The organism is Arenimonas maotaiensis, from assembly GCF_014638745.1.
Classification (GTDB): domain Bacteria; phylum Pseudomonadota; class Gammaproteobacteria; order Xanthomonadales; family Xanthomonadaceae; genus Arenimonas; species Arenimonas maotaiensis.
On sequence record NZ_BMFO01000002.1, the window covers coordinates 387,360 to 497,781 of the forward strand.

Annotated in this window: 103 protein-coding genes, 10 tRNA genes and 1 pseudogene (1 of these 114 running past the window's edge); 75 read left to right on the plus strand and 39 right to left on the minus strand. The window is 66.1% G+C overall.

Annotated features, from left to right (window positions below):
* Positions 1-85: 85 nt before the first annotated feature.
* The 7 genes from IEV56_RS05900 (at position 86) to IEV56_RS05930 (ending at position 8,680) form a co-directional block, all read left to right on the plus strand.
* Entirely contained in the window at positions 86-1,285 is a 1,200-nt protein-coding gene (locus IEV56_RS05900; RefSeq protein ID WP_188448756.1) for an aminotransferase class I/II-fold pyridoxal phosphate-dependent enzyme, read from the plus strand.
* Between the two features lie 17 nt (positions 1,286-1,302).
* A complete protein-coding gene (locus tag IEV56_RS05905) occupies positions 1,303-2,289 on the plus strand; it encodes a malate dehydrogenase (RefSeq protein WP_188448758.1) in 987 nt (328 codons plus the stop codon).
* A gap of 70 nt (positions 2,290-2,359) precedes the next feature.
* Complete coding sequence (gene prpB / locus IEV56_RS05910; protein ID WP_188448760.1) at positions 2,360-3,235, plus strand: methylisocitrate lyase; 876 nt, start codon at positions 2,360-2,362, stop codon at positions 3,233-3,235.
* Between the two features lie 9 nt (positions 3,236-3,244).
* The gene (prpC, locus tag IEV56_RS05915; RefSeq protein WP_188448762.1) at positions 3,245-4,390 is read left to right on the plus strand and encodes a bifunctional 2-methylcitrate synthase/citrate synthase; all 1,146 of its coding nucleotides are present in this window, start codon (positions 3,245-3,247) and stop codon (positions 4,388-4,390) included.
* Between the two features lie 31 nt (positions 4,391-4,421).
* Positions 4,422-7,034 (plus strand): Fe/S-dependent 2-methylisocitrate dehydratase AcnD, encoded by a 2,613-nt coding sequence (gene acnD, locus IEV56_RS05920; RefSeq protein ID WP_188448764.1) that lies wholly within the window; start codon positions 4,422-4,424, stop codon positions 7,032-7,034.
* A 3-nt stretch (positions 7,035-7,037) separates the two neighbouring features.
* Positions 7,038-8,231, plus strand: a complete 1,194-nt coding sequence (gene prpF, locus IEV56_RS05925; RefSeq protein WP_188448766.1) for a 2-methylaconitate cis-trans isomerase PrpF — start codon at positions 7,038-7,040, stop codon at positions 8,229-8,231.
* The gene (locus tag IEV56_RS05930) at positions 8,231-8,680 is read left to right on the plus strand and encodes an ion channel (RefSeq protein ID WP_188448768.1); all 450 of its coding nucleotides are present in this window, start codon (positions 8,231-8,233) and stop codon (positions 8,678-8,680) included. The genes prpF and IEV56_RS05930 overlap by 1 nt, the downstream gene beginning before the upstream one ends.
* A gap of 12 nt (positions 8,681-8,692) precedes the next feature.
* Here the strand turns inward: IEV56_RS05930 and IEV56_RS05935 are convergent, their stop codons facing one another.
* Entirely contained in the window at positions 8,693-10,762 is a 2,070-nt protein-coding gene (locus tag IEV56_RS05935) for an oxidoreductase (protein WP_425488565.1), read from the minus strand.
* A 302-nt stretch (positions 10,763-11,064) separates the two neighbouring features.
* Between IEV56_RS05935 and IEV56_RS05940 the strand changes: the two genes are divergently transcribed.
* Positions 11,065-12,120 carry an OmpA family protein gene (locus IEV56_RS05940; RefSeq protein ID WP_188448772.1) on the plus strand — a complete coding sequence of 352 codons (1,056 nt, stop codon included), beginning with the start codon at positions 11,065-11,067 and terminating at the stop codon, positions 12,118-12,120.
* 83 nt (positions 12,121-12,203) lie between these two features.
* Positions 12,204-12,707, plus strand: a complete 504-nt coding sequence (locus IEV56_RS05945; protein WP_188448774.1) for a hypothetical protein — start codon at positions 12,204-12,206, stop codon at positions 12,705-12,707.
* A 39-nt stretch (positions 12,708-12,746) separates the two neighbouring features.
* Here the strand turns inward: IEV56_RS05945 and IEV56_RS05950 are convergent, their stop codons facing one another.
* Genes IEV56_RS05950 through IEV56_RS05985 form a run of 8 tightly spaced genes read right to left on the minus strand, consistent with a single transcriptional unit; the run spans position 12,747 to position 19,769 of the window.
* Positions 12,747-13,787: an SAM-dependent methyltransferase gene (locus IEV56_RS05950; protein WP_188448776.1), complete on the minus strand. Its 1,041-nt coding sequence runs from the start codon at positions 13,785-13,787 to the stop codon at positions 12,747-12,749.
* A 12-nt stretch (positions 13,788-13,799) separates the two neighbouring features.
* The gene (locus IEV56_RS05955; protein ID WP_188448778.1) at positions 13,800-14,579 is read right to left on the minus strand and encodes a DUF1295 domain-containing protein; all 780 of its coding nucleotides are present in this window, start codon (positions 14,577-14,579) and stop codon (positions 13,800-13,802) included.
* Entirely contained in the window at positions 14,576-15,130 is a 555-nt protein-coding gene (locus IEV56_RS05960) for a DUF2878 domain-containing protein (protein ID WP_188448780.1), read from the minus strand. The genes IEV56_RS05955 and IEV56_RS05960 overlap by 4 nt, the downstream gene beginning before the upstream one ends.
* Positions 15,130-16,368, minus strand: a complete 1,239-nt coding sequence (locus IEV56_RS05965) for an SAM-dependent methyltransferase (protein ID WP_188448782.1) — start codon at positions 16,366-16,368, stop codon at positions 15,130-15,132. Before IEV56_RS05965 ends, IEV56_RS05960 begins: the two co-directional genes overlap by 1 nt.
* Before the next feature lie 7 nt (positions 16,369-16,375).
* Positions 16,376-17,131: a DUF1365 domain-containing protein gene (locus IEV56_RS05970; RefSeq protein ID WP_188448784.1), complete on the minus strand. Its 756-nt coding sequence runs from the start codon at positions 17,129-17,131 to the stop codon at positions 16,376-16,378.
* Positions 17,128-18,369 carry an NAD(P)/FAD-dependent oxidoreductase gene (locus IEV56_RS05975; protein WP_188448786.1) on the minus strand — a complete coding sequence of 414 codons (1,242 nt, stop codon included), beginning with the start codon at positions 18,367-18,369 and terminating at the stop codon, positions 17,128-17,130. Before IEV56_RS05975 ends, IEV56_RS05970 begins: the two co-directional genes overlap by 4 nt.
* Complete coding sequence (locus IEV56_RS05980; protein ID WP_229730194.1) at positions 18,366-19,280, minus strand: acyl-CoA desaturase; 915 nt, start codon at positions 19,278-19,280, stop codon at positions 18,366-18,368. The genes IEV56_RS05975 and IEV56_RS05980 overlap by 4 nt, the downstream gene beginning before the upstream one ends.
* A 42-nt stretch (positions 19,281-19,322) precedes the next feature.
* Entirely contained in the window at positions 19,323-19,769 is a 447-nt protein-coding gene (locus tag IEV56_RS05985) for an OsmC family protein (protein ID WP_188448790.1), read from the minus strand.
* A 36-nt stretch (positions 19,770-19,805) separates the two neighbouring features.
* Here IEV56_RS05985 and IEV56_RS05990 point away from each other — a divergent pair, with 36 nt between their 5' ends.
* Entirely contained in the window at positions 19,806-20,534 is a 729-nt protein-coding gene (locus IEV56_RS05990; RefSeq protein WP_229730195.1) for a pseudouridine synthase, read from the plus strand.
* Here IEV56_RS05990 and kbl read toward each other — a convergent pair.
* On the minus strand, positions 20,517-21,713 hold the full coding sequence (gene kbl / locus IEV56_RS05995; RefSeq protein ID WP_188448795.1) for a glycine C-acetyltransferase: 1,197 nt from the start codon (positions 21,711-21,713) through the stop codon (positions 20,517-20,519). The genes IEV56_RS05990 and kbl overlap by 18 nt on opposite strands.
* A gap of 291 nt (positions 21,714-22,004) precedes the next feature.
* Here kbl and IEV56_RS06000 point away from each other — a divergent pair, with 291 nt between their 5' ends.
* Positions 22,005-22,688 (plus strand): TorF family putative porin, encoded by a 684-nt coding sequence (locus tag IEV56_RS06000; protein WP_188448797.1) that lies wholly within the window; start codon positions 22,005-22,007, stop codon positions 22,686-22,688.
* A 75-nt stretch (positions 22,689-22,763) separates the two neighbouring features.
* Here the strand turns inward: IEV56_RS06000 and tdh are convergent, their stop codons facing one another.
* A complete protein-coding gene (gene tdh, locus IEV56_RS06005) occupies positions 22,764-23,783 on the minus strand; it encodes an L-threonine 3-dehydrogenase (protein ID WP_188449361.1) in 1,020 nt (339 codons plus the stop codon).
* A gap of 179 nt (positions 23,784-23,962) precedes the next feature.
* On the opposite strand from tdh, the gene IEV56_RS06010 reads away from it, so the two are divergent.
* From IEV56_RS06010 to IEV56_RS06025, 4 genes are all read left to right on the plus strand, one after another.
* Complete coding sequence (locus IEV56_RS06010) at positions 23,963-26,053, plus strand: S46 family peptidase (RefSeq protein ID WP_188449363.1); 2,091 nt, start codon at positions 23,963-23,965, stop codon at positions 26,051-26,053.
* 64 nt (positions 26,054-26,117) lie between these two features.
* Positions 26,118-27,503: an MBL fold metallo-hydrolase gene (locus tag IEV56_RS06015; RefSeq protein ID WP_188448799.1), complete on the plus strand. Its 1,386-nt coding sequence runs from the start codon at positions 26,118-26,120 to the stop codon at positions 27,501-27,503.
* A gap of 21 nt (positions 27,504-27,524) precedes the next feature.
* Entirely contained in the window at positions 27,525-27,836 is a 312-nt protein-coding gene (locus IEV56_RS06020) for a DUF485 domain-containing protein (protein WP_188448801.1), read from the plus strand.
* Positions 27,833-29,494 (plus strand): cation acetate symporter, encoded by a 1,662-nt coding sequence (locus tag IEV56_RS06025; RefSeq protein ID WP_188448803.1) that lies wholly within the window; start codon positions 27,833-27,835, stop codon positions 29,492-29,494. Before IEV56_RS06020 ends, IEV56_RS06025 begins: the two co-directional genes overlap by 4 nt.
* Here the strand turns inward: IEV56_RS06025 and IEV56_RS06030 are convergent.
* Complete coding sequence (locus IEV56_RS06030) at positions 29,488-29,862, minus strand: Mth938-like domain-containing protein (RefSeq protein WP_188448805.1); 375 nt, start codon at positions 29,860-29,862, stop codon at positions 29,488-29,490. The two genes, IEV56_RS06025 and IEV56_RS06030, sit on opposite strands and share 7 nt — an antisense overlap.
* Complete coding sequence (gene yhbY / locus IEV56_RS06035; protein WP_188448807.1) at positions 29,862-30,167, minus strand: ribosome assembly RNA-binding protein YhbY; 306 nt, start codon at positions 30,165-30,167, stop codon at positions 29,862-29,864. Before yhbY ends, IEV56_RS06030 begins: the two co-directional genes overlap by 1 nt.
* A 75-nt stretch (positions 30,168-30,242) precedes the next feature.
* On the opposite strand from yhbY, the gene rlmE reads away from it, so the two are divergent.
* The 9 genes from rlmE (at position 30,243) to IEV56_RS06080 (ending at position 40,008) form a co-directional block, all read left to right on the plus strand.
* Positions 30,243-30,863: a 23S rRNA (uridine(2552)-2'-O)-methyltransferase RlmE gene (gene rlmE / locus IEV56_RS06040; RefSeq protein ID WP_188448809.1), complete on the plus strand. Its 621-nt coding sequence runs from the start codon at positions 30,243-30,245 to the stop codon at positions 30,861-30,863.
* A gap of 8 nt (positions 30,864-30,871) precedes the next feature.
* Positions 30,872-32,791 (plus strand): ATP-dependent zinc metalloprotease FtsH, encoded by a 1,920-nt coding sequence (ftsH, locus tag IEV56_RS06045; RefSeq protein WP_188448811.1) that lies wholly within the window; start codon positions 30,872-30,874, stop codon positions 32,789-32,791.
* Between the two features lie 89 nt (positions 32,792-32,880).
* Positions 32,881-33,777 (plus strand): dihydropteroate synthase, encoded by an 897-nt coding sequence (gene folP / locus IEV56_RS06050; protein WP_188448813.1) that lies wholly within the window; start codon positions 32,881-32,883, stop codon positions 33,775-33,777.
* 45 nt (positions 33,778-33,822) lie between these two features.
* Complete coding sequence (putP, locus tag IEV56_RS06055; protein WP_188448815.1) at positions 33,823-35,307, plus strand: sodium/proline symporter PutP; 1,485 nt, start codon at positions 33,823-33,825, stop codon at positions 35,305-35,307.
* Positions 35,307-36,248: a tRNA (adenosine(37)-N6)-dimethylallyltransferase MiaA gene (miaA, locus tag IEV56_RS06060; RefSeq protein WP_188448817.1), complete on the plus strand. Its 942-nt coding sequence runs from the start codon at positions 35,307-35,309 to the stop codon at positions 36,246-36,248. The genes putP and miaA overlap by 1 nt, the downstream gene beginning before the upstream one ends.
* Before the next feature lie 39 nt (positions 36,249-36,287).
* Complete coding sequence (gene hfq, locus IEV56_RS06065) at positions 36,288-36,545, plus strand: RNA chaperone Hfq (RefSeq protein WP_188448819.1); 258 nt, start codon at positions 36,288-36,290, stop codon at positions 36,543-36,545.
* 80 nt (positions 36,546-36,625) lie between these two features.
* Entirely contained in the window at positions 36,626-37,747 is a 1,122-nt protein-coding gene (gene hflK / locus IEV56_RS06070; protein ID WP_188448821.1) for an FtsH protease activity modulator HflK, read from the plus strand.
* On the plus strand, positions 37,747-38,619 hold the full coding sequence (hflC, locus tag IEV56_RS06075; protein WP_188448823.1) for a protease modulator HflC: 873 nt from the start codon (positions 37,747-37,749) through the stop codon (positions 38,617-38,619). Before hflK ends, hflC begins: the two co-directional genes overlap by 1 nt.
* Before the next feature lie 96 nt (positions 38,620-38,715).
* On the plus strand, positions 38,716-40,008 hold the full coding sequence (locus IEV56_RS06080) for an adenylosuccinate synthase (protein WP_188448825.1): 1,293 nt from the start codon (positions 38,716-38,718) through the stop codon (positions 40,006-40,008).
* A gap of 48 nt (positions 40,009-40,056) precedes the next feature.
* Here the strand turns inward: IEV56_RS06080 and IEV56_RS06085 are convergent, their stop codons facing one another.
* From IEV56_RS06085 to IEV56_RS06095, 3 genes are all read right to left on the minus strand, one after another.
* A complete protein-coding gene (locus IEV56_RS06085) occupies positions 40,057-41,289 on the minus strand; it encodes a DNA polymerase Y family protein (RefSeq protein WP_188448827.1) in 1,233 nt (410 codons plus the stop codon).
* An 81-nt stretch (positions 41,290-41,370) separates the two neighbouring features.
* Positions 41,371-43,365 carry a tetratricopeptide repeat-containing sulfotransferase family protein gene (locus IEV56_RS06090; RefSeq protein ID WP_188448829.1) on the minus strand — a complete coding sequence of 665 codons (1,995 nt, stop codon included), beginning with the start codon at positions 43,363-43,365 and terminating at the stop codon, positions 41,371-41,373.
* Positions 43,366-43,451: 86 nt separating this feature from the next.
* Positions 43,452-43,536, minus strand: a tRNA-Leu gene (locus IEV56_RS06095).
* A 111-nt stretch (positions 43,537-43,647) separates the two neighbouring features.
* Here IEV56_RS06095 and rnr point away from each other — a divergent pair.
* Both rnr and rlmB read left to right on the plus strand, forming a co-directional pair.
* Positions 43,648-46,020 carry a ribonuclease R gene (rnr, locus tag IEV56_RS06100; RefSeq protein WP_188448831.1) on the plus strand — a complete coding sequence of 791 codons (2,373 nt, stop codon included), beginning with the start codon at positions 43,648-43,650 and terminating at the stop codon, positions 46,018-46,020.
* Positions 46,021-46,026: 6 nt separating this feature from the next.
* Positions 46,027-46,773 (plus strand): 23S rRNA (guanosine(2251)-2'-O)-methyltransferase RlmB, encoded by a 747-nt coding sequence (rlmB, locus tag IEV56_RS06105; RefSeq protein ID WP_188448833.1) that lies wholly within the window; start codon positions 46,027-46,029, stop codon positions 46,771-46,773.
* Positions 46,774-46,788: 15 nt separating this feature from the next.
* Here rlmB and rnt read toward each other — a convergent pair whose 3' ends face one another.
* The 7 genes from rnt to IEV56_RS06140 form a co-directional block, all read right to left on the minus strand.
* Positions 46,789-47,406, minus strand: coding sequence for a ribonuclease T (gene rnt / locus IEV56_RS06110; protein ID WP_188448835.1), 618 nt, complete (start codon positions 47,404-47,406; stop codon positions 46,789-46,791).
* 103 nt (positions 47,407-47,509) lie between these two features.
* A complete protein-coding gene (gene phoU, locus IEV56_RS06115; protein WP_188448837.1) occupies positions 47,510-48,199 on the minus strand; it encodes a phosphate signaling complex protein PhoU in 690 nt (229 codons plus the stop codon).
* Between the two features lie 10 nt (positions 48,200-48,209).
* Positions 48,210-49,016 carry a phosphate ABC transporter ATP-binding protein PstB gene (pstB, locus tag IEV56_RS06120; RefSeq protein ID WP_188448839.1) on the minus strand — a complete coding sequence of 269 codons (807 nt, stop codon included), beginning with the start codon at positions 49,014-49,016 and terminating at the stop codon, positions 48,210-48,212.
* Positions 49,013-49,864, minus strand: coding sequence for a phosphate ABC transporter permease PstA (gene pstA, locus IEV56_RS06125; RefSeq protein WP_188448841.1), 852 nt, complete (start codon positions 49,862-49,864; stop codon positions 49,013-49,015). The genes pstB and pstA overlap by 4 nt, the downstream gene beginning before the upstream one ends.
* Entirely contained in the window at positions 49,864-50,820 is a 957-nt protein-coding gene (gene pstC / locus IEV56_RS06130) for a phosphate ABC transporter permease subunit PstC (RefSeq protein ID WP_188448843.1), read from the minus strand. The genes pstA and pstC overlap by 1 nt, the downstream gene beginning before the upstream one ends.
* A 69-nt stretch (positions 50,821-50,889) precedes the next feature.
* Positions 50,890-51,903 carry a phosphate ABC transporter substrate-binding protein PstS gene (pstS, locus tag IEV56_RS06135; RefSeq protein ID WP_425488566.1) on the minus strand — a complete coding sequence of 338 codons (1,014 nt, stop codon included), beginning with the start codon at positions 51,901-51,903 and terminating at the stop codon, positions 50,890-50,892.
* Between the two features lie 78 nt (positions 51,904-51,981).
* Positions 51,982-53,160, minus strand: a complete 1,179-nt coding sequence (locus tag IEV56_RS06140; protein ID WP_188448846.1) for an OprO/OprP family phosphate-selective porin — start codon at positions 53,158-53,160, stop codon at positions 51,982-51,984.
* A 152-nt stretch (positions 53,161-53,312) separates the two neighbouring features.
* Here IEV56_RS06140 and IEV56_RS06145 point away from each other — a divergent pair, with 152 nt between their 5' ends.
* The 3 genes from IEV56_RS06145 to olsF are packed head-to-tail and all read left to right on the plus strand — an operon-like array spanning position 53,313 to position 56,867.
* The gene (locus tag IEV56_RS06145) at positions 53,313-54,131 is read left to right on the plus strand and encodes a UDP-2,3-diacylglucosamine diphosphatase (protein ID WP_188448848.1); all 819 of its coding nucleotides are present in this window, start codon (positions 53,313-53,315) and stop codon (positions 54,129-54,131) included.
* Positions 54,128-55,186: a glycosyltransferase family 4 protein gene (locus tag IEV56_RS06150; RefSeq protein WP_188448850.1), complete on the plus strand. Its 1,059-nt coding sequence runs from the start codon at positions 54,128-54,130 to the stop codon at positions 55,184-55,186. The genes IEV56_RS06145 and IEV56_RS06150 overlap by 4 nt, the downstream gene beginning before the upstream one ends.
* A complete protein-coding gene (gene olsF / locus IEV56_RS06155; protein ID WP_188448852.1) occupies positions 55,167-56,867 on the plus strand; it encodes a bifunctional ornithine lipid synthase OlsF in 1,701 nt (566 codons plus the stop codon). Before IEV56_RS06150 ends, olsF begins: the two co-directional genes overlap by 20 nt.
* Here olsF and nth read toward each other — a convergent pair.
* From nth to IEV56_RS06170, 3 genes are read right to left on the minus strand one after another with little or no spacing between them, the layout of a single operon-like run.
* Positions 56,864-57,496 carry an endonuclease III gene (gene nth / locus IEV56_RS06160; RefSeq protein WP_188448854.1) on the minus strand — a complete coding sequence of 211 codons (633 nt, stop codon included), beginning with the start codon at positions 57,494-57,496 and terminating at the stop codon, positions 56,864-56,866. The two genes, olsF and nth, sit on opposite strands and share 4 nt — an antisense overlap.
* Positions 57,493-57,711: a hypothetical protein gene (locus tag IEV56_RS06165; RefSeq protein WP_188448856.1), complete on the minus strand. Its 219-nt coding sequence runs from the start codon at positions 57,709-57,711 to the stop codon at positions 57,493-57,495. Before IEV56_RS06165 ends, nth begins: the two co-directional genes overlap by 4 nt.
* The gene (locus tag IEV56_RS06170; protein ID WP_188448857.1) at positions 57,708-58,490 is read right to left on the minus strand and encodes an enoyl-CoA hydratase/isomerase family protein; all 783 of its coding nucleotides are present in this window, start codon (positions 58,488-58,490) and stop codon (positions 57,708-57,710) included. The genes IEV56_RS06165 and IEV56_RS06170 overlap by 4 nt, the downstream gene beginning before the upstream one ends.
* Positions 58,491-58,640: 150 nt before the next feature.
* Between IEV56_RS06170 and IEV56_RS06175 the strand changes: the two genes are divergently transcribed.
* From IEV56_RS06175 to IEV56_RS06185, 4 genes are read left to right on the plus strand one after another with little or no spacing between them, the layout of a single operon-like run.
* The gene (locus IEV56_RS06175) at positions 58,641-59,369 is read left to right on the plus strand and encodes an FKBP-type peptidyl-prolyl cis-trans isomerase N-terminal domain-containing protein (RefSeq protein WP_188448859.1); all 729 of its coding nucleotides are present in this window, start codon (positions 58,641-58,643) and stop codon (positions 59,367-59,369) included.
* Between the two features lie 41 nt (positions 59,370-59,410).
* A complete protein-coding gene (locus IEV56_RS10605) occupies positions 59,411-59,584 on the plus strand; it encodes a DUF1289 domain-containing protein (RefSeq protein ID WP_229730196.1) in 174 nt (57 codons plus the stop codon).
* Between the two features lie 4 nt (positions 59,585-59,588).
* Positions 59,589-60,215: a CoA pyrophosphatase gene (locus tag IEV56_RS06180; protein WP_229730197.1), complete on the plus strand. Its 627-nt coding sequence runs from the start codon at positions 59,589-59,591 to the stop codon at positions 60,213-60,215.
* On the plus strand, positions 60,206-61,054 hold the full coding sequence (locus IEV56_RS06185) for a sulfurtransferase (RefSeq protein ID WP_188448862.1): 849 nt from the start codon (positions 60,206-60,208) through the stop codon (positions 61,052-61,054). Before IEV56_RS06180 ends, IEV56_RS06185 begins: the two co-directional genes overlap by 10 nt.
* A 21-nt stretch (positions 61,055-61,075) precedes the next feature.
* On the opposite strand, the gene IEV56_RS06190 is transcribed toward IEV56_RS06185, so the two are convergent.
* From IEV56_RS06190 to uvrA, 5 genes and pseudogenes are all read right to left on the minus strand, one after another.
* Complete coding sequence (locus tag IEV56_RS06190) at positions 61,076-61,705, minus strand: hypothetical protein (protein ID WP_188448864.1); 630 nt, start codon at positions 61,703-61,705, stop codon at positions 61,076-61,078.
* Positions 61,706-61,751: 46 nt separating this feature from the next.
* The gene (locus IEV56_RS06195) at positions 61,752-62,495 is read right to left on the minus strand and encodes an enoyl-CoA hydratase/isomerase family protein (protein WP_188448866.1); all 744 of its coding nucleotides are present in this window, start codon (positions 62,493-62,495) and stop codon (positions 61,752-61,754) included.
* A gap of 58 nt (positions 62,496-62,553) precedes the next feature.
* Positions 62,554-64,032, minus strand: a complete 1,479-nt coding sequence (locus tag IEV56_RS06200) for a DUF4139 domain-containing protein (RefSeq protein ID WP_188448868.1) — start codon at positions 64,030-64,032, stop codon at positions 62,554-62,556.
* 95 nt (positions 64,033-64,127) lie between these two features.
* Positions 64,128-64,520: an acyl-CoA thioesterase gene (locus IEV56_RS06205; protein ID WP_188448870.1), complete on the minus strand. Its 393-nt coding sequence runs from the start codon at positions 64,518-64,520 to the stop codon at positions 64,128-64,130.
* 17 nt (positions 64,521-64,537) lie between these two features.
* Positions 64,538-67,354: pseudogene (gene uvrA, locus IEV56_RS06210) on the minus strand (excinuclease ABC subunit UvrA); the annotation flags it as partial.
* 235 nt (positions 67,355-67,589) lie between these two features.
* On the opposite strand from uvrA, the gene rplU reads away from it, so the two are divergent.
* The 3 genes from rplU to cgtA all read left to right on the plus strand — a co-directional run bounded on the left by rplU (position 67,590) and on the right by cgtA (position 69,323).
* Positions 67,590-67,901, plus strand: coding sequence for a 50S ribosomal protein L21 (rplU, locus tag IEV56_RS06215; RefSeq protein WP_188448872.1), 312 nt, complete (start codon positions 67,590-67,592; stop codon positions 67,899-67,901).
* Positions 67,902-67,919: 18 nt separating this feature from the next.
* Positions 67,920-68,180, plus strand: a complete 261-nt coding sequence (gene rpmA / locus IEV56_RS06220; RefSeq protein ID WP_188448874.1) for a 50S ribosomal protein L27 — start codon at positions 67,920-67,922, stop codon at positions 68,178-68,180.
* 75 nt (positions 68,181-68,255) lie between these two features.
* Complete coding sequence (gene cgtA / locus IEV56_RS06225) at positions 68,256-69,323, plus strand: Obg family GTPase CgtA (RefSeq protein WP_188448876.1); 1,068 nt, start codon at positions 68,256-68,258, stop codon at positions 69,321-69,323.
* A 115-nt stretch (positions 69,324-69,438) separates the two neighbouring features.
* Here the strand turns inward: cgtA and rpsT are convergent, their stop codons facing one another.
* Complete coding sequence (gene rpsT, locus IEV56_RS06230) at positions 69,439-69,708, minus strand: 30S ribosomal protein S20 (protein WP_188448878.1); 270 nt, start codon at positions 69,706-69,708, stop codon at positions 69,439-69,441.
* A 50-nt stretch (positions 69,709-69,758) separates the two neighbouring features.
* Here rpsT and murJ point away from each other — a divergent pair, with 50 nt between their 5' ends.
* The 8 genes from murJ (at position 69,759) to radA (ending at position 79,151) form a co-directional block, all read left to right on the plus strand.
* Complete coding sequence (gene murJ / locus IEV56_RS06235; protein WP_188448879.1) at positions 69,759-71,384, plus strand: murein biosynthesis integral membrane protein MurJ; 1,626 nt, start codon at positions 69,759-69,761, stop codon at positions 71,382-71,384.
* 28 nt (positions 71,385-71,412) lie between these two features.
* A complete protein-coding gene (locus tag IEV56_RS06240; RefSeq protein WP_188448881.1) occupies positions 71,413-72,363 on the plus strand; it encodes a bifunctional riboflavin kinase/FAD synthetase in 951 nt (316 codons plus the stop codon).
* Positions 72,364-72,425: 62 nt separating this feature from the next.
* On the plus strand, positions 72,426-75,197 hold the full coding sequence (ileS, locus tag IEV56_RS06245) for an isoleucine--tRNA ligase (protein ID WP_229730212.1): 2,772 nt from the start codon (positions 72,426-72,428) through the stop codon (positions 75,195-75,197).
* Complete coding sequence (gene lspA / locus IEV56_RS06250; RefSeq protein WP_188448885.1) at positions 75,197-75,691, plus strand: signal peptidase II; 495 nt, start codon at positions 75,197-75,199, stop codon at positions 75,689-75,691. The genes ileS and lspA overlap by 1 nt, the downstream gene beginning before the upstream one ends.
* On the plus strand, positions 75,688-76,638 hold the full coding sequence (gene ispH, locus IEV56_RS06255) for a 4-hydroxy-3-methylbut-2-enyl diphosphate reductase (protein ID WP_188448887.1): 951 nt from the start codon (positions 75,688-75,690) through the stop codon (positions 76,636-76,638). The genes lspA and ispH overlap by 4 nt, the downstream gene beginning before the upstream one ends.
* 44 nt (positions 76,639-76,682) lie before the next feature.
* Positions 76,683-76,758, plus strand: a tRNA-Thr gene (locus IEV56_RS06260).
* A gap of 76 nt (positions 76,759-76,834) precedes the next feature.
* Complete coding sequence (locus IEV56_RS06265; RefSeq protein WP_188448889.1) at positions 76,835-77,755, plus strand: DUF808 domain-containing protein; 921 nt, start codon at positions 76,835-76,837, stop codon at positions 77,753-77,755.
* A gap of 7 nt (positions 77,756-77,762) precedes the next feature.
* A complete protein-coding gene (gene radA / locus IEV56_RS06270) occupies positions 77,763-79,151 on the plus strand; it encodes a DNA repair protein RadA (protein ID WP_188448891.1) in 1,389 nt (462 codons plus the stop codon).
* Here the strand turns inward: radA and IEV56_RS06275 are convergent.
* Together IEV56_RS06275 and IEV56_RS06280 are read right to left on the minus strand one after the other, a co-directional pair.
* A complete protein-coding gene (locus IEV56_RS06275; protein WP_188448893.1) occupies positions 79,148-79,531 on the minus strand; it encodes an HNH endonuclease in 384 nt (127 codons plus the stop codon). The two genes, radA and IEV56_RS06275, sit on opposite strands and share 4 nt — an antisense overlap.
* A gap of 212 nt (positions 79,532-79,743) precedes the next feature.
* Positions 79,744-80,535: a cytochrome C assembly family protein gene (locus tag IEV56_RS06280; protein WP_188448895.1), complete on the minus strand. Its 792-nt coding sequence runs from the start codon at positions 80,533-80,535 to the stop codon at positions 79,744-79,746.
* A 98-nt stretch (positions 80,536-80,633) separates the two neighbouring features.
* Here IEV56_RS06280 and ffh point away from each other — a divergent pair, with 98 nt between their 5' ends.
* The 6 genes from ffh to IEV56_RS06310 all read left to right on the plus strand — a co-directional run bounded on the left by ffh (position 80,634) and on the right by IEV56_RS06310 (position 84,577).
* The gene (gene ffh, locus IEV56_RS06285) at positions 80,634-82,004 is read left to right on the plus strand and encodes a signal recognition particle protein (protein ID WP_188448897.1); all 1,371 of its coding nucleotides are present in this window, start codon (positions 80,634-80,636) and stop codon (positions 82,002-82,004) included.
* Positions 82,005-82,105: 101 nt separating this feature from the next.
* Positions 82,106-82,360 carry a 30S ribosomal protein S16 gene (gene rpsP, locus IEV56_RS06290; protein WP_188448899.1) on the plus strand — a complete coding sequence of 85 codons (255 nt, stop codon included), beginning with the start codon at positions 82,106-82,108 and terminating at the stop codon, positions 82,358-82,360.
* Positions 82,361-82,394: 34 nt separating this feature from the next.
* Positions 82,395-82,901, plus strand: a complete 507-nt coding sequence (gene rimM, locus IEV56_RS06295) for a ribosome maturation factor RimM (protein ID WP_188448901.1) — start codon at positions 82,395-82,397, stop codon at positions 82,899-82,901.
* Positions 82,901-83,668 carry a tRNA (guanosine(37)-N1)-methyltransferase TrmD gene (gene trmD, locus IEV56_RS06300; RefSeq protein WP_188448903.1) on the plus strand — a complete coding sequence of 256 codons (768 nt, stop codon included), beginning with the start codon at positions 82,901-82,903 and terminating at the stop codon, positions 83,666-83,668. Before rimM ends, trmD begins: the two co-directional genes overlap by 1 nt.
* An 82-nt stretch (positions 83,669-83,750) precedes the next feature.
* Positions 83,751-84,110 carry a 50S ribosomal protein L19 gene (gene rplS / locus IEV56_RS06305; protein ID WP_188448905.1) on the plus strand — a complete coding sequence of 120 codons (360 nt, stop codon included), beginning with the start codon at positions 83,751-83,753 and terminating at the stop codon, positions 84,108-84,110.
* Between the two features lie 59 nt (positions 84,111-84,169).
* Positions 84,170-84,577: an RNA-binding S4 domain-containing protein gene (locus tag IEV56_RS06310; RefSeq protein ID WP_188448907.1), complete on the plus strand. Its 408-nt coding sequence runs from the start codon at positions 84,170-84,172 to the stop codon at positions 84,575-84,577.
* Here the strand turns inward: IEV56_RS06310 and IEV56_RS06315 are convergent, their stop codons facing one another.
* The gene (locus tag IEV56_RS06315) at positions 84,578-85,054 is read right to left on the minus strand and encodes an Lrp/AsnC family transcriptional regulator (protein ID WP_188448909.1); all 477 of its coding nucleotides are present in this window, start codon (positions 85,052-85,054) and stop codon (positions 84,578-84,580) included.
* Positions 85,055-85,146: 92 nt separating this feature from the next.
* Here IEV56_RS06315 and IEV56_RS06320 point away from each other — a divergent pair, with 92 nt between their 5' ends.
* Positions 85,147-86,352 (plus strand): trans-sulfuration enzyme family protein, encoded by a 1,206-nt coding sequence (locus IEV56_RS06320; RefSeq protein WP_188448912.1) that lies wholly within the window; start codon positions 85,147-85,149, stop codon positions 86,350-86,352.
* On the opposite strand, the gene mutS is transcribed toward IEV56_RS06320, so the two are convergent.
* Complete coding sequence (gene mutS, locus IEV56_RS06325; protein WP_188448914.1) at positions 86,300-88,879, minus strand: DNA mismatch repair protein MutS; 2,580 nt, start codon at positions 88,877-88,879, stop codon at positions 86,300-86,302. The genes IEV56_RS06320 and mutS overlap by 53 nt on opposite strands.
* 50 nt (positions 88,880-88,929) lie before the next feature.
* Here mutS and IEV56_RS06330 point away from each other — a divergent pair, with 50 nt between their 5' ends.
* Positions 88,930-89,433: a CinA family protein gene (locus IEV56_RS06330; protein ID WP_229730199.1), complete on the plus strand. Its 504-nt coding sequence runs from the start codon at positions 88,930-88,932 to the stop codon at positions 89,431-89,433.
* Between the two features lie 4 nt (positions 89,434-89,437).
* Here IEV56_RS06330 and IEV56_RS06335 read toward each other — a convergent pair whose 3' ends face one another.
* Positions 89,438-89,986 (minus strand): YbhB/YbcL family Raf kinase inhibitor-like protein, encoded by a 549-nt coding sequence (locus IEV56_RS06335; protein ID WP_188448916.1) that lies wholly within the window; start codon positions 89,984-89,986, stop codon positions 89,438-89,440.
* A gap of 126 nt (positions 89,987-90,112) precedes the next feature.
* Between IEV56_RS06335 and lexA the strand changes: the two genes are divergently transcribed.
* The 22 genes from lexA to IEV56_RS06445 all read left to right on the plus strand — a co-directional run bounded on the left by lexA (position 90,113) and on the right by IEV56_RS06445 (position 108,520).
* Positions 90,113-90,766, plus strand: a complete 654-nt coding sequence (lexA, locus tag IEV56_RS06340) for a transcriptional repressor LexA (protein ID WP_188448918.1) — start codon at positions 90,113-90,115, stop codon at positions 90,764-90,766.
* Between the two features lie 178 nt (positions 90,767-90,944).
* Positions 90,945-91,976: a recombinase RecA gene (gene recA / locus IEV56_RS06345; RefSeq protein WP_188448920.1), complete on the plus strand. Its 1,032-nt coding sequence runs from the start codon at positions 90,945-90,947 to the stop codon at positions 91,974-91,976.
* 2 nt (positions 91,977-91,978) lie between these two features.
* Entirely contained in the window at positions 91,979-92,470 is a 492-nt protein-coding gene (locus tag IEV56_RS06350; RefSeq protein ID WP_229730200.1) for a regulatory protein RecX, read from the plus strand.
* A 71-nt stretch (positions 92,471-92,541) separates the two neighbouring features.
* Entirely contained in the window at positions 92,542-95,205 is a 2,664-nt protein-coding gene (gene alaS / locus IEV56_RS06355) for an alanine--tRNA ligase (RefSeq protein ID WP_188448922.1), read from the plus strand.
* A 75-nt stretch (positions 95,206-95,280) separates the two neighbouring features.
* Positions 95,281-95,475: a carbon storage regulator CsrA gene (gene csrA / locus IEV56_RS06360; RefSeq protein ID WP_188448924.1), complete on the plus strand. Its 195-nt coding sequence runs from the start codon at positions 95,281-95,283 to the stop codon at positions 95,473-95,475.
* Positions 95,476-95,541: 66 nt separating this feature from the next.
* Positions 95,542-95,634, plus strand: a tRNA-Ser gene (locus tag IEV56_RS06365).
* Positions 95,635-95,685: 51 nt separating this feature from the next.
* Positions 95,686-96,105, plus strand: coding sequence for a hypothetical protein (locus tag IEV56_RS06370; protein WP_188448926.1), 420 nt, complete (start codon positions 95,686-95,688; stop codon positions 96,103-96,105).
* Between the two features lie 63 nt (positions 96,106-96,168).
* A complete protein-coding gene (locus IEV56_RS06375; protein WP_229730201.1) occupies positions 96,169-98,058 on the plus strand; it encodes a copper resistance system multicopper oxidase in 1,890 nt (629 codons plus the stop codon).
* Positions 98,055-98,993, plus strand: coding sequence for a copper resistance protein B (locus IEV56_RS06380; RefSeq protein WP_188448928.1), 939 nt, complete (start codon positions 98,055-98,057; stop codon positions 98,991-98,993). Before IEV56_RS06375 ends, IEV56_RS06380 begins: the two co-directional genes overlap by 4 nt.
* Positions 98,994-99,066: 73 nt before the next feature.
* A tRNA-Arg gene (locus IEV56_RS06385) sits at positions 99,067-99,143 on the plus strand.
* Between the two features lie 21 nt (positions 99,144-99,164).
* Positions 99,165-99,241: transfer RNA gene (locus IEV56_RS06390), tRNA-Pro, on the plus strand.
* A 57-nt stretch (positions 99,242-99,298) separates the two neighbouring features.
* A tRNA-Arg gene (locus tag IEV56_RS06395) sits at positions 99,299-99,375 on the plus strand.
* Positions 99,376-99,385: 10 nt separating this feature from the next.
* Positions 99,386-99,462, plus strand: a tRNA-His gene (locus IEV56_RS06400).
* Positions 99,463-99,600: 138 nt separating this feature from the next.
* Positions 99,601-99,685, plus strand: a tRNA-Leu gene (locus IEV56_RS06405).
* Positions 99,686-99,776: 91 nt separating this feature from the next.
* Positions 99,777-101,075: a trigger factor gene (gene tig, locus IEV56_RS06410; RefSeq protein ID WP_188448930.1), complete on the plus strand. Its 1,299-nt coding sequence runs from the start codon at positions 99,777-99,779 to the stop codon at positions 101,073-101,075.
* A 55-nt stretch (positions 101,076-101,130) separates the two neighbouring features.
* Positions 101,131-101,754, plus strand: a complete 624-nt coding sequence (gene clpP / locus IEV56_RS06415; RefSeq protein WP_308419392.1) for an ATP-dependent Clp endopeptidase proteolytic subunit ClpP — start codon at positions 101,131-101,133, stop codon at positions 101,752-101,754.
* Between the two features lie 82 nt (positions 101,755-101,836).
* Entirely contained in the window at positions 101,837-103,120 is a 1,284-nt protein-coding gene (gene clpX, locus IEV56_RS06420; RefSeq protein ID WP_188448934.1) for an ATP-dependent Clp protease ATP-binding subunit ClpX, read from the plus strand.
* A 129-nt stretch (positions 103,121-103,249) separates the two neighbouring features.
* Positions 103,250-105,739 carry an endopeptidase La gene (gene lon / locus IEV56_RS06425; RefSeq protein WP_188448936.1) on the plus strand — a complete coding sequence of 830 codons (2,490 nt, stop codon included), beginning with the start codon at positions 103,250-103,252 and terminating at the stop codon, positions 105,737-105,739.
* A gap of 194 nt (positions 105,740-105,933) precedes the next feature.
* Entirely contained in the window at positions 105,934-106,209 is a 276-nt protein-coding gene (locus IEV56_RS06430; RefSeq protein ID WP_188448939.1) for an HU family DNA-binding protein, read from the plus strand.
* A gap of 83 nt (positions 106,210-106,292) precedes the next feature.
* Positions 106,293-106,367: transfer RNA gene (locus IEV56_RS06435), tRNA-Val, on the plus strand.
* Between the two features lie 21 nt (positions 106,368-106,388).
* Positions 106,389-106,465 (plus strand) — tRNA-Asp (locus IEV56_RS06440).
* A 111-nt stretch (positions 106,466-106,576) separates the two neighbouring features.
* Positions 106,577-108,520 carry a SurA N-terminal domain-containing protein gene (locus IEV56_RS06445; protein WP_188448941.1) on the plus strand — a complete coding sequence of 648 codons (1,944 nt, stop codon included), beginning with the start codon at positions 106,577-106,579 and terminating at the stop codon, positions 108,518-108,520.
* 48 nt (positions 108,521-108,568) lie between these two features.
* Here the strand turns inward: IEV56_RS06445 and IEV56_RS06450 are convergent, their stop codons facing one another.
* A complete protein-coding gene (locus IEV56_RS06450) occupies positions 108,569-109,339 on the minus strand; it encodes a lytic transglycosylase domain-containing protein (RefSeq protein ID WP_188448943.1) in 771 nt (256 codons plus the stop codon).
* Complete coding sequence (gene gloB, locus IEV56_RS06455) at positions 109,339-110,100, minus strand: hydroxyacylglutathione hydrolase (RefSeq protein WP_188448945.1); 762 nt, start codon at positions 110,098-110,100, stop codon at positions 109,339-109,341. Before gloB ends, IEV56_RS06450 begins: the two co-directional genes overlap by 1 nt.
* A gap of 60 nt (positions 110,101-110,160) precedes the next feature.
* Between gloB and IEV56_RS06460 the strand changes: the two genes are divergently transcribed.
* Positions 110,161-110,422: the beginning of a class I SAM-dependent methyltransferase gene (locus IEV56_RS06460; RefSeq protein WP_188448947.1), read on the plus strand. It continues 350 nt past the right edge of the window; the window shows 262 of its 612 coding nt (coding positions 1-262); its start codon is at positions 110,161-110,163; its stop codon lies off the right edge, out of view.

Genomic DNA, 110,422 nt, shown 5'->3' on the forward strand with positions numbered 1-110,422 from the left:
GGTCGTCCCGCCCGTGCGGCGGGTTGCCGCCATGGACGGCATGGTATGATATTGCACCTTTTGCCTGCACGATGGAAGACACGCAATGCCGCAATTAGCCCAACGCATCGGCCGCGCCAAACCTTCCGCCATCATGGCCGTGGCCGAAAAGGCCAAAGCCCTCAAGGCGGCGGGACGCGACATCATCAGCTTCTCCATCGGCGTGCCCAATTTCCTGCCCGGCCCGCACGTATACGCCGCCGCCGCCGAGGCCCTGAGCAAGGACTCCGGTCAATACGGCGTCAACCGCGGCGCCGACGCCCTGCTGGACGCCTTCCTGGCGCACATCGCGCGCGCCGGCCTGACCGGCTACACCCGCGCCCATGTCGCCACCGGCATCGGCGCCAAGCATATGCTGTACAACCTGGCTGAAGCCCTGCTCGATGAAGGCGACACCATCGCCTTCGCGGTGCCGTACTGGACCACCTACCAGGACATCGCCGACATCGTCAACGCCAAGACCCTGCATCTGCACTGTCCGGCCAGCCAGAACTACAAGATCACACCGGCCCAGCTCGATGCCGCCCTGCAACAGAAGCCGAAGGTGTTCCTGTTCAACAACCCGAACAACCCGACCGGCATGGTCTACAGCAAGGACGAGATCGCCGCGCTGGCCGATGTGCTGGTGAAGTATCCGGACACCTGGGTGATCAGCGACGACATCTATCACCGCATGGTGTTCGACGGTCTCGGCTACCACAACTTCGTGAGCGCCCGCCCCGAGCTGCGCGACCGCGTCATCTTCGTCGACTCGCTGTCCAAGACCTACGGCATGCCAGGCTGGCGCGTCGGCTTCATCGCCGGTCCGGAATCCGTGGCCAAGGCCGTCGCCACGCTGAACTCCAACCACATCACCAACATCCCGGAAGTGGTCACCGCCGCCGCCATCGCCGCGCTGAGCGGCCCGCAGGACGTGCCGGACCAGAAGAACCGCGAATTCGAAGCCAAGCGCGACGTGGTGATGGCCGCGATGGCCGCCATCCCCGGCGTGGTCTGTCCGCGTCCGCAGGGCGCGTTCTACGTGTTCCCGGACATCTCCTGCGCGTTCGGAAAGAAGCACGGCGACACCGTGATCGGCAACGACGTCGAGTTCTGCAATGTGCTGCTGGAAGCCAAGGGCGTGGCCTGCGTGCCGGGCTCCGCGTTCGGCGCGCCGAATTCGCTGCGCATCTCCTACACCTGCCCGAGCGCGCAATTGCCGGAAGGCCTGAAGCGCATCCAGGAATTTTTCGCTGAATTAACCTGAACCCCGGAGTGAATCCCATGAAAGCCCCCATCCGTGTTGCTGTCACCGGCGCCGCCGGCCAAATCGGCTACTCCCTGCTGTTCCGCATCGCCTCCGGCGAAATGCTGGGCAAGGACCAGCCGGTTATCCTGCAGATGCTGGAACTGCCGATGGAAAAAGCCCAGGCCGCGCTCAAGGGCGTGATGATGGAGCTCGAGGACTGCGCGTTCCCGCTGCTGGCCGGCATGGTCGGCACCGACGACCCGATGGTCGCCTTCAAGGACGCCGACGTCGCGCTGCTGGTCGGCGCCCGTCCGCGCGGTCCGGGCATGGAGCGCAAGGACCTGCTGCTGGAAAACGCCAAGATCTTCACCGTGCAGGGCAAGGCGCTGAACGCCGTGGCCTCGCGTGACGTCAAGGTGCTGGTGGTCGGCAATCCGGCCAACACCAACGCCTATATCGCCATGAAGTCGGCGCCGGACCTGAATCCGAAGAACTTCACCGCCATGCTGCGTCTGGACCACAACCGCGCGCTGAGCCAGTTGGCCGGCAAGACCGGCAAGCCGGTCGGCGACATCCGCAGGCTGATCGTCTGGGGCAACCACAGCCCGACCATGTATCCGGACTACCGCTTCGCCACCATCGACGGCGCCTCGGTCAAGGACGCCATCGCCGACGAGGCCTGGAACAAGGACGTGTTCATCCCGAAGGTGGGCAAGCGCGGCGCCGCCATCATCGAGGCGCGCGGCCTGTCCTCGGCCGCCTCGGCCGCCAACGCCGCCATCGACCACATCCGCGACTGGCTGTTGGGCTCGAACGGCGAGTGGGTCACCATGGGCGTGCCGTCGGACGGCAGCTACGGCATCCCCGAAGGCGTGATGTACGGCTTCCCGGTGGTCACCCGCGACGGCCGTTATGACATCGTGCAGGGCCTCGACATCGACGCCTTCAGCCGCGAGCGCATGGACTTCACCCTGGCCGAACTGGAAGAAGAGCGCGCCGGCGTCGCCGACCTGCTGCAGTAAGCCGAACGGGGCGGGCATTGCCCGCCCTTCGTTTATGGGCCGATGGCCCGCACAACCGGGAACACCAAAGATGATTTCAGCCGGCACCCGATTCCGCGCCGCCCTTTCCGAAGAAACGCCGTTGCAGGTGATGGGCGCCATCACCGCCTATGCCGGGTTGATGGCCAAACGCACCGGCTACAAGGCCCTGTACCTGTCCGGCGGCGGCGTGGCCGCCAACTCGCTGGGTATCCCCGATCTCGGCATCAGCACCATGGAAGACGTGCTGACCGACGCCCGCCGCATCGTCGACGCCACCGGCATGCCGCTGCTGGTCGACATCGACACCGGCTGGGGCGGCGCGTTCAACATCGGCCGCACCATCCGCAATTTCGAGCGCATCGGCGTGGCCGCCGTGCATATGGAAGACCAGGTCGGCCAGAAGCGCTGCGGCCACCGGCCGGGCAAGGAGGTGGTGTCCAAAGACGAAATGGTCGACCGGGTCAAGGCCGCGGTCGACGCGCGCAGCGACGCCGATTTCGTGATCATGGCGCGCACCGACGCGGCCGCGGTCGAAGGTCTCGATGCCGCCATCGAGCGTGCGGTGGCCTATGTCGAGGCCGGCGCCGACATGATCTTCCCAGAAGCGATGAAGACCTTGGACGACTACCGCAAGTTCAAATCCGCGGTGAAGGTGCCGATCCTGGCCAACCTGACCGAATTCGGCAGCACGCCGTTCTTCACCACCGACGAGCTGCGCGACGCCGGCGTGGACATCGCCCTGTACTGCTGCGGCGCCTACCGCGCGATGAACAAGGCGGCGCTCAACTTCTACGAGACCGTCCGCCGCGAAGGCACCCAGAAGAACCTCATTGACACGCTGCAGACGCGTGCCGAGCTGTACGATTTCCTCGATTACCACCGCTACGAAGACAAACTCGACGCGTTATTCGCCGACAAGAAATAAGGAACCGACATGAGCGAACAAGTCCTCCCGAAAGCCAAGAAATCCGTGGCGCTGAGCGGCACCGCCGCCGGCAATACCGCCCTGTGCACCGTCGGCCGCAGCGGCAACGACCTGCATTACCGCGGCTACGACATCCACGATCTGGCCACCCAGTCCTCGTTCGAGGAAGTCGCGCACCTGCTGGTGCACGGCACCCTGCCGGCCGCCTCGCAACTGGCCGCCTACCGCGCCAAGCTGAAACGCCTGCGCGGCCTGCCGGCCATCGTCGCCGAAGCGCTGGAACTGGTGCCGGCCAACGCGCACCCGATGGACGTGCTGCGCACCGGCTGCTCGGTGCTGGGCACCGTGCTGCCGGAACGCGAAGGCCACCCGGCCAACGAAGCGCGCGACATCGCCGATAAGCTGATCGCCAGCTTCGGCTCGATGCTGCTGTACTGGTGGCACTTCACCCGCAACGGCCGCCGCATCGATGTCGAAACCGACGACGAGACCACCGCCGGCCACTTCCTGCACCTGCTGCACGGCGAGCCGCCGAGTAAATCGCATGCGCGCGCGCTGGACCAATCGTTGGTGCTGTATGCCGAGCATGAGTTCAACGCCTCGACCTTCACCGCGCGCGTCATCGCCGGCACCGGCTCCGACCTGCATTCCTGCATCACCGGCGCCATCGGCGCGCTGCGCGGGCCCAAGCACGGCGGCGCCAACGAAGTGGCGATGGACATCATCAGCCGCTACGGTTCCGCCGACGCCGCGGAAGCCGACATCCGCGCGCGCATGGAGCGCAAGGAGATCATCATCGGCTTCGGCCACCCGGTGTACACCATCGGCGATCCGCGCAATCCGATCATCAAGGAGATCTCGCGCAAACTCTGCGCCGAGGGCGGCAACCGGACGCTGTTCGACGTGTCCGAGCGCATCGAGAACCTGATGATGGACACCAAGAAGATGTTCCCGAATCTCGACTGGTACAGCGCCTCGGCCTACCACATGATGGGCATCCCGACCCCGATGTTCACCCCGCTGTTCGTGATCGCGCGCACCACCGGTTGGAGCGCGCACGTCATCGAACAGCGCGAGGACGGCAAGATCATCCGCCCGAGCGCCAACTACACCGGCCCGGAAGACCGCGAATACGTGCCACTGAACCAACGCTGAGCCGCGCGCCGGCCGCAACCGACAGACGACGATGAACACCGATTACCGCAAACCGCTGCCCGGCACGAAACTCGATTACTACGACGCGCGCGCCGCGGTCGATTCCCTGCGCCCCGGCGCGTGGGCGGAGCTGCCGTACACCGCGCGCGTGCACGCCGAGAACATCGTGCGCAAGGCCGATCCGGCCCGACGCGACGACTACCTGCGCCAGCTGGCGGAGCGCCGACGCGATCTGGACTTCCCGTGGTTCCCGGCGCGGGTGGTCTGCCACGACATCCTCGGCCAGACCGCGCTGGTCGATCTGGCCGGCCTGCGCGACGCCATCGCCGACATGGGCGGCGACCCGGCGCAGGTCAATCCGGTGGTGCCGGTGCAGCTGATCGTCGACCACTCGCTGGCGGTGGAATGCGGCGGCTTCGACCCGGATGCGTTCGCCAAGAACCGTGCCATCGAGGACCGCCGCAACGCCGATCGCTTCCACTTCATCGACTGGACCAAGCAGGCGTTCCGCAACGTCGACGTGATTCCGCCGGGCAACGGCATCATGCACCAGATCAATTTGGAGAAGATGAGCCCGGTGATCCACATGCAGGACGGCGTGGCTTTCCCGGACACCTGCGTCGGCACCGACAGCCATACGCCGCATGTGGATGCGTTGGGCGTGATCGCCATCGGCGTCGGCGGCCTGGAGGCCGAAAACGTGATGCTCGGCCGCGCCTCGTGGATGCGTCTGCCGGACATCGTCGGCGTCGAGCTGACGGGCAAGCCGCAGCCGGGCATCACCGCCACCGACATCGTGCTGTCGCTGACCGAATTCCTGCGCCAGCAGAAAGTGGTGGGCGCGTATCTGGAGTTCCGCGGCGAAGGCGCCGCGGCGCTGACCATCGGCGACCGCGCCACCATCTCCAACATGGCGCCCGAATACGGCGCCACGGCCGCGATGTTCTTCATCGACGGCAACACGCTCGACTACCTGCGCCTGACCGGCCGCAGCGACGAACAGGTGGCGCTGGTGGAAACCTACGCCAAGGCTGCCGGCCTGTGGGCCGATGATCTGCGCGCCGCGCAGTACGAGCGCACGCTGCAGTTCGATCTGTCAGGCGTGGTGCGTACCATGGCCGGTCCGTCCAATCCGCATGCGCGCCTGCCGGTGGCGCAACTGGCCGAACGCGGCATCGCCGACGAAGGCAAGCTGCAGGCGGGCCGGGCGGAGGAGGCGAAGGGCCTGCTTCCCGATGGCGCGGTGATCATCGCCGCCATCACGTCGTGCACCAATACCTCCAACCCGCGCAACGTCATCGCCGCCGGTTTGTTGGCGCGTAACGCCGCGCGCCTGGGACTGACCCGCAAGCCGTGGGTGAAGACCTCGTTGGCGCCGGGCTCGAAAGCGGTGGCGCTGTATCTGGACGAAGCCGGATTGACCGAGGACCTGGAAAAGCTCGGCTTCGGCATCGTGGCCTTCGCCTGCACCACCTGCAACGGCATGAGCGGCGCGCTGGATCCGGCGATCCAGCAGGAAATCATCGACCGCGACCTGTACGCCACCGCGGTGCTCAGCGGCAACCGCAACTTCGACGGCCGCATCCATCCCTACGCCAAGCAGGCGTTCCTGGCTTCGCCGCCGCTGGTGGTGGCCTATGCCATCGCCGGTACCATCCGTTTCGACATCGAGAAGGACGTGCTGGGCACGGTCGACGGCCGCGAAATCCGCCTCAAGGACATCTGGCCAAGCGACGCCGAAATCGACGCGTTGGTGAAATCGGCGGTCAAGCCGGAGCAGTTCCGCCGCGTGTACGAGCCGATGTTCAAGATCGCGGTGGCGTCGGGCGAGGCCGTCAGCCCGCTGTACGACTGGCGTCCGCAGAGCACCTACATCCGCCGTCCGCCGTATTGGGAAGGCGCGCTGGCCAAGCCGCGCACGTTGCGTGGCATGCGGCCGCTGGCGGTGCTGGGCGATAACATCACCACCGACCACCTGTCGCCGTCGAACGCGATCCTGGCGTCCAGCGCGGCCGGCGAATACCTGGCCAAAATGGGCCTGCCGGAAGAGGACTTCAATTCCTACGCCACCCACCGCGGCGACCACCTGACCGCGCAACGCGCCACCTTCGCCAACCCCACGCTGCTGAACGAGATGGCGGTGGTGGGCGGTGCGGTGAAGAAGGGTTCGCTGGCGCGTGTGGAGCCCGAGGGCACGGTGATGCGCATGTGGGAAGCGATCGAGACCTACATGGGCCGCGGCCAGCCGCTGATCATCATCGCCGGCGCCGATTACGGCCAAGGCAGTTCGCGCGACTGGGCAGCCAAGGGCGTGCGCCTGGCCGGCGTGGAGGCGATCGTGGCCGAGGGCTTCGAACGCATCCACCGCACCAACCTGATCGGCATGGGCGTGCTGCCGTTGGAGTTCAAGCCGGGCGAAACCCGCAAGACCTACGGCATCGACGGCACCGAGACCTTCGATGTGCTCGGCGAACGCGCGCCGCGCGCCACGCTGACGCTGGTGGTCAACCGTCGTAACGGCGAGCGCGTCGAGGTGCCGGTCACCTGCCGTCTCGATTCCGACGAGGAGGTTTCCATCTACGAGGCCGGCGGCGTGCTGCAGCGCTTCGCGCAGGACTTCCTCGAAGCCAACAAGGCGGACTGAGCCATGGCCTACGCACCGCAACGCCGCATCCCCGCCACCTACATGCGCGGCGGTACCTCCAAGGGCGTGTTCTTCCGTCTGGAGGATCTGCCCGAGGCCGCGCGCGTGCCGGGTCCGGCGCGCGACGCCCTGCTGCTTCGGGTGATCGGTTCGCCCGATCCGTACGGCAAGCACACCGACGGCATGGGCGGTGCCACCTCCAGCACCAGCAAATGCGTGATCATCGCCAAGTCCTCGGTGCCCGGTCACGATGTCGATTATCTGTACGGCCAGGTGTCGATCGACACCGCTTTCGTCGACTGGTCCGGCAACTGCGGCAACCTGTCCTCGGCCGTGGGCCCGTTCGCCATCGCCAACGGTCTGCTCGATCCTTCGAAGGTGCCGCAGGACGGCCTCTGCACCGTGCGCATCTGGCAGGCCAACATCGGCAAGACCATCGTCGCGCATGTGCCGATGGCGGGCGGCCAGGTGCAGGAGATCGGCGACTTCGAGCTCGATGGCGTAAGTTTTCCGGCCGCCGAGATCGTGCTGGAGTTCATCGATCCGGCCGACGAGGGCGAAGGCGAGGGCGGCGGCGCGATGTTCCCGACCGGCAACCTCGTCGATGAACTCGATGTGCCCGGCGTCGGCACGCTCAAGGCCACCATGATCAACGCCGGCATTCCGACCGTGTTCGTCAACGCCGCCGACATCGGCTACACCGGCAGTGAACTGCAGGACGCGATCAACGGCGATGCCAAGGCGCTGGCCATGTTCGAGGCCATCCGCGCGCATGCCGCGGTGCGCATGGGGCTGATCAAAGACGTATCCGAGGCCGCCACGCGCCAGCATACGCCGAAGGTCGCGTTCGTCGCGCCGGCGGCTAGCTATACAGCATCCAGCGGCAAGCGCGTCGCCGCCGCCGACATCGACCTGTGCGTACGCGCGCTGAGCATGGGCAAGTTGCACCACGCGATGATGGGCACCGCCTCGGTGGCCATCGCCGCCGCCGCCGCCGTGCCGGGAACAGTGGTCAATGCCGCCAGCGGCGGCGGTACCCGCAATGTAGTCACCTTCGGCCATCCGTCCGGCACGCTGCGTGTCGGTGCCGATGTGCGGCAGGTGGACGGTCAGTGGACCGTCACCAAGGCGGTGATGAGCCGCAGCGCGCGGGTGCTGATGGACGGCGCGGTACGCGTGCCGGCGGATGTCTGCTGATGGGTTACCCGGACTGGGATGCGAATCTGCTCGTGGTCGCCGCCACCTTCGCGGCGGTGGCGATGGCGGTCCTGGTCCATTACGAAGGCCTCAGTTTCATCTCGGGCCGCCTGGCCCGGCGCCGCGAACATTACTCCCGGCGCAAGGTGCTGTACGCCATCTTCGGCGTGCTCGGCCTGCATGTCGTCGAAATTTGGATACTCGGCATCACCCTGTGGGCCCTGCTGCATTATCCGGATGCCGGTTCGGCGGTGGGTATGCCCGTAGTCAACCTGCTGGACTGCATCTACCTGTCTGCCGAGAGCTTCAGCACCGTGGGCTTCGGCGACATCTCGCCGCAGGGCCCGATCCGCTTCCTGGCCGGTACCACCTCGCTGACCGGCTTCGTGCTGATCACCTGGTCGGCCTCTTTCACCTATCTGGAGATGGAGCGCTTCTGGCGCAGATAGCCGGCGGCAGGATCAGATCGCCGCCGCCAGCTCCGCGCCTTGGGCGATGGCGCGCTTGGCGTCCAGCTCCGCCGCCACATCGGCACCGCCGATGACGTGCGCCTGGACGCCGAGCTCCTGCAACGCCCAGTACAGCGACTTGTCCGGTTCCTGGCCGGCGCAGACCACGACGTTGTCCACCGGCAGCACCTGGACTTGCCCGTCCTTGCGGATATGCAGGCCCTCGTCGTCGACGGCGAGATATTCGACGCCGCCCCAGGCTTCCACGCCGCCGGCTTTCAGCGCCGCACGGTGGATCCAGCCGGTGGTCTTGCCCAAGCGCGCGCCGGGTTTGCCGGGACTGCGCTGCAAGAGCCAGATCCGGCGAGCCGGTGGTTCCGGTTCGGGCCGGCGCAGGCCGCCCTTGCCTTCAAATTGCGGATCCACGCCCCATTCGCGCATCCAGCGGCTCAGATCGGGTCCGCTAGCCGGTGTGTGCAGCAGGAATTCGGCGACGTCGAAGCCGATGCCGCCGGCGCCGATGATGGCCACCGAGGCGCCGACCGGTTTGTCGTCGCGCAACACGTCCAAATAGCTCAATACCTTGGGGTGGTCGCCGCCGGTGAGCGTCAGGCGGCGCGGGGTGATGCCGGTGGCGATGACGATCTCGTTGTACTGTCCGCGTTGCAACAGCGCGGCATCGACCGGCGTGCCCAGTTCCACCGTCACCCCGGTTTCCGCCAGCAGGTGGCGGAAGTAGCGGATGGTCTCGTGGAACTCCTCCTTGCCGGGAATGCGTTTGGCGTAATTGAACTGGCCGCCGATGTCCGCCGCGGCGTCGAACAGCGTCACCGCGTGTCCGCGTCCGGCGGCGGCGGTGGCGAAGCTCAATCCGGCGGGGCCGGCACCGACCACGGCGATGCGTTTCGGCGCCGCCACGGGGTGGAAGTTCAGCTCGGTTTCGTGCCCGGCGCGCGGATTGACCAGACAGGACACCGGCTTGTTCTCGAACACGTGGTCGAGGCAGGCCTGATTGCAGGCGATGCAGGTGTTGATCAGCCAGCTCTTGCCGGCCTTGGCCTTGGCCGGCCACTGCGGGTCAGCCAGCAACGGCCGGGCCATCGAGACCATGTCGGCCATGCCGTCGACCAAGATGCCTTCGGCCACCTCCGGCATGTTGATGCGGTTGGTGGCCACCAGCGGCACACGCACGTGCGGTTTGAGTTTGGCGGTGACGCCGGCGAAGGCCGCGCGCGGCACCGAGGTGGCGATGGTGGGCACGCGCGCCTCGTGCCAGCCGATGCCGGTGTTGATCAGGGTCGCACCGGCGGCTTCGATGGCCTTGGCCTGCTCGACGATTTCCGGCCAGGCCAGCCCTTCCGGCACCAGCTCCAGCATCGACAGCCGGTAAATCAGGATGAAATCCGGCCCGACCGCCTCGCGCATGCGCGACACGATCTCGACCGCGAAGCGCCGACGGCGTTCGGCGTCGCCGCCCCAGGCGTCGTTGCGGTCGTTCACCTGCGGCGACACGAACTGGTTGATCAGATAGCCTTCCGAGCCCATGACCTCGACGCCGTCGTAACCGGCTTCGCGCGCCAGCACGGCGCTGCGCACGTAGTCCTGGATGGTGGCTTCGACGCCGCGCGCGCCCAACGCCTTCGGACTGAACGGATTGATCGGCGCCTTCTTGCCGGTGGCGGAGACCGAGAACGGATGGTAGGCGTAGCGGCCGGCATGCAGGATCTGCATCGCGATGCGGCCGCCGGCGCCGTGCACCGCGGAAGTGACTTGCCGGTGCGGCCCGGTTTCCAGGCGCCAGCTGAGCTTGCCCGACAGCGGCTTCAGCCAGCCGCGGATGTTGGGCGCTATGCCGCCGGTCACCATCAGCCCGACGCCGCCTTCGGCGCGTTCGCGGAAATAGGCGGCCAGCTTGGGGAAGTCGGCGCGCCGGTCCTCCAGGCCGGTATGCATCGAGCCCATCAGGATACGGTTGGGCAGGGTGCAGAAGCCCAAGTCGAGCGGAGCGAACAGATGCGGGAATTCGGGATGGCTCATGAACGGGGTTCCGGAAGGTGACGGTGCGGGCGGACCTTGCACCATACTGCGCAGTATAGTAAAAATGCGGGCGCGGGTGTTTCGACTGCATCGCTTAGGTCAAGCGCCTCGACTTATGGCATTCGCCGTTGCATGTAGCGCTGCCGTTCCTCGTCACGTCAGGTAACGTAAAAACGGCGATTTGTTGACGAATTCATGACATGTTTCACACTTTCGGGCTTGCATTTGCTCCATTTAATGTTATGTTAGTGTTAACGATTCGATCAGGAATGCGATCGTTGAAGTCGCGGGCATATGAGCCTGTTTCGATTTGTAGCGTTTTTTCCACGTGCATATGGAGATCTAAAATGAAGAAAAATCTACTCGGCCTTGCTCTTCTCGGCGCCGTCAGCCTCTCGCAAGTCGCTTCCGCCCAGGAGTTCGACGATCGTTGGTACCTGTCCGGCACCGTCGGTGTCCTCGGTACCGACAAGGATCGCCTTGATGCCAACAACGACCTGCTGTTCGGCATCGGTGTCGGCAAACGCGTCAGCCCGAACTTCGGCCTCGAGCTTTCGCTCGACCGCTCCAGCCCGGCTCTCGACATCAACCCGTTCACCGGTGACGTGAACTGGGACCTGACCTCGGCCTTCCTGAACGGCCGCTACTACTTCGTGAAAGAAGGCCGTAACTGGGATCCGTTCCTGGTCGGCGGCATCGGCGCCACCCGCCACGACATCGAAAGCATCTATGAAGGCACCGAATGGGCCGCCAAGCTCGGCGCCGGTATCGAAACCGACCGCCGCAAGCGCGTTGATTACCGCGTCGAAGCCGGCGTGCGTTACGACAGCCACAACGAGAACGATCAAGTCGTCGGCGACATCGGTTCGTTCATGGACTACTACGCCGCCGCTTCGGTGCTGGTGAAGCTGGGCGACTTGGTCGCTCCGGTCGAACCGACCCCGCCGGCTCCGGCCTGCGACACCCTCGACGGCGACGGCGACGGTGTGAATGACTGCAACGACAAGTGCCCGAACTCGCAAGCCGGTGAAGTGATCGGCGCCGACGGTTGCGCGGTCAAACTGACCATCGACCTGAAAGGCGTGAACTTCGACTTCGACAAGGCCACCCTGCGTCCTGACGCGGTCGTGATCCTCGACGAAGCCGTCGCCGTGCTGCAGAAGTACCCGCAGCTGCGCGTCGAAGTCGCCGGCCACACCGACTCGAAGGGCAAGGACGCTTACAACCAGAAGCTGTCCGAGCGTCGCGCCCAAGCGGTGTACGACTACCTGACCGGTAAGGGCATCGACGCCTCCCGTCTGGTCGGTCCGAACGGTTACGGCGAAACCCGTCCGATCGACACCAACGACACCGAAGAAGGCCGCGCCAACAACCGCCGTACCGAACTGAACGTTCAGAACTAAGCGGTCGCACGCGACATGGAAAAGCCCGGCTTCGGCCGGGCTTTTTTATTGCCGTACCGCAGGGGATTCCGTATCATCGTGCAATGGACAATGCATCGATCAAGACTTTCCGTTTCCGCCCATGGTCGGCTCTGCCGTTGTTGGCGGTTGTGGCGCTGATGGCGTCCTGCCAACGCGAGCAACCGGCGCCGCCCAAGCCGGCCCCGGTGATCGAGCCGGTGCAGATGCCGCCGCCGCCGCCGCAACCGACGCCGGAACAGATCGCCGCGGCGGAAGCCAAGGCGGCCGCCGAAGCCGAAGCGGTACGCAAGGCCGAGGCGGCGAGGTTGGAGGCGGAGCGCAAGCGCAAGGCGGCGCAGCAGGCGGCGAAAAAACGTCCGATATACACCAAGGGCGACCGCAAGCCCGGAACCTCGACGGCCACGCCGAAGCCGGAAGAAGCGGCCAAGCCCAAGGAAGTGCGCTTCAACATGACCCAAGGCGGCAAGAAAATGACTGCCGAGGATTTCGACGCTTGGATGAAGTCGCAGGGCATCCGCATCGTGCCGGCCAAGCCGGCTGAGCCCAAGCCCGAAGACAAACTCTGAGTCAGGGCGCGGTCTTGCGGCGCAATGGAAAAACCCGGCTCAGCCGGGTTTTTTGTTGCGGAAGCGGTAGTGCGCCACCATCCACTCGTTGCCGCCGTCATAGGCGAACAGCTCGGCGCACGACATCCAGAACATGCGCCAGCGCTGGGCCCAGATGTCGGCCTGGTCCTCACCGTAGGCTTTAGCCAAAATCGCGCGAACCTGGTCGCGGTGGGCGTCCTGGTTGGCCAGCCAATGATTGGCGGTGCGGGCGTAGTGGCGTCCGGGCACCAACCAGCGCGATTCGACCGCAAGGCTGTCGGCGAAGTGCAGCAGGGTGTCGGCCGAGGGCATCAGGCCGCCGGTGAAGAAATAGCGGCCCATCCAGTTGTCTTCGCCCTCGACCTCGAACGGATACATCAGATAGCGGTGCACGAAGATATGCACGAACAACGCGCCGTCGGGGCGCAGCCAGCGCGAGACGGAATCCAGCAGGGTCCGGTAGTTGCGCATGTGTTCGAACATCTCGATCGAGACGCAGCGGTCGAAGCTGTCGGCGGGGAAGTCAAGCACGTTGACGTCACGGGTGAGCACGGTGACGTTGCCCAAGCCGCGCTCCCGGCACTGCGCTTCGATGTGCGCGCGCTGGGTGGCCGAATTGGAGACCGCGGTGATGCGCGCGTTCGGGTAGTTCTCCGCCATCCACAGCGTCAGCGAGCCCCAGCCGCAGCCGAGCTCCAGGATGTCCTGTCCATCGCGCAGTTCGGCGCGTTCGCCATACAGGCGCAGCATATGCTCTTCGGCTTCGTCCAGGCTCTCGTCGCCGTTGGGGTAGTAGGCCGAGGAATACTTCAAGCGCTTGCCGAGGCACAGCGTGAAGAATTCGGTGGGAACCTCGTAGTGCTGTTCGTTGGCGGCGGCGGTCTCGATCGCCACCGGACTCCGCTTCAGCTCTTCGATCAGGGCGTTGAAACGGCGGTCGGCCAACCCGGCGTCGCGGGCGCCTTCATCGGCCAGGCGCTGCGCGCACAGGCGGCGGATGCCGTAACGGATCAGGGCGTCGGGCAGCAGCCGGCGTTCGGCGAAATCGATCAGACTCATAAGGCTCCGGGTTTATCGGGCTTTCGGGGGGAAAGGGAAGAACGCGCTGACTTCGCGCTGGTAGCGCCGGTAATCCTTGCCGCGCGAGCGCAGGGACTGCGCTTCGGTCCACGGGATGCCGCTGATGCGGTACAGGAAGGCCAGCATCAGCACCGGGCCGATCAGGCTGAGCGGCATGCGCGCGCCGCCGACGGCGATCAGCACATAGGCGAACCAATGCAGCCATTCGAAGAAGTAATTCGGATGCCGCGACCAGGCCCACAACCCGCTCCGGCAGGTTTTGCCGCGGTTGTTTGGGTTGCCGCGGAAGCCGGCCAGCTGCGCGTCGGCCAGGGCTTCGCCGGACACGCTCAACACGAACACGGCCAGCGCCGCGAACCACAGCGCGTCGAAACCGCGGGCGGGGTTGGACGCGGCGGCGATGAACGGCAGGCTGAACAGGGCGACGATCACGGCCTGGCCTTGGAAGAACACTAACAGCTTGGCCGGACTGCCGTTCCAGGCCGCGCGCAGCGCCTGGTAGCGGCCGTCCTCGGGCTCGTGGCGTACGCGCACGAACAGGGCCAGGGACAGGCGCAGACCCCAGATGCCGGCGAATCCGGCCACGGCCAGACGCGCCGCCGGACTGCCGTCGGATACCCAAGCGCAGTAGATGCCGGCCAAGGCCATCAGTCCGGCCCAGGCGACGTCGACGATGCCGATGTTGCGCAGCTTCAGGGCCAGCAGCCAGACCAGCGTCATGGCCACGGCACTGCCGGCGAACACCGGCAGCAGGATATCGGCAATGCTCATGGCGTCGCTTCCTCATGGTTCGAAATGCCGCGGTCCAGCCAGCGGATCGTGCTGAAGCCGATACCCCAGACCGCGCCGATCAGCAGCAACGACGGAATCAGCCGATGCTCGACCGTCATCGCCCCGAAACGCGCGGCGGCGATGCCGTAGGCCAATGGCCCGCCCAGCAGGCCGAACAGGAAAGTGTATAGGCGGCTGCGGTAGACCGCGCGCAGCGAATGATTCAAGGTCAGCGCGAACGCCAGCCACAGCGCCATGATCCACAATGGCGCCCAATCGGCCCATGGAAAGGCGCCGGCATAGCGCAGCCATTCCGATTTCACCAGCACGCTGTCCATCACGAAGCCGATCGGCAGGGCGATCGCCACGGTCCGCAAATCGCGTTGCCGGTTGCGGCCGAACGCCAGCACCAACAGCGCGAACACGGCCGCAGCCAAGGCGCCGGGCCGCCAATCGCCGTTACCGGCGCCGATCACGCACGACAGCCAGACGGACTGGAAGCCGATCAGATTGAGCAGCGTGCGCGGCAGGTCGGCGGACGCGGATTGCATCAGTCGGCCTGTCCGGGTTTGGCGAACAGCATATGCACGTCGCTGATCGAGCGTTCGCGGAAGCCGGCCTCGCAGTAGGCCAGGTAGAAATCCCACATGCGCACGAAGCGGGTGTCGTAGCCGAGCGCACGCACCGCCGTTTCGGCATCAAGGAAGCGCCGGCGCCATTCATTCAGGGTGCGCGCATAGCTGTCGCCGATGTCCTGCAGGCCGGTCAGCCGCAGTTGCCCGGCCTCGGCGGCGGAGGCCACCATCGAGCTGACGCAGGGGATGTAGCTGCCGGGGAAGATGTAGCGCTTGATGAAGTCGACGCTGTGCAGGGCCTGTCGGTAACGATGATCCTCGATGGTGATGGCCTGGATCAGCGCCTTGCCGCCGGGCTTCAGCAGGGACGCGCACTTGGCGAAGTAGGTGTCTTGGTACTGGTGGCCGATGGCTTCGATCATCTCGATCGACACCAGTTTGTCGAAGCGGCCCTCCAGTTCGCGGTAATCCTTGAACAGCAGGGTCACGCGCTCCTGCAGGCCGGCCGCGCGGATGCGTTCCGCGGCCAGGTCGTGCTGCTGCCTGGAAATGGTGGTGGTGGTGACCCGGCAACCGTAGCGCGACGCCGCATACACCGCCATCGCGCCCCAGCCGGTACCGATCTCGACCAGATGGTCGTCCGGGCCCAGCTCGAGTTTTTCGCAGATCAGCTGCAGCTTGCGTTCGGAGGCTTCCTCCAGCGTCATGTCCTCGCGCTCGAACACCGCCGAGGAATACATCAGGCTGGGGTCGAGGAACAGCTCGAACAGGTCGTTGCCGAGGTCGTAGTGCGCCGCGATGTTGCGCCTGCTGCCGGAGCGTGTGTTGCGCCGCAGTGCGTGCGCGCCGCGCATCAGCCAGCCGGCGAAGCGGGCGCCGCCGCCTTCCATCGCGTCCAACAGGTCGCGGTTGCGGATCAGCAGGCGCATGATGTCGACCAGGCGCGCGGAACGCCAGTCGCTGTCCATGTAGGATTCGGCGGCGCCGACCGAGCCGCCGAAGGCGACTTTGGCGAAGAACGCCGGATCGCGGATCTCCAGGGTGCCGAAGTCGGGGGCGGACGCATCGCCGAGTAGCAGCGGACCGCCGCCTGGTTCGGCCAGGCGGAAGTGGCCATGGCGTAGGCCGGCCAGTTTGCCGAGCACCTGCCGGCGGATCAGGGCGTCGAACGCGGAAGGCTTGCCGGCGGCGGTCTGGAGCTCGGTATCGATCATGTCGGTCTCAGGGGTGGTCGTGGAACGGAACGCGTTTGAACCAGAGCAGCAGGGCGTTCCAGTAGATGCCGACGGCGACTTTCGCGGTGATCCACGGGAACGCCAACAGTTGCCGCAGCAGCGATGATGGACTCAATTCTCGCCGCCGCAGGGTCAAGGTCGCGTCAAATTGCCGCTCGCCGGCCCGTTGTACCCGCATGTACACGCCCAAGGCCTCGCTGGGTGTGCCGAAGCGCCAATCGTACTTCAGCGCCATCGGCAGGAACGGCGAGACATGGAAGCGCTTGGGGAAGCGCCATGTCGCCGGCTGCCGCGCATCATGGCCGGGTTCGATCGGCAGGAAATAGCTGAAACGCTCGCCCCACGGTGTGTTGGTGATTTCGGCCAGAATCCAACGCAGGGTCCGGCCGTCTTCGTCGAACCCGTAGTAGAAGCTGACCGGATTCATCACGAACCCCAGCACGCGCAGGTGCGTCAGCATGAAAATCGGTCCGCGCTGGGCCTGCCCCGTTTCGGCTTCGGCGTGCCGGCGCACGGCCTCGTCCAGCGAAAGCGACGGGTCGCCGAAATAATCGGCGCGCCGGTACTGCAGCCAATTGAAGCGGCCGATCGAGCAGAACGGCAGCCGCGACAGGGTGGCTTCGATCCGGCGGGTATCGAGATAGAGCTGGAACAGCCCGTAACGGAAGGCGTGCGGCTTCGGGACGAAGCGCCGGTGCGCGATACGTCCGACGTACAGGGCATCGGACTGCAGGGCCGTCATTCCCGCTCCAGCAGTGCCTGGGCGACCTCATGGCCGCTGCGGAAGCCGTCTTCATGGAAGCCGAAACCCCAGTAGGCGCCGCAGAACCAGCTGCGGTTGAGGCCTTGGATTTCGCCGCGGCGGGTCTGCGCGCGCACCATCGCGTGGTCGTATTGCGGATGCTGATAATCCATCACCGCGAAGATTTTGTCCGGTGCGATCTGCCCGCGCTGGTTCAGGCTGACGATGAACGGCTCGGGACTGTCGACGCCCTGCAGGATGTTCATGCAGTAGCTGACCGTGCACGGCGCCGACGGATCGGCGGGGATGTCGGCGTTCCAGGCCGCCCAGGCGCGGCGGTCCGGCGGCAGCACCGAGGCGTCGCGGTGCAGCACGGTTTCGTTCGAGGCGTAACGGATGGCGCCGAGGATCTCGCGCTCTGCCGTGCTCGGCGCCCCCAGCATGGCCAGGGTCTGGTCGCTGTGGCAGGCGAACACCGCCTGGTCGAAGCGTTCGTTGCCGTCGGCGGTCTCGAGCTCGACATGCGACTCGAAGCGGTTGACCCGGCGTACGCCGGCGCCGAGGCGGACGTCGACCGGCCATTGCGCCGCGAGCTTTTCGACGTAGCTGCTGGAACCGTTCTCCAGCACGCGCCAGACCGGCCGGCCGCTGAGTTGCAGCATGTGGTGGTTGGCCATGAACGCCACCAGGTACTTGGCCGGAAAGTCCAGGATGCGCGCGCTCGGCGACGACCACAGCGCGCTGGCCATCGGAATCAGGTGGTTTTCGGTGAAGTAGCGGCCGTAGCCGCCCGCGCGCAGATACTCGCCCAGGGTCGGGCCGTCCTCGGCGGAGGCCAGCAGCGCCGGGCATTCGCGGTAGAAACGCCGGATTTCGGCCAGCATGCGCCAGAACGCCGGCGAGGCCAGATTGCGCTTCTGGCAGAACAGGCCGCCGAGGTCGTGCGCGTTGTAGTACATCCCGAGCGCGCGGTTGTGCACCGCGAAGCTCATCTCGGTTTCGCGCGTACCGACACCCAGTTGGCGCAGGAACGCGCTGAACAGCGGATAGTTGCCGGGATTGTGCACGATGAAGCCGGAATCGATGCGGTACCGGCGTCCAGCCATCTCGAGCGTGTGCGTGTGGGTGTGGCCGCCGAGCCGGTGCTCTTTCTCGAACAACACCACTTCATGCCGTTGCGCCAGCGCCCGGGCGCTGGCGATGCCGGCGATACCGCTGCCGATGACCGCGATTCTCACATCGCCTCCGCTTTAACGCGTGCCGGCACCGGCTTCAGGTCCCAAGCCAAGCCCAGCGCCTGCATCGTGCGCAGCGCAAGGTAGGTCAGGTCCAGTTCCCACCAGAAGAAGCCCTGGCGGACGCTGTTGGGATAATGATGGTGGTTGTTGTGCCAGCCTTCGCCGAAGGTGAACAGCGCCAACAACGCATTGTTGCGGCTGTCGTCGCGGGTGGCGTAGCGGCGCGAGCCCCAGACGTGCGCCACCGAGTTGATGCTGACGGTGACATGGAACAGCAGCACCGTGGACAGCACGAAGCCCCAGACCAGCAGCTGGGCGCCATCGGTATCCAGCCCCGGCGCGTGACGGGCCAGCAATTCGCCGATAAGGTACAGCAATGCGGCCAACACGGCCGGCGCGACGATATCAAAGCGGTTCAGCCAGCGCAGGAACGGGCGTTTGGCGAAATCTTGGATCACCGAATAATCGGTGGCGAAGGCTTCATGCCGCAGGAACCAGCTCATGTGGCTGCGCCAGAAGCCGTGGATCGGGCTGTGCAGGTCCTGCGGGGTATCGGAATGCCGGTGGTGATGGCGGTGGTGGGCGGCCCACCACAGCGGGCCGCGTTGCGCGCTGGCGGCGCCGATGAAGCCGAACAACGATTCGACCCAGCGGTGGGTCTTGAAGGTCTTGTGCGAAAAATAACGATGGTAGAAGCCGGTGATGGCGAACATGCGCAGGCCGTAAGTGACTGCCAAGGCGGCCAGCGCAGCGTGCGAATAGCCGACCCAGAACACCGCCAGGCAGGCCAGATGCAGGCCGATGAACGGCAGGATGCGCAGCCAGGCGACGCCGTCGCCTTTCGGCTCGGGCACGGCTTCGCTGTCGAACCAGGCGATGAGGGTACGGAGGCGGGAGCGCGAAGCAGACATACCGTTAATTCTGGACGGCATGCGGTGATTCCATCGTGAAGGTCAGTTCTCGACCCGGAAGTCGGTATTGAGCGTGTTGGCGATGAAACAGTTGCGGTGCGCGCTGTCGTGCAGCTTGGCCAAGGTCTCGGCGTCCGGCGCGTTGTCGCCACCGAACTCGATCCGTGGATGCAATACGCAGTGCGTGATCGCCATGCGGCCGTCGGCGTTCTTGCCGAGGGTGCCGGTGATGTGGTCGCGGTAGCTCAGCACGGTGTAGCCGCGTTTGGCGGCCACCGCCAGGAAGGTCAGCATGTGGCAGGAGGACAACGCCGCCAGCAACAGGGTTTCGGGGTTGGATGCCGCCGGATTGCCCAGGAACGCCGGCGCGGCCGAGTTCAACAGGGCATGTCCGTTCTCCAGGGTGACGGTATGGTCGCGCGAATAGGTGTCCGCCTGCTGCGGATGCGACTGCGCGTTCCATTCGATGTCGGCGACGTGTTCGGACATGACGGTCTCCTCGGGTTTGCCGTATTCTACACCGGCATGACCGACACCGCCCCCAAACGCCATGGCCTCGCCCGCGTGCTGTCCAAGCTGGGCCTGGCCTCGCGCACGCAGGCGGCGGCATGGATCGCCGAAGGCCGGGTGCGGGTCAACGGCCGCGTGCGCCGCGACCCCGAGTTTCCGGTGCGCATGGGCGTCGATGCCGTCGCCGTCGCCGGCGAGGCCGCACAGCGGCAACAGCGCCGCGTGCTGATGCTCAACAAGCCGCGTGGTCTGGTCACCACCCGCAATGACGAAAAGCAACGCGCCACCGTGTACGACTGCCTGCCGGCCGACATGCCGTGGTTGGCGCCGGTAGGGCGTTTGGACAAGGCCAGCGAGGGCCTGCTGCTGTTCAGCAACGATCCGCAGTGGGCGGCGCGCGTCACCGATCCCGCGACCGGCCCCGACAAGACCTACCATGTGCAGGTCGATTGCCGGCCCGATGCCGCGTTGTTGAAAGCTTTGGAGACCGGTGTCGACTCGTCCGAGGGCCTATTGCGCGCCAAGCGGGCCCAGCTGTTGCGCGTCGGCGAAAAGAACGCCTGGTTGGAAATCGTGCTGGACGAGGGCCGCAACCGCCAGATCCGGCGACTGCTCGAAGCCTTCGATATTGAGGTATTGCGTCTGGTGCGCACCGCCATCGGCGGCCTGCCCTTGGGCGACCTGCCGAAAGGGCAGTGGCGGGAGCTCGGCGCGGACGAAATCGCTTTATTGGATCACGCCTAGCTCGCGGCCGACCTTGGTGAAGGCGGCGATGGCGCGGTCCAGGTGCTCGCGGGTGTGCGCGGCGCTCATCTGGGTGCGGATGCGGGCCTGGCCCTGCGGCACCACCGGGAAGAAGAAACCGACCGCATAGATGCCCTCATCCAACAGGCGCTTGGCGAATTCCTGCGCCAGCGGGGCATCGTGCAGCATCACCGGCACGATCGGGTGGCTGCCCGGCTTGAGCGCGAAGCCCGCGGCCGCCATCTTCTCGCGGAAGTATCGGGTGTTGTCCTGCAGTTTGGCGCGCAGGCCGTCGGCCGCGGCCAGCATGTCGAACACCTTGATGCCGGCCGCCACCACCGGCGGCGGCAGCGAGTTGGAGAACAGGTAGGGGCGCGAACGTTGACGCAGCAGCTCGATCACCGCTTTCGGGCCGGTGGTAAAGCCGCCCAAGGCGCCGCCGAGCGACTTGCCCAAGGTGCCGGTGAAGATGTCGATCTTGTCCAATACGCCGCCGACTTCCGCCGAGCCGCGGCCGGTCGCGCCCAGAAAGCCGGTCGCGTGGCATTCGTCGATATGCACCAGTGCGCCGTATTTCTCCGCCAACGCGGTGATCTCGGCCAGCGGCGCGATGAAGCCGTCCATCGAGAACACGCCGTCGGTGCTGATCAGGATCTTGCCGCAGCCGTCGGCGCGCGCCTTCTGCAGCTGCGCCTCCAGGTCGGTCATGTCGCAGTTGGCGTAGCGGTAGCGCTTGGCCTTGCACAGGCGGATGCCGTCGATGATCGAGGCGTGGTTCAGCGCATCGGAGACCACGGCGTCGTTCTCGCCCAGCAGCGGTTCGTACAGGCCGCCGTTGGCGTCGAAGCAGGCGGCGTACAGGATGGTGTCCTCGGTGCCGAAGAATTCGGCGATCTGGGCTTCCAAGGTCTTGTGCAGGTCCTGGGTGCCGCAGATGAAGCGTACCGAGGCCATGCCGAAGCCGTGGCTGTCCAGCGCGTCCTTGGCGGCCTGGATGACGTCCGGGTTGTCGGCCAGGCCGAGGTAGTTGTTGGCGCAGAAGTTCAGTACCCGGCGGCCGTCGACCAGTTGGATTTCGGCGGACTGGGCGCTGGTGATGATGCGTTCCCGCTTCAGCAGGCCTTGGGCTTCGATTCGGGCGAGTTCATTCTGGTAGTCGAGCAGGGCGGGCTTGGTCATGGCGAGAATCCGGGATGGGGTGATTGATCGGGTCATTTTACATCAAATGCCCGCCGCTTGATTTCGTAACACATTGAATTATTGAATATTATTTCGATTTATTAGAGCGGTTACACAGGCTGGGAGCTCTGTTTGGTAGATGAACATGCCTTGAACCACAGGCCACAAACTGTGACAGGGCTACACAAATTGCTAAGAATCCGTTAACATCGGTTCAAGCCAGCCGGCTAAGGAAGTCGGTGCGCCTCGGGCTTCGACCCGTAAATAAACCAATCCTTTTGGAGAATTTCAATGCAAAACAACCTGAAAGCCGCCGTCCTGGCCGCGCTTCTGTTGGCTCCGGCCGCCGCCTTCGCGCAAGACGCCGAATCGAACTTCAGCTGGAACGCCGGCGTTGCCTCCGACTACGTGTTCCGCGGCATCTCGCAATCCAACCGTGACATCGCCTTCCAAGCCGGCGTTGACTACGCTTTCGGCGACAGCGGCTTCTATGCCGGCGCCTGGGGTTCCAACGTCGACTTCCAAGACACCACCGGTCCGAAGGGTGAGGTCGACCTGTATGTCGGCTACAACACCGACATCACCGACAACGTCAACTTCGACGTGATGCTGACCCGTTACACCTATCACGGTTCGGACGCCGGTTACGGCAACATCGACTACAACGAACTGATCACCAAGGTCGGTCTGAAGGACGTCGGCACCCTGACCGTCGGCTACACCAACGACTACTCGAACAGCGGCGAAAACGTCACCTATGTGAACCTGGGCAACAGCTGGGATCTGGGCGGCGAATACACCCTGAACGCCGGCTTCGGCCGCACCTTCTCCGACTTCGGCGACTACAACGACTGGAACGTCGGCGTGAGCAAGTCGTTCAAGGGCATCGAGTTCGGCCTGAACTACTACGACACCAACCTCGAAGGCCCGCGCGCGGCCGACGCCGTGGTGCTGAGCATGACCATCGGCGGCTAATCCCCGGCGATGCGGTAATTAAAAAGGGGCGCCTCGGCGCCCCTTTTTCATGCCCGCGATCCGCTTCCGGCGGAATCACCAGCTGCACACCACCTTGCCGCAGACGCCGGCTTCCATCAGGTCGAAGCCTTTCTGGAAGTCATCGATGTGGACCTGGTGGGTCAGTACCTTGTGCAGCGGGAAGCCGGTCAGTACCATCTGGGTCATCTTGTACCAGGTCTCGTACATCTTGCGGCCGTAGATGCCTTGTACGGTCAGGCCCTTGAAGATGATGCGGTCCCAATCCACGCCGGCGCCCTTGGGCAGGATGCCGAGCAGGGCGACCCTGCCGCCGTGGTACATGCAGTCGAGCATGTCGTTGAAGGCCTGCGGCACGCCGCTCATCTCCAGGCCGACGTCGAAGCCCTCCATGTGCAGTTCGGCCATCACGTCCTTCAGGCTCTGCTTGGAGACGTTGACCACCCGGGTCGCGCCCATGTCGGCGGCCAGCTTCAGCCGGTAGTCGTTGACGTCGGTGACCACCACGTTGCGGGCTCCGACATGCTTGCAGATGCCGGCGGCGATGATGCCGATCGGGCCGGCGCCGGTGATCAGCACGTCCTCGCCGATGACGTCGAACTCCAGCGCGCAATGCGCGGCGTTGCCGTAGGGGTCGAAGAACGCGGCCAGCTCGCTCGGGATCTGGTCGGGGATCGGCCACAGGTTCGAGGCCGGCATCACGATGTATTCGGCGAAGGCGCCATGCCGGTTGACGCCGATGCCGACCGTGTTCGGGCAGAGGTGCTGGCGGCCGCCGCGGCAGTTGCGGCAGTGGCCGCAGACGATGTGGCCTTCGGCCGAGACCCGGTCGCCGATGGCGTAGCCGGTCACGCCCGGGCCCAGCTCGGCGATGCGGCCGACGAATTCATGGCCGATCACCAGTCCCGGGGTGATGGTGCGTTGGCTCCACTCGTCCCACTTGTAGATGTGCAGGTCGGTACCGCAAATCGCGGTCTTCTCCAGCTTGATCAGGACTTCGTTCGGGCCCGGGCTGGGCACGGGCACCTGCTCCATCCAGATTCCCTTCTCGGGGTGGCGTTTGACGAGGGCTTTCATCATGGCGGTCATAGGGGGACTCCCGTTGCAAGGCCGCCATTATACGCATAGGCGACCACCGGGACGCGGATTTCGGTCATAATCGGGGTTTGTCCCCGTCGTCCGGAGTTCCTGGTATGCGTTTGAAAATGCTGTCTTTATTATTGGCTTTCGGTGCCGTCGCGCAGGCGGACGAGGGCATGTGGGTGCCGCAACAGCTCGGCGAGATCGCCGGCCCGCTGAAGCGCGCCGGCTTGGCGCTGGATCCGGCCGACTTCGCCGACCTGACCGGCAAGCCTCTGGGCGCCGTGGTCTCGCTCGGCGGCTGCACCGCCTCGTTCATCTCCCCGAACGGCCTGGTGGCCACCAACCACCACTGCGCCTACGGCGGCATCCAGCTCAACTCCACGCCGCAGAACAACCTGATCGCCGACGGCTTCATCGCCGCCTCGCCGGAACAGGAGCTCAACGCCGGTCCGAACTCGCGCATCTACGTGATGGATTCGATCACCGACGTCACCGATGCCGTGAACCGGGCCGTGCCGGCCAAGGCCGACGGCCTGCAGCGCCAGCAAGCCATCGAAAACGCCACCAAGGCGCTGGTGGCGTCCTGCGAAAGCGAGCCGGGCTACCGCTGCTCGATGTACAGCTTTTTCGGCGGCGTGCAGTACCGCCTGTTCAAGCAGATGGAAATCAAGGACGTGCGCCTGGTCTACGCACCGCCCGGCAGCATTGGCAACTACGGCGGCGAAGTCGACAACTGGATGTGGCCGCGCCACACCGGCGACTTCACCCTGATCCGCGCCTACGTCGGCAAGGACGGCAAGCCGGCCGCCTACTCCAAGAACAACGTGCCCTACCGCAACGCACGCTGGCTGAAGGTCGCGCGCGATCCGCTGGCCGAAGGCGATTTCGTGATGGTCGCCGGTTATCCGGGCCGCACCAACCGCTACGCACTGGCCGACGAGTTCGACAACACCGAGAACTGGGCCTATCCGTTCATCAGCGGCCACTACAAAGCCGTGCGCGACCTGGTGCACGCCGCCGGCAAGGCCGACAAGGACATCGACATCAAATACGCCAGCACCGTACGTAGCTGGGAGAACGTGCTGAAGAACTACGACGGCCAGCTGCTCGGCTTCCGCAAGAGCGGCGCCGCGGCGCTGAAGCGCGCCGAGGAAAAGGCCGTGCTGGCTTGGTTGGCCAAGCAGGGCAAGTCCGGCAAGCCGGCGCTGGCCGCACACCGCCAGCTGGTCGCCCTGCACATGCAGGACCGCAAGACGCAGGTGCGCGACAGCCTCGTCGGCAGCATCGCCAACCTCGGCCTGTTGGGCAACGCCCGCAGCCTGTACCGCCTGTCGGTGGAACGCACCAAGCCCAACGCCGAGCGCGCGCCGGGCTATCAGGACCGCGACCTGCCGCGCTTCGAGGGTGCCATGCGCGAACTGCAGAACCGTTTCCATCCGGCCATGGAGCGCCAGCTGATGCAGTACTGGTTGACTCAGTACATCGCCCTGCCGGCCGATAGCCGCAACGCCGCGCTGGACGCCTGGCTCGGCGGCAATGACGCCGCCGCCGTCGAGCGCGCCTTGGATGGCCTGTACGCCGGCACCAGCTACGGCCGCCTGGAAGAGCGCGAGAAATGGCTGAAGGCCGACAGGGCGGCGTTCGAGGCCAGTAGCGACAGCGTCATCCGCCTGGCGGTCGCGCTTTACCCCGAGCTGCTGGCGGTGGAGAACACCGGCAAGGCCCGCGCCGGCGAATACGCCCGTTACCGCCCGGTGTTCATGCAGGCGGTGATGGACTACAAACGCGCCCGCGGCCAAGGCGTGTATCCGGACGCCAACGGCAGCCTGCGCCTGACCTACGGCAACGTAACTGGCTATACGCCGCAGGACGGCGCGCGCTACGTGCCGTTCACCACCGCCGAGGGCATGGCCGCCAAGGCCACCGGCGTCGAGCCGTTCGACGCCCCGCGCCGCGCGCTGGATTTGGTCGCCGCCAAGGATTACGGCCCGTACGCCGATGCCAAACTCGGCAGTCTGCCGGTCAACTTCCTGTCGAACCTCGACATCACCGGTGGCAACTCCGGTTCGCCGGTGATGAACGGCAAGGGCGAACTGGTCGGTCTGGCCTTCGACGGCAACTGGGAGTCGGTCAGCTCGAACTGGGTCTACGACGGCAGCCTGAACCGCATGATCTCGGTCGATGCCCGCTATATGCTCTGGGTCATCGACAAGGCCTTCCCGGCTCCGAACGTGCTGGCGGAAATCGAAGCCGCCAGGCAATAACACGGAAAGCCGGCGCAAGCCGGCTTTTTGTTAGTATGGAAACGCAACCACACGGGGAGACGCGATGAAAGTCAGCCTATTCGGCGCCGCCGGCGCGGTCACCGGTTCCTGCCATCTGGTCGAGGCCTGCGGCAAGCGCATCCTGCTCGATTGCGGCATGATCCAGGGCAGCCGGATCGAGGAGGCCAAGAACGCCTTGCCGTTCGATTTCGACGTCAAGCGCATCGACGCCGTGGTGCTGAGCCACGCCCACATCGACCACTGCGGCCGCCTGCCGGTGCTGATGCAATACGGCTTCCATGGGCCGATCTACACCCAGCGCGCGACCGCCGACCTGTTGCCGGTGATGCTGGAGGACGCGGCCTCGCTGGCCGAGATGGACGCCGAACGCCGCAACCGCTTCCACAAGGACGGCCACAGCCACCACAAGCCGCTGTTCACCCGCCACGACGTCGGCCAGGTGGTGCGGCAGCTCGAGCGTCTCGACTACCGCCGGCCGATCGAACTGTTCCCCGGCATCACCGTCACCTTGCAGGACGCCGGCCACATCCTCGGTTCGGCCAGCGTGCGGGTGCAGGCGGTCGAGGACGGCGTGACCAGGACGCTGGTGTTCTCCGGCGACCTCGGCCCACGCAACACGCCGATCCTCAACGATCCCGATCCGTATGACGCCGCCGATCTGGTGCTGTTGGAATCGACCTACGGCGGCCGCCTGCACCGCGACCGCGCCGCCACCCTGGAGGAGATCGGCCAGATCTTCGAGACCGCCTGGAAAGGCGGCGGCAACATCCTGATTCCGGCCTTCGCCGTCGGCCGCAGCCAAGAGCTGCTGTACTGGTTCGCCAAGCACTTCGACGACTGGGGGCTCGGCAAATGGCGCATCTTCATGGACAGCCCGATGGCGTCCAAGGTCATCGAGGTCTACGACCGGCACGAGGAACTGTTCGACGCCGACGCCAAAGCCATGTTCCACGGCCGGCCGCATCCGTTCCGGCTGCCGAACCTGAAGTACACCACCGACGTCGAGGATTCCAAGGCCATCAACGAGCACAAGGGCGGCTGCATCATCATCGCCGGATCCGGTATGTGCAACGGCGGCCGCATCCGCCACCACCTGCGGCATAACCTCGGCAGCGCCAGGAACCACGTGCTGTTCGTCGGCTATCAATCGGCCGGTACGCTCGGCCGCCTGCTGGTCGACGGCATCGACTCGATCAAGCTGTTCGGCGAGGAGATCCGCATCAAGGCGCACCGGCACACCATAGGCGGTCTGTCCGCGCATACCGACCAATCCGGCCTGCTCGACTGGTTCGGCGCCTACGACCGGCATCCGCGCGTCGCGCTGGTGCACGGCGAGGACGATGCCCGCAAGGCGTTGGCGCTGGCGTTGAAGACCCGCTTCGACGTCGATGCGCAGATTCCCGCCTACGGCGACACGCTGACGATCTGATCCACTGCGAGGACCTCCGACATGTATGACCCGATCCATGCACTGATCCACGCCCATCCGAAATTCCAAGAGCTGGTGCGCAAGCGCGAGCGCCTGGCATGGATCCTGTCGGGACTGATGTTGGCGCTGTACCTCGCCTTTATCCTCTTGATTGCGTTCCGTCCGGATTGGTTGGGTGCCCGCATCCGTCCGGGCGCCCCGACGACCTGGGGCATTCCGGCCGGCATCGGTCTGATCGTGTCCGCCTTCGTGTTGACCGGCATCTACGTGCGCCGGGCCAACGGCGAGTTCGACCGGCTGACCCGCGAACTGCTCGAGGATGTGACGCGATGAGCGCATCGCGGATCGGCATCGGCCTGGCCGCCCTGTTGGCCGCAGGCCCGGCCATGGCCGCCGGTGCCTTGGATGGTGAGGTGCAGAAGCAGGGCACCAACGTCACCGCCATCGCGATGTTCCTGGCCTTCGTGGTCGCCACCCTCGCCATCACCTATTGGGCGGCGCGGCGCAACACCTCGGTGGCCAACCACTATGCCGCCGGCGGCCGCATCACCGGTTTCCAGAACGGGTTGGCGATCGCCGGCGACTATATGTCGGCGGCGTCCTTTCTCGGCATCTCGGCGCTGGTGTTCGGCTCCGGCTACGACGGACTGATCTACTCGATCGGCTTTCTGGTCGGCTGGCCGATCATCCTGTTCCTGATGGCCGAACGCCTGCGCAACCTCGGACGCTACACGTTCGCCGACGTCGCCTCGTTCCGTTTGAAGCAGATGGAGATCCGCAGCCTGTCGGCCTGCGGCACCCTGGCCGTGGTGGCCCTGTACCTGATCGCGCAGATGGTCGGCGCCGGCAAGCTGATCCAGCTGCTGTTCGGCCTGGACTACGCCACCGCCGTGGTGCTGGTCGGCATCCTGATGGTGCTGTACGTGCTGTTCGGCGGCATGCTGGCTACCACCTGGGTGCAGATCATCAAGGCGGTGCTGCTGCTGTCCGGCGCCAGCTTCATGGCGTTCATGGTGATGAAGCACGTCGGCTTCGACGCCGACCGCCTGTTCGCCGAAGCCATCGCCGTGCATCCCAAGGGCGCGGCCATCATGAGTCCGGGCGGCTTGGTCAAGGATCCGGTCTCGGCCATCTCGCTCGGTTTGGCCCTGATGTTCGGCACCGCCGGCCTGCCGCACATCCTGATGCGCTTCTTCACCGTCGGCGACGCCAAGGCCGCGCGCAAGAGCGTGTTCTACGCCACCGGATTCATCGGCTATTTCTACATCCTCACCTTCATCATCGGTTTCGGCGCCATCCTGCTGGTCAGCACCGATCCGGCGTTCAAGGACGCCGCCGGCGAGCTGCTCGGCGGCAACAACATGGCGGCCGTGCATCTGGCCGATGCGGTCGGCGGCGACCTGTTCCTCGGCTTCATCTCGGCGGTGGCTTTCGCCACCATCCTGGCGGTGGTCGCGGGGTTGACGCTATCGGGCGCTTCGGCGGTCTCGCACGATTTGTACGCCAGCGTGTTCAAGCAGGGCCGGGCCGACGAACGCGCCGAGCTGCGGGTGTCCAAGCTCACCACCTTGGCGCTCGGCGTGGTCGCCATCGTGCTCGGCATCCTGTTCGAGAAGCAGAACATCGCGTTCATGGTCGGTCTGGCGTTCTCCATCGCCGCCAGCTGCAACTTCCCGGTGCTGTTCCTGAGCATGTACTGGAGCCGCCTGACCACGCGCGGGGCGCTGGTCGGCGGCGCGCTGGGCCTGGTCACCGCCGTGACGTTGATGGTGCTGGGGCCGACGGTCTGGGTGCAGGTGCTGGGCCATGCCGAGCCGCTGTTTCCCTACGAATATCCTGCGCTGTTCTCGATGGCGGCGGCGTTCGCCGGCATCTGGCTGTTTTCGGTCACCGACCGTTCGGCCGGCGCCGACATGGAGCGGGCCCGCTTCCTGTCGCAGTTCATCCGCTCGCAGACCGGGCACGGCGCCAGTGGTGCCGTCGATCACTGAGCGATCAGGAAGCCGGCCACCACGTTGCGGCCTTCCTGGGCCAGGATGTTGAAGGTGCGGGCGGCGGCGGCGTTGTTCATGGTTTCGAAGCCGATGCCGCGTTGCAGGAAGAAGGCCAGCTGCTTCGGGGCCGGGAACGCCTGCACGTCGCCGGTGCCGAGGATGAACAGCGCCGGTTGCAGATCCAGTACGCGCTGCCAGTGCGCGTCATCGGCCGCCGTCAGCGTGTCCAGGGTCCAATCTTCCACCAACTCGTGGGGAGTCAACAGGAAGCTGGCGCGCAGTTCGCGCTCGTTGACCAACACGCCGCCGGCGCTGACGCCGCGGCACAGGTAACGGAAATCCGGCAGTTCCTGGGTGATCTGCATCAGGCTTTCGGCAGGATGATCAGCGGTTTGTCCTTGCTGCGCCGGTAGACGATGGCGATGTTGCCGATGCGGCCGACCAGGGCCGCGCCCGAGCCGGCCACCAGCGTGTCGATCCAGGCGTCGCGGGTCTCGCGGTCGTCGGCGGCGAACTTCACCTTCAGCAATTCGTGGCGCTCCAAGGCGAGGTCCAGTTCGGCCAGCAACGGTTCGCCCGGGCCTTTGGCGCCGACCAGGATCACCGGTTTCAGGTCATGGGCCAGACCGCGCAGGTAGCGTTTCTGGGGATTGGTAAGGGGTGCGGTCATGACCTTCAGCCTGGGATTTACGGGGGATAAAAGGGTATCATGAACCCCAGTCCACGCCCACTCCAGCCGCCCCGCATGGCCACCCGCAGCAAAAGCAGCCAACGCTGGCTGAAAGAGCATTTCTCCGACCCCTTCGTGAAGAAGGCCCAGGCCGAGGGCCTGCGCTCGCGCGCGGCCTACAAACTCGAGGAGCTGCTCGAGCGCGACCGCCTGATCAAGCCCGGCATGACCATCGTCGACCTCGGCGCCGCGCCCGGCGGCTGGTCGCAGATGGCGCGCAAGGTGATGGGCGACAGGGGTCGGGTGATCGCCCTCGACATCCTCGACATGCCGCCCATCGCCGGGGTCGAATTCATTCACGGCGACTTCAGGGAGGAATCGGTACTGTCGGATCTGGAACGGCTGGTCGGCGACAAGCCGGTCGACCTTGTTTTATCGGACATGGCCCCCAATATGTCCGGTGTGGGCACGGTGGATCAGGCCCGGGCGATGTACCTGTCCGAGCTGGCCCGGGATTTCGCCGAAGCCCATCTGAGGAAGGGCGGTGATTTCCTGATCAAGCTGTTCCAGGGCGAGGGTTTCGACGCGTACGTCAAGGACCTGCGTCCGCGCTATCAGAAGCTCACCATCCGCAAACCGGCCGCCTCACGGCGCCGTTCGAACGAGGTTTACGCGTTGGCCGCCGGCAAGCGCTGAGGAAAAACATGAACGATCTGGTCAAGAACATCGTCGTATTCGTGGTCGTCGGCTTCCTGCTGATGGCCGTGATGAATACTTTCGCCCCCGATTTCGGCAAGACCACCCAGGAAGTGGCGTATTCCAAGTTCCTGGATGAAGTCGACGCCGGCGCGGTGACCAAGGTCGAGTTCTCCGACGACAGCTCCGCCGCCCGCACCGAGCTCAAGTACACGCGCGGCGACGGCAGCGTCGGCCAGACCTGGGGCCCGTACGACCGCGATCTGGTCAACGTGCTGGTCAAGCGCAAGGTCGAGATCGTGCAGGCCAAGCCGCCGGCGGGTCCGCCGTTCTGGGCCATCGTGCTCAACATCCTGCCGTATCTGCTGTTCTTCGGCATCGCGTTCTATTTCATCAAGCAGATGCAGCAAGGCGGCGGCAAGGGCGCCATGAGCTTCGGCCGTTCGCGCGCCAAGATGCAGGGCGAGAATGACGTCAAGGTCACCTTCGCCGACGTCGCGGGTTGTGACGAAGCCAAGGAGGAGGTCGGCGAGCTGGTCGAGTTCCTGCGCGATCCGTCCAAGTTCCAGAAGCTCGGCGGCCGAATCCCGCGCGGCATCCTGATGGTCGGCAATCCCGGCACCGGCAAGACCCTGCTGGCGCGCGCCATCGCCGGCGAGGCCAAGGTACCGTTCTTCTCCATCTCCGGTTCCGATTTCGTCGAGATGTTCGTCGGCGTCGGCGCCTCGCGCGTGCGCGACATGTTCGACACCGCCAAGAAGCACGCGCCGTGCATCATCTTCATCGACGAGATCGACGCCGTCGGCCGCCACCGCGGCGCCGGCTTGGGCGGCGGCCATGACGAACGCGAGCAGACGCTGAACCAGCTGCTGGTCGAGATGGACGGCTTCGAGGGCGGCGAGGGCGTGATCGTGATCGCCGCCACCAACCGCCCGGACGTGCTCGACCCGGCCCTGCTGCGCCCGGGCCGTTTCGACCGCCAGGTGGTGGTCGGCCTGCCGGACGTGAAGGGCCGCGAACAGATCCTGAAAGTGCACATGCGCAAGGTGCCGCTGGACGCCGACGTCGATGCGATGACCATCGCCCGCGGCACGCCCGGCTTTTCCGGCGCCGATTTGGCCAATCTGGTCAACGAGGCGGCGCTGTTCGCCGCGCGCGAGAACGCCAAGGAAGTGCGCATGGAGCACTTCGACAAGGCCCGCGACAAGATCCTGATGGGCGCCGAACGCCGCTCGATGGCGATGAGCGAGGACGAGAAGCGGCTGACCGCCTACCACGAGGCCGGCCATGCCATCGTCGGCCGCATGGTGCCGGAGCACGATCCGGTCTACAAGGTCACCATCATCCCGCGCGGCCGCGCGCTGGGCGTCACCATGTACCTGCCGGAAGGCGACAAGTACAGCTACAACAAGGTCGCCATCGAATCGCAGCTGTGTTCGCTGTACGGCGGCCGCGTCGCCGAGGAGCTGATCTTCGGGCCAGACAAGGTTACCACCGGCGCCTCCAACGACATCGAACGCGCCACCAAGATGGCGCGCAGCATGGTCACCAAGTGGGGCCTGTCGGACGAACTCGGCCCGATCGCCTACGCCGAAGACGAGGGCGAGGTGTTCCTCGGCCGCTCGGTGTCGCAGACCAAGCACGTCTCCGATGACACCGCGCGCAAGATCGACGAAGTGGTGCGCGGCATCCTCGACCGCGCTTACGCCCGCACCACGCAAATCCTTCAGGACAACATCGACAAACTGCACGTGATGGCCGAGGCCCTGCTGACCTATGAAACCATCGATGTCAGCCAGATCGACGCGGTGATGGAAGGCCGGGTGCCTGGCCCGCCGTTGGATTGGGCCAAGTCCGGCAAAGTCAGCAAGGATGACAAGCCCGGCACCGGCCCCGATCCGATCGGCGGTCCGGCGCCGCAGATCTGAGGCCCCGCTGCCGTTACGAAAAAAGCCGGAGCACGCTCCGGCTTTTTTCATGGGTTACCATGAAGCCGCGACAACCACCGGAGTCCGCCATGTTCGATACCGTTCCCACCCTGCAATGCGGCGCGCGCGCGCTCCGGCTCGACCGGCCGCGCATCATGGCCATCGTCAACGTCACGCCCGATTCGTTCTCCGACGGCGGCCGCCACGATACCGCCGCGCTGGCCATCGCGCACGCATTGCGTCTGGTCGAGCAGGGCGCCGATATGCTCGACATCGGCGGCGAATCGACCCGTCAGGGTGCCGAGCCCGTCCCGCTGCAGGAAGAGCTGGACCGCGTGCTTCCGGTCATCGAGGCCCTGGCGCAGCGGGTCGAGGTGCCGATCAGCATCGATACCTTCAAACCGGAGGTGATGCGCGCCGCGGTCGCCGCCGGCGCCGGCTTCATCAACGACGTGCACGCCCTGCGCCGCGAGGGCGCGCTGGAAGCGGCCGCCGGGCTCGGTGTGCCAATCTGCCTGATGCATATGTCCGGCGACCCGCAGACCATGCAGCGGGATGTGCGCTACGACGACGTGCTGGCCGAGGTGCACCGCTTCCTGGCCGAGCGCCTGTTCGCCTGCGAGATGGCCGGCATCGCCAAGAAGAACCTGGTGGTCGATCCGGGCTTCGGCTTCGGCAAGCACCTGGAGCACAATCTGGCGCTGCTGGCGAACCTCGAGCGATTCGGAAGCTTGGGCGTGCCGGTGTTGGCCGGGGTGTCGCGCAAATCGATGATCGGCCAGATTACCGGCCGCGACGTCGGCGGGCGCGTGGCCGGTTCGGCCGCGGCCGCCTTGCTGGCGGCGCAGAACGGCGCGGCCATCATCCGCGTGCATGACGTGGCCGAAACCTGCGATGCGCTGGCGGTGCTAACGGCTGTGCAGGGTGCCCGGCGCCACGAAGCCAAGGCGGCCGCGCCGGTCATCCGCTGGCCGGATGAGGACTGAGCCTTTGCTCTATAATCGGGTCTTCCCCCCGCAGAGCGAACGCCCATGAGCTGGTCTCCCCTGTACGTCACCTTCGCCGTCTACATCCTGCTGATGGTCGGCATCGGCTTTGTGGCCTGGCGCTCGATCAACAGCCTGGACGACTACATCCTCGGCGGCCGCAACCTCGGCAGCGTGGTCACCGCGCTGTCGGCCGGCGCTTCCGACATGAGCGGCTGGTTGCTGCTCGGCCTGCCGGGCGCGCTGTATCTGGGCGGGGTGTCCGAATCCTGGATCGCCATCGGCCTGATCGTCGGCGCCTGGTGCAACTGGAAGTACGTGGCGGCGCCGCTGCGCGTGTACACCGAGCGCAGCAACAACGCGCTGACCCTGCCGGATTATTTCAGCCACCGTTTCGAGGACCGTTCCCGGCTGCTGCGCATCCTGTCGGCGGTGATCATCCTGGTGTTCTTCGCCATCTATTCGGCCTCCGGCATCGTGGCCGGCGCGCGCCTGTTCGAGTCGGTGTTCCATGTGCCGTACGCGCAGGCGCTGTGGATCGGCGCCGGCGCCACCATCCTGTACACCCTGGTCGGCGGTTTCCTGGCCGTGAGCTGGACCGACACCGTGCAGGCCACCCTGATGATCTTCGCCCTGATCCTGACGCCGGTGATGGTCATCCTGGCGGTCGGCGGCGTCGAGCCGAGCATGGCGCTGATCGCGCAGACCGATCCGGCGCATCTTGATTTCTTCAAGGGCACCACGCTGGTCGGCATCGTTTCGCTGCTGGCCTGGGGCCTGGGCTACTTCGGCCAGCCGCACATCCTGGCGCGCTTCATGGCCGCCGAGTCGGCCAAGTCGATCCGCAACGCCCGCCGCATCGGCATGACCTGGATGGTGCTGTGCCTGCTGGGCGCGATGGCGGTCGGCTTCTTCGGCATCGCCTATTTCGCGCAGCATCCGGAGCAGGCCGCACCGGTCAGCGCCAACAACGAGCGCGTGTTCATCGAGCTGTCCGGCCTGCTGTTCAATCCGTGGATCGCGGGCATCCTGCTGTCGGCCATCCTCGCCGCCATCATGAGCACGCTCAGCTGCCAGCTGCTGGTCTGCTCCAGCGCCCTCACCGAGGACTTCTACAAAGGCTTCTTCCGCAAAAACGCCTCGCAGCGCGAGCTGGTCTGGGTCGGCCGCGCCGCGGTGCTCGCGGTCTCGGTGCTTGCCATCGTGTTGGCCGCCAATCCCGACAGCAAGGTGTTGGGATTGGTGTCGTACGCCTGGGCCGGTTTCGGCGCCGCATTCGGGCCGGTGGTGCTGTTCTCGCTCGGTTGGAAACGCATGACCCGCGACGGCGCCTTGGCCGGCATGCTGACCGGCGCGGTGACCGTGCTGGTCTGGAAACAGTTCGCCTGGTTCGGCCTGTACGAAATGGTGCCCGGTTTCCTGCTCGCCAGCGTGGCCATCGTCCTGGTCAGCCGGCTCGGCGCGCCGCCGTCCGCCGCCATGCAGGCCGGTTTCGACGCGGCCCGGGCGGAAATCGCGCAAAGCCGCTGATGGCCGAAGACGCTCGCCCGCCGGCGATCGCCGTCATGGGGCCGACGGCCTCGGGCAAGACCGCGTTCGCGGTCGAGTGGGCGCAACGGCTCGGCACCGAAATCGTCAGCGTCGATTCGGCGTTGGTCTACCGGCGGCTCGACATCGGTTCTGCCAAGCCGGACGCCGCCACGCTGGCCGTGGCGCCGCACCGGATGATCGACATCCGCGACCCGCACGAAACGTTTTCCGCCGCCGATTTCGCCGCCGAGGCCCTGCCGCACATGCAGGCGCTGTCGGCGGCCGGCAAGGTGCCGTTGCTGGTCGGCGGCACCGGCCTGTATTTCCGCGCACTGCTCGATGGCCTGTCCGATATGCCGGCGGCCGACCCGGCCGTGCGTGCGGCGCTGAACGCGCAGGCCGAGGTCGAGGGCTGGGCCGCGATGCACGCGCGCCTGCGCGAGGTCGACCCGGACAGCGCGGCGCGCATCCATCCGAACGACCCGCAGCGCATCCTGCGCGCGCTGGAGATCCACCGGGTGAGCGGCCGTAGTCGCAGCGACTGGCAGTCCGCGCCGCGCCGTTCGGTTTTTCCGTTCCGCATCCTGCCGGTGGTGCTGGCGCCGGCCGACCGCGCCGTGCTGCACGAGCGCATCGTGCGCCGCTTCGACCAGATGTTGGCGCAGGGCTTTCTCGACGAGATGCGCGGCCTGATGGCCGATCCGCGCCTGCATCCGGACCTTCCCGCGATGCGCGCCGTCGGCTACCGGCAGGCTTGGCAGCACTTGGCCGGCGCGACCGATTTCGACACCTTCCGCACGCAGGCCATCGCCGCCACGCGGCAGTTGGCTAAACGCCAGCTGACTTGGTTCCGCGGATCGCCGGATTCACGCTGGTTTGACCCACAGTCCGAAAAAGATGCGCTAGACTGTCATTTGCGGCGTTTCCTCGGCCGCGACTGAAAGCAACAATAAATAATCCTAAGAAAAACGGAGCGTCCCGTGACCAAATCGCAATCCCTGCAAGACCCCTTCCTGAACGCCCTGCGCCGCGAGCGCGTGCCGGTGTCCATCTTCCTGGTGAATGGCATCAAGTTGCAGGGCACCATCGAAAGCTTCGACCAATTCGTGGTACTGCTGCGCAACACCGTCAGCCAGATGGTCTACAAGCACGCCATCTCCACCGTGGTCCCGGCCCGCAACGTCCGCCTTGGTGGCCCGGCCGCGGATGAAAGCGCGGACGCCGGCGCCGACGAGTGACCGGCGCGGCGTCTTGAACTTCCGGGGCGCCGACCCCAAATCCAAGGGCAACGAGCAGGCATAAGGCCTCGGAGACAGCAATGGCGTGGAATCAACCCGGCAGCGGCAACAAGGAACCCTGGAAACGCAAAGGCTCCGGCAATCCGGTCGATGATTTCATGGCGCGCCTGAAGGACCAGCTCGGTCTCGGCGGCGGCAATGGCGGCGACCGGCCTTGGCTGAAGCCGGTGCTGGCGGTGCTGGCGGTGCTGGTGGTGTTCAACTGCTTCAAGCTCATCGACGAGCGCGAGCGCGGCGTGGTGCTGCGTTTCGGCAAGTTCGAGCGCCTGATGACACCGGGCGCCAACCTCAAGCTGCCCTGGCCGGTCGAGACCGTCACCGTGGTCGACGCCACAAAGGTCGAGACCCTGGAAGACACCGTCCGCGTGCTGACCAAGGACGAGAACATCGTCGACATCAAGCTCAACGCCCAGTACGTGATTTCCGATCCGCGTCTGTTCCTGTTCGGTTTCCGCGACGACGCGCTCGCCGCCGGCGGCATGCAGGGCACCGAGACCGTGCGCCAGGCCGCCGAAAGCGCGGTACGCGAGGTCATCGGCAACAACACCCTGGACACCGTGCTGTTCGACCGCGACCAGTTGATCGTGACCGCCAAGCAGCATCTGCAGGAATCGCTCGACCTGTACAAGACCGGCCTGCGCGTGACCCAGTTCAACCTGCCCGATGCGCGTCCGCCGGAAGAGGTCAAGAAGGCCTTCGACGAGGCCATCAGCGCCCGCGAGAAGAAGAACTCGATCGTCAACGAGGCCAAGGCCTACGCCAGCAAGATCGTGCCGGAGGCTCGCGGTACCGCCGCCCGCATCAAGGCCGAGGCCGAAGGCTACCGCCAGGCCAGCATCGCCAAGGCTATCGGTGATTCCGCCCGTTTCCGCCTGCTGGCCGACCAATACCGCAAAGCGCCGGAAGTGACCCGCAAGCGCCTGTACCTGGAAACCATGCAGGAAGTGACGTCGCGCAATCCGAAAGTGCTGGCCGGCGGCAAGAACAACATCCTGTACCTGCCGCTGGGCGGGCAGGTGCCGGCCGCCGACAATCCGGCGGTGCGTCCGCCGGCGCAGACGCTGGTTCCGGCGGCGCTGCCGCCGGCGAACGAACGTTCCGGCCGCGGTGACGTCCGCCAGGGCCGCGAGGGAGGCAACTGATGCGTAATCCGACCCCATTCCTGGCCGCCGGCGCGCTGGCCGTGCTGGCCCTGTTCGCCTCGGTGTACGTGGTCAACGAAAGCCAGACCGCCATCGTGCTCAACCTCGGCAAGGTGGTGCGCAACGACGTACCGCCAGGACTGCACTTCAAAGTGCCGTTCGTCGAGCAGGTGCGCAAGTTCGACCGCCGCCTGCTGACCCTGGACGACAACCCCGAACGCTACTTGACCGCCGAGAAGAAGGACGTCGAGGTCGACTTCTTCGTCAAGTGGAAGATCAAGGACGTCACCACCTATTACCGTGCCGCCGGCGGCGGCAACGAGGAGGCCGCGAAGCAGCGGCTGACCCCGATCGTGAAGAACGCCCTGCGCAACGACATCAACCAGCTGACCCTGCAACAGGTGGTGTCCAGCGGCCGCAACGAGCTGACCAAGCGCCTGCTCAAGCAGATCAACGCCGGCGCCGCCACGCTCGGCATCGAAGTGGTGGATGTGCGCATCAAGCGCATCAACTTCCCGCAGGACAGCCAGATCCTGGATTCGGTGTTCGACCGCATGAGCACCGAGCGCCAGCAGGTAGCCAACGCCCTGCGCGCCGAGGGCCAGGAGCTGGCCGAAAGCGTGCGCGCCGAAGCCGAGCGCGAGAGCCAGGTGATTTTGGCCGAAGCCCAGCGCGAGGCGCAGAAGGTACGCGGTGCCGGCGACAGCGAAGTGGCCCGGATTTCGGCCGCCGCCTACGGCCAAGACGCTGAATTCTATGCCTTCTACCGCAGTCTGGAGGCTTACAAGGCGTCTTTCGCCGACGGCAAGACCACCATGGTGCTGGATCCGGACTCGGAATACCTGAAGTACTTCGGCGGCGGCAAACGCTGACGCCACCCCCGTTTGCAAAGCGCGTATAATACGTAAAAGCCGGCGCATGTCGGCTTTTTCCGTGTCCGGGTACCGTCAAATTCAGGAGAACGTGTTATGGGTCAGTCCGTGGTCGTGCTTGGCGCGCAGTGGGGCGATGAAGGCAAGGGCAAGATCGTCGATCTGCTGACGCAGGACATCGGGGCCGTGGTCCGTTTCCAGGGCGGCCATAACGCCGGCCATACGCTGGTCATCGCCGGCAAGAAGACCGTGCTGCACCTTATCCCGTCCGGCATCCTGCGCGACGACGCGCTGTGCCTGATCGGCAACGGCGTGGTCCTGCACCCGGGCGCGCTGAAGAAGGAAATCGCCGAGCTCGAGGCCAACGGCGTCGACGTGCGTTCGCGGCTGAAGATCAGCCCGGCCACGCCGATCATCATGCCGTACCATATCGCCCTCGACCAGGCGCGCGAGAAGGCCGCCGGCGGCAAGGCCATCGGCACCACCGGCCGCGGCATCGGTCCGGCCTACGAGGACAAGGTCGCCCGCCGCGGCATCCGCGTCGCCGACCTGCGCTATCCGGCCGAGCTGGCCGAGAAGCTGCGCGCCGCGCTCGATTACCACAACTTCGTGCTGACCCAGTACCTGAAGGTCGACGCCATCGACTTCCAGCAGACGCTCGACGAGGCGCTGGCGTTCGGCGAATACATCGGCCCGATGGTGTCCGACGTGGCCGGCATCCTGCACGACCTGCGCAAGCACGGCAAGCGCGTGCTGTTCGAAGGCGCGCAGGGCTCGCTGCTCGACATCGACCACGGCACCTATCCGTACGTGACCTCCTCGAACACCACCGTCGGCGGCGCGTTGGCCGGCACCGGCGTCGGCGCCGACGCCATCGATTACGTGCTCGGCATCGCCAAGGCCTATGCCACCCGCGTCGGCGGCGGCCCGTTCCCGACCGAGCTCGACGACGACGTCGGGCAGGGCATCCGCGACCGCGGCCAGGAATACGGCGCCACCACCGGCCGCCCGCGCCGCTGCGGCTGGATGGACATCGTCGCGCTCAAGCGCGCGGTCGCCATCAACGGCATCACTGGCCTGTGCATCACCAAGCTCGACATCCTGGACGGCATGGAGAAACTGAAGATCTGCATCGCCTACCAATACCGCGGCAAGCAGACCGAATACGCGCCGCTGGACGCCGCCGGCTGGGACGAGTGCGAGCCGGTGTATCTGGAGTTTCCGGGCTGGAGCGAATCCACCGCCGGCATCACCGAATGGGACAAGCTGCCGCCGGCCGCGCGCGCCTATCTGCGCGCCTTGGAGGAGCTGGCCGGTTGCCCGCTGGCCATCGTTTCCACCGGCCCTGACCGCGACGACAACATCGTCCTGCGCGATCCGTTCGCCTGAACCGGGGGCGCCGCGCTTGAACGGAAAAACGGCCTGCGGGCCGTTTTTTCATGGATTGCCCCGCGTCGGGTCCTCGCGGCCGGGATCGGGGATGCGGTTGAACGCGATGCGCATCGGCGCGGCCGCGCTGCGCGCCGAGGCGTAGCCGATCTTCTGCGCGCCGAAACGCGCGTTGATGCGGTCGAGCACCGGATCCAATGGCGATGAGGCGTTCTGCCCGCCGGCGGCGAACAGGTCGTCGGTGGTGCCGATGCGTTCGCACAGATCCCACAGCACCACCGATACCGCCAAGGGCCGGCCATGCCGCGGCCGGTGCGCCAGCAGTTCGTCCAGATGGCCGAGCAGGGTGCGGGTGTCGTCGCAGTCGTTGCAGTACGCGATTTCCTTCCAGCTCGGCGCGTCCAGGTATTTGATCTTGGCCTGCAGGCGGCGCGCCACCAGCTTGCCATGGCGCATGCGCGCGGCCGCCTTCTGCAACAGCTTCTTCAACACCGTTTCGGCGCCGGCCCCATGCCGGAGTTCGGGCGGCAGCACATGCGAGTGGCTGATGCTCGAGGCGCCATGCGGCGCCGGTTCGGGCAGGTGTTCGCCGCGCAGACGGCGGTGGAAGCGGTCGCCCTCGACGCTGCCCCAGGCCTTGTGCAGCACCCGGATTGGTGCCGAGCACAGCTGCTCGACGCTACGGATGCCGAGCCGGTGCAGGCGCTTCTCCATCGCCGGGCCGATGCCGCACAGGTCGCGCAATTCCAGTCGGTGCAATGCCCAGGGCAGATCGGCGGCCTCCAGAACGACCAGACCGTCGGGTTTCTGCATGTCGGTGGCGGTCTTGGCCAGGAACGCGTTCGGTGCGATGCCGATCGAGGCCCTGATGGCCGGGAATTCCGCCGCCAGATCGGCCTTGAGCGCGCGCGCGATGGCGATTGCATGCGCCCGTTCACGTTCGCGGCCGAGCAGCTCGCAGGCCATTTCGTCGATCGAGCCCACATGCGCCACCGGAATATGGCGATTGATCAGTTCAAGCAGACGGTGATGGTAGCCTACATACACCGCCGGCCGTGCCGGCACCAGCCGGATGCCGGGGCATAGCCGCTTGGCGTCGCGCACCAAGGTGCCGGTCTTCACGCCGTACCGCTTCGCCTCGTAGCTGGCCGCGATGCAGCAGGTGCTGTCGGCCATCACCGGCACCACGCCCACCGGTTTGCCGCGCAGCGCCGGTTCGTCCTGCTGCTCGACCGAGGCGAAATACGAATTGAAGTCGATGAACAGGCTACGCAGTTCCATGCCGCCCTCCCGGTGCCGCGCGGGCGCCAGTCGCCCGTCATCCTGAAGTCTAGCCGGGCGGCTTCTCAGCGCCCGAGACGCTCAGTAACCCATACGGTCGATATGCGGCTGCAACGTGGCCATGTACGGCTCGAATTGCACACGGTAGTTCAGCCAGCGGTATTTCGAGCGTTGGTAAAGCGGTTCGGCGACCTGATGGTAGCTGTTGGTCTTGATTTGCTTCCGCTGTCCGACGGTGTCCCTGTGTTGCGACATCCCTTCCTGCCAAGGCAGTCCGAGGAAGGCGCAGGTCTCCCGTAGAACGCCGTCGGGATCGCCGACGAGCGACTCGTAACGGACCCGGTGCACGCGCAGACCGGGCAGGGCGCCTTCAGCCAACTGCCATAGGCGCATCACACGGTCGTAGGTCTCCACCGCGGACGGCATGCGGGTGAAGTGGATCATGGCTTCGTTGACCGCGTAATGCTGCATGAAATTGCTGAGCACCACGTCGCAGGGATGACGTTCCGCGAACAGGAATCTCGCATTCGGGAACAGGCGGTGGATGAACGGCGCGTGGATGGTGCGGATCGGCATCTTGTCGATGACCAGCGCGTGCTCCGGCGTGCGCAGGCCATCGATCTGGCTACGGTACAGCGCGCGCAGCCGCTCGCGTCCGGTCCGGTCCAGGGTCGACAGCGCATCCGGATAATGGCCGGGCAGCCGGTCGAGCGCGAACGCCACGCGCTCCATGGTCGGTTTTTCCTCGATGGACAATACCTGTCGATGGCCATCCAGCATCACGTCCAGCAACGTCGTGCCCGAGCGCGGGAAGCCGATCAGGAAGCAGAGGTCGTCGCCCAGGTCTTCGTCTTCGCCGCTGGCGGCGCAGGGTGCGCCCTTGGCCAGCCAGGCCTGCACGCGGTCCATCTGGGCTGGAAGCGCGGATTGATCGGTATTGCGTGCCCGTATGCTGGTCAGCGAAAGTTCGTTGCCCTTGGCATAGGCCTTGAACGCCTCGTCGTAGCGGCCGGTCCGGTCCGCCACCGTGCCGCACTCGTAATGATAGCTCTGCACGAGCCGCGGATTCATGCGGGCGGGATCGATTGCGCTCAGTATCCGCCAGGCGCCTTCATGGTCGCCGCGGCGTCGGTGCAACTTGGCGGATTCGAACAGGATTCCGGAATCCGACGGCGTCGACGCCAAGCCTTCCCTGACCGCCTCTTCCGCCGCGTACAGGTCGCTCAGCAGTTCCAGCGTCGAAATCAGCTCTGCGCGCAGGTCGGCATCCTGCGGCGCCAGCGTCAGCGCCTTGCGGTAATAGTCCACGGCGGCATGCGTTTCCTGCAGCTCGCGCAGCAGGCTTCCCATGTGGCGCAGGCTCCGCGGCTGCGAGGGGTCTGCGGCGATGGACCGTTCGAAAGCGGCCTTGGCCTCGTCGAACTCGCGCAGGATGTGGTGGCAGATGCCGAGATTCAGCAGGCCTTCGGCATGCGACGGATTGACGTCGAGCAGGGTGCGCAAGGTGCCGACGGCCGACATATTGTCGCCTTGTCCCATCTGCAGCAGGGCCAAGTTCAATAATGCCGATTGGTAGTCGGGCGCGATGGCGACGGCTTTCCGGTAGGCGGCTTCCGCCGCCTTGAAGTCGCGGCCCGCGCGCAGCACGTGGCCGAGGTTGTGCCAGGCTTGGCTGTAGCCCGGCGCGACCGCGACCGCGCGTTCGAACGCGCTTCTGGCTTCGCCGGCGGCACCGGCGTTGAACAGCGCGCGCCCCAGGTGGTTGAGCGCGAACGCGTTGTCCGGCTGCAGCGCGAGCGCCTTGCGTGCGATGGCCATGGCGCTGCGGGAGTCGCCGGCGAGCTGCGCCAGAGCGGCTTGGTCGATCAGGTCGTCGACGCTGCCGGATTTCGGCAGCGCCCGCATCAGGCCCGCCGCCTGGGCGTTCAGGCGTTCACCGACCAGGTGTTCGCGCAGCCAGTCGCCGAGATGGCGGTCGCCGCGGCGCGCCTCGGAGCAGGCCAAGGCCGTGGCGCCGTCGTAATCGCCCGCCGCCAGCATGGCGCGGGCCGTTTGCAGAACCGTATCGTCAGTCATCGTCGCTTTCCTCGCAGACGTCCATTCTAGCGGTTGCTGCGGCTGGGCGAAAAAAAATCCCCGCCGATGGCGGGGATTCTTCGTAATGGTGCCCAGGAGAGGACTCGAACCTCCACGGTTTTACCCGCTAGTACCTGAAACTAGTGCGTCTACCAATTCCGCCACCTGGGCAAGGTGCGTTTGAGTCGGCTATTGTAAGACAGGCTCCGGCCGCTTGTCAAAATTCTTTTTGCCGCCCTTGTCGATTCAGCAGGTTAAGGGTGGAGAGTGTAAGATGGCGGCATGAAGAAAACCCCCAAGAACAAGAACAAATCCGCCCTTCCGGCCTGGATGCCGGATTCGATGAAAAAGGCCGGCTCCGGCCAAGCCAAGAAAGCGCCGAAAGGCCCCGCCAAAGCCGCCGGCGGCCGCGGTAAACCCGGAAAATCGGCTGGCCCGGCATCGGGTGGCCGTTATGGCGCGACGCAAGACCCCCATCATCGCCGCGAGGCCGGCAACTACGAGAATCCGATCCTGAGCCGGGAGGGCTTGCTGCAGTTCCTGCGCGACGCCGACGGCCCGCTGTCGCTCGACGACCTGGCGAAGGCCCTGAAACTGACCGCCCCGGACCGCTACGAAGCCCTGCAGCGGCGTCTGCAGGCCATGGTGCGCGACGGCCAGTTGTTGCTGAACCGGCGCGGCGGCTACGCGCCGACGGCCGCCCTCGACCTGTTGGCCGGCACCGTGGTCGCGCATCCGGACGGCTTCGGTTTCGTCAAATTCGAGACCGGCGGCGAGGACGGCTTCCTGAATCCCAGCGAGCTGCGCAAGTGCTTCCACGGCGACCGCGTATTGGTCAATGTCATCAACCTCGATCACAAGGGCCGGCGCAACGTCGCCATCGCCGAGGTGCTGGAACGCCGGCATACCCGCATCACCGGCCGCTTCAACCTGCGTGCCGGCATCGCCACCGTGGTGCCGGACGACAAACGCCTGATGCACGAGGTGCTGATCGGCCCGGACGACCGCAACGCGGCCAAGGACGGGCAGCTGGTGGTGGCCGAGATCACCTCGCCGCCGGAATCCGGCCGGCCGCCGATCGGCAGGGTGCTGGTGGTGCTGGGCGACACGCTGACGCCCTCGAAGGTGGTCGAGATGGCCATCTACGGCCACAACCTGCCGCATGAATTCCCCGAGCCGGTACTGCGCGAAGCCGACGCCGTGCCGGTCGACGTGCCGGCCGAAGACCTGGCCGGTCGGGTCGACATCCGCCATCTGCCGCTGGTCACCATCGACGGCGAGGACGCCAAGGACTTCGACGACGCCGTGTACTGCGAAGCCAATGCCGAGGGCTTCCGCCTGGTGGTGGCCATCGCCGACGTATCGCATTACGTGCGGCCCGGCAGCGCGCTCGACGACGAGGCCGTCAACCGCGGCACCTCGGTGTATTTCCCCGGATTCGTGGTGCCGATGCTGCCGGAGAACCTGTCGAACGGCATCTGTTCGTTGAAGCCGAAAGTAGACCGCTTGTGCTTCGTCTGCGACATGCAGGTCGGCTTCGACGGACTGGTCACGCGTTCGCGCTTCTACGAGGCGGTGATGCATTCGCACGCACGCCTGACCTACAGCCAGGTCTGGCAGGTGGTCGGCGAGGGCGACGAGGCGCAGAAGACCGCGCTCGGCCCGCTGCTGCCTGCCATTGAACGCCTGCACCAGCTGTACGGCATCCTGGCCAAGGCGCGCGCCCAGCGCGGCGCCATCGAATTCGAGAGCGGCGAAGTCCGCTTCGAGCTGGATGCCCGCGGCGAGGTCATCCGCGGCGGCCTGCTGGCCCGCAACGACGCGCACAAGCTGATCGAGGAATGCATGATCGCCGCCAACGTCGAGGCCGGCAAGGCCGTGCTGCGCGAGCAGGTGCCGGCGCCGTTCCGCGTGCACGACCGGCCGCCGGAATCGAAATACGCCGATCTGCTGGAATACCTGAAGGAGTTCTCGCTGAGTCTGCCGAGCTACGCCAAGGTGCAGCCCAAGGACTTCACCAACCTGCTGAAGAAGGTGCGTCAGCGGCCGGACGCCGCGCTGCTGGAGACCGTGCTGCTTCGTTCGCAGAGTCTGGCGGTGTACGGCACCGACAACAAGGGCCACTTCGGCCTGGCGCTGGAAGCCTACAGCCACTTCACCTCGCCGATCCGGCGCTATCCCGACCTGCTGCTGCACCGCGCCCTGAAGAAAGCGCTGGTCTCGGCCAGTGACGGCGGCTTCCGCTACGAGGCCGAAGAGATGGCGCGTCTGTGCCTGGTGTGTTCGGAGAAGGAGCGCCGCGCCGACGAGGCCGAGCGCGAGGTCGACGAGCGCTACCGCAGCGCCTGGATGGCGCAGCACGTCGGCTCGCAGTTCGACGGCGTGATCAGCGGCGTCACCAGCTTCGGCCTGTTCGTCGAGCTGACCGATTCGAAGGTCAACGGCCTGGTGCACGTGACCCAGCTGCCGCACGATTACTGGCACTTCGACCCGCTGCGCAAGACCCTGACCGGCGAGCGCAAGCGCATGTCGTTCCGCCTCGGCGACCCGATCCGGGTGCTGGTGCTGCGCGCCAGCGTCGAGGACAAGCGCATCGACTTCAAGCCGGTGTTCGCCGAAGCGGAAAAGAAGAAAAAGGCCTGGGCCGAGGAGTAACACGGAATGAGCAAGACGGGACAATGGATCGCCGGCATCAACGCCGTATCGTCGGCGTTGGAACACGATATCGAACACGTGCGCGAAGTGCTGGTCGAGGCCGGCAACAAGAACGCGCGCATCGTCGAGATCGAGGAGAACGCGCGGCGCCGCGACGTCTCGGTGCGCCGGGTCAGCCATCAGGCGCTGGAAGGCATCGCCGGCGGTCTGCGCCATCAAGGCGTGATCGCGCGCTACGAAGCGGCCAAACCGATGGAGGAATCCGAGCTGCCGGCGCTGATCGAGGCCGCCGCCGGCAAGGCCCTGATCCTGGTGCTGGACGGCGTGCAGGATCCGCACAACCTCGGCGCCTGCCTGCGCTCGGCCGCCGCCGCGGGCGTGACCGCGGTGATCATCCCGAAAGACAAGGCGGCGCCGCTGAACGCGACCGTACGCAAGACATCGGCCGGTGCCGCCGACCGCATCCCGGTGATTTCGGTCACCAACCTGGCGCGCACCCTGCGCGCGATCAAGGACGCCGGCGTCTGGGTGTACGGCATGGACGGCGAAGCGCCGGCGCCGATCTACCGCACCGACTTCACCGGCAACGTCGCCCTGGTGATGGGCGGCGAGGGCGAGGGCATGCGCCGCCTCACCCGCGAGCACTGCGACGGATTGGTCAAGATCCCGATGCCGGGCGAGATGGAAAGCCTGAACGTGTCGGTCGCCACCGGCATCGCGCTGTTCGAAGCGGTGCGCCAGCGCCACGGCTGAGGCCGCGGCCAGGTTTCAGCGCGGCGCGCCCCAGGCGTTGACGATCCGGCAGAACAGCTGCGCGGTACGTTCGGTGTCGTACACCGCCGAATGCGCTTCGCCGTTGTTCCACTCCAGTCCGGCCGCCAGCACCGCCTTGCTCAGCACGGTCTGGCCGTAGGCCATCGCCGCCAACGTCACGGTATCGAGCGTGCTGAACGGGTGGAACGGGTTGCGCTTGTGGCCGACGCGCGCGACCGCTGCGTTCAGGAAGCCGAGGTCGAACGAGGCGTTGTGCCCGACCAGGATGGCGCGCGTGCAGTGGTTGCGGCGCACCGCCTTGCGCACCGGCGCGAAGATGTGGTCGAGCGCCTCGCGTTCGGCTTTGGCGTCGCGGAAGGGATGCGAGACGTCGATGCCGGTCACTTCCAGCGATTTCGGATCGATTTCCGAGCCCTCGTAGGGAATGACGTGGCTGGAGAAGATCTCGCCCACCGCCAGCATGCCGTTCTCGTCGAATTCGATCGGCGCCGCCGCGATTTCCAGCAGGGCGTGGCGGTTGCAGTCGAAACCGCCGGTTTCGACGTCGACCACCACCGGCAGATAGCCGCGGAAACGGTCGTTCAGGGGGAATTTCGGGGGCGTCTCGGACATGCGTCCATGATACCGTAGCGGCGGGCCGGGCGTGATGGAAAAGGGCGGACACCAGGTCCGCCCCTACATGCATGACGAGGTCCGGCTCCATGGCCGTCCGCCGTCATTCGCTGGTGCGGTCTTCCTTGCGGCGCTCGCCTTCCGGCATGTCGCCGTGCACCACGAACCAGGTGTTCTCGGCGATGTTGGTGGCGTGGTCGCCGATGCGCTCGATGTTCTTGGCCATGAACATCAGGTGGGCGCAGGCGCCGATGGTGCGCGGGTCTTCCATCATGTAGGTCACCAGCTCGCGGAAGAAGCTGGTGTACATGGCGTCCAACTCCACGTCGGCGTCGCGGACCCGGGCGGCCAGTTCGGCGTCGCCTTCGGAATAGGCCTTCAGCGCGTCGGCCAACAGCTGGTTGGCGATCTTGGCCAGGCGCGCGATGCGGCCGGTGATCGGCAGCGCCGGCGAGTTGTTGAGCACGATCGAGCGCTTGGCGACGTTGGTGGCGTAGTCGCCGATGCGCTCGATGTCGGCCGAGATGCGCAGGGCGGCGTAGACCTCGCGCAGGTCGCGGGCCATCGGCTGGCGCAGCGCCAACAGCTTCAGCACGTCCATGCTGACCGCGCTCTCCATGGCGTCGATGGCGTCGTCGTTGGCGACCACGCGCGCGGCGGCGTTGCTGTCGCGGCGGCCGAGCACGTCGACCGCGGCGTCCAGCTGCGACATGGCCAATTCGCCCATGCGCTTGATTTCGTCGTACAGGCGGTCGAGTTCGGTGTCGAAGCTTTTCAGGATATGGTCGGTCATGGCGGGGTCCTCAGCCGAAACGGCCGGTGATGTAGTCTTCGGTCTGCTTCTTGGCGGGTTTGGTGAAGATGGTCTCGGTCACGCCGTGCTCGATCAGCTCGCCCAGGTACATGAAGGCGGTGAAGTCGGACACGCGCGCGGCCTGCTGCATGTTGTGGGTCACGATCAGGATGGTGAACTGCTGCTTGAGCTCGGAGATCAGCTGTTCGATCTTGCCGGTGGCGATCGGGTCGAGCGCCGAGGTCGGTTCATCGAACAGGATGACTTCCGGCTTCAGCGCCACAGCGCGCGCGATACACAGGCGCTGCTGCTGGCCGCCGGACAGGCCGAGTGCGCTCTGCTTCAGTTTGTCCTTGACCTCGTCCCACAGCGCGCCCTGGCGCAGGGCCTGCTCGACGCGCTCGTCCATCTCGGCGCGCGACAGCTTTTCGTAGTGGTTGATGCCGTAGGCGATGTTGTCGTAGATCGACATCGGGAACGGCACCGGTTTCTGGAACACCATGCCGACCTTGCTGCGCAGCTTGTTCAGCGGATAGGCCGGGTCGATGACGTTCTCGCCGTCCAGCATCACGCTGCCGGTGGCTCGCTGTTTCGGATACAGGCTGTAGATGCGGTTGAAGATGCGCAACAGGGTCGACTTGCCGCAGCCGGACGGCCCGATCAAGGCGGTGACCTTGTGTTCCGGCACGTCCAGCGACAGCTCCTTGATGGCCTTGAAGTCGCCGTAATAGAAGGCGAGGTCGCGGGCCGCCAGCTTGACCGGGGTGGCCGCGGCGTTGTCGTTCTGGTAGGCGACGTTCAGATTCAGGTTGGTCATAGTTTCTTCCGGGCCAGCACGACGCGGGCGATGAGGCTGATGGAGAGGACGAACAGGGTGACGATCAGGGCGCCGGCCCAGGCCAGGGTGTTCCAGTATTCGAACGGGCTCATGGCGAACTGGTAGACCACGCCGGGCACGCTGGCCATCGGCTTGCTGAGGTCGGTGTTCCAGTACTGGTTGTTCAGCGCGGTGAACAGCAGCGGCGCGGTCTCGCCGCTGATGCGCGCCAGCGCCAGCAGTATGCCGGTCAGGATGCCGGGCAGGGCGGCACGGTACAGGATCTGGGTGTTGACCTTCCATTGCGGGATGCCGAGCGACAGCGCGGCTTCGCGCATCTGGGTCGGCACCAGGCGGATCATCTCGTCGGTGGTGCGCACCACCACCGGCAGCACGATGAAGCCGAGCGCGATGGCGCCGGCCCAGCCCGAGAAGCCGCCGCTGGGCTGCACCACCAGGGTGAACACGAACAGGCCGAGCACGATCGACGGCGCCGACAGCAGGATGTCGTTGACGAAGCGGATGGCGTCGCCCAGCCAGTGGTGGTTGACGTATTCCGACAGGTAGGTGCCGGCGGCGATGCCGATCGGCGCCGCCATCAGCACGGCCAGGGTGCACATGATCAGGCTGCCGGCCAAGGCGTTCAGCAAGCCGCCGGTTTCTTCGCCGGGCGGCGGGGTCATCTGGGTGAACAGGTGCAGGCCGAAGGCGTCGAAGCCCTTGCTGACCGTGACCCACAGGATCCAGCCCAGGAACAGCAGGCCGAAGGCGGTGGCCACGCCGGACAGCACCATGGTCAGGGCGTTGACGAAGCGGCGCTTGCGGTAGATGGAGTGCGTGGTGGCCATCAGTTGCCGTCCTTTTTGGCCATGCGGCGCAGCATCAGGCGCGCCAGGCTGAGCACGACGAAGGTGAGCAGGAACAGCACGAAGCCGAGCGCCAGCAGCGAGGACTTCTGTAGCGGATCGACCGCCTCGCCGAACTCGTTGGCGATGCCGGAGGCGATGGAGGTGCCGGGGTTCAGCAGGCCGGCGCTGAGTTCATAGGCGTTGCCGATGACGAAGGTCACCGCCATGGTCTCGCCGAGCGCGCGGCCCAGGCCGAGGAAGATGCCGCCGATGACCGCCGAGCGGGTGTAGGGCAGCACGATGTTCCAGACCACTTCGGTGGTGGTCGAACCGAGCGCGTAGGCCGATTCCTTGAGCTGGGTCGGTACGGTCAGGAACACTTCGCGCATGACCGACGAGATGAACGGCGTGATCATGATGGCCAGCACCAGGCCGGCGGTGCCGACGCCGATGCCGAGCGGCGGGCCCTGGAACAGCAGGCCGACCACGGGTAGCGTGCCCCACTGTTCGGACAGCCAGGGGAACACGTGCTCGCCGAGGAACGGCACCAGCACGAACAGGCCCCACATGCCGTAGATGATCGAGGGGATGCCGGCCAGCAGTTCGATGGCCGAAGTCACCGGCAGACGCAGCCAGCTGGGCGCGAGCTCGGTGAGGAAGATGGCGATGCCGAAGCTGACCGGCACCGCGATGACGAGCGCGATCAGCGAGGTGACCACGGTGCCGTAGATCGGCACCAGCGCGCCGAAATTGCCCGCGGCCACGTCCCAGTCGGCGGTGGTCAGGAATTTCAGGCCGAAGGTATCGAACGCCTGCCAGCCGCCCTTGAACATCATGGCGGCGGCCGCGAACAGGGATACCAGAACGAACAGGCCGGCGACGGTGACCGCACCCTTGAACAGGCGGTCGTTTCGGCTGTCGATGCGGGTTCGTTGCTGGCTGATCGATAGGCTCATGGGGTTTGCTCGATTCCGGTTACGGAAAAGGCCCGACGCCGGACGGCATCGGGCCATAGGGTACCGCAATTACTTGATGTTGGCGGCCCAGTAGGCCTTGATCTGCTGGGTCAGGTCGGCCGGCAGGGCCACGTAACCCAGGGATTCGGCCGCGGCATCGCCGTTGGCGTACACCCAGTTGAAGAACGCCAGCGTGTCTTTGCTGCGTTGCGCGTTCTTCGGGTTCTTGTAGACCAGGATGAAGTTGGTGGCCGAGATCGGGTAGGCCTGCGCGCCCGGGGCGTCGGTGATCACCAGCGAGAAGTCCTTGACGTCGCTCCATTCGGCCGAGGCGGCGGCGGCTTTGATCGATTCCTTGCTCGGCACGATGAAGTTGCCGGCGCGGTTGCGGACCGCGGTGTAGTTCAGCTTGTTGGTGATCGCGTACGACAGCTCGACGTAGCCGATGGCGCCCTTGATCTGCTTGGTGTAGGCGGCGACGCCCTCGTTGCCCTTGCCGCCGATGCCGACCGGCCATTTCACGGCGGTGCCTTCACCGACCTTGCCGCGCCAGTCCAGGCTGACCTTGGACAGGTAGTTGACGAAGTTGAAGGTGGTGCCGGAGCCGTCCGAGCGGTGCACGACGGTGATCTTCAGGCTCGGGAAGGCCACGCCCGGGTTGACGGCGGCGATGACCGGGTCGTTCCAGTTGGTGACTTTGCCGAGGAAGATGTCGGCCAGGATCGGGCCGGTCAGCTTGACGCTGCCCGCTTGCACGCCCGGAATGTTGACCACCGGCACCACGGCGCCCATCACCGACGGGAACTGGGCCAGGCCCGAAGCGGCCAAATCGCCGGCTTTCAGCGGGGCGTCCGAGGAACCGAAATCGACCGTGCCGGCCTTGATCTGGGCGATGCCGCCGCCGGAACCGATCGACTGGTAGTTGACCTTGTTCTTGGTGGCCTTGTTGTAGTCGGCCGACCACTTGGACATGGCCGGGTAGACGAAGGAGGCGCCGGCGCCGGTGATTTCAGCGGCGTGGGCGGCCAGGCTGCCGGCGGCCAGGGCCAGGGCGAGCAGGGAACGTTTGGCGTGTTTCAACATGGTATGTGCTCCAAAGCCAAGCCCGGTTTGGGCTTGGCGTATGATGGATGATGAATGTGACAGGATTGTGACAGCCGCTTACCAGAACAGCTGGGCGCGCATCTCGAAGATGTTCGGGTTGTCTTTGATCAGCGGAGCGGCCAGGTTGGCGCGCTTTTCGCTCTCGACCATCACGTAGTTGGCGGACAGCTTGAAGTTGGAGCGGGCATACCAGTTCACGCCCACGGTCCAGTTGCTTTCCTTGCCGCCGGTCACGGCGCCGTCGTTCAGGTCGGCGGTGTCGTAACGCACGGCCAGCTGCCACATGCCCTTGGACGGATCATCCGGCAGGCCGGTGGTGAACACGCCGCCCTTGTAACCCCAGGTTTCGCCGGTCAGGTTGTACACGCCGTACACATACCAGCTGTCGGCGGTGAAGTCCGGGTTCAGGTCGCGGCTGACTTTGGTGGTCATGTGTTCGGCCTGGATCTTGACCGGGCCGCTGACATAGGCTGCTTCGAAACCGGTGGTCTTCAGGCGGTCGGCATCCGAGAAGGTGCCGCTGTCGATCAGGCGCTGGCTGGCCAGGTCGGCGTCCGGGCGCACGCGCAGGCGGGCGGTCGGATTGTCGGAACTGTCGCGTGCTTCCAGGTCGATGTAGGACAGGCCGAAGTGCAGCAACTGGCCGTCGCCTTTGATCGGAGCGAAGAAGCCGCGCAGGCCGAAGCCGTCGCCGGTGCCGAGCGAGGGCGATTCGTTGTTGGTCAGTTCGTTGCCGAAATAGCTGGCGGTACCGCCCCAGTTGCCGTGGTCGGTCTCGACCTTGGCGCCGAAGCGGCGGCTCATGCCCTGCAGGTTGGTGGTCATGGCCTTGGAGATGAAGTCGTTGTTCTTGGTGCTGGACAGCTCTTCCAGGCTGTTCGGCTGCTTGTACTGACCGACGGTGACCGAGGTTTCGGCGTTGAACTTGTACTGCACGTTGGCGTCCAGGAACTTGTCGGAGCGGGCATCGTAACCCAGCACCCAGCTCCACATGCCGGGGCCTTTGCCCTTCAGGATCAGTTCGGCGCGGCGCATCTGGAAGTCGGCGTCGGCGCCGTCCGCGGCGTCGGCGTTCAGGTTCTTGACGTCGCTGTCGTACCAGTTGGCGTCGGCCTGGACCAGGCCTTCGAACGAGACTTCCGAACCGCCGATCATGTCGATGGTGATTTCGGCGTTGGCGGTGCCGGCCAGGGAGGCGAGCACGGCGGTGGCGAGCAGGGTATGGCGGATTTTCATGGCGGATTCCTCAGGGAAGGGGGATGGGACAACACGGCCATCCTAATCGGTAAATATTTCATTAATGTTACCGTCCGCGCGCTTTTTTCCGGCATGCGCGAAACGCGTTTCCCTGCAATAAAAGCTTCACAATGCCATGGCTAAATGGCGCCATGAACCGATATCGTACGCTCTTCATCTCCGATGTCCACTTGGGCACGCCCGGCTGCCAAGCCGCCTATCTGCTGGACTTCCTGCGCCACAACGACGCCGACACCATCTACCTGGTCGGCGACATCATCGACGGCTGGCGCCTGAAGAAGAGCTGGTATTGGCCGCAGGAGCACAACGACGTGCTGCAGAAGCTGATGAAGAAGGCGCGCAAGGGCTGCAAGGTGATCTACGTGCCGGGCAACCACGACGAAGCCGGCCGCCAGTTCGCCGGCATGTCGTTCGGCCGCATCAAGATCCGCCAGGACGCCATCCACGTCACCGCCGACGGCCGCCGCCTGTGGGTGGTGCACGGCGATCTGTTCGATGGCGTGATGCAGTACGCCAAATGGCTGGCGCACCTGGGCGACTGGCTGTACAGCGCGATCCTGGTGCTCAACCGCTGGTTCAACAAGCTGCGCGTGCGCATGGGCTATCCGTACTGGTCGCTGTCGCAGTACCTCAAGCACAGCGTGAAGAACGCGGTCAGCTTCATCAGCAGTTTCGAGACCATGATGGCGCGCGAGACGCACCGCCGCGGCTGCGACGGCGTGGTCTGCGGCCACATCCACAAGGCCGAGATCAAGGACATCGACGGCGTGCTGTACTGCAACGACGGCGACTGGGTGGAGAGCCTGACCGCGCTCGCCGAGTACGCCGACGGCCGGCTGGAGATCCTGCACTGGAACCATATCCAGGGCATCGCGCCGCCGGTGGCGCTGCTGACGCGCGAGGTGTCGGTCGAGGTCCGCGTGCGCGAGACGCTGACGGTGGACGGATGAGGATCTGCATCGTCACCGACGCCTGGACGCCGCAGGTCAACGGCGTGGTCAAGACGCTGGAACAGACCATCGCCTGTCTGCGCGCCGACGGCCACGAGGTGCTGGTCGTCGCGCCCGACCGTTTCCGCGGCGTACCGTGCCCGAGCTATCCGGAGATCCGGCTGTCGCTGTTCCCGTACCGCCGTCTGGCGGCCCTGCTCGACGATTTCGCGCCGGACGCGCTGCATGTGGCCACGGAAGGCCCGCTCGGTCTGGCCGGGCGCCGTTACGCCCTGCGCCGCGGCCTGAACTTCACCACCGCCTACCACACCAAATTCCCGGAATACCTGCAGGCGCGCACCGGCATTCCGGCGCGCGTGTTCTATCCGCTGATGCGCCGCTTCCACCGTCCGGCCAAGGCGGTGATGGTGTCGACCGACAGCGTCGTCGCCGAATTGCGCGCGGCCGGTTTCGTCAACCTGGTGAAATGGGGCCGCGGCGTCGATACCGCGCTGTTCGACGGCAGCGGCCGCCGCCGTCGCGATCCCGAGGACGCGACCGCGCCGGTGTTCCTGTATGTCGGGCGCATCGCGGTGGAGAAGAACCTCGAAGACTTCCTGCGCCTGCAGCTGCCGGGCGAGAAATGGATGGTCGGCGACGGCCCTGCCCTGCCGGCGCTGTCGGCGCGCTATCCGGATGCGCGCTTCCTGGGCGCCAAGACGCATGAAGAATTGGCGGAAGTCTACCGCCGGGCCGACGTGTTCGTGTTTCCCAGCAAGACCGACACCTTCGGCCTGGTGCTGTTGGAGGCCTTGGCCTCGGGCCTGACCGTGGCGGCCTATCCGGTCGCCGGTCCGCTCGACGTGCTGGCCGATTGCGAAGCCGCGGCCTTGCGCCATGACCTGCTGGAGGCCTGCCTGACCGCGCTTGAACTCGATCCGGTGCATGCCCTGGCGCACGCCCGCCGCCACAGCTGGCAGGCCACCACGCGCCAGTTCGCGCGCAATCTGTTCCCGAACCCATCACGCGCCGCCGGCGCGGACAAGGAGACCTGCCATGCAAGCCATCGAGCGTGAGATCATCCGCCGTTTCCCCGATTGGTTCGACGGCCCGAAAGGCCTGATCGGCAAGGCGCTGGTGCGCGGGTACGGCAAGTTCTGCCGTTTCGGCGAGATCGAGCGCTTCCTGGCCGAGCACGGCCATCTCAAAGGCCAGCTGCTGGTCGGCCAGGCGCTGGAATACCTCGACATCCGCTACGCGGTCGACCAGGTCGAGAAGACCTATATCCCGGCCAGCGGCCGCTGCATCGTGGTCGCCAACCATCCGGCCGGCATCGTCGACGCCTTGGCGCTGCTGCATCTGGTCGGCTCGGTGCGCGGCGACGTACGCATCCTGGCCAACGAGGCGCTGACCTCGCTCGGCCTGCTCGACGAGCTGCTGATTCCGGTCGACGTGTTCGGCGCCGGCCCCCGCCGCAGCAGCCTGGAGGCGGTGCACGACGCGCTCGGGCGCGAGCAGTGCGTGATCATCTTCCCGGCCGGCGAGGTCTCGCGCCTGCGTCCGAACGGCATCCGCGACACACCCTGGCGCGGCGGCTTCGTGCGTCTGGCGGCCAAGCACGGCGCGCCGGTGCTGCCGGTGCGCATCAAGGCCCGCAACTCCGCGCTGTTCTACGGCCTGTCGGCGGTGTACAAGCCGCTCGGCACGCTGATGCTGCCGCGCGAGATCACCGCCCGCCGCGGCACCCGCATCGAAATGCGCATCGGCCGTCCGCACCATGTGCCGGCCACGGCGCCGCCGAAGCCCAGCCTGTCGGCGATCCGGCAGAGCCTGTACGCCATCGGCACGCGGCGCAAATCGCGCGCCGCCGGACCGGAGCCGGTCATCGCGCCGGTCGACGCTCGCAGCGTGCGCGCCGAACTGAAGGCCTTGGAGCGTCTGGGCGAAACGCCGGACGGCAAGCACATCTACGCCGGCCGCATCGCCTCCGGTTCGCCGCTGCTGCAGGAGCTGGGCCGCCTGCGCGAGATCACCTTCCGCGCGGTCGGCGAGGGCACCGGCCGCCGCCTCGACATCGACCGCTACGACACCTGGTACCACCACATCGTGCTGTGGAATCCGGACGAGCTGGAAATCGCCGGCGCCTACCGGCTGGCCATCGGCGACGCGGTCTATGCCGAGCACGGCGTCGCCGGCTTCTACAGCGCGACGTTGTTCGATTACGCCTGCGGTACGTTGGCGCGTCTGGTGCAGGGCGCCGAGCTCGGCCGCAGTTTCGTGGTGCCGAAATACTGGAACAGCCGCAGCCTCGACAACCTCTGGCACGGCATCGGCGCGTTCCTGGCGCGCCATCCCGAGGTGCGCTATCTGTTCGGGCCGGTGTCGATCAGCGCCGACATGCCGATCGCCGCGCGCGAACGCCTGGTCGGTTTCTACCGCCAGTTCCACGGCGGTCGTCAAGGCGAGGCCGCGGCCAAGCGCCCGTTCCGCTTCCTGTCCGAGACGTGGAGCGGGCTGCCGCGCGAAGACGCGTTCCGCGAGATGAAGGCGGAGTTGCTGGCGATGGGCGTCAAGATCCCGACGCTGTACAAGCAGTACACCGAACTGTGCGAGCCGGAGGCGGTGCGCTTCCTGGCGTTCGGCGTCGACCCGGACTTCAACAACTCGATCGACGGCCTGATCGAGCTCGACATCCATGGCATGAAACCGCAGAAATACGAACGCTATTTCGGGCAGCAGGCCGCCGCGCGCGGCTAAACGGTCTTGTCCCGGTAGCGGCAGAGGTCGCGCAGCACGCAGTTCGGGCAATCGGGCTTGCGCGCCTTGCACACGTAACGGCCGTGCAGGATCAGCCAGTGGTGGGCGTCGACCAGGAATTCTTTCGGCACCGCCTTCAGCAGCTTGTCCTCGACCTGGCGCACGGTCTTGCCCGGCGCCAATCCGGTGCGGTTGGCGAGCCGGAAGATGTGGGTATCGACCGCCATGGTCGGTTCGCCGAACGCGGTGTTCAGCACCACGTTGGCGGTCTTGCGGCCGACGCCGGGCAGGGCTTCGAGCGCGGCGCGTTCGCGCGGCACCTCGCCGCCGTGGCGTTCCACCAGGATCCGGCAGGTCTCGAACACGTTGGCGGCCTTGGCGTTGTACAGCCCGAGCGTGCTGATCGCCTTGCGCAGTTCCGGCAGGCCGAGCGCCAGCATCGCCTGCGGCGTGTTGGCGCGCGGATACAGGCGGCGGGTGACCTTGTTGACGCCGACGTCGGTCGACTGCGCCGACAGCATGACCGCGATCAGCAGTTCGAACACGCTGTCGTACAGCAGCTCGGTCTTCGGGTGCGGATTGAGTTCGCGCAGGCGGCGGAAGAACTCGATGCGGTCGGCGAGCTTCATCCCCCGGCTCCGTTGCGCGCCGCGATGGCTTTGGCTTTGGCCAAGGCGCGCGCGACCGGATCGGCCAGCGCGTCGGCGCGTTTCGCGGCCGATTCGGCTTGAAGCCGGCGCAGGCGCTCCTGCCGGCGTTGATGGCGCAGACGCAGCAACTCGGTCTTGGCCAGGCGTTCCGGCGGCAACAGGGCCTTGGCGCGGTCGAGCGCGTCGGGGTTCATCGGCCGCTGAATACCGCCGGTTTGCGCTCCAGGAAGGCCGCGGTGCCGGCGCGCATGTCGTCGCTGGCGAACAGCAGGCCGAAGCTCTGGCTCTCGTAATCCAGTCCGGCGTCGAGCGGGGATTCGGCGCCGTAACGCACGCAGTCGAGTACGCCGCGCAGGGCCAGCGGCGCCAGTCCGGCGATGTGTTCGGCCAGCTTCGCGGTTTCCGCGCGCAGGCTGTCGGCCGGGAACACCCGGGTCACCAGATTCACCGCCAGGGCGCGCGCGGCGTCGATCGGTTGCCCGCTCAGGCACACGTCGAGCGCGACCGCCTTGCCGCACAGGCGCACCAGGCGCTGGCTGCCGCCGAAGCCCGGAATCAGGCCGAGATTCACTTCCGGCTGGCCCATCTTGGCGTTGTCGCCGGCCACGCGGATGGCGCAGGCCATGGCCAGCTCCAGGCCGCCGCCGAGCGCGAAGCCGTTGATCATGGCGATCACCGGTTTGCCGCACTGTTCGATCGATAGCATCAGGTCCTGGCCGAGTTTGGAGAAATCGCGCGCGTCGATCGGGTTCAAGCCGCGCATCTCGGCGATGTCGGCACCGGCCACGAAGGCTTTCGGGCCGGCGCCGGTCAGCACGATCACGCGCACTTGCGGGTCGGCGCGCAGGGCGTCGAATGCCGACTGCAGCTCGGTCAGGGTCGCGCGGTTCAACGCGTTCAGTTTGTCGGGCCGATTCACCGTGACCCAGGCTACGGCGCCGTTCAATTCAATCAACAAGTTAGCGTACTGCATGCGGAGACTCCCCGAGGGTCGGAACTTATGCGGTTCCGCCGCAGTCCAAGCCACGTTGTCCGTGACTAGCCCTGAAGCGGATGAATGGGTATTCTATCAACGTGCGAAGGGCGGTTCCGCTCTTCGGTTCAATTATCTCCTGGAGAATGTATGAAGTCGTATCTGCTGTCGGCCGTGCTGGCCTCTTCCGTGATGGCCGTCGGCGCCATCGCCCAAACCTCGCCTGCGCCGGCCGCTCCGGCCGCCGCCGCACCGGTCGACAAGGCCGCCTTGGCCTATGCCATGGGCTACAACTTCGGCCGCAACCTGGCTGACACCGCGCCGGGCCTGGACGCGATGGCGATCACCCGCGCCGTGCAGGACGGTTACGCCAAGAAGCAGCCGACCATCGCGCCGGAGAAACTGCAGTCCACCATGCAGGCGTTCCAAAAGCAGCGTGAAGCCGAGGCCAAGGCCCAGTTCGAGCGCACCGCGCGCGAGAACAAGCAGAAGTCCGACCAGATCCTGGCGTCGAACAAGACCAAGCCCGGCGTGGTCACCTTGCCGAGCGGCATCCAGTACAAGGTGGTCGAGGCCGGCGCCGGCGCCAAGCCGACCCCGAACAGCACGGTCGATTTCAACTTCATCGGCGCGCTGGCCATCAGCGGCACCGAGTTCGCCAACACCTTCGCCAACGTCAAGCCGGTCACCGGCAAGCTGAGCGAGACCGCCAATCTGCCCGGCATGCTGGAAGTGATGCAGCTGATGCCGGTCGGCGCCCGTTGGGAAGTGCTGCTGCCGCCGGAGAAGGCCTTCGGCGCCGGTCCGGAATCGCTGCGCGGCGGTCCCGGCCCGAACCACCCGATCTACCTGGACATCAAGCTGATTTCCGTGAAGTGAAAAACACGAAGCCCCGGTCCGCCGGGGCTTCGCATTTGGCCATGACGATTCCCGTATTAAGCCCCTGCGTGGGCATCTGTACCATCGACGAACACGGTCTTTGCCGCGGTTGCTTCCGCAACCTGCAGGAAATCGGCGCATGGCTGTCGTACACGCCGGCGCAACGCGAGCACCTGATGGAAACCGTGTTGCCGGCGCGCGAAGCCGGCGGCTGACGCCATGCCCTCGCATACGTTCGAACGCCTGCAGTCGGCCTTGCTCGGTGAAGCCGCCGCCTTGCGCATGCCGCCGCACAATCTGGCCGAGGTCGAGGCCTTTTTGCCGGTCGCGCATGCCGAACTGGCGCCGGCGGCGGTGCTCTGCGGCCTGGTGCCGCGAGCGGACGGACTGCAGGTGCTGCTGACCAAACGCGCCGAGCATCTGCGCCATCACGCCGGGCAGATCAGCTTTCCCGGCGGCCGCATGGAAGCCGGAGATGCCAGCCCCTTGCAGACCGCCCTGCGCGAGGCGCAGGAGGAGATCGGCTTGGCGCCGGAAACGGTGCGTCTGCTCGGTTATCTGGAGCCGATGGTCACCATCACCGGCTATCGGGTCTATCCGGTGGTCGCGGCGATCGATCCGGATTACCGCGCCGAACCGGACGGGCACGAGGTGTCGGCCCTGTTCGAGGCGCCGTTGGCGTTGTTCCTGGATGCCGGCAACGAGCGTCCGTTCCGGATCGAGTTCCAAGGCGCCACACGCAGTCTGATCGCCTTCGATTGGCAGGCGCATCGGATCTGGGGCGCCACCGCCAGCATGCTGGTCAACCTGCGCCGGCGCCTGATGGAGTCCGACGCGTGCCGCTGATTTCCGTCCATGACCTGGCCGCCGGCCTGAACGATCCGGGCGTTCGAATCCTGGATGCGCGCTTCTCGCTGGCCGATGCCGATGCCGGCCGTGCGGCGTATGCGCACGGCCATATCGCCGGCGCGCATCATTTGGACCTCAACCATGATTTGTCCGGCCCGAAGAACGATCCGCGTCTCGGGCGGCATCCCTTGCCGTCGGAAGCGCACTGGCAGGCGGTGCTGGAGCGTCTGGGCATCGGGCCGGATGACCGGGTCGTGGTGTATGACGCCGCCGACGGCGCCATGGCCGCCGCGCGCGCCTGGTTCCTGTTCACCTTGTGCGGGCACGCACAGGTGTCGGTGCTGGATGGCGGATTGAGCGCATGGGTCGCCCATGGGCTGCCGCTTGAATACGCCGAGGCCGAAGCGCCGCCGCCTTCCCGTTATCCGCTGGCCTATCGCAGCGATCTGTTGATTTCGGCCGAGGAGCTGCGGCGCGCGTTGCGCGGCAATCCGCAGGCGGTGCTGTTGGACGCCCGCGCGCCGGAGCGCTTCCGCGGCGATGTCGAGCCGCTCGACACCAAGGCCGGGCACATTCCCGACGCCCTGAACCGGCCGTTTTCCGAAAACCTGCAGAACGGGCGCTTCAAGCCGGCGGCGGCCTTGCGTGCGGAATTCGCCACGTTGACCGCTGGCCGCTCCGACATCCTGCTCAGCTGCGGTTCGGGCGTGACCGCCTGCCATAACGCGTTGGCCTTGGCGCAGGCGGGAATCTCCGGTTGGCGCCTGTTCGCGCCGAGCTGGAGCGGCTGGATCGCCGATCCGGAGAATCCGGTCGCCACCGGCGACGCCGGCTGAGCCATGCCGCCGTGCGGCCGGTCAGGCCGCGGCCGTCGATTGCTGTTCCGGCGAGTCCTGCCACAGCGCATCCACCTCGGCCAACAACTCCGCCGCCACCTCGCGTCCGCCGCGTGATTCGATCAATGCCACATGCCAGCGCGAAACGCAGATGCGCAGGCGGGCGTCGGAATCCGCGGCCGCCAGTTCGTCCAATATGCCGCGCGCGAACAGGCCGAGATGGCGTTCGCTACTGTGCCGGATCAGCGCTTCGATGCGTTGCCGGATCGCCGGTTCAAGCGGGCGCGCTTCCTGCTCGACGGCAGGTGCCGGCGCCGGCAGGGCGGTCACGGGTGCAGGGGCCGGAGCCGGCTTTGCCGCCGGCGTCTGCGCGGCGGGGCCGGTATTCGGCAACGTCGAACGTTTATCCGCGTCTTCGCTCAGGTAGCCTTGCCGGATCAGAAGATACAGCAGTTCGGCCGAATCCGGCCGGTTCAGGCTGGCGCGGATTTCGTCGCTGTCGCGCGTGCCGTCGGCCAGCAACAACGCGCGACGCTGCAGCATCGACAGGCTGCGTTTCTCGGACTTCAGCTCATCGGTGGCCTTGGCGGTCTTGTACAGGATCACGGCGTCGGCATCGGCGGGGATGTGCCGCACAGCATGCCGCGGCAACTTTACCTCCGTGTGACAATCCGTGACGCGCCGCCGTGCCGGCTGCTTATTTGCGCGCGAACAATCCGTGCAGCACGCGTTGGGTCTCTTCCGAATACCAACCCTGCACGAAGGTCTCCAAATCGGCGGGGCCGAACGCATCCAAGGCCTGAATGATGTCGGCGCGGGCGATGCCGCGAGTGACGCGCAACGGCCCCTGCGGCAGGGCGGCGGTGGCCTGCAACCACGCCAAGGCGGTCTCGCGCACCTGCTCCTGCGGCGCCAAGGCGTCCACCAGACCGACGGCGTGCGCCTGCGCGGATTCGATCATGGCGCCGGCCACCACCAGGCGTTCGGCGCGGTGCGCGCCGACGATGCGGCGCATCAGGTATTGGATGGCGTCCGGTACCGCCAGACCGACCTGGGTTTCGTTCAGACCGATGCGGAACGGGCCTTCGGCCATCACCCGGTAATCGCAGCACAGGGCCAGCACGCAGCCGCCGGCCGGATTGTGGCCGCCGATGGCCGCGGCCACCGGTACCGGCGACTTGGCCAGGGCGCGGGCGGCATCGAAGAAGCGCGACCAGCACGCCTTCAGTTCCGCCGGCGAGCAGCCGAGCAGATACGGCACGTCCAATCCGCCGGAAAACACTTTGCTGCCGCCGCTGAGCAGGATGCCGGCGGCGCCCTCGGCGGCCGCCGACTCGACCGCGCCGACCAGGGCGTCGAGCAGGTCGAAGTTGAGCGCGTTGACCGGCGCGCGCGCCAGCCGGATTTCGTGGATGTCGCCGTGGCGGATGAGTTCGATCATGACCGGATAAATGAAAAACCGCCCGGAGCGGGCGGTTTCCATTCTAAACCGAAGCGGATCAGTCGGGGACCTTCACACCCGGCGCCCAGCGGTAGCGAACCGTGTAGGTCAGGGTCGCGGTGCTTTCGACCGCCAGCGGCAGGTCGAACTCCACCGTCTGCGCGCCGCGCCGGGTGAACGCCGCGCTGGAAGACACCATCTCCCACTCGCTCCAGCGCGGCAGGCGCTCGGCGACGCGCAGCACCGCGGCCTGCGGCTTGGCGTTGTTGATGTCGAAGCGCACGGTTTCGGTCATGCTGCGGCCGTCGCGGTCGAGCGTGAACGCCGTGCGCGTGCGCTTGGCCTGCAGGTCGAATACCTCGCCGATGCGCAGCGCCACCTCGCCGTTGCCCGGCGTATGCGCGATGGCGGCCTCGCCGAGGAAATCGCCGCCTTCGAAGATGCGCACACGGCCGGCCGGTAGCGGCATGCCCAGGCCGGCGGCTTTCGCGTTCTTGAAACGCAGCGAGGCCTGCACCGGCAGCACCTGGTCGTCGCCGGCGCCGTAGTTGGCGTCCACGATCGGATACGGCGGGCGCCAGTCGCCCTGCGCGAAGGCGGTTTCATAGCGGCGTTCGCAGGCCACACCGGTGGCGGCGTCGATCAGCGGGATGCGCTGCACGCTGCCCTGCGGCAGGCTGGCCGGCAAGGGCAGGGTGTAGGCATGGTATTCGCCCGAGACGCGCGCTTCCGGTGCGGAATCGGCCATCGCCATCTTGGCGGCGGATACCCGTGAACCGGTGACGGTGACGCGCTCGAGAGTACCACTGCGGTTCGGTTCGCCCGCCACCAGGGTCAGGCCGACGCCGTCGAAATCGGCGCCGCTGCGGTTGACCACCATGGCCGCGCCTTCGATGCCCATCCGGCAGGTTTTGCCCAAACCGAGGGTATCGATGCGGTATTCGGCGCGCCAGGCCAGGCCGGCGGTGCTGTAGTGCAAGCGGAAATCCTGCCTGCCGGACGCGCCGGCGAACGTCCAATGCAGGGTCGGCTCATGGCTGATGCCGGCGACCTGCGCCAGTTCGAAGCCGGCGTAATGCGCCAGCACCTTGATGCGTCCGTCCGGCAGGTGCAGCGTCAGGCCGTTGCCGGCGGACAGCAGCGTGCCGGTATAGGTGACGCGCGCGTCGCCGACCGCCTGTTCCACGGTCACGGTGCGGCCCAAGGCGCGCTTGAGTAGATCGTCCTGGCCGGCGGCGGCGAAATCGAAGCGCTGGCCGCGCACGCGCGCCGTGCCGAGCGGCATCAGCAGCACCGAGCTCGGATCCAGTCCGCGCGGCAGACCGCCTAGGCTGGCGGCGGTGTCGCCGCCTTTCAGGTTGAAGGACACCAGCGATTCGTACAGCGCGAAACCGGCCCCGCCGGCGCCGGGTTCGTATTGCGACACGCTGTCGAAGTCGCCGCTGTAGATCGTCAGTTTCGGCGTTTCGGCGGCCTGCGCCGCGCTACTTGCGGCAAGCGCGGCCGAAAGGGAAAGGGGTAGGGGGCGTAGCGTCATGACGGACTCCGTGGATGGCGTGCTTCCATCATAGGAGGCCGCGGCGGAAATGTCTGCCCGGCTGCCGCGCGCTTCAGCCGCGGTTCGGTTTCGGCTCAGCCGAACAGGCCGGCGATGTAGTCCGGCAACTCGACGGTCTTGCCGTCGCGGCCGACCCAGACCAGCACGGTGTAGCCTTCGGCATACACGATGTCCGGATCGCCGGCGCTGACGATCCGGTGTCCGATGGTGGCGCTGCGGCCGCCGCGCTTGTCGGCGTACAGGTGCACCGCGATCGATTCCGGCCAATGGATCGGGCGGCGGAAATCGACGTGGATGGCGGCCACGATCGGCGCGCTGGCCTGCGCCTGCCAATCGGTCTGCGCCGCGTTGAACCACTGCACGCGGGTTTCCTCGACATAGCTCAGGTACTGCGCGTTGTTGACGTGGCCGAGCGCATCCATCTCGCGCCAACGTACCTCGAGCCGGTGGCTGAAGATCGGATTCATGCGCGTTTCTTCTTTTTCAGCAACGGCTTCAGGAATCGGCCGGTATGCGATTCCGGCATCTCGGCGACCTGCTCCGGCGTGCCCTGCGCGATGATCTGGCCGCCGCGGTGGCCGCCTTCCGGGCCGAGGTCGACGATCCAGTCGGCGGTCTTGATCACGTCCAGGTTGTGTTCGATCACCACCACGGTGTTGCCGTCGTCGCGCAGCTTGTGCAGGATGCCGAGCAGATGGTCGATGTCGTGGAAGTGCAGGCCGGTGGTCGGCTCGTCGAGGATGTACAGGGTACGGCCGGTGTCGCGCCGCGACAGCTCCTTGGACAGCTTGACGCGCTGCGCCTCGCCGCCGGACAGCGTGGTGGCGGACTGGCCGAGTTTGATGTAGCTCAGCCCGACGTCGACCAGGGTCTCCAGCTTGCGCGCCAACGTCGGCACCGGCTTGAACAGCTCGAGCGCGTCCTCGACCGTCATCTCCAGCACGTCGTGGATCGAGTTGCCCTTGTACAGGATGTCGAGCGTCTCGCGGTTGTAGCGCTTGCCGTGGCAGACGTCGCAGGGCACGTACACGTCGGGCAGGAAGTGCATCTCGACCTTGATCAGGCCATCGCCCTGGCAGGCCTCGCAACGGCCGCCGCGCACGTTGAAGCTGAAGCGCCCCGGCGAATAGCCGCGGGCGCGGGCCTCCGGCACCTGCGCGAACAGCTCACGCAGCGGCGTGAACAGGCCGGTGTAGGTGGCCGGGTTGGAGCGCGGCGTGCGCCCGATCGGCGACTGGTCGATGTCGACCACCTTGTCGAACAGCTCGACGCCCTCGATCGAAGCATATGGCGCGACGGTATGCGAGGCGCCGTTCAGTTCGTTGGCCACGATCGGGAACAGGGTGTCGTTGATCAGGGTCGACTTGCCCGAGCCGGACACGCCGGTGATGCAGGTCAGCAGCCCGGCGTGCAGGGTCAGGTCGACGTCCTTCAGGTTGTTGCCGCGCGCGCCCTTGAGCGTCAGGCGCATGCGCGGATTGGGCTTGGTGCGCGTTTCCGGCAGCTCGATGGCCTTCTTGCCGGACAGGTAGTCGGCGGTCAGCGAGCCCTTGCTCTTCAGGATGTCCTTCAGCGTGCCTTGCGCGATGACGTGGCCGCCGTGCACGCCGGCGCCGGGGCCGATGTCGACGATGTGGTCGGCCAGACGGATGGCGTCCTCGTCGTGTTCGACCACGATCACGGTGTTGCCCAGATCGCGCAGTCGGGTCAGGGTGCCGAGCAGGCGTTCGTTATCGCGCTGGTGCAGGCCGATCGAGGGTTCGTCCAACACGTACATCACGCCGACCAGGCCGGCGCCGATCTGCGAGGCCAGCCGGATGCGCTGGGCTTCGCCGCCGGACAGGGTGTCGGCCTTGCGTTCCAGGCTCAGGTAGTCCAGGCCGACGTCCATCAGGAAGCGCAGCCGCTCATGGATCTCCTTCACGATCTTGGCGGCGATCTCGCCGCGCCAACCGGCGATGTTGAGCTCGGTGAAGAAGCGCGCGCAGGCGTCGATCGGCAGGCGGCTGATTTCGGTCAGGTTCTTGCCGCCGACCAGCACGTGCCGGGCCGAGCGGTTCAAGCGCGCGCCTTGGCATTCGGGGCACTCGCGCATCGACACGAACTTGCCGAGTTCCTCGCGCACCGCCTGCGATTCGGTTTCCTTGTAGCGGCGCTCCAGGTTCGGGATGATGCCCTCGAATGCGTGCTTGCGCACCGTCCGGCCGCCGGCTTCGGTGAGATAGGTGAACGCGATGTGCTGCTCGCCGCTGCCGAACAGCACGGCCTGCCGGGTGCTTTCCTCCAACTCGTTCCAGGGCGTGTCCGGATCGAAGCCGTAGTGCTTGGCCAACGAGTGGATCAGCTGGAAGTAGTAGGCGTTGCGCCGGTCCCAGCCGCGGATGGCGCCGGCCGCCAGGCTGAGCTCGGGGTGCAGCACCACTTTCGCCGGATCGAAGAACTGCGCCACGCCCAGGCCGTCGCAGGCGTTGCAGGCGCCCATCGGCGCGTTGAACGAAAACAGGCGCGGTTCCAGTTCGGTCAGCGAGTAATCGCAGATCGGGCAGCTGTATTTGGAGGAAAACAGGATGCCGGGCGCGTCCGGCTCGTCCATCGCGGCCAGTTCGGCGCTGCCGTCGCCCAGCTTCAGCGCGGTCTCGAAGCTCTCGGCCAGGCGCTGTTTCAGGTCCGGGCGCGGCTTGAAGCGGTCGATCACCGCGTCGATGCTGTGCTTCTGGCGCAGGGCCAGCGGCGGCACGTCGTCCAGTTCGTACAGCACGCCGTCGACCCGGGCGCGCACGAAGCCCTGCGCGCGCAGCTGGTCGAACACCTGCATGTGCTCGCCCTTGCGGTCCTTGATCACCGGCGCCAGCAGCATGAAGCGCTTGTCCGGATCCTGGGCCAGGGTCTGGTCGACCATCTGGCTGACGGTCTGGGCGCTGAGCGGGTAGTTGTGGTCCGGGCAGTGCGGGGTGCCGACCCGCGCGAACAGCAGGCGCAGGTAGTCGTGGATCTCGGTGATGGTGCCGACCGTGGAGCGCGGATTGTGCGAGGTCGACTTCTGTTCGATCGAAATCGCCGGCGACAGGCCCTCGATGTGGTCCAGGTCCGGCTTCTCCATCACGCTCAGGAACTGCCGGGCGTAGGACGACAGCGACTCGACATAACGGCGCTGGCCCTCGGCGTAGATGGTGTCGAACGCCAGCGAGCTCTTGCCGGAGCCGGACAGGCCGGTGATCACGATCAGCTTGTCCCGGGGCAGGTCGAGATCGATGTTCTTGAGGTTGTGGGTGCGGGCGCCGCGGATCCGGATGAAGTCCATCATAGGGGGTCGAATAGGCCGGGAAATCGATCATCCAGTCTATCAGGAAGCGGGGTGGCCGCCAAAGCCTGAACGGGGCCTGAGTCCGGGCGACCGCCGACCCGCAACCGGGGCAGGGCAAGACCCGGAAAAGCCCCTTAGTGCTTGACGCAACGGGCCTTTTGGCCGATAATTCCGCTTCTGGGCTTCGACCAAAGTCCAGGTTCCACCCAATAACTACAGAGGAATCCAGGTCATGTACGCAATCATTGTTACCGGCGGTAAGCAATACCGCGTGATGAACGGCGAAGTGCTGCGCGTCGAGAAGCTCGATGCCGAAGCCGGCGCCAACGTCGAAATCAACGAAGTCCTGCTGGTCGGCAACGGCGACAGCGTCACCGTCGGCACCCCGACCGTGGCCGGCGCCAAAGTCACCGCGACCGTGAAGTCCCACGGCCGTCTGGACAAGATCCGCATCGTGAAGTTCCGCCGCCGCAAGCACCATCGCAAGCAGATGGGACACCGCCAGCACTTCACCGAAATCCAAATCACCGGCATCACCGCCTAAGACCGAGGAGAACACGTCATGGCATCGAAAAAAGGCGTAGGCTCGACCCGCAACGGCCGAGACTCCAACCCGAAATACCTGGGCGTCAAGATCTACGGCGGCCAAGCGATCGAAGCGGGCAACATCATCATCCGCCAGCGCGGCACGGAATTCCACCGTGGCGCCAACGTCGGCATGGGCCGCGACCACACCCTGTACGCCCTGGTCGACGGCACCGTCGACTTCTCCGTGAAAGGCCCGAAAAAGCGCCGCACGGTGAGCGTGGTCCCGGCCGAATAAGCCGCTTTCCGCGCCTCCGAGAAACCCCGCCGCGGCGGGGTTTTTCATTGACGCCACTGTTCCAGGAGAACCGACATGAAATTCGTTGACGAAGCGGTCATCACCGTCACGGCCGGCAACGGCGGCAACGGCTGCATCAGCTTCCGCCGCGAGAAGTTCATTCCGCTCGGCGGCCCGGACGGCGGCGACGGCGGCGACGGCGGCAGCGTCTGGCTGCAGGCCGACGAGAACCTGAACACCCTGGTCGATTTCCGCCATGAACGCTACTTCAAGGCCCAACGCGGCCAGAACGGCATGGGCCGGCAGATGTTCGGCAAGGCCGGCGAGGACATCACCATCAAGGTGCCGGTCGGCACCGAGGTGATCAACGTCGCCACCGACGAGATCATCGGCGACCTGACCGAGCACGGCGCGCGCCTGCTGGTGGCGCAGGGCGGCGAGGGCGGCAAGGGCAACGTGCACTACAAGAGTTCGGTCAACCGGGCGCCGCGCAAGGCCGGCACCGGCACCCCGGGCGAAGAGCGCGAAATCCGGCTGGAGATGAAGCTGCTGGCCGATGTCGGCCTGCTCGGCTTCCCGAACGCCGGCAAGAGCACGTTCATCCGCGCGGTCTCGGCCGCCACCCCGAAAGTGGCCGACTATCCGTTCACCACCCTGCACCCGAACCTGGGCGTGGTCAGCGTCGAAGTCGCGCGCAGCTTCGTGATCGCCGACATCCCCGGCCTGATCGAGGGCGCCGCCGACGGCGCCGGCCTGGGCAGCCTGTTCCTGCGCCACGTGCAGCGCACCCGCCTGCTGCTGCATCTGGTCGACATGGCGCCGTTCGACGAGTCCATCGACCCGGCGCAGCAGGTCCGCGCCATCGAGGACGAGCTGCGCAAGTACGATCCCGACATGCTGGACAAGCCGCGCTGGCTGGTGCTGAACAAAGGCGATCTGCTGGACGACGACGAACGCACTGCGCGTGCCGAGGCGATCATCAAGGCCTTGGACTGGAAAGAACCCTGGTTCACGGTCTCGGCCATCGGCCGCGAGGGCACCTGGCCGATCATGCTGAAGATCCAGCAGTTCTTCGACGACCAGAAGCAGGCCGCGCTGGAAGCGGCGGAAGACGTGGCCGAACGCGGCAAGATGGGTCTTTGAGCCGGATTCCGCAACGCATGACGAAAGCGGCCCACGGGCCGCTTTTTTCATCCCCTTGCCGGACGGACACAAAAAAACCGGCCGAGGCCGGTTTTTTCAGCGCGTCAAGCGGGCATCAGGCCGATTTCAGGGCCTTGATGTGCGCGCTCAGGCGGCTCTTGTGGCGGGCGGCCTTGTTCTTGTGGATCAGGCCACGCGAGGAGTAGCGGTCCAGAACCGGCACGGCGCTGACGTACGCGGCTTCGGCGGCGGCGACATCCTTGGTTTCCAGGGCCTTGACGACCTTCTTGACCAGGGTGCGCAGCATCGAACGGTGGCTGGTGTTGCGCGCGTTACGGACGAGGGTCTGCTTGGCGCGTTTTTTGGCGGATTTGATATTGGCCACAGCGGGCTCCTGAAATACGGGGTGGAAAGTAGCACTAAAGGCTGAAAATTATGGCAGAAAATCCGCGATGCGTCAATAATGTCCGCTGTCCAGGCATTCAGCAACGGGTGGAACGGGTGGCAAAACACGGGTTACTGCGCTCCACCGCCGTTTTCGGCGCGATGACCTTCCTGTCGCGCATCGCCGGCTTCGTCCGGGACATGCTGCAGGCCAGCCTGTTCGGCACCGGGGCGGCGGTCAGCGCGTTCGTGGTGGCCTACCGGATTCCCAACTACCTGCGCCGGATCTTCGCCGAGGGCTCGTTCTCCTCGGCTTTCGTGCCAGTGCTGTCGGAACTGCGCGAAAAGGGCGACGAGGCCGCCATCCAGGACTTCCTCGACCATATCGCCGGCGCGCTGCTGGCGGCCGTGCTGTTGGTGACCGCCCTGGGCATCGCGCTGTCGCCCTGGCTGGCGCGGCTGTTCCTGCTGATGGCCGAGCAGGATTCGGAGCTGGTGACCCTGACCGCTTCGATGATGCGCATCACCTTCCCGTACCTGGCTTTCATCTCGATGGTGGCGCTGGCCGGCTCGGTGATGAACAGCCTGCGCCATTTCGGCCTGCCGGCCTTCATTCCGGTGCTGCACAACCTGGCCATCATCCTGGCCATGCTGGTGCTGGCGCGCTATTTCGAGGTGCCGGCCTATGCCTTGGCCTGGGGCGTGTTCTTGGCCGGTCTGCTGCAGTTCTGCGTGATGTGGCCGGCGCTGGCGCGCTTCGGGGTGCGGCCGAAGCTCAAGCTCGACGTCCGCCATCCCGGCGTGCGGCGGGTGTTCGGCCTGATGCTGCCGACCATCTTCTCGTCCTCGGTGGCGCAGCTGAACCTGTTGGTCGGCACCGTGTTCGCCTCGGCGCTGGTGGCCAACGCGCAGAGCTGGCTGTACTACTCGGACCGCCTGACGGAGTTCCCGCTTGGCCTGTTCGGCGTCGCCATCGGCACCGTGATCCTGCCGCATCTCTCCCGCCAGCATGCGGCCGAGAACCGCGAGGGCTACAACCATGCGCTCGATTGGGGCATGAAGATGGTCTGCCTGGTCGGCATCCCGGCCGCGGTCGGCCTGGTGGCCTTGGCCGAACCGTTGTGCGCCACGCTGTTCCAGTACCACAAGTTCACCGCCGCCGACACCCGCATGGTGGCCGCGGCGGTCTCGGCGATGAGCGTCGGCATCCCGGCGTTCATGCTGTCGAAAGTGCTGCTGCCGGCGTTCTATGCCCGCCAGGACACGCGCACGCCGATGAAGGTGGCGGTCTGGACGGTGCTGGTCAACGTCGTGCTGATTTCGGTCTTCGTCACTGTTTTGCGCCTGTCCGGTTCGGCCTACGGCCATATCGGCATCGCTTTCGCCACCGCCTTGGCCGGCATCTTCAACGCCGTCGTGCTGTTGCTGCTGTTGCGACGCGAGGGCCTGTACCGCGGCGAGGCCGGCTGGTCAGCCTGGCTGTGGCGCATCGCCTTGGCCTGCGCGGTGATGGTGGCCGTGGTGTTGCCGATCCGGCTCTGGGTCGGCGACTGGGGCGCCTTGGTCTGGTGGCAACGGCTGGCCTGGCTGATGGCCGCGGTCGCCGCCGGCGGCGCGGCCTATGGCGCGGTGCATGCGGCCTTCGGCCTGCGATTGCGCCATTTGCGTGAAGTTTGAGCCCGGGAACCGCTATAATTCAAGGTCTATGACCGTCTTATTCCGGGATTTCTCAGGGCCGACCGTCTGCCCGGGCGGCAGCGTGGTCTGCATCGGTGCCTTCGATGGCCTGCATCGCGGCCATCAGCATCTGTTGGCGGAAGCGCGCGCCTTGGCTGACGCCGAGGACCTCGAGCTGGTGGTGCTCAGCTTCGAGCCTTTGCCGCGCGAGTTCTTCGGTCGCGATAATCCGCCGCCGCGCCTGATCCGCGCCCGGCAGAAATTCCGCCGCCTGCGCGCGCTCGGCGCCGACGCCGTCGGCTTGCTGCGCTTCAATCAGGCCATGGCCGACACCTCGGCCGAGGATTTCATCGCCGAGCTGCTGGTCAAGCGCCTGCAGGCCCAGCATGTGCTGGTCGGCCCGGACTTCTTCTTTGGCAAGGGCCGCCGCGGCGATCTGGCGATGCTGCAACGCGCCGGCGCGGACCATGGCTTCGAAGCGCGCGGCGTCGAGCCGCAGGTGCACGGCGGCGAACGCATTTCCAGTTCGCTGGTCCGCGCCGACCTGCAGGCCGGCCGCCTGGACGCGGCGCATGAAAAACTCGGCGCGCCGTACTGCATCGAGGGCAAGGTGGTGCGCGGCCAGCAGTTGGGCCGAACGCTCGGCTACCCGACCGCCAACATCCGCCTGCAGGGCCGCAAGCCGGCGCTGATGGGCATCTACGCGACCTGGATCCACGGCGTCGGCGATGCGCCGATGCCGGGCGTGTCCAGCCTCGGCACCCGGCCGACGGTGAACGGGCGCGAACCGCTGCTGGAGGCGCACCTGTTCGACTTCGACGGCGACCTGTACGGCAAATGCCTGCGCGTGGAGTTCGTGCGCAAGCTGCGGGACGAGGAAAAATTCGATGGCCTCGATGCGCTGGTCGCCCAGATGCATCGGGATGCCGAACACGCGCGCGCCGTGCTGGCGCGCACAACCCAGGGAGAGTGTGCGTGAGCGCGCCGGAAAACGGAAAAGACTACAAGGGCACCATCAACCTGCCGGAAACGGCGTTCGCCATGCGCGGCGACCTTCCCAAGCGCGAACCGGGCACGCTGGCTGGTTGGCAACGCGACGGCCTGTACGCCAAGGTGCGCGCCCGCAACGCCGGCAAGCCGGCGTTCATCCTGCACGACGGCCCGCCGTACGCCAACGGCAGCATCCACATCGGGCACGCGGTCAACAAGGTGCTCAAGGACATCGTGGTCAAGTCCAAGTTGATGGCCGGCTTCGACGCGCCGTACGTGCCGGGTTGGGACTGCCACGGCCTGCCGATCGAGCTGGCGGTGGAGAAGAAGTTCGGCAAAGTCGGCGTCAAGCTCGACGCCACCCAGTTCCGCGAGAAATGCCGCGAATACGCCGCCGAGCAGATCGCCGGCCAGTCGCGCGACTTCCAGCGCCTGGGCGTGCTGGGCGCGTGGGATAAACCGTACCGCACCATGGATTTCGCCTTCGAGGCCGAGATGCTGCGCGCCTTGGCCAAGATCGTCGAACGCGGCCATCTGGCGCGCGGCGTGAAGCCGGTGCACTGGTGCTTCGACTGCGGTTCGGCCTTGGCCGAGGCCGAGATCGAATACGCCGACAAGACCTCGCCGACGGTCGATGTGGCCTATGCCGCGGTCGATCCGGAGGCGGTGGCCAAGGCCTTCGGCGTCGACTCCGCCGAACCGGTCGCAGTGCCGATCTGGACCACCACGCCCTGGACACTGCCGGCCAGCATGGCCGTTACCCTCGGTCCGGAGCTCGAGTACGTGCTGGTGCGCGGGCCGCAGGGTCTGCTGGTGCTGGCCGAGGCGCTGGCCGAGTCGGCCCTGCAGCGCTACGGCGTGGAATCCGTCGAGATCCTCGGCCGCGCGCCCGGCGCCGCGCTGGAACACCAGATGCTGCAGCATCCGTTCTACGCGCGCCGCGTGCCGGTGATCCTCGGCGAGCACGTCACCACCGACGCCGGCACCGGCGCCGTGCACACCGCGCCCGGCCACGGCCAGGAAGACTTCGCGGTCGGCCAGAAATACGGCATCGAAACGGTCAACCCGGTCGACGGCAAGGGCGTGTACCTGCCGAACACCGAACTGTTCGCGGGCCAGCACATCTGGAAGGCCAACGACGCCATCGTCGAGCTGCTGCGCGAACGCGGCGTGCTGCTGGCGTCCTCGAAACTGAGCCACAGCTACCCGCACTGCTGGCGGCACAAGACGCCGGTGGCGTTCCGCGCCACGCCGCAGTGGTTCATCTCGATGCAGCAGGCCGGCCTGCGCGATGACGCGCTGAAGGCCATCGACGGCGTGCGCTGGATTCCCGATTGGGGCCAGGCCCGCATCAAGGGCATGATCGACGGCCGCCCGGACTGGTGCATCTCGCGCCAGCGCACCTGGGGCGTGCCGATCGCGCTGTTCGTCGACAAACTCAGCGGCGAGCCGCATCCCGATTCGGTGGCGCTGATGCGCAAAGCGGCCGATCTGGTCGCCGAACGCGGCATCGACGCCTGGTTCGGACTCGAGCCGGAAACGCTGCTCGGCGCGGATGCCGCGAAGTACGACAAGATCACCGACATCCTCGACGTCTGGTTCGATTCCGGCGTGACCCATCAGGCGGTGTTGGCCGCGCGTCCGGAAGACGGCTTGGCCAAACCGGCCGATCTCTATCTGGAAGGTTCGGACCAGCACCGCGGCTGGTTCCAGAGCTCGTTGCTGACCGGCGTGGCGATGGACGGTGCGGCGCCTTACCGGCAGGTGCTGACGCACGGCTTCACCGTCGACGCCCAGGGCCGCAAGATGTCGAAGTCGGTTGGCAACGTAGTCGAGCCGCAGAAGGTGATCGACGCGCTCGGCGCCGACGTGCTGCGCCTGTGGATCGCCAGCACCGACTACCGCAACGAGATGTCGGTGTCCGACGACATCCTCAAGCGCAGCGCCGATTCCTACCGCCGCATCCGCAACACCGCGCGCTTCCTGCTCGGTAATTTGGACGGCTTCGATCCGGCCGCGCACCGCGTGGCCGCCGGCGACTGCCTGCTGCTCGACCGCTGGGCCATGGCCAAGGCGCGCCAGCTGCATGAGCGCGTGGCCCAGGCCTATGCCGACTACGACTTCGCGCGCGTGGTGGCGATGCTGCAGAACTTCTGCACCAACGAAATGGGCGCGCTGTATCTCGACGTCACCAAGGACCGGCTGTACACCATGCCGACCGGCAGCCTCGGCCGGCGCTCGGCGCAGTCGGCCGTGTACGCCATCGTGCAGGTGCTGGTGCGCGCGTTGGCACCGATCCTCAGCTTCACCGCCGAGGAGATCTGGCAGCACATCCCCGGCGCCAAGGCCGAGAGCGTGTTCCTGGAAGACAACGCCGCCATCGACGCCCTGTTGCCGCCGGATGGCGCGTATCTGGACGCCGACGGCGACGCCATGGCGCAACTGCTGTCGATGCGCGATGCGGTCAGCAAGGTGCTGGAGCCGATGCGCGCCGACGGCCGCATCGGTGCCGCGCTGCAGGCCGAGGTCACGGTGTACGCCGATGACGCGCCGCTGGCCGGCGAGCCCGGCATCGCCGACGAATACCGGTTCCTGTTCATCACCTCGGGCTTGACCATCCGTCCGCTGGCTGAGGCCGGCGGCGATGCGGTAGCCATCGACGGTGTGCCGTTCAAGGTCCGCGCCGAGGTCTCCGGGCACGGCAAGTGCGTGCGTTGCTGGCATTATCGCGACAGCGTGGGCAAGGACGCCGAAGACCCCGAGCTGTGCGACCGCTGCATCGACAACGTGCGCGGCGCCGGCGAGACCCGGAGGTACTTCTGATGGCCGCCAAACCCAACGCCTTGCCATGGCTCGGGCTGTCGGCCGCGATCATCGCGCTCGATTGGCTGAGCAAGCAGTGGGCGCTGTCGGCGTTGCGCTTCCGCGAGCCGGTCGAGGTGGTGGCCGGCTTCTGGAACTGGACGCTGGTGCACAACACCGGCGCCGCCTTCAGCTTCCTGGCCGACGCCGGCGGCTGGCAGCAGTGGCTGTTCAGCGGCCTGGCGGTGGTAATCTCCGGTTTCTGCGTGCACATGCTGGCCAAGACCGCGCGCGCCGATTGGCGCACGGCCTTGCCGTTGGCGCTGATCGTCGGCGGCGCGCTCGGCAACCTGATCGACCGCGTGCGTTACGGCTATGTGGTCGATTTCGTGCACTGGTACTGGCGCGATTTCCACTGGCCGGTATTCAATCTGGCCGACGCCGCGATTTCGGTGGCGGCGGTGCTGCTGGTGCTGACCGGCCTGTTGCCGCAACGCAAGGAGACAGCCGAATGAACATCATCCTGGCCAATCCGCGCGGCTTCTGCGCCGGCGTCGACCGCGCCATCGAGATCGTCAACCGCGCGCTGGAAACCCTGGGTGCGCCGATCTACGTGCGCCACGAAGTGGTGCACAACCGCTTCGTGGTCGATGACCTGCGCGCGCGCGGCGCGGTGTTCGTCGAGGAGCTGGACGAGGTGCCGGCCGGCGCCACGGTCATCTTCAGCGCGCATGGCGTGTCGCAGGCGGTACGCCGCGAAGCCGAAGCCCGCGGCCTGAAGGTGTTCGACGCCACCTGTCCGCTGGTGACCAAGGTGCATATCGAGGTCACCCGCCATTGCCGCGCTGGCCGCGACGTGGTGCTGATCGGCCATGCCGGCCATCCGGAAGTGGAGGGCACCATGGGCCAGTGGTCGAGCCAGGGCGCGCAAGGCAACATCTATCTGGTCGAGAACGTGGCCGACGCCGAGGCGCTGCAGGTCAGCCAGCCGGACCATTTCGCGTTCACCACCCAGACCACGCTGTCGGTCGACGAGACCCGCGACGTCATCGCCGTGCTGCGCCGCCGTTTCCCGAACATCCAGGGTCCGCGCCACGACGACATCTGCTACGCCACCCAGAACCGCCAGGACGCCGTGCGCGAACTGGCCAGCCAGTGCGATCTGGTGTTCGTGGTCGGTTCGGTCAACAGCTCCAACTCCAACCGCCTGCGCGAGCTGGCCGAGGTCAACGGCGCCCGCGCCTACCTGATCGACGGCGCGCAGGACATCCGCCCCGAATGGCTGCAAGGCGCGCAGCGGATCGGCGTCACCGCCGGCGCGTCCGCGCCGGAAGTGCTGGTGCAGGGCGTCATCGCGCACCTGCAGGCGCTCGGCGCCGACGGCGTGCGCGAGCTGGACGGCGAGCCGGAGGACATGGTGTTCGCCCTGCCCAAGGAGCTGCGCGTCAAGTTGGTGGACTGAGCTTCATTGCCTTGCACCGGCAAACCCCGTAAAATTGGCGTCACGCCGGAATAGCTCAGTCGGTAGAGCGGCGCATTCGTAATGCGTAGGTCGGAGGTTCGATTCCTCTTTCCGGCACCACATCCAAACCCGCTTCGGCGGGTTTTTTGTCCGCGCTGGGCTTAGAATAGCGGCATCGCTCCCGTACGGAATCCTCATGGCCGGCTCCAGCCTGTTCGCCCTGATCGACGACATCGCCACCTTGCTCGACGACGTGTCGGTGATGACCAAGGTCGCCGCCAAGAAGACCGCCGGCGTGCTCGGCGACGACCTGGCGCTGAACGCCAACCAGGTCAGCGGCGTCAACGCCGACCGCGAACTGCCGGTTGTCTGGGCGGTGTGCAAGGGCTCCTTCGTCAACAAACTCGTGCTGGTGCCGGCGGCGTTGCTGATCAGCGCCTTCGTGCCCTGGCTGATCGTGCCGCTGCTGCTGCTCGGCGGCGCGTTCCTGTGTTTCGAGGGCGCCGAGAAGTTGGTGCACCGCTTCCTGCACCGTCCGGATGAGGACGATGCGCAGCGCCAGGCGCTGATCGAGGCGGTCAGTAATCCGAGCGTGGATCTGGTGCAGTTCGAGAAGGACAAGATCAAGGGCGCCGTCCGCACCGACTTCATCCTGTCGGCCGAGATCATCGTGATCAGCCTCGGCGCCGTGGCCGATAAATCGCTGTCGGTGCAGATCGGTGCCCTGTCGGCTATCGCCGTGCTGATGACGGTCGGCGTGTACGGCTTGGTCGCGGGCATCGTTAAGCTCGACGACGCCGGTCTGTACCTCAATGCCCGCGCGTCCGGCGCCGTGCGCGGCGCGGGCCGTTTCCTGCTGTGGCTGGCGCCGAAGCTGATGAAGTTCCTGTCGGTCGCCGGCACCGCCGCCATGTTCCTGGTCGGCGGCGGCATCCTGACCCACAACGTGTCGCTGCTGCATCATGTATTGGAAGCCGCCGGTCAAGCCGTGCCGGCGTTGGCCTGGCTGCTGCCGTCGCTGCTGAACGCCTTGTTCGGCATCTTGCTGGGTTTGGTTGTTGTCGCGCTGCTCGCGCTGTACGGTCGAGTCTTCGGCAAACGCGCCGCCGCCCACTGAGATTCCTATGGCCCTGAGCAAATCCAAAGCCGGCAAGACCAAATCCGCCTATGTCTGCAACGAGTGCGGCGCTTCCTACGGCCAATGGCAGGGGCAGTGCGGCGATTGCGGGCAGTGGAACACGCTGTCTGAAATCGTGCTGAGCGCCGCGGCCGGCGCCAAACAGGTGCGCACCGGGTACGCCGGTGCGGCCGAATCGCACATCACCGCGCTGAAGGAAGTCTCCGATGAAAACCAGACGCGCCTGCACACCGGCCTGAACGAGCTCGACCGCGTGCTCGGCGGCGGTTTGGTGGAAGGCTCGGTGGTGTTGATCGGCGGCGATCCGGGCATCGGCAAATCCACGCTGCTGCTGCAGGCCATGGCCGCGATGGCCGCCTCGCAGAAGGCGCTGTACATCAGCGGCGAGGAAAGCCTGGGGCAGGTCGCCGGCCGTGCCAAGCGGCTGGGACTGGCGCTCGATCATCTGCAGGCGCTGGCAGAAACCTCGGTCGAAAAGATCCTGGCGCATTGCCAGCAGGCCAAGCCGCGCATCCTGGTCGCCGATTCGATCCAGACCCTGTGGAGCGAACAACTCACCGCCGCGCCGGGCTCGGTCAGCCAGGTGCGCGAATGCGCGGCGCGTCTGGTGCGCTACGCCAAGGAGACCGGCACCTCGGTGTTCCTGGTCGGCCACGTCACCAAGGAGGGCGGCATCGCCGGCCCGCGCGTGCTCGAGCACATGGTCGACGCGGTGCTGTATTTCGAGGGCGAAAGCGGCTCGCGCTTCCGCATCCTGCGCGCGTTCAAGAACCGCTTCGGCGCGGTCAACGAACTCGGCGTGTTCGCCATGGCCGACAAGGGCCTGAAGGAAGTCGCCAATCCCTCCGCCATCTTCCTGTCCGGCCATAGCCAGAGCGCGCCGGGCTCGGTGGTGCTGGTCACCCGCGAGGGTACGCGGCCGCTGCTGGTGGAAGTGCAGGCGCTGGTCGATCAATCCCCGCTCGGCAATCCGCGCCGGGTCACGCTCGGTCTGGAGCAGAACCGCCTGGCCATGCTGCTGGCGGTCATGCACCGGCATGGCGGCATCGGCGTCTCCGACCAGGACGTGTTCGTCAACGTGGTCGGCGGCATCCGCGTGCAGGAAACCGCGGCCGATCTGCCCACGCTGCTGGCGGTGCTGTCCTCGCTGAAGGACCGCCCGCTGGCGGAAAAGACCGTGGCGTTCGGCGAAGTGGGGCTGTCGGGCGAAATCCGCCCGGTACCGAACGGCGAGGAGCGCCTGAAGGAAGCCGCCATGCACGGCTTCAAGCGCGCCATCGTGCCGAAGGCCAACGCGCCCAAGCGCGGCCAGTTCGGCGATTTGGAAGTGATCGCCGTGGAACGGCTGATGGATGCGCTACAGGCGGCGTTTTAGCAAAGACTATTCTGTTGGCCGTTAATTGACTCGGCCACATATAAGTCGCCGTCGTCTTTCGGGAAAATACTATGCCATTTCCCCGCCTTGCAACGCCTTCTGACATGTTGGGAGAATTGCACGGAGTCTTTCAAGTTTCCCCTTCGCTTATTGCAGCATTGGCAAGCTGCAGCGATATTGGCGCGATTGGTTTTTCCTCCGAGGCTTTTGGGTAGCACGTGCTCTGCCGTGCATAAAAAGGCCATTGCTTGCCTCAAGGTAATTTGAGATTCCCGAGCGAATTTATCAGGGTTTTCGAGCCAGATTCGCTGTTTGCAGTATAGGCAGCGACCATTTTGGCTTTGATAAGCAGCGCGTTTGAGTTTGGCTTGTTTGGTCATGTGGGCTCCGATATTGGATTGAGCGCACATAGCGCGACTCAATCGGGAGCCAGTGACCAATAGTCAACTGGACCAACGCTTCTACTGAAGAAGTTGGCTTGCTCTAAGCAACTGGGATGTAATTTATTTCGAAATCCACGGCATTGTCAATGCGCGTCGCCGCCGGCTTAATTGATGGATTTGAAGCAAAGATGCAAATTTAGGGGCGCTGGTCAGTTCTTCTGAAGCAACAGTTCCAACACGAACTTCGAGCCGAAGAACGCCAGCGCCAACAGAGTGGCGGCGCCCAGCGTCCAATGCACGGCGCGGCGGCCGCGCCAGCCGTAGCGAACTCGGCCGATCAACAGCACGGAAAGTGCCAGCCAGCTCAGCGCGGTCAGCACCGTCTTGTGCCACAGGTTCTGCGCCAGCATGTCCTGCACGAACAGCACGCCGCTGACCAAGGTCAGGCTCATCAGCAGCCAAGTGCCGCCGAGCGTCTTGAACAGCAGATGTTCGGTCTGCACCAGCGGCGGCAGCGCGCCCAGCCAGGATTGCAGATGGCGGCGGCGCAGGGCGCGGTCCTGTAGCCAATACAGCACGGCCAGCAAAGTGGCGATGGACAGAGCGGCATAGGCCAGCAACGCGAAGCCAGCGTGCAGCTCCAGGCGCCAATCCAGCAGGTTCGGGCGGTGCACGCCCCATGCGGCGTTGGCCAGCAGCGACAGCGCGGCGATCGGATACACCAGCACGCCGAGTGCCGACAGCTGCCGGCGCGCGGTCAGCAGCGCGGTGATGGCGGCCATGGCCAGCGCCACCCACGACAGGGCGGCGAAGAAATGCAGGTCGGGGCCGTCGTTTTCGCGCCAGTACAGGAATTGCACGCATCCGTGCGCCACCAGCGCGACGGCGGCCAAGGCCTGGGGGATGCCGCCGTGCAGCCCCGTGCGCTGGCGCAGCACCCAGAACAGGGCGGACAGTCCGTAGGCGAGCAGGGCGGCGAGGGTGGCGGTTTCGACGGTCATGCGCAACAGTTTGGCATAGATTGCCGGCGCCACGCCACGCCCGGGGCGGCGTCCGGCCGGCGGGCGTATAATGGCGGGCTGAAACGAGGAATCGCCCCATGTTCGAATCGCTGACCCAACGCCTGTCCGGAACCCTGCAGCGCCTGCGCGGCAAGGGCCGGCTGACCGAAGACAACATCAAGGACTCGCTGCGCGAGGTCCGCATCGCGTTGCTCGAGGCCGATGTTGCGTTGCCGGTGGTGATGGCGCTGATCGAGCGCATCAAAGCGCGCGCGGTCGGCCAGGAAGTGCTGACCAGCCTGACCCCGGGCCAGGCCTTGGTGAAGGTGGTACACGACGAGCTGGCCGCGGTCATGGGCGCGCAGGCGGTCGAGCTGAACCTGAACGTGCCGGCGCCGGCGGTGATCCTGATGGCCGGCCTGCAGGGCGCGGGCAAGACCACCACGGTCGGCAAGCTGGCCAAGTTCCTCAAGGAAAAGCGCAAGAAGAAGGTGATGGTGGTCAGTTGCGACGTGCACCGTCCGGCCGCCATCGCCCAGCTGGAATCCCTGGCCAAGCAGGTCGGTGTGGTGTTCTACCCGAGCCGGGCCGAGCAGTCGCCGGTCGACATCGCCCGCGCCTGCCTGGACGAGGCGCGCAAGACCTATATGGACGTGGTGCTGGTCGACACCGCCGGCCGTCTGGCGATCGACGCCGCGATGATGGCCGAGATCCAACAACTGCATGCCGCGGTCAATCCGGTCGAGACCCTGTTCGTGGTCGATGCCATGACCGGCCAGGACGCCGCCAACACCGCCAAGGCGTTCAGCGACGCGCTGCCGCTGACCGGCGTGGTGCTGACCAAGACCGACGGCGACGCCCGCGGCGGCGCCGCGCTGTCGGTGCGCCACATCACCGGCCAGCCGATCAAGTTCATCGGCGTCGGCGAGAAGCCGGACGGCTTGGACGTGTTCCATCCCGAGCGCGCCGCCAGCCGCATCCTGGACATGGGCGACGTGCTCAGCCTGGTCGAGCAGGTGCAATCGCAGGTCGACCATGAAAAAGCCGCGAAACTGGCCGAAAAGGTCGCCAAGGGCAAGAAATTCGACCTGAACGACATGCGCGAGCAGTTCGTGCAGATGCAGAACATGGGCGGCCTGTCCGGCCTGATGGACAAACTGCCGGGCATGGCGCAGATCCCCGACCACGTCAAAAACCAGGTCACCGGCAAGGAAATGCCGCGCATGATCGCCATCATCAACTCGATGACCCCGCGCGAACGGCGCAATCCGGGCTTGCTCAACGGCTCGCGTCGGGCCCGCATCGCCCGCGGCTCAGGCACCACCCCGGCCGACGTCAACCGCCTGCTCAAGCAGTACCAGCAGATGGAGTCGATGATGTCCAAGCTGTCGCGCGGGGGCATGAAGGGCATGATGCGCGGGCTGAAGGGCATGATGGGCGGCTTCCCCGGCGGCTTCGGCGGCCGTTAAGCCGGCCGGCTTTCCAAGCGCCCCGATTGCGGCTATAATATCGGGCTAGCCGAGGCCTTGCGGCCCCGATTCCACCCAGAACTACAGAGCAAAGAATACTTATGGTCAAGATCCGACTGACCCGCGGCGGCGCCAAGAAGAGCCCGTTCTACCACATCGTGGTGACCGATCAGCGCAACAAGCGCGACGGCCGCTCCATCGAGCGCGTGGGTTACTACAACCCGGTCGCGCGCGGCAACGAGAAGCGCTTCGAGCTGAACACCGAACGCGTCAACCATTGGGTTTCCCACGGCGCCCAGCTGACCGAAAAGGTCCGCGCGCTGGTCAAGGAAGCCTCGAGCCAGGCCGCCGCCTGAGCCTTTCCTCGCGGCCATGACGCGAGGATCCGACATGACTCCGGAGCGCCGCATCCTCATCGGCAGGATGCTCGGCGCTTTTGGTGTGTCCGGCGAGATGAAGTGCCAGAGCTTCGCCGATCCGGAAAGCCAGTTGCTGAAATACCGGCCGATTATCCTCAGCCATAACGGCAGCGAGCGCGTCATCAAGCAGCTGAAGGGGCGGGTGACCGCCAAGGGCCTGGTGGTGCGCCTGCCCGACATCGCCGACCGCGACGCGGCCCAGGCCCTGCACGGCGCCGAGTTGTGGATCGTCCGCAGCCAGTTGCCGCCGTCCAAGCCGGGCGAATACTACTGGATCGACCTCGAGGGCCTGCGCGTGCGCAACCGCGAGGGCGTCGAGTTCGGCACCGTTTCGCACCTGTTCGAGACCCCCGGCAACCCGGTGATGGTGGTGCAGGGCGAGCGCGAGCGTCTGATTCCGTTCCTGCTCGAGCGCTTCGTCGATTCGGTCGACCTCGACGCCGGCGAGATCGTGGTCGACTGGGACGCCGATTTCTGATGCGTTTCGACGTCATCACCCTGTTTCCCGAATCGTTCCGCCAATGCCTGCAGATCGGCGTGGTCGGGCGCGCGTTCGAGCGCGGCCTGGCGCGGCTGGAGGTCTGGAACCCGCGCGATTTCACCCACGATAACTACCGCCGCATCGACGAACGCCCGTTCGGCGGCGGACCGGGCATGGTGATGATGGTCGACCCGCTGCAGGAATGCCTGCAGGCGGCGCGCGCCGCGGATGCCGCGCCGGCGCGGGTGATCTACCTGAGCCCGCAGGGCCGGCCGTTCACCCAGGCCAAGGCCCGCGAGTTGGCGGCCTTGCCACGCCTGATCCTGTTGGCCGGCCGCTACGAGGGCGTCGACCAGCGCTTTCTCGACGCCCAAGTGGATGAAGAAATCTCGATCGGCGATTTCGTACTGTCCGGCGGCGAGCTGCCGGCCGCGACGGTGATCGACGCCGTGGTCCGGCTGTTGGACGGCGTGCTGAACGACGCCGATTCCGCCACGCAAGACAGCTTCGAGGACGGTCTGCTGGATTGCCCGCATTACACCCGCTCCGAGTCCCTGGGCACCGATGGCGTGCCGGCCGAACTGCTGTCCGGCAACCACGCCCTGATCGCCCGCTGGCGGCGCAAGCAAAGCCTGGGCCAAACCTGGCTGAAACGCCCGGATTTGCTGGCCTTGGCCGAGCTGTCCAAGGCCGACCTTGCCCTGCTGGCCGAGTTCCAAGCTGAACAGGCCGCCGATTTGCCGGAAAAAGCCGGAAACCCCTAGTCAAATCCCGAACTTCCACGCTATAATGAGCGGCTAAACACGCCGAGAGGCGTCCCCAAGAACGACAGAATCGTGGTGTCCTATGAACCTCCTGCAAAAATTCGAAGCCGAACAAATCACCCGCCAGCTGCCTGAATTCGGCCCCGGCGACACCGTCGTGGTCAACGTCAAGGTCAAGGAAGGCAACCGTGAGCGCGTGCAAGCCTACGAAGGCGTGGTCATCGCGATCAAGAGCCGCGGCCTGAACTCGGCCTTCACCGTGCGCAAGATCTCGCACGGCTTCGGCGTCGAGCGCGTGTTCCAGACCCACAGCGCCGCCATCGACTCGGTCACCGTCAAGCGCCGCGGCGATGTGCGCCAGGGCAAGCTGTACTACCTGCGCGACCTGGAAGGCAAGAAAGCCCGCATCAAGGAAGACCTCAGTTACGGCAAAAAAGCCTAAGCTTTCTTCCCGAGATTCCGCCAACGGCCGCTTCTGCGGCCGTTCGCGTTTAGAGCCCGATGAACACCGAAAGCGAAACCCTCAGCGAAGTCCGCGCCGACATCTGGTTGTGGGCCGCGCGCTTCTTCAAGACCCGAAGCCTGGCCAAGCAGGCGCTGGCCGGCGGCAAGGTGCAGGTCGGCGGCCAGGCCATCAAGCCTTCGCGCATGCTGCGCGTCGGCGACGCGCTGAGCGTGACGCGCGCCAATGAACTGTACGAGATCACCGTGCGCGGGCTGAGCGAGCAGCGTGGCCCGGCGCCGGTGGCGCAGGCGTTGTATGCCGAATCCGAAGCCTCGCGCCTGAAGCGCGAAAGCGAACGCGAGCTCAAGCGCCTGGCCAACGCCGGCTACCGGCCGCCGCAAAGCAAGCCCGATAAACGCGCCCGCCGCCTGATCCAGGCGCTCGGCGACCTCGACGCGCTCTGATCAGTCCGCCTCGCCGCCGGCATAGATCGGCAATTCCGGATTGCGCCGGAACTCGAAGATCAGGTGCGTCTCGATATGCGCCACTTCCTCGCGTTGGGTGAACGCCGCCAATTCGAAGTCGCGCAGATGGCGGGTGTCGCGTACGCCCACGTGCACCAGAAAATCGTCCTTGCCGGCCACGTGGTAGAACGCCAGCACTTCCGGCAACTGCCGCAGGTGCGCTTGGAAGGCTTCCAGCGAATCGCGCGAATGCCGGGTCATGCGGATCGCCACCATCGCCTGCAGACCGATGCCGATGGCCAGGGGCGCCACTTCGGCGTGGTAGCCGAGGATCACTTTCGCTTCATGCAGCTTGCGTACGCGCTCGAGCGCGGTCGACGGCGCGATCTGCGCACGTTCGGCCAGATCCTTGTTCGGCATCCGCGCATTGTTCCGCAGCAGGCGCAGAATCCGGCGGTCGATTCGGTCAAGTTCCATTTTCCGGCCTTTTGGCGAAATAATCTTCGGATTATAGCTATCTAAGACAACGATTGGGCATCATCGGGGCTTTGATCCGACCGGAGCCAGTCATGTCCCACCTCGATACCCTCAGCGTCCACGCCGGCCGCGAAGACTTCAGCCGCCTCGGCGTGCATGCGCCGCCGATCGACCTGTCGACCACCTATCCGACGCCTGACTTGGGCATCGGAACCGCCAGTTTCGACGCCTTGGTGGCCGGCGAAGCCTCCGCCGCCAACCCGATCTACGCGCGCTTGCACAATCCGACCGTGGCGCGGGTGGAATCGGCCATCGCGCAGTTGGAAGGCATGGACGCCTGCGTGGCCTACGGTTCGGGTATGGCCGCGCTGACCGCCGTGCTGTTGGACGCCAAGAGCCGCGGCAACCATGTGCTGGCGGTGCGCCCGCTGTACGGCACCGCCGATCATCTGCTGGCCTCCGGCCTGTGCGGGCTGGAGACCGAATTCGTGGCGGCCGACGACATTGCCGCCAAACTGCGGCCCGACACCGCCCTGGTGATCATCGAAACGCCGGCCAATCCGACCTTGCAGTTGGTCGATATCGCCGCGGTGGTGGCCGCCGCCGGCAGCGTGCCGGTGCTGGTCGATTCCAGCTTCGCGCCGGCCTGCATCCAGCGCCCGGCCGAACACGGCGCGGCGTACGTGCTGCACAGCGCCACCAAGTTCCTGTCCGGCCACGGCGACGTGATCGCCGGCGTGGTCAGCTGCAGCGAAGCACGTGCTAAACCGCTGCGCACCGTGCGCGCCGCCACCGGCGCGCTGCTGCATCCGTTGGCCGCCTATCTGCTGCACCGCGGGCTGGCCACGCTCAACCTGCGGGTCGAACGCGCGCAGGCCAACGCGCAGACCATCGCCGAGCGCTTGGCCGCGCATCCGGCGGTGGCCGCCGTGCATTTCCCGTTGCTGCATGACGGCGCGCAGGCGGCGATCTATCGCAAGCAGATGCGCGGCCCGGGCGCGTTGCTGGCGTTCGAATTGGCGCAGGGCTATGCCGGCGCGGCGGCCATGCTGGCGGCGGTGCGTCTATGCACGCCGGCGGTCAGCTTGGGTTCGGTCGATACCCTGATCCAGCATCCGGCCGGTTTGACCCACCGCGTGGTGTCGGAAGCGGCGCGCGCGCAGCACGGCATCGGCCCCGGCCTGATCCGGTTGTCGGTCGGCATCGAACACGTCGAGGACATCTGGGCCGATCTGGCCCGGGCGCTCAACGCAGCTGTTTCAGCCGGTACAGCGCCTCGAGCGCTTGCTTCGGCGTAAGTTCGTCCGGCTCCAGCGCGTCCACGGCCTTGGCCAAGGCGTCGTCGGGCACGAACAGGCCGAGCTGTTGCGGATTATCCAAGGCCTCGGCCTGCAGGTCGAGTGCCGGCCGCGACTTGCTTTCCAGTTGCGTCAAGGCCTGCTTGGCGCGGCTCAGCACCGGTTTCGGCAGGCCGGCCAAGGCCGCCACCTGCAGGCCGAAACTGCGGTTGGCCGGACCGTCCTTGACCGCGTGCATGAAGATCAGCCGGTCGCCGTGCTCGACCGCGTCGAGGTGCACGTTGCGCACGCCCGGATGCGATTCCGGCAGCGCGGTCAATTCGAAATAGTGGGTGGCGAACAGGCAGTAGGCGCGGTTGTCGGCGCTCAGCGCCTCGGCGCAGGCCTGCGCCAGCGCCAGGCCGTCGTAGGTCGAAGTGCCGCGGCCGATTTCGTCCATCAGCACGAACGAACGGGCGCTGGCGTTGCGCAGGATGAAGCTGGTCTCGGCCATCTCGACCATGAAGGTCGATTGCCCGCGCGCCAGGTCGTCGCCGGCGCCGATGCGGGTCAGGATGCGGTCGATCGGGCCGATTTCGGCGGCGTCGGCCGGCACGAAGCTGCCGATGTAGGCGAGCAGGATGATCAACGCGTTCTGGCGCATGTAGGTGGACTTGCCGCCCATGTTCGGACCGGTGATCAGCAGCATGCGGCGTTCGCCGTCCAACACCAGGTCGTTCGGTTCGAACGGCTGTTCGCGCACATGTTCCACCACCGGATGGCGGCCGCGCAAGATGCGGATGCCGTCTTCGGCGCGCAGGTGCGGGCGGCACCAGTCCAGCGATTCGGCGCGTTCGGCGAAGCAGGCCAGCACGTCGCATTCGGCCAAAGCCTGGGCGCAGGCGCGCAGGGCCGGCAGATGGCCGTTCAATTCGTCCAGCAGTTGTTCGTACAACAACCGCTCGCGGGCCAAGGCGCGCTCGCGCGCCGACAGCACCTTGTCCTCGAAGCCCTTCAGTTCCTCGGTGATGAAGCGCTCGGCGCCGGTCAGCGTCTGCCGGCGGGTGTAGTGCGCCGGCGCCTTGTCGGCCTGCCCCTTGCTGATCTCGATGTAATAGCCGTGCACCCGGTTGTAGCCGACTTTGAGCGTGGCGATGCCGGTGGCGGCCTTCTCGCGCGCCTCCAGGTCGATCAGGAACTGGTCGGCATGGGTCGAGAGCTGGCGCAGCTCGTCCAGCTCGGCGTCGAAGCCGGGCGCGAACACGCCGCCGTCGCGCAGCAGCACCGCCGGCTGTTCCAGCAACGCGCGCTCCAGATGCGCGGCCAGTTCCGGATGCTGCACCATCACCGCGCACAGTTCGCGGATGCGCGGCGCGTCGCAGCCGGCGAGCAGGGCGTGGATGTCCGGCAGTTTCTTCAGGCCGTCGCGCAGGGTGCTGAGGTCGCGCGGGCGCGCGCTGCGCAGGGCGACGCGGGTCAGGATGCGCTCCAGGTCGCCGATGCCGCGGAACACGGCGCGCAGGCTGTCGTGCAGGCCGGCGTCCAGCAGGCTCTGCACCGCGGCATGCCGGTTGCCGACCACCGCCGCGTCGCGCAGCGGCCGATGCAGCCAGCGCCGCAGCAGGCGTCCGGCCATCGGGCTGCAGGTGCTGTCGAGCACGCCGAGCAGGGTATGCTGCAGCTGGCCGTCGAAGCGTTCGTCCAGCTCCAGATGCCGGCGGGTGGCGGCGTTCATGGCAATCGCCTCGTCGGCAATCTCCCATTGCAGCGAGCTCAGGTGCGGCAGACGCTGTTTCTGGGTTTCTTCCAGATAGCCGAGCAGGGCGCCGGCGGCGCCGATCGCCAAGGCGTTGGCCGCGCTTTTTTCAGCCAGCCCGAAGCCGGACAGATCGGCCACGCCGAAGAACTGCAGCAATTGCCGAGTGCCGGTGTCGGCGTCGAAATACCAGACCGGACGCCGGCGCAGGCCTTTGGTTCCGGCCAGCTGTTCGGCCAGCGTCTCGTCGTCGGGAATCAGGATTTCGGCCGGATTCAAGCGCGCCAGCTCGGCCGCCAACTGGTCGGCATCGCCCGCTGTGCTGAGCAGGAAACGGCCGGCCGCGACATCGGCCCAGGCCAGACCGTAGCCGCTTTTGCCGTGCGATACCGACAGCAGCAGCAGTTCGCGGCGGTCCTCCAGCAACGCCTCGTCGGTCAGCGTGCCGGGGGTGATGACGCGCACCACCTTGCGTTCGACCAGGCCTTTGGCCAACGCCGGATCGCCGATCTGTTCGCAGATCGCCACCGATTCGCCCAAGGCCACCAGCCGCGCCAGATAGCCGTCGGCGGCGTGGAACGGCACGCCCGCCATCGGGATGGCGTTGCCGCCGCTCTGGCCGCGCTGGGTCAGGGTAATGTCGAGCAGGCGCGCGGCCTTGCGCGCGTCGTCGTGGAACAGCTCGTAGAAGTCGCCCATGCGGAAGAACAGCAGCACATCGGGGTATTCGGCTTTGGCGGTGAAATACTGCCGCATCAGCGGCGTGTGCTGGGAGAAATCGTTCGAACTCATGGGGCTTTTCGCTTATGCTTGAGGCCTAAGTTTACCGCGAGGACGCCCGCTTGAACGCTCCTGAATACGCCACCGACGCGGCCTTGCAGGCCACCGCCCAGCAGTTGGGCGAGCGCCTGAAGGCCGAGCATCTGACGCTGTGCACCGCCGAGAGCTGCACCGGCGGCTGGATCGCCAAGATCCTCACCGACATTCCGGGCAGTTCGGCCTGGTTCGACTGCGGCATGGCGGCTTACAGCTACGAAGCCAAGCAGGCGTTGTTGCGCGTGCGTCCGGAAACCCTGATGGAACACGGCGCGGTCAGCAAGGAAACCGCGCTGGAGATGGTGTCCGGCGCCTTGATCACCTCGGGCGCCAGTCTGGCGGTGGCGGTCACCGGCATCGCCGGCCCGGGCGGCGGCCTGCCGGGCAAGCCGGTCGGCACGGTCTGGATCGCCTGGAAGCGGCGCGGCCAATATCCGAAGGCCGAGGTGTTCCACTTCGACGGCGACCGCGAGGCGGTGCGCCGTCAGACCGTGGCCGAGTCCCTGCGCGGCCTGATGGCGTTGGCTTGAGGCCTCAGCGGCCGTAATAGGCGGTGAAACTGGCCGAACCGAGCTTGTTGGCGTTGATCATGTAGCCGATCAGCGCGGCGGTGGCGCCCTCGGGAATCTCCAGCCGCTCGGTCTTCAGCGCGTGTACGGTGAAGATGTAGCGGTGCGGTTTGTCGCCGACCGGCGGGCAGGCGCCGCCGAAGCCGACGCTGCCGAAGTCGGTACGGCCTTGGGCCGCGCCCGCCGGCAATCCGGCGAAATCGCCGCTGCCGGCGCCTTCCGGCAGCGAATTCACCTTGGCCGGAATGTTGTACACCACCCAGTGCCACCAGCCCGAGCCGGTCGGCGCGTCCGGGTCGTACACGGTCAGCGCATAGCTCTTGGTGCCTTCCGGCGCGCCTTGCCACGCCAACGCCGGCGAGACGTTGCCGCCGCTGCAGCCGAAACCGTTGAACACCTGCGTGTCGGTCAGGGTGGCGCCGGGCTTGATCTGCGCACTGCTCAGGCTGAAATCCGTGGCCATGGCGGTCGAGGCGGCAAGGGAAAGGGCGAGGGCGGCGAGGCGAAGGCTCATGGCGGTACTCCGGTGGTTGATGACGATGAAACGGATTATAGAGCGGTGGCCGCCGGGAGCCTGTGAAAGCCGGCCGCCGAAAATTTCTGCTTGACAGATGCATTATTGTTAGTAGTATTACTACTCATGGATATCTCAAGCGCCCAACAAGCCATTCTCGCCTTCATCGCCCAACGCATTGAAGCGGAGGGCGTGCCGCCCTCGCAGACCGAAATCGCCAACGCCATGGGCTACCGCGGCGTGCGCGGGGCGCAATACCATTTGGATATCCTCGAACATGCCGGATACATCCGCCGCCTGCCCGGACAGGCGCGCGGCATCCGCCTGTGCCATCCGCAGTCCGATGAGGACGTGGAGATTCCCCTGCCTCGTCCTCGGGAGGAATCGGCCGGCGATGCCCTGCGTTTGCCTGTCTTAGGGCGGGTGGCGGCCGGCCTGCCCATCGGCGCCGACATCCCGTCCGACGATTTCGTGCTGTTGGATCGGGCGTTCTTCTCGCCGGCGCCGGATTACCTGCTGAAGGTCAAAGGCGATTCGATGCGCGATGACGGCATCTTCGACGGCGATCTGGTCGGCATCCACCGCACCCAACAGGCGGTCAACGACCAGATCGTAGTCGCCCGGCTGGACGACGAAATCACCATCAAGCGCCTGCGCATCGCCAAGAACGGCATCCGGCTGTTGCCGCGCAATCCCGATTTCAAGCCGATCGACGTCCGTCCCGACCAGGACTTCGCCATCGAAGGCCTGTATTGCGGCCTGATCCGCCCGTCGCGATGAACCGTTCACGCCCGTTTCCCGCATGCCGCGATACGCTGTTTTCCGACAGCGCGCCGGGCCGGATTCCGGTTCCGGCCGGCACCCGTCGCCCGAATACTGGTTTGCGTAGCGTCTCAGCCTATGCGATGGCCCCGCGCTACGCTTTCCCTACCACTTCCACACCCTGAGGAACCGCACCATGGATGAGAACAAGAAACGCGCCCTGGCCGCCGCACTGGCGCAGATCGACAAGCAATTCGGCAAGGGCACGGTCATGCTCATGGGCGACAAGAACGTCGAAGCTACCGAAGTGATCAGCACCGGTTCGATCATGCTCGACCTGGCGCTGGGCGTCGGCGGCCTGCCGAAAGGCCGCGTGGTCGAAATCTACGGTCCGGAATCCTCGGGCAAGACCACGCTGACCCTGCAAACCATCGCCCAGTGCCAGAAGGCCGGCGGCACCGCCGCCTTCGTCGACGCCGAGCACGCGCTCGACCCGACCTATGCGCAGAAGCTGGGCGTCAACCTCGACGACCTGCTGATCTCCCAGCCCGACACCGGCGAGCAGGCGCTGGAGATCGTCGATATGCTGGTGCGCTCCAACGCGGTCGATCTGGTCGTGGTCGACTCGGTCGCCGCGCTGACACCGCGCGCCGAAATCGAGGGCGAGATGGGCGAGATGCAGGTCGGACTGCAGGCGCGCCTGATGAGCCAGGCCCTGCGCAAGCTGACCGGCAACATCAAGCGCAGCAACTGCATGGTCATCTTCATCAACCAGCTGCGCATGAAAATCGGTATGATGATGCCGGGCCAGAATCCCGAAACCACCACCGGCGGCAATGCGCTCAAGTTCTACGCCTCGGTCCGCCTGGACATCCGCCGTATCGGTTCGGTCAAGAAGGGCGACGAGATCATCGGCAACGAGACCCGCATCAAGGTGGTCAAGAACAAGATGGCGCCGCCGTTCAAGCAGGTGGTCACCGAAATCCTGTACGGCGAAGGCATCTCGCGCGAAGGCGAGATCCTCGAGCTCGGCGTCGACGCCAAGTTCGTCGAGAAGTCCGGCGCCTGGTACAGCGCGCTCGGCGAACGCATCGGCCAAGGCAAGGAAAACGCCCGCCAGTACCTGAAGGACAATCCGAAAATGGCCGCCGAGCTGGAAGCCAAGATCAAGGAAAAACTGAAGCCGGTCATCGTGCCGCGCAAGCCGGTTGAAGACGCCGAAGCCTGATCGTGCGGAAAAAGGTTTCGGAGCTTCCGGCGTACCAGCAGGCCCTTGGTCTGTTGGTACGCCGCGAGCACTCCCGGCGCGAACTGAAACGTAAGCTGGCGCAGCGCGGCAAGGACGCCGGGGAAATCGACGCGGCGCTGGAAACGCTGTCGCGCCAGGATTTCCAGAACGACGAACGCTTCGCCCAGGCTCTGGCCAGGTCCCGGCAGTCCGCCGGTTACGGCCCGATCCGCATCCGGGCCGAGATGTCCCAGCACGCCCTGGACGGCGAAACCGTCGAGCAGGCCATCTCGGCCTTGGCCTGCGATTGGCTGGATATGGCCAAGGACCTGATCGAACGCCGCTACCTGCGGAAAATCCAGGCCGATCCTGCGCAGGTCCGAAAAGCGGTCGACTTCCTGCTCCGGCGCGGTTTCGACACCCGCACCGCCTACGCCGCGGCGCGGGTCGCGGACTGGGCCGATGGAGCGGAAAATCTCCCGGAAGACCCGTAATAAACGGCCGGAATGGTTTAAAATCAAGGGCTAGGGCGCCTGCCGCCGTTCCGCTTCGTTTCGGGTAAAACATGTCCAAATCCGCTCCGCGCTCGAGTGCGCAAATCCGCCAGGACTTCCTGGATTTCTTCGCGTCCAAAGGTCACACCGTGGTGCCCAGCAGTCCGCTGGTGCCCGGCAACGACCCGACGCTGCTGTTCACCAATGCCGGTATGGTGCAATTCAAGGACGTGTTCCTCGGCGCCGAGAAGCGCAGCTACACCCGTGCGGTCAGCTCGCAACGCTGTGTGCGCGCCGGCGGCAAGCACAACGACCTCGACCAAGTCGGCTACACCGCGCGCCACCACACTTTCTTCGAGATGCTGGGCAATTTCAGTTTCGGCGACTATTTCAAGAAAGACGCCATCGCCTATGCCTGGGAACTGCTGACCGGCGTCTGGCAGCTGCCGAAAGAAAAGCTGCTGGTCACCATCTATCACACCGATGACGAAGCGTTCGACATCTGGCACAAGGACATCGGCCTGCCGCCCGAGCGCATCATCCGCATCGGCGACAACAAAGGCGCGCCGTACGCCTCCGACAACTTCTGGCAGATGGCCGACACCGGCCCCTGCGGTCCGTGCACCGAGATCTTCTACGATCACGGCGAACACATCGCCGGTGGCCCGCCCGGCTCGCCGGACGAGGACGGCGACCGCTACATCGAGATCTGGAACAACGTGTTCATGCAGTTCGACCGCCAGCCGGACGGCACCCTGCTGCCGTTGCCGGCGCCATGCGTCGACACCGGCATGGGCTTGGAGCGCATCGCCGCGGTGCTGCAGCATGTGCACAGCAATTACGAGATCGATCTGTTCGAGCACCTGATCCGCCGCGCCGCCGAGCTCACTCACACCGCCGACCTCGGCAACAAGTCGCTGCGCGTCATCGCCGATCACATCCGCGCTTGCGCGTTCCTGATCGCCGACGGCGTGTTGCCGTCCAACGAGGGCCGCGGCTATGTGCTGCGCCGTATCATCCGCCGCGCCGTACGCCACCTCTGGAAGCTGGGCGCGCTGAAGGCCGACGGCCTGTTCTGGCGCATGCTGGCGCCTCTGGCCGAGAAGATGGGCGAGGCCTATCCGGAGCTGAACGCCAAGCGCGCGCTGATCGAGCAGGCCTTGAAGGCGGAAGAGGCGGCGTTCGCGAGCACCTTGGATGCCGGCATGCAGAAGCTGGACGGCATGCTGGCCGAGGCCGGCAACACCGTCTCCGGCGAGCAGCTGTTCCTGCTGCACGACACCTTCGGCTGTCCGCCCGATCTCATCCTCGACATCCTGCGCGAGCGCGGTCTGGAGCCGGTGGCGGATGCGATGCCGCAGTATGAAGCGTTGATGGACCAGCAACGCGAGCGCGCCCGCGCCGCCGGCAAGTTCGGCGGCAGCGTGGGTCTGCCGGCCGAGTTGGTGGCCAGCCTGCACCCGACTGAATTCAAAGGCTATGAAACGCTGGAGCTGGACGGCTGCAAGGTCGTCGCGTTGCTGAAAGACAACCAGCCGGTGCCGTCGCTGGCGGCCGGCGAACACGGCGTGGTGGTGCTCGACCGCACGCCGTTCTACGCCGAATCCGGCGGCCAGGCCGGCGACGCCGGCCTGCTGTGCTCGGGCGCGGTGCGCTTCGCGGTCACCGATACGCAGAAGCTGTCGGCGGTTTTCCACGGCCATGCCGGCCGGCTTGAAACCGGTTCAATCGCGCTCGGCGACAAACTCTCGGCACGCGTCGACGGCGCCCGCCGTCAGGCCACGGTGCTCAACCACAGCGCCACCCACCTGCTGCATGCCGCGCTGCGCAAGGTGTTGGGCGAGCACGTCAGCCAGAAGGGTTCGCTGGTCACCGCCGAACGCACCCGCTTCGACTTCTCGCACTTCCAGGCGGTCAGCGCCGAGCAGTTGCAGACCATCGAAGACCTGGTGAACGCGGAAATCCGCCGCAACGCCGAAGCCGAAGTGCATCACATGGGCATGCAGGAAGCGCTGGATTTCGGCGCCATGGCGCTGTTCGGCGAGAAGTACGGCGAACGCGTGCGCGTGCTGCGCATGGGCGAGTTCTCCACCGAGCTGTGCGGCGGCACCCACGTGCATCGTACCGGCGACATCGGCGTGTTCAAGATCCTGTCGGAGGCCGGCATCGCGGCCGGCGTGCGCCGCATCGAGGCCACCACCGGCGCCAGCGCCGTGGCCGCGTTCAAGCACAGTGAAGCCACGTTGCAGCAGGCCGCCGAACTGGTCGGCGCGCGCGGCGGCGACGTGCTCGACAAACTGTCGCAGCTGCTGGAGCGCCAGAAGAAGCTGGAGCGCGAACTGGAGGCCTTCAAGGCCAAGGCCGCCTCCGGCCAGAGCAGCGACTTGGCGGCCAAGGCCGCCGCGCTCGGTCCGTTCAAGCTGGTCAAGGCCCGCGTGGCGGGCGTGGACGGCAAGGGTCTGCGCGAACTGGTCGATAACCTGAAGACCCAGTTGCCCGACTCGGTGATCGTGCTGGCCTCCGGTCAGGACGGCAAGGTGTCGTTGGTGGCGGGCGTGCAAGGCGCAGCCCAGGCCACGTTCAAAGCCGGTGAGGTGCTGAGTCATATCGCCGTGCAGATCGGCGGCAAGGGCGGCGGCCGTCCGGATTTCGCGCAAGGCGGCGGCGAAGACGGTCCGGCACTGGATGCGGCCTTGGCCGGGCTCGATGCCTGGCTGGCGGCGCGCCTGACCTAGGCGTTTGCCCTAGCCCCGTTTTGGGGCTAGCATATGCGCGAAACCTGATATTCGATTCGATATTTTGGAGTTGGCATGTTAATCCTGACCCGGCGCGTCGGCGAGACACTGATGATCGGCGACAACATCACCGTGACGGTGCTCGGCGTCAAGGGCAATCAGGTGCGCCTGGGCATCACCGCGCCCAAGGACGTGGGCGTGCACCGCGAGGAGATTTACCAGAAGATCGGGCGGGAAACCCCGGCCGAGGACGAGCCGAAAGCGGATTGAGGTTTACCTCGGCGGCCAAAGGCCGTATCATAGGCGGACGCCGGAACTGCGTTCCGTCGTAACCCCGGAGAGATGCCCGAGAGGCCGAAGGGGCTCCCCTGCTAAGGGAGTATAGGGTCAAAAGCCTTATCGAGGGTTCGAATCCCTCTCTCTCCGCCATATTTTGATTAGTTGTCGTTCCCAGCGAAGTCCCCAGCGAACACCGCATCCATGACGATCCTTCAGCAAATCCGGGCAGCCAAATACGGTTTCCATGCGGCTTTGCTGCTCGTCTTCTGCCTGCTGAATGCCGGCCACTTCCAATCGGCCGCCGCGATGCCGATGCCGATGCCGGGCCTTTCCGCTTCCCCGCATTCGGCCGATTCCGGACACGCTGTTTATTCGGACGTTGAAGACCATGCGGCCGGCGGCCATTTCCCGCATGCCGCTGCTGAGTCGGACGATTGCGGTCCTGTCGATGCCTGCAAGGTGAAGTGCGCCTGGTTCTGCCAACTCGCGCAGGCCTTGGAGCCGCCCACGGCTGTTTCGTCCGCCTCAATCCGGGTCGCCAGTCGGCCGCCCGTTTATCACCCGCATATCCAGTCCAGCTCGCCCGTCGATTTGACGCTCAGGCCACCCATTTCCGTTTGACGAAAGCGTTATGCCGTGTCGGCTAAGATGCCGGCATCCGTTCGTCCACTATCGGAAAAAACCATGAAAAATATCCATTCCGGGCCCATCATGCCCGGCCGCCGCCGATTCGTGCAGGGTCTCGCCGCCGGCGGCATCGTCGCCGGTATCGGCGCTTGGCCGCACGGGTCATTCGCGGCTGCCATGCCGCCCGCCGTGCCGGTGCTCACCGGCACCGACTTCCATCTGCGCATCGGCGAATTGCCGGTGAACTTCACTGGCAAACGCCGCACCGCCATCACCGTCAACGGCTCCCTGCCGGCGCCGGTGCTGCGTTGGCGCGAGGGCGACACCGTCACCCTGCGCGTCGACAACGCCTTGCCGCCGGACTCTGTGTTCGGCGACACCACCTCCATCCACTGGCATGGCATCCTGCTGCCGGCCAACATGGACGGCGTACCGAGCATGAGCTTCGACGGCATCCGCCGCGGCGAGTCCTGGCTATACCGCTTCCAGCTCAACCAATCCGGCACCTATTGGTACCACAGCCATTCCGGCTTCCAGGAGCAGGCCGGCCTGTACGGCGCGCTGATCGTGGACGCGCGCGAGCCCGAGCCGTTCCGCTACGAGCGCGACCATGTGGTGCTGCTCAGCGACTGGACCGACCTGTCGCCGGCCGATCTGTACGCGCGTCTGAAGAAGATGGCGGACTTCGACAACACCTACAAGCGCACCGTCGGCGACTTCATTCGCGACGCGCAGAAAAAGGGCCTGTCGGCGACGCTCGAGGACCGGAAGATGTGGGGGCAGATGCGCATGACGCCGACCGACATCTCGGACGTCAATGCCAACACCTACACCTACCTCATGAACGGCACCACGGCCCTGGGCAACTGGACCGGGCTGTTCAAGTCGGGCGAGAAGGTGCGCCTTCGCTTCATCAACGGCTCGGCGATGACGTACTTCGACGTGCGCATCCCGGGCCTGAAGATGACCGTCGTGGCCGCGGACGGCCTGCCGGTGCATCCGGTCACCATCGATGAGTTCCGCATCGCGACGGCCGAGACGTACGACGTCATCGTCGAGCCCAGCGGGCAGGACGCGTTCACGATCTTCGCCCAGGACTCCGGGCGCACGGGCTATGTCTCGGGCACGCTCGCCGTGCGCGAGGGCCTGCGCGCGCCGATTCCGAAGCTCGATCCGCGCCCCATCCTGACGATGGCCGACATGGGCATGGCCGACCACGGCGCCCACGGCGGCGGCTCGATGGCGGGCATGGACCACAGCGCCATGGGCCACGGCACAGCGCCGGCCGCAAAACCCGCGGCGGCCAACGACATGGCCGGCATGGATCACAGCGGGCACGACATGTCGGCGATGGCCGGCAGTGCGCCGGCGGGTGGCTCGATGGCCGGCATGGATCATTCGTCGATGACGGGCATGGCCGGCATGCAGACGCATCCGGCGACCGAGAACGGCAACCCGCTGGTGGACAACCAGGCGATGACGCCGACCTCGCGCCTTGCCGATCCGGGCAACGGAATGGGCACGGATGGTCGCAAAGCGCTGAGCTACTCGATGCTCAGGAGCCTGTTCGACGACCCCGACGGGCGTGAACCCGGTCGCACGCTCGAGATGCACCTGACCGGCCACATGGAGAAGTTTGCCTGGTCGTTCAATGGCGTGAAGCACTCGCAGTCCGGGCCGATCAAGCTCAACTACGGCGAGCGCATGCGGATCACGCTGGTCAACGACACGATGATGTCGCACCCGATCCACTTGCACGGCATGTGGAGCGACCTGGAAGACGACAACGGCAACTTCCTGGTCCGCAAGCACACGATCGACATGCCGCCGGGCAGCAAGCGCAGCTACCGCGTGCGCGCCGATGCGCTCGGCCGCTGGGCCTATCATTGCCATCTGCTGTACCACATGGAGTCGGGCATGATGCGCGAAGTGCGGGTGGTCGGATGAGCGCGCTCACGTTGCGGATTGCCGTTGCCGCGGCCGCGCTGTTTTTGGCGGAGCAGGGCTTGGCGCAGGAGGTCGATCATTCGGCCATGGATCATTCCAAGGTGGACCATTCCCAAATGGACCATTCCGCGATGGGTCATGATGCGCCGCCGGAACCGACTCCGGCCGCTCATGACCATTCGACGATGGATCACGCGGCGATGGGCCATGGCATGGTTGCCGAGCCCAAAACCCCGTTGCCGGCCATCACCGACGCCGATCGCGCCGCGGCGTTCCCTGCATTGACCACGAGCCATGCGCACCACAGTCAGTGGTTCAGTAAGGTATTGGTCGACGAACTGGAGACCTGGGAGGCTGATGACGGTCGGGCCTTGCGTTGGGGCGCGCAGGCCTGGGTCGGCTCCGATTTGAACCGCGTCTGGCTACGTAGCGGCGGCGAGCGGGTCGGCGGCGTCACCGAAGCGGCCGATGTCGAGTTGTTGTTCGGCCGCGGCATCTCGCCCTGGTGGGATGTGGTAGCCGGCGTCCGCCACGACGTCCGGCCCGGCGACGGCCGCGACTACCTGGCGGTCGGCCTCATCGGCATGGCGCCGTACAAGTTCGAGGTCGATGCCACGGCGTATCTGGGCGAATCCGGCCAAAGCGCGCTGCGGCTGGAGGCCGAATACGAGGCCCTGCTCGGCGCGCGCTGGGTGCTGCAACCCAAGCTGGAAGCCGCTTTCTACGGCAAGGACGAGCCGGCGCGCGGCATCGGCCAGGGCTTGAACACACTCGAGGCCGGCCTGCGTCTGCGTTATGAAGTCCGGCGCCGCTTCGCGCCCTATGTGGGCGTCGCGTGGGAGAGGGCCTATGGCCAAGCCGCCCGTCTGCGCCGCATGGATGGCGCGGATGTCTCGGATCTGCATGTGGTGGCCGGGGTCCGGCTCTGGTTCTGAACGGCCGGCGTAAAATTTTGCGGCGGGATGGTTGACGCCTCCGCCGCTTTCGGCCATAATTTCACACCTCAGCGCGCCCGTAGCTCAGCTGGATAGAGCAACAGGCTACGAACTTGTAGGTCGGGAGTTCGAATCTCTCCGGGCGCGCCATTTTTTCAGGCATTATCCTGTCGGGGTTTAGCGCAGTCTGGTAGCGCATCTGGTTTGGGACCAGAGGGTCGGGGGTTCGAATCCCTCAACCCCGACCAAACCGATCCGCTCAAACGCTTCCCCGATGGCGCGGTTCGGTGCAAAATCCCCCTTGAGCGCCCGTAGCTCAACTGGATAGAGCACCGGCCTTCTAAGCCGGCGGTTACAGGTTCGATTCCTGTCGGGCGCGCCAACCTCCTGTGGTGGGAGTAGCTCAGTTGGTTAGAGCATCGGATTGTGATTCCGAGGGTCGTGGGTTCAAATCCCATCTTCCACCCCAATCTTATTTACGGCATAATAAGGGCGTCCGTAGTTGTTACGAAACGCCGCCTGCGGGCGCCCGCAGGGCATCCGTGCCGGGAATCCCGAAAGGTCCTTCCGGGTCGAGCCCCGGCGTCTGTTTCCATCTTCGGCCCATGCGAAAGTGGCGGAATTGGTAGACGCCCTGGATTTAGGTTCCAGTGGGGCAACCCGTGAGAGTTCGAGTCTCTCCTTTCGCACCACTTTCGTACGGAAGGGTGCTTCATTCATCAAGCCCGCTTCCCGCGGGTTTTTTCATTTTCAGCTGCGCCAGCCGCGCAGGTAGGAGTCGCAATGCAAGTTTCAGTCGAAAACACCAGCAGTCTCGAACGTCGCATGACCGTGTCCATCCCCGCCGACCGCCTGTCCTCGGTGATCGACGGCCGCCTGCGCGACATGGCCGGCAAGGCCAACCTGAAGGGCTTCCGCAAGGGCAAGGTGCCGACCAAGGTGATCGAGCAGCGTTTCGGCGACCAGATCCGTTCCGAGGCCTTCGGCGAACTGGTGCGCGCCAGCTTCGACCAGGCCGTGCGCCAGGAGAACGTGCGCATCGCCGGCCAGCCGAGCATCCAGGCCGACCCGGGTGCGGCCGAGAATGAAATCCGCTACACCGCGACCTTCGAGATCGTGCCGGACTTCGGCACCATCGACGTCAGCCAGCTGCAGATCGTCCGCGTGCACGCGCAGGTCGAGGACGCCGACATCGACCACATGATCGACACCCTGCGCCAACAACGCCGCACCTGGGAGCCGGTCACCCGCGCGGCGCAAGTCGGCGATCTGGTCGCGGTCGAGACCTTCGCCGCCACCGCGAGCGCGCGCGTGCCGGAAACCGGCGCCGAGAAGGGCGCCACCGTCATCGGTTCCGGCGTGATGTTCCCGGAACTGGAAGCGCAGCTGTCCGGCATGTCCGCCGGCGACGAGCGTGAAGTGGAAGTGACCTTCCCGGCCGACTGGCGGGTGCCGGCGCTGGCCGGCCAGAACGCCAAGGTCACCCTGAAGGCGACCCAGGTCTCCGAGCCGAAGGTGCCTGAAGCCGACGAAGCGTTCGTGAAAAGCTTCGGCGTCAAGAGCGGCAAGCTCGACGTGTTCCGCCAGGAAGTGCGCGCCAACCTCGAGCGCGAACTGAAGGGCATGCTGATGAGCCGTCTGCGCGCGGAAGTGGCGCAGAAGCTGGTCGCCGCCTACAGCCACGTCGAACTGCCGGCCAAGCTGATCGAAGCCGAGGCGCGCAATCTGGCCGCCAACGCCCAGCAGCAGGCGCGCCAACAGGGCCAAGCCGACGCCGTGTATCCGTTCGACCAGTTCATGGTGCCTGCCCGCAACCGCGTCGCCGCCGGCCTGCTGGTCGGCGAGATCGCGCGCCAGAACGGCCTGAAGCTCGACTTCAACCGCGTCAAGGAAACCCTGTCGCTGATCGCCTCGACCTACGAAGAGCCGAAGCAGGTCATTGAACTTTACCGCAACGACCCCAATCTCATGTCCGGACTGCAGAACCGCGTGATGGAAGAGCAGGTGATCGACTGGGTGGCCGAGCGCGCCCAATCGACCGACCAGAATCTGTCCTTTACCGAGGCGATGCGTCCGGTTTAACCTAGATTCGACGGTTCGACCCGAACCGAAGCCACGCATGCCCGAGGAGAACGCCATGGCCGCTACACAAGGACTCAACCTGATCCCCATGGTGGTCGAACAGACGCCGCGCGGCGAACGTTCGTACGACATCTACTCGCGTCTGCTGAAGGAACGGGTCATCTTCCTGGTCGGTCCGATCGACGACCACGTCGCCAACGTGGTGGTCGCGCAGTTGCTGTTCCTGGAAGCGGAGAACCCGGAGAAGGACATCAGCCTGTACATCAACTCGCCCGGCGGTGTGGTCACCGCCGGTCTGGCGATCTACGACACCATGCGCTTCATCAAGCCCGATGTATCCACCATCTGCGTCGGCCAGGCCTGCTCGATGGGCTCGTTCCTGCTCGCCGCCGGCACCAAGGGCAAGCGCCACATCCTGCCGAACTCGCGGGTGATGATCCACCAGCCCTCGGGCGGCGCCCAAGGGCAGGCCACCGATATCGCGATCCAGGCCAAGGAAATCCTGTATCTGCGTGAACGCCTGAACGCCGAGTTGGCCGCCAATACCGGCCAACCCATTGAAAAGATTGAACAGGACGTCGAACGCGATTACTTCATGGCCGCCGAAGAGGCCAAAGCCTACGGCATCGTCGACAGCGTGCTGGACCGTCGTCCGGCCGACAGCATCCACGCCGCCTGAGCCCTGACGCCCCTTTGATTTCCCCCCGAATGGCTTGTGCTATGCTCGTGGGGGAGTGCCCCTTTGCGAGGAAGACACTGCCATGACCGACGACCGCAAGCCCCGCGCCGGCGACACCACCAAAATCCTGTACTGCTCGTTCTGCGGCAAAAGCCAGCATGAGGTCACCAAGCTGATCGCCGGTCCGAGCGTGTTCATCTGCGACGAATGCGTCGCGCTCTGCAACGACATCATCCGCGAGGAGCTGCAGGAAAAGGGCGCCGCGGCGCGCAGCCAGCTGCCGAAGCCGAAGGAAATCCTCGAGGTCCTCGACCAATACGTGATCGGCCAGCCGCGCGCCAAGAAAACGCTGTCGGTGGCGGTGTACAACCACTACAAGCGCATCGAGTCGCGCGCCAAGAACGACGATATCGAGCTGTCCAAATCCAATATCCTGCTGATCGGCCCGACCGGTTCCGGCAAGACCCTGCTGGCCGAGACCCTGGCGCGCCTGCTCAACGTGCCGTTCACCATCGCCGACGCCACCACCTTGACAGAAGCCGGCTACGTCGGCGAGGACGTCGAGAACATCATCCAGAAGCTGCTGCAGAAGTGCGATTACGACGTCGAGAAGGCGCAGTCCGGCATCGTCTACATCGACGAAATCGACAAGATTTCGCGCAAGTCGGAGAACACCTCGATCACCCGCGACGTGTCCGGCGAAGGCGTGCAGCAGGCGCTGCTGAAGCTGATCGAGGGCACCGTCGCCTCGGTGCCGCCGCAGGGCGGCCGCAAGCACCCGCAGCAGGAGTTCCTGCAGGTCGACACCAAGAACATGCTGTTCATCTGCGGCGGCGCGTTCGCCGGCCTGGACAAGATCATCCAGCAGCGCAGCGCCGAATCCGGCGGCATCGGCTTCGGCGCCAAGGTCAAGTCCAGCGAACGCAAGCTGGACGTGTCCAAGCTGCTACATGACGTCGAGCCGGAGGATCTGATCAAGTTCGGCCTGATTCCCGAATTCGTCGGCCGTTTGCCGGTGGTCGCCACCCTCGAGGAACTGGACGAGGCGGCCCTGGTCAAGATCCTGACCGAGCCGAAGAACGCCATCACCAAGCAGTTCCGCAAGCTGTTCGAGATGGAGGGCGTTGAGCTCGAAATCCGACCGGACGCCTTGGCCGCCGTGGCCCAGAAGGCGATGAAGCGCAAGACCGGCGCGCGCGGCCTGCGCACCATCCTCGAGTCGGTGCTGCTCGACACCATGTACGAACTGCCGTCGCAGGAGAACGTCAGCAAGGTGGTGGTCGACGAATCGGTCATCAACCACCAGGCCGAGCCGTACCTGATCTATTCCAACGGTCCGGTGCCGAAAGCGGCCTCCGGCGACTGAGTCCGCGGCTGAACCCAGCATCACCGGAAAGCGGGGCATGCCCCGCTTTCCGCGTTTTCGGCTCTTGCAAGGCGGCCGGAAAAGCCCCATAAAGGAAGCAGGGCGGCAGACGCCGCCGAGGAGTGCGAAATGAATACCGAAACCCGCGACGAAACCCGACTGCCGGTGCTGCCGCTGCGCGATGTGGTGGTGTACCCGAATATGGTGATTCCGCTGTTCGTCGGCCGCGACCGGTCGATGAAGGCGCTCGATGCCGCGATGGCGGGCGACAAGCAGATCGTGCTGCTGGCGCAGAAAAGCCCGGACATCGACGACCCGGTCGCCGACGACCTGTACGCCATCGGCACCCTGGCCACCGTGATCCAGCTGTTGAAGCTGCCCGACGGCACCATCAAGGTGCTGGTCGAGGGCGTCCAGCGCGTGCGCGCCGAAGACGTCGCGCTGCACGATGACTCCCTGTCCGCCAAGGCCGTGCCGCTCGAGGCCGTGCTGGAAAAGGATGCGCGCGAGGCCGAAGTCGCGCAGCGCGCCCTGATGGGCCTGTTCGAGCAGTACGTGAAATCCAACCGCAAGCTGCCGCCGGAGCTGCTGGCCACCTTGGCCGGCATCGACGATGCCGGCCGCTTCGCCGATACCGTGGCCGCGCACCTGACCCTGCGCCTGGCCGACAAGCAGCGGCTGCTGGAGACGTTGGCGCCTGATGCCCGCATCGAGACCCTCATCGGCCTGGTCGAGGGCGAAATCGACGTGCAGCACATCGAGAAGCGCATCCGTTCGCGGGTCAAGACCCAGATGGAGAAAAGCCAGCGCGAGTACTACCTCAACGAGCAGATGAAGGCGATCCAGAAGGAACTCGGCGATTCCGACGAGGCGCCCAACGAGATCGAGGAGTTGGCGCGCAAGATCGCCGAGGCCGGTATGCCCAAGGCGGTCGAAGCCAAAGCCAAGAGCGAACTCAACAAGCTCAAGCAGATGTCGCCGATGTCGGCCGAAGCCTCGGTGGTGCGCAACTATCTCGAGTGGCTGGTCGGCGTGCCGTGGCAGAAGCGCAGCAAGGTGCGCAAGGACCTGAAATTGGCGCAGCAGGTGCTCGACGAGGACCACTACGGCCTGGAGAAGGTCAAGGACCGCATCCTCGAATACCTCGCCGTGCAGGCGCGGGTGCAGAAGATGAAAGGCCCGATCCTGTGCCTGGTCGGTCCGCCCGGCGTCGGCAAGACTTCGCTCGGTCAGAGCATCGCCAAGGCCACCAACCGCAAGTTCGTGCGCATGGCGCTCGGCGGCGTGCGCGACGAGGCCGAGATCCGCGGCCACCGCCGCACCTACATCGGCTCGATGCCGGGGCGCATCGTGCAGAACCTCAACAAGGTCGAAAGCCGCAATCCGCTGTTCGTGCTCGACGAGATCGACAAGATGAGCAACGATTTCCGCGGCGATCCGGCGGCGGCGCTGCTGGAGGTGCTCGATCCGGAACAGAACCACAACTTCAACGACCATTACCTGGAGGTCGACCTCGACCTGTCGGAAGTGATGTTCGTGTGCACCTCGAACTCGATGAATATCCCCGGCCCGCTGCTCGACCGCATGGAGGTCATTCGCATCCCCGGCTACACCGAGGACGAGAAGCTCAACATCGCCATGCGCTACCTGTTGCCCAAGCAGCTGAAGGCCGCCGGCCTGAAGGACGGCGAACTGCGCATCGACGCCGACGCCGTGCGCGACATCGTGCGCTATTACACGCGCGAATCCGGCGTGCGCTCGCTGGAACGCGAACTGGCCAAGATCTGCCGCAAGGTGGTCAAGGAAATCGCGTTAGCCGGTCCGGCCAAGCCGGCTAAAGGCAAGTCAGTGAAAGGCAAGTCGGTGAAAGCGGCCAAGAAACCCAAGACGGCGCTCAAATGCGTCGGTTCGGCCAATCTCGACGCCTATCTGGGCGTGCGCCGATTCGATTTCGGCCGTGCCGAGGAACAAAGCGAAGTCGGCTTGGTCACCGGTCTGGCCTGGACCGAAGTCGGCGGCGACCTGCTGCAGATCGAAGCCACGCTGATGCCTGGCAAGGGCCAGCTGATCCTCACCGGACAGCTCGGCGACGTGATGCAGGAGTCGGTCAAGGCGGCCTACAGCGTAGTGCGCGCGCGCAGCCAACAGCTCGGTCTCGACGTCGATTTCCACAACACCTTCGACACCCACGTGCACGTGCCGGAGGGTGCGACGCCGAAGGACGGTCCGAGCGCGGGCATCGCGATGGTGACCGCGCTGGTGTCGGCGCTGTCGAAGGTGCCGGTGCGCGCCGATGTCGCGATGACCGGCGAGATCACCTTGCGCGGCCGCGTGCTGCCGATCGGCGGGTTGAAGGAGAAGTTGCTGGCGGCCTTGCGCGGCGGCATCCGCACCGTGCTGATTCCCGAAGAGAACCGCAAGGACCTCGCCGACATTCCGGCCAACGTCACCCGCGACCTGGAAATCGTGCCGGTGAAATGGATCGATCAGGTGCTCGACATCGCGTTGGTCAAACCGCTTTCGGGCTCAGCGAAAGCCGCGGCCGCCGCGAAAAAAGCCGTGAAATCAAAGGCGAAGCCGGCGGCGAAGCATCCGGCGTCCGCCCGGCGCACGCATTGACGCCGGCCAAAGCCCTGCAACGCCCGAAAATAAAGGCTTGCAGGGTATTGCGCGGTGGATGGTTCACTGGTATAAATTGTTGCAACCGGGCTCTGGGCCGCTGTTTCCAAGGCTCCGGCGATCTGGTTAGGTCGGGGTTCGCCTGCACTTAATTTTTCACTTAAGCGATCAATCGCACTGGGAGATTTACAAAAATGAATAAAGCTGACTTTGTTGCCGCCGTTGCCGAAAAAGCTGATCTGTCGAAAGCCGCCGCCGCCGGCGCCGTCGACGCCGTGATCGAAGTGATCACCAAGGCCCTGAAGAAAGGCGACACCGTGACCCTCGTCGGTTTCGGCACCTTCTCGGTCCGCAAGCGCGCCGCCCGTCAAGGCCGCAACCCGCAGACCGGCGCCACCATCAAGATCAAGGCCTCCAAGAACCCGGGCTTCAAGGCCGGTAAAGCCCTGAAAGACGCCGTCAACAAGTAATCCGCATCGACGTCCGGGAATTTCGCGAAAGTAATTGTTGAAATTCCCGGGCGACTTGGTGTATGCTACGCATCCTTGCTTGGGGGTGCTTAGCTCAGCGGTAGAGCGTCTCCTTTACACGGAGAGGGTCGGGGGTTCGAAACCCTCAGCACCCACCAGCCCTTCCAAGCAAAAGAACTGGAGTGGTAGTTCAGTCGGTTAGAATATCGGCCTGTCACGCCGAGGGTCGCGGGTTCGAGTCCCGTCCACTCCGCCACTGTTGAAAAGGCACCTTCGGGTGCCTTTTCTTTTTGCGCTCCAAGCTAGTGCGCGTCTGCGGCAAAAGCCGCATAATAGGCCTTTGGCCATTTCGAGTCCGACACGCCCCATGCTGCAGAAAATCCGCGACAAATCCTCCGGCTGGATCGCCAAGCTGGTCCTTTTCCTGGTCATCCTGGTGATGGCGCTGTTCGGCCTCGAGCAGTACCTGGCGCCGAAGGTGGAGAATTACGCCGCCAAAGTGGTGTCGCCGGGCAAGCTCCTCGGGTTCGGCGAGCAGTCGGTCGAGGTTTCGGTCGATGAATTCCGCCAGCGGTTCGACCAGGTCCGCCAACAGGAACGCGCGCGCCAGGGCGAGGCGTTCGACGCCGCGGCTTTCGAGAGCCCGCAGAACAAGCGCCGCATCCTCGACCAGCTGGTCGACGAGGCGGTGATGCAGCTCGGCGCCGAGCGCGCCGGCGTGCGCATATCCGATGCGATGGTGCGCGAGGCGATCCTTTCCATCGACGCCTTCAAGGTCGACGGCAAGTTCGACGCCGCACGCTACCAGCTCGCCCTGCAGCAGCAGGGTTACACCACGGCCGGCTTCGAGGCCTTGGTGCGCCGTGACCTGCTGACCCGTTTCATGGTCTCCGAATACATCGCCGGCGGCTTGGCCGGCGAGGCCGAAGCCGAGGCGCTGATCGCCCTGCAAGAGGAGAAACGCGACCTCAACTACGTCGAGATTCCGCTGCCGGCGCTTGATCCGAACGCCACCGACGCCGAGCTCGCCGCCTGGTACAACAGCCACAAATCCGATTACCGCACGCCGGAGACCGCCACCATCGAATACGTCGAGCTGGACGGGTCGGCCGCCGCCGCCGATATCGCGGTCGACGAGACCGTGCTGAGCCAGCGCTACGAAGAGCGCAAGGCGCAATTCGGCACGCCGGAGCAACGCGTCGGCTCGCACATCCTGGTGGCCGTGCCGCAGGGCGCCTCCGCCGCAGCCGATGCCGCCGCCAAGGCCAAGGCGCAGACGCTCGCCAAGCAGGCGCAGGCCCTACCGAACCGTTTCGCCGAGCTGGCCAAGGCCTCCGACGACATCGCCACCAGCGCCAGCGGCGGCGACCTCGGTCCGATCGAGAAAGGCATCTACGGAGACGCCTTCGACAAGGCCTTCTTCGCGCTGAAGCCGGGCCAGGTATCCGAACCGGTGCGTCTGCCGGACGGTTGGCACGTGCTCTACTACCGCGAGCTGATCGCTGGCACCGTCAAGCCGTTCGAGGACGTGCGCGCCGAAATCGAGGCCGCCTATCTGGAGTCCGAGCGTGAGCGCGCCTTCAACGAGCTGGCCGGCAAGATGGTCAACGCCGTGAGCGAGAACGCCACCTCGCTCGAACCGGCCGCCAAAGCGGTCGGCAAGACCGTGTTGCGCAGCCAGCCGTTCACCCGTACCGGCGGCGACGGCATCGCCGCGCTGGAACCGGTGCGCAAGGCCGCCTTCGCCGAGGAAGTGCTGACCGAACGCCGCGTCAGCGACTTGGTCGAAATCGCGCCCAACCAAGTGGTGCTGTTGCGCGTGGTCGAACACAAGCCGGAAGCCGTGCTGCCGCTGGCCGAAGTCAAGGATGCCGTGCGCCAGGCCTTCGTGCGCGACCGCGCCATGAAAGCCGCCGAAGCCCAGGCCAAGGCATTGCTCGCGCGCCTGAACAAGGGCGAAACCCTGGCCGTCATCGCTGCGTCGCTGTCGCGTCCGGTGGTGCCGGCGCTGGGCGTCGGCCGACAGCCGCCGGTCCCGCAATTGGCGCCGGTGGTCAAGGAAGCGTTCCGTCTGGCGCGGCCGGTCGACGGCAAGCCGGGCGGCGGCGGCATCGTGCTGACTCCGGGCGGCGGTTACCTGCTGATGCAGCTGGTCGCGGTCAATCGGCCCGATACGGCGCAGCTTGACCCGGCGCTGAAAGCCTCGGCGGCCCGCAATCTGGGCCAGTTACGCGGCGACCAGCAGGCGCTGGAATACGTCAAGCGCCTGCGCAAGGACTTCCAGATCAAGATCGCCGAAGACCGGCTCTGATCCGATTGCGCGTTGAACCGAAAACGCCCGGCCATGCCGGGCGTTTTTTCAGTTGCCGTTATCCGGCACCGGTACCGGCGCCGGCGGCGCGTCGTCGACGTCGCCGGGCAGGGGCGTGAATTCGGCATCGACCGGCAATGCCACGCCGAAGCTGGCGGGATCGATGAAGAAGCAGGACAGCGCCTGGATCTTGCGTACGTAGGCGTAGGTGTGCGGCGCCAACCCGGTAGGCAGCCGCCGCTCGGCATCCGCCTGCGTAAGTTTCTGCCGCTTCAAGCCCATGCGCAGGCGGCCGTCGCCGGCGTTGTAGGCCATGATGCTGGTCGGCCAGTGGCTGAACATCGTCTGCAGCCGCTCCAAGTAGGCCAGCGCCGCGTCGGTGGATTCGATCACCGAGAAGCGCTGGTCGTTCTTGCCGCCGATGCGCAGGCCGAAGTGGCGCGCGGTGGCGGGCATCAGCTGCCACAGCCCGGTCGGACCGCCCTTGGCGACCGCTTTGGGCTGGAAGCGGCTTTCCACGAACGGAATCAGCGCGAATTCCATCGGCAGGCCGCGCTTGCGGGCCTGGACGCTGACGTGGTCGAGTATCGGCAGCAGGTCGATCAGCTGGGTGCGGAAGCGCGCGGGGTCATGGATGTATTTGCGCATCCATTGGCTTTCGGCCGCCGCCGGCGTGCAGGATTCCGGTTCGAGCGATTCAGCGATGCGCCGGAACACGTCTTGGCCGGTGCGCGTGGGCTCCGGCGGCGGTTGCGGATCTTCCGCCAGCGCCGGCGTGAGCCACAGCGCCAGACACAGGCCGAGCGGCAATGTGCGCATCAGAACCGATCCTTCCAGGCGCGCAGGGCGGCAAAGCGCGCCAGACGGTCGCCCGTCAGCCCACCGGATTGCGCCGCCAGCCCGCGCAATGTCTCGGGCCGGTCGATGCGCAAAAAGGGATTGCAGGCCTTTTCAATGCCGATGGCGGAGGGCAGGCTCGGCCGGCCGGCCGCGCGGCGGGCGCGGATGTCGGCCAGCAGGGCGTCGCGCACGGGGTTGTCCGGCTCGGCGGCTTCGGCGAAACGGGCGTTGGCCAAGGTGTATTCGTGCGTGCAGCAGACCAGCGTGTCGTCCGGCAACGCGGCGAAGCGGTCGAGCGCGGCCAGCATCTGCGCCGGCGTGCCCTCGAACAGGCGGCCGCAGCCTAGGCTGAACAGGGTGTCGCCGCAGAACAGCACGCGTCCGTCCCAATACGCCAGATGGCTGCGGGTATGCCCCGGCACCGCCCAGACCGTGAACGGCACGAAACCCGGCAGCGTGATGCGGTCGCCTTCGCCCACGATATGGTCGAGGCCGGCGATGCGCTCATCATGCGGGCCGTAGAACGGCGCGTCGCAGGCGGCGCGCAGGGCGGGTAGGCCGCCGATATGGTCGGCGTGGTGATGGGTGATGAGCACCGCGGCCACGCGCATGCCTTCGGCCATGGCGCGCAGCACCGGGCCGGCATCGCCCGGGTCGACCACTACGGAGCCGCCGCCGTCGCCGCGGTAGCACCAGATGTAGTTGTCGTCGAAGGCGGGCAGTGCGGTCAGGGTATCCATCGGTGATGACCAAACGCGCCGTTTGGCGCACAATGGGTGCAGTTTAAACGGTAGCGGCGCATGAGGGGCGAAAACAGCTGGTTCGAGACCGCGGCCGGCCAAGCCTTGGCGCTGGACGCCATCGCCTGTGCCGAACCTTGGCTGCGGCCGATCGTCGGCCATAAGGCCTTGGCCGTGTTGCCGTGCACGCAGGGCCTGCGTTTGCCGGAACTGCAGTGCACGCCGGTCATGCAACTGCAACGCGCGCGCGGCCGCCTGTTCGGCGAGTTCATCGCCGACGATGCGCGCATTCCCTTGGTCAACGACTGCCTGGCTCTGGTGT

What these genes read in the sequence shown, in the direction of transcription:
- IEV56_RS06265 (WP_188448889.1), top strand. Translation starts at nt 76,835, where the DNA reads ATGGCCGGCTCCAGCCTGTTCGCCCTGATCGACGACATCGCCACCTTG.
- prpF (WP_188448766.1), top strand. Translation starts at nt 7,038, where the DNA reads ATGGCCTACGCACCGCAACGCCGCATCCCCGCCACCTACATGCGCGGC.
- trmD (WP_188448903.1), top strand. Translation starts at nt 82,901, where the DNA reads ATGCGTTTCGACGTCATCACCCTGTTTCCCGAATCGTTCCGCCAATGC.
- clpX (WP_188448934.1), top strand. Translation starts at nt 101,837, where the DNA reads ATGACCGACGACCGCAAGCCCCGCGCCGGCGACACCACCAAAATCCTG.
- rlmB (WP_188448833.1), top strand. Translation starts at nt 46,027, where the DNA reads ATGAGCAAGACGGGACAATGGATCGCCGGCATCAACGCCGTATCGTCG.
- folP (WP_188448813.1), top strand. Translation starts at nt 32,881, where the DNA reads ATGTTCGATACCGTTCCCACCCTGCAATGCGGCGCGCGCGCGCTCCGG.
- pstA (WP_188448841.1), bottom strand. Translation starts at nt 49,864, where the DNA reads ATGGCCACCACGCACTCCATCTACCGCAAGCGCCGCTTCGTCAACGCC.
- hflK (WP_188448821.1), top strand. Translation starts at nt 36,626, where the DNA reads ATGGCGTGGAATCAACCCGGCAGCGGCAACAAGGAACCCTGGAAACGC.
- rplU (WP_188448872.1), top strand. Translation starts at nt 67,590, where the DNA reads ATGTACGCAATCATTGTTACCGGCGGTAAGCAATACCGCGTGATGAAC.
- IEV56_RS06150 (WP_188448850.1), top strand. Translation starts at nt 54,128, where the DNA reads ATGAGGATCTGCATCGTCACCGACGCCTGGACGCCGCAGGTCAACGGC.
- radA (WP_188448891.1), top strand. Translation starts at nt 77,763, where the DNA reads ATGGCCCTGAGCAAATCCAAAGCCGGCAAGACCAAATCCGCCTATGTC.
- IEV56_RS05900 (WP_188448756.1), top strand. Translation starts at nt 86, where the DNA reads ATGCCGCAATTAGCCCAACGCATCGGCCGCGCCAAACCTTCCGCCATC.
- rnr (WP_188448831.1), top strand. Translation starts at nt 43,648, where the DNA reads ATGAAGAAAACCCCCAAGAACAAGAACAAATCCGCCCTTCCGGCCTGG.
- IEV56_RS06310 (WP_188448907.1), top strand. Translation starts at nt 84,170, where the DNA reads ATGAACACCGAAAGCGAAACCCTCAGCGAAGTCCGCGCCGACATCTGG.
- olsF (WP_188448852.1), top strand. Translation starts at nt 55,167, where the DNA reads ATGCAAGCCATCGAGCGTGAGATCATCCGCCGTTTCCCCGATTGGTTC.
- pstS (WP_425488566.1), bottom strand. Translation starts at nt 51,903, where the DNA reads ATGTTGAAACACGCCAAACGTTCCCTGCTCGCCCTGGCCCTGGCCGCC.
- IEV56_RS06000 (WP_188448797.1), top strand. Translation starts at nt 22,005, where the DNA reads ATGCAAAACAACCTGAAAGCCGCCGTCCTGGCCGCGCTTCTGTTGGCT.
- alaS (WP_188448922.1), top strand. Translation starts at nt 92,542, where the DNA reads ATGTCCAAATCCGCTCCGCGCTCGAGTGCGCAAATCCGCCAGGACTTC.
- tig (WP_188448930.1), top strand. Translation starts at nt 99,777, where the DNA reads ATGCAAGTTTCAGTCGAAAACACCAGCAGTCTCGAACGTCGCATGACC.
- gloB (WP_188448945.1), bottom strand. Translation starts at nt 110,100, where the DNA reads ATGGATACCCTGACCGCACTGCCCGCCTTCGACGACAACTACATCTGG.
- IEV56_RS06195 (WP_188448866.1), bottom strand. Translation starts at nt 62,495, where the DNA reads ATGATCGAACTCATCCGCCACGGCGACATCCACGAAATCCGGCTGGCG.
- csrA (WP_188448924.1), top strand. Translation starts at nt 95,281, where the DNA reads ATGTTAATCCTGACCCGGCGCGTCGGCGAGACACTGATGATCGGCGAC.
- rlmE (WP_188448809.1), top strand. Translation starts at nt 30,243, where the DNA reads ATGGCCACCCGCAGCAAAAGCAGCCAACGCTGGCTGAAAGAGCATTTC.
- IEV56_RS06080 (WP_188448825.1), top strand. Translation starts at nt 38,716, where the DNA reads ATGGGTCAGTCCGTGGTCGTGCTTGGCGCGCAGTGGGGCGATGAAGGC.
- IEV56_RS06145 (WP_188448848.1), top strand. Translation starts at nt 53,313, where the DNA reads ATGAACCGATATCGTACGCTCTTCATCTCCGATGTCCACTTGGGCACG.
- clpP (WP_308419392.1), top strand. Translation starts at nt 101,131, where the DNA reads ATGGCCGCTACACAAGGACTCAACCTGATCCCCATGGTGGTCGAACAG.
- IEV56_RS05960 (WP_188448780.1), bottom strand. Translation starts at nt 15,130, where the DNA reads ATGCAATCCGCGTCCGCCGACCTGCCGCGCACGCTGCTCAATCTGATC.
- murJ (WP_188448879.1), top strand. Translation starts at nt 69,759, where the DNA reads ATGGCAGAAAATCCGCGATGCGTCAATAATGTCCGCTGTCCAGGCATT.
- IEV56_RS10605 (WP_229730196.1), top strand. Translation starts at nt 59,411, where the DNA reads ATGACGATTCCCGTATTAAGCCCCTGCGTGGGCATCTGTACCATCGAC.
- IEV56_RS06165 (WP_188448856.1), bottom strand. Translation starts at nt 57,711, where the DNA reads ATGAACCCCGACGCGCTCGACCGCGCCAAGGCCCTGTTGCCGCCGGAA.
- acnD (WP_188448764.1), top strand. Translation starts at nt 4,422, where the DNA reads ATGAACACCGATTACCGCAAACCGCTGCCCGGCACGAAACTCGATTAC.
- IEV56_RS06315 (WP_188448909.1), bottom strand. Translation starts at nt 85,054, where the DNA reads ATGGAACTTGACCGAATCGACCGCCGGATTCTGCGCCTGCTGCGGAAC.
- IEV56_RS06180 (WP_229730197.1), top strand. Translation starts at nt 59,589, where the DNA reads ATGCCCTCGCATACGTTCGAACGCCTGCAGTCGGCCTTGCTCGGTGAA.
- IEV56_RS06175 (WP_188448859.1), top strand. Translation starts at nt 58,641, where the DNA reads ATGAAGTCGTATCTGCTGTCGGCCGTGCTGGCCTCTTCCGTGATGGCC.
- IEV56_RS05990 (WP_229730195.1), top strand. Translation starts at nt 19,806, where the DNA reads ATGACCGACACCGCCCCCAAACGCCATGGCCTCGCCCGCGTGCTGTCC.
- IEV56_RS05935 (WP_425488565.1), bottom strand. Translation starts at nt 10,762, where the DNA reads ATGGTGCAAGGTCCGCCCGCACCGTCACCTTCCGGAACCCCGTTCATG.
- miaA (WP_188448817.1), top strand. Translation starts at nt 35,307, where the DNA reads ATGGCCGAAGACGCTCGCCCGCCGGCGATCGCCGTCATGGGGCCGACG.
- pstC (WP_188448843.1), bottom strand. Translation starts at nt 50,820, where the DNA reads ATGAGCCTATCGATCAGCCAGCAACGAACCCGCATCGACAGCCGAAAC.
- IEV56_RS06090 (WP_188448829.1), bottom strand. Translation starts at nt 43,365, where the DNA reads ATGACTGACGATACGGTTCTGCAAACGGCCCGCGCCATGCTGGCGGCG.
- rpmA (WP_188448874.1), top strand. Translation starts at nt 67,920, where the DNA reads ATGGCATCGAAAAAAGGCGTAGGCTCGACCCGCAACGGCCGAGACTCC.
- IEV56_RS06010 (WP_188449363.1), top strand. Translation starts at nt 23,963, where the DNA reads ATGTGGGTGCCGCAACAGCTCGGCGAGATCGCCGGCCCGCTGAAGCGC.
- IEV56_RS06450 (WP_188448943.1), bottom strand. Translation starts at nt 109,339, where the DNA reads ATGCGCACATTGCCGCTCGGCCTGTGTCTGGCGCTGTGGCTCACGCCG.
- ftsH (WP_188448811.1), top strand. Translation starts at nt 30,872, where the DNA reads ATGAACGATCTGGTCAAGAACATCGTCGTATTCGTGGTCGTCGGCTTC.
- IEV56_RS05970 (WP_188448784.1), bottom strand. Translation starts at nt 17,131, where the DNA reads ATGACGGCCCTGCAGTCCGATGCCCTGTACGTCGGACGTATCGCGCAC.
- IEV56_RS06170 (WP_188448857.1), bottom strand. Translation starts at nt 58,490, where the DNA reads ATGCAGTACGCTAACTTGTTGATTGAATTGAACGGCGCCGTAGCCTGG.
- putP (WP_188448815.1), top strand. Translation starts at nt 33,823, where the DNA reads ATGAGCTGGTCTCCCCTGTACGTCACCTTCGCCGTCTACATCCTGCTG.
- IEV56_RS05955 (WP_188448778.1), bottom strand. Translation starts at nt 14,579, where the DNA reads ATGAGCATTGCCGATATCCTGCTGCCGGTGTTCGCCGGCAGTGCCGTG.
- IEV56_RS06380 (WP_188448928.1), top strand. Translation starts at nt 98,055, where the DNA reads ATGAGCGCGCTCACGTTGCGGATTGCCGTTGCCGCGGCCGCGCTGTTT.
- pstB (WP_188448839.1), bottom strand. Translation starts at nt 49,016, where the DNA reads ATGACCAACCTGAATCTGAACGTCGCCTACCAGAACGACAACGCCGCG.
- IEV56_RS05980 (WP_229730194.1), bottom strand. Translation starts at nt 19,280, where the DNA reads ATGTCTGCTTCGCGCTCCCGCCTCCGTACCCTCATCGCCTGGTTCGAC.
- rimM (WP_188448901.1), top strand. Translation starts at nt 82,395, where the DNA reads ATGACTCCGGAGCGCCGCATCCTCATCGGCAGGATGCTCGGCGCTTTT.
- prpB (WP_188448760.1), top strand. Translation starts at nt 2,360, where the DNA reads ATGATTTCAGCCGGCACCCGATTCCGCGCCGCCCTTTCCGAAGAAACG.
- IEV56_RS06275 (WP_188448893.1), bottom strand. Translation starts at nt 79,531, where the DNA reads ATGACCAAACAAGCCAAACTCAAACGCGCTGCTTATCAAAGCCAAAAT.
- cgtA (WP_188448876.1), top strand. Translation starts at nt 68,256, where the DNA reads ATGAAATTCGTTGACGAAGCGGTCATCACCGTCACGGCCGGCAACGGC.
- mutS (WP_188448914.1), bottom strand. Translation starts at nt 88,879, where the DNA reads ATGAGTTCGAACGATTTCTCCCAGCACACGCCGCTGATGCGGCAGTAT.
- kbl (WP_188448795.1), bottom strand. Translation starts at nt 21,713, where the DNA reads ATGACCAAGCCCGCCCTGCTCGACTACCAGAATGAACTCGCCCGAATC.
- rplS (WP_188448905.1), top strand. Translation starts at nt 83,751, where the DNA reads ATGAACCTCCTGCAAAAATTCGAAGCCGAACAAATCACCCGCCAGCTG.
- IEV56_RS06240 (WP_188448881.1), top strand. Translation starts at nt 71,413, where the DNA reads ATGACCGTCTTATTCCGGGATTTCTCAGGGCCGACCGTCTGCCCGGGC.
- IEV56_RS06030 (WP_188448805.1), bottom strand. Translation starts at nt 29,862, where the DNA reads ATGCAGATCACCCAGGAACTGCCGGATTTCCGTTACCTGTGCCGCGGC.
- nth (WP_188448854.1), bottom strand. Translation starts at nt 57,496, where the DNA reads ATGAAGCTCGCCGACCGCATCGAGTTCTTCCGCCGCCTGCGCGAACTC.
- tdh (WP_188449361.1), bottom strand. Translation starts at nt 23,783, where the DNA reads ATGAAAGCCCTCGTCAAACGCCACCCCGAGAAGGGAATCTGGATGGAG.
- IEV56_RS06025 (WP_188448803.1), top strand. Translation starts at nt 27,833, where the DNA reads ATGAGCGCATCGCGGATCGGCATCGGCCTGGCCGCCCTGTTGGCCGCA.
- IEV56_RS06335 (WP_188448916.1), bottom strand. Translation starts at nt 89,986, where the DNA reads ATGAGCCTTCGCCTCGCCGCCCTCGCCCTTTCCCTTGCCGCCTCGACC.
- IEV56_RS06085 (WP_188448827.1), bottom strand. Translation starts at nt 41,289, where the DNA reads ATGGAACTGCGTAGCCTGTTCATCGACTTCAATTCGTATTTCGCCTCG.
- lexA (WP_188448918.1), top strand. Translation starts at nt 90,113, where the DNA reads ATGGATATCTCAAGCGCCCAACAAGCCATTCTCGCCTTCATCGCCCAA.
- IEV56_RS05965 (WP_188448782.1), bottom strand. Translation starts at nt 16,368, where the DNA reads ATGATCGATACCGAGCTCCAGACCGCCGCCGGCAAGCCTTCCGCGTTC.
- rpsP (WP_188448899.1), top strand. Translation starts at nt 82,106, where the DNA reads ATGGTCAAGATCCGACTGACCCGCGGCGGCGCCAAGAAGAGCCCGTTC.
- IEV56_RS06430 (WP_188448939.1), top strand. Translation starts at nt 105,934, where the DNA reads ATGAATAAAGCTGACTTTGTTGCCGCCGTTGCCGAAAAAGCTGATCTG.
- IEV56_RS06375 (WP_229730201.1), top strand. Translation starts at nt 96,169, where the DNA reads ATGAAAAATATCCATTCCGGGCCCATCATGCCCGGCCGCCGCCGATTC.
- ileS (WP_229730212.1), top strand. Translation starts at nt 72,426, where the DNA reads ATGCGCGGCGACCTTCCCAAGCGCGAACCGGGCACGCTGGCTGGTTGG.
- hflC (WP_188448823.1), top strand. Translation starts at nt 37,747, where the DNA reads ATGCGTAATCCGACCCCATTCCTGGCCGCCGGCGCGCTGGCCGTGCTG.
- ffh (WP_188448897.1), top strand. Translation starts at nt 80,634, where the DNA reads ATGTTCGAATCGCTGACCCAACGCCTGTCCGGAACCCTGCAGCGCCTG.
- lspA (WP_188448885.1), top strand. Translation starts at nt 75,197, where the DNA reads ATGGCCGCCAAACCCAACGCCTTGCCATGGCTCGGGCTGTCGGCCGCG.
- IEV56_RS06445 (WP_188448941.1), top strand. Translation starts at nt 106,577, where the DNA reads ATGCTGCAGAAAATCCGCGACAAATCCTCCGGCTGGATCGCCAAGCTG.
- lon (WP_188448936.1), top strand. Translation starts at nt 103,250, where the DNA reads ATGAATACCGAAACCCGCGACGAAACCCGACTGCCGGTGCTGCCGCTG.
- recA (WP_188448920.1), top strand. Translation starts at nt 90,945, where the DNA reads ATGGATGAGAACAAGAAACGCGCCCTGGCCGCCGCACTGGCGCAGATC.
- ispH (WP_188448887.1), top strand. Translation starts at nt 75,688, where the DNA reads ATGAACATCATCCTGGCCAATCCGCGCGGCTTCTGCGCCGGCGTCGAC.
- IEV56_RS05930 (WP_188448768.1), top strand. Translation starts at nt 8,231, where the DNA reads ATGGGTTACCCGGACTGGGATGCGAATCTGCTCGTGGTCGCCGCCACC.
- yhbY (WP_188448807.1), bottom strand. Translation starts at nt 30,167, where the DNA reads ATGACCGCACCCCTTACCAATCCCCAGAAACGCTACCTGCGCGGTCTG.
- IEV56_RS06320 (WP_188448912.1), top strand. Translation starts at nt 85,147, where the DNA reads ATGTCCCACCTCGATACCCTCAGCGTCCACGCCGGCCGCGAAGACTTC.
- IEV56_RS06205 (WP_188448870.1), bottom strand. Translation starts at nt 64,520, where the DNA reads ATGAATCCGATCTTCAGCCACCGGCTCGAGGTACGTTGGCGCGAGATG.
- IEV56_RS06370 (WP_188448926.1), top strand. Translation starts at nt 95,686, where the DNA reads ATGACGATCCTTCAGCAAATCCGGGCAGCCAAATACGGTTTCCATGCG.
- rnt (WP_188448835.1), bottom strand. Translation starts at nt 47,406, where the DNA reads ATGTCCGAGACGCCCCCGAAATTCCCCCTGAACGACCGTTTCCGCGGC.
- IEV56_RS06020 (WP_188448801.1), top strand. Translation starts at nt 27,525, where the DNA reads ATGTATGACCCGATCCATGCACTGATCCACGCCCATCCGAAATTCCAA.
- prpC (WP_188448762.1), top strand. Translation starts at nt 3,245, where the DNA reads ATGAGCGAACAAGTCCTCCCGAAAGCCAAGAAATCCGTGGCGCTGAGC.
- IEV56_RS05945 (WP_188448774.1), top strand. Translation starts at nt 12,204, where the DNA reads ATGGACAATGCATCGATCAAGACTTTCCGTTTCCGCCCATGGTCGGCT.
- IEV56_RS06140 (WP_188448846.1), bottom strand. Translation starts at nt 53,160, where the DNA reads ATGAAAATCCGCCATACCCTGCTCGCCACCGCCGTGCTCGCCTCCCTG.
- phoU (WP_188448837.1), bottom strand. Translation starts at nt 48,199, where the DNA reads ATGACCGACCATATCCTGAAAAGCTTCGACACCGAACTCGACCGCCTG.
- IEV56_RS05985 (WP_188448790.1), bottom strand. Translation starts at nt 19,769, where the DNA reads ATGTCCGAACACGTCGCCGACATCGAATGGAACGCGCAGTCGCATCCG.
- IEV56_RS05950 (WP_188448776.1), bottom strand. Translation starts at nt 13,787, where the DNA reads ATGAGTCTGATCGATTTCGCCGAACGCCGGCTGCTGCCCGACGCCCTG.
- IEV56_RS06280 (WP_188448895.1), bottom strand. Translation starts at nt 80,535, where the DNA reads ATGACCGTCGAAACCGCCACCCTCGCCGCCCTGCTCGCCTACGGACTG.
- IEV56_RS06200 (WP_188448868.1), bottom strand. Translation starts at nt 64,032, where the DNA reads ATGACGCTACGCCCCCTACCCCTTTCCCTTTCGGCCGCGCTTGCCGCA.
- IEV56_RS05940 (WP_188448772.1), top strand. Translation starts at nt 11,065, where the DNA reads ATGAAGAAAAATCTACTCGGCCTTGCTCTTCTCGGCGCCGTCAGCCTC.
- IEV56_RS05905 (WP_188448758.1), top strand. Translation starts at nt 1,303, where the DNA reads ATGAAAGCCCCCATCCGTGTTGCTGTCACCGGCGCCGCCGGCCAAATC.
- IEV56_RS06015 (WP_188448799.1), top strand. Translation starts at nt 26,118, where the DNA reads ATGAAAGTCAGCCTATTCGGCGCCGCCGGCGCGGTCACCGGTTCCTGC.